The sequence below is a fragment of the Pseudomonas sp. IT-232MI5 genome, from assembly GCF_949767845.1.
GTDB lineage: Bacteria > Pseudomonadota > Gammaproteobacteria > Pseudomonadales > Pseudomonadaceae > Aquipseudomonas.
Genome location: NZ_CATKQE010000005.1, coordinates 1 through 114585, shown reverse-complemented (window position 1 = coordinate 114585; position 114585 = coordinate 1). Strand labels below are relative to the sequence as shown.

The window sequence follows — 114585 nt, the reverse complement described above, 5'->3', positions numbered from 1 at the left end:
TCCTCAACGTCTCGGAAGTCAGCTCCAACCATCCGGAAGTCTGGGCGTTGCGTGCAGTCGACAAGCGTTATCAGACCAGCTTCCGTTACGGCCAGATGAACTCGCCGTTCGAGTACGAGAAGGTGCGTTACGTGTACACCGAAGCGCGCAAGTTGCAGATCGCCGAATAGTTTTTGGCAGGTACAAAAAAGGGCCATTCGATGCGAGTCGAATGGCCCTTTTTCAATGGCACAACACTCCTACAAAGGTTATGTGTTGTTGATTAGTTTTTCAGGGCTTTCCAGATCTTGCCGACAACGGCAACCACCGCCAGCACCACCGCGCCAGCGATGATCCCCGCCACACCATTGAGCAACATCGGCACCGCAAACCCGGCACTACCGGCCGCGGCGCCAACGCCTTCAATCCAGTCATGCACGACCGGCACGCCATGGGTGAGGATGCCGCCGCCGACCAGGAACATCGCCGCCGTACCGACCACCGACAAGGTTTTCATCATGTACGGCGCCGCGCTCAGAATGCCGCTGCCGACTTTCTTAGCGACCTGCCCAGGCTTTTGCGTCAGCCACAGGCCGAGATCGTCGAGTTTGACGATGCCCGCCACCAGGCCATAAACGCCCACCGTCATCACAATCGCAATGCCGGACATCACGATCACTTGCTGAGTCAGCGAGGCCGTTGCCACGGTGCCCAGAGTGATGGCGATAATCTCTGCCGAAAGGATAAAGTCAGTGCGAATCGCGCCTTTGATCTTGTCCTTTTCGTACGCCACCAGATCGGTCGCCGGATCAGCTACCGCCTCAGTCAGTTGCGCATGTTCGGCCTCGTCTTCAGCCTTGCTGTGCAGAAACTTGTGCGCAAGCTTCTCGAAACCTTCGAAACACAGATACGCACCACCCACCATCAACAACGGTGTTACCAGCCACGGTACGAACGCACTGATCGCCAGCGCCGACGGCACGAGGATCAATTTGTTGACGAAAGAACCTTTGGCCACGGCCCAGACCACCGGGATTTCCCGCTCGGCACGCACGCCGGAGACCTGCTGGGCGTTGAGCGCCAGATCATCGCCGAGCACCCCGGCGGTCTTCTTGGCAGCCATTTTGGTCATCAACGCCACGTCGTCCAGCACGGTGGCAATATCGTCGATCAGCACCAGCAAACTGCTTCCTGCCATGAATCCTGTTTCCTTTTATGTATGAATGTTGCGAAGCATAACGCGACCGCAGGCCACATGGGGCATTGTTGAGCGCTGCGCGAGGCCGGTGCTACCATGCGCAACCGCCAGAACAGGCAAGGAACCACCGGGTTTATGAGCACAATCCGCGAGCGCAACAAAGAACTGATCCTGCGTGCCGCCAGTGAGGAGTTTGCCGACAAGGGCTTCGCTGCGACCAAAACCAGCGACATCGCCGCCAAGGCGGGATTGCCCAAGCCCAACGTCTACTACTACTTCAAGTCCAAGGAAAACCTTTACCGCGAGGTATTGGAAAGCATCATCGTGCCGATTTTGCAGGCCTCGACCCCGTTCAATCCGGACGGCGTACCGAGCGAAGTGCTGAGTGGCTACATCCGCTCGAAGATCCGCATCTCCCGCGACCTGCCCTTCGCCTCGAAAGTATTTGCCAGCGAAATCATGCACGGTGCGCCACATTTGAGCGCCGATCTGGTCGAGCAACTCAACGGCCAGGCCAAGCACAACATCGACTGCATCCAGAGCTGGATCGACCGCGGCCAGATCGCCCCGATCGACCCTAATCACCTGATGTTCAGCATCTGGGCCGCGACCCAGACCTACGCCGACTTCGACTGGCAGATTTCTGCGGTGACCGGCAAGGACAAGCTGGACGAGGCGGATTATGAAGCGGCGGCACAGACGATTATCCGGTTGGTGTTGAAGGGGTGTGAGCCGGACTGAAACACCGTGGAGACGCCATCGCGAGCAGGCTCGCTCCTACATTTGGAATGCGTTCCCCTGTAGGAGTGAGCCTGCTCGCGATCGAGGCAACGCGGTTTCAGCTCAAACCCAAATAGCATCCCACAGCGGATAGTCGCCAAGCTTCTCCACCAGCCCGGCCCGCAACGGGTTGGCCACGACATAACGCGCCATCTTCACCAGGTCTTCTTCCCGTCTCAGCGCGCGGTCATGAAACCCTCTCTGCCAGAGAACGCTGTTTCCACCGGAAGCTTGCCTGACAGCCTTGGTACTCAGCGATTTGGTTTTTTGCATCACCTCACTCAATGAACCTCGTCGCAATTCAATCAGCCAATGGAAATGATCTGGCATCACTACCCAGGCTAATGAGTTCACCAGCCCCGAATCTTGCGCGTGTCGAAATTGATCAGCGACCAGTTTTCCCAAGGCAAAATCCGTGAAAATCGGCTTTCGTTGATAAGTGGTGCTGGTTAACAGATAGATTCGACTGACTTCGGTATAGCGCCCGACTCGCAATTTATGTGCTGCAGGTAGATCCGGCATTCCTTTGCCCTCTGTGATCAGGTCATGAAAAGGCTAGTACCGGGAAAGACAAATGGAGCGGTCAACTGTTGGCTGGATGTGTCTGGTAGATAGCGATCGCGAGCAGGCTCACTCCTACAGGGGATCTGGGGTGTTCATACATTTTGTGTCTGAACAAAAATTCCTGTAGGAGTGAGCCTGCTCGCGATAGCGGTTATTCAATCAACGCAGATTCAAGCAGCCACCCCCGCATCCGCCCGCAACTCCAACGCCTCCACAGCTTTAATCGCCACCTGCTCATCAATGTCCGACAAATCCCCGCTAATCCCGATCGCACCCAGCACATTCCCCGCCTGATCCCGAATCAACACACCACCCGGTGCCGGCACGACGCTGCCCTGGCCCATGCTGTTCAGCGCGGCAATAAACGCCGGGCGTTGTTGTGCATCCAGTGCCAGCAGGCGCGAGCCTTTACCCAAGGCAATCGCGCCCCAGGCTTTGCCGATGGCGATGTTCGGGCGCAGCAGGCTGGCGCCGTCTTCGCGTTGCAAGGTGATCAGGTGGCCGCCGGTATCGAGTACCGCGATGGTCAGCGGCGCGGCGTTGATGCCGCGCCCTGCATTGATGGCCTGATTGACCAGGTTGACTGCGACTTTCAAGGTTAAAGCGCTCATGGTGCCGTCCTCATTTTGTTATAGGGAAAGTCGTGGGCCTGCGGTTTTGTGCCGCAGGCCGATGCAACAAATAGAACACAATGAGTTATTTTTTTGTATACAATAATTCTCGAAAAGCGCCACATGCGACGAAAAGCCACACTCAGACAGGCTTCCGACGAATGAAACAGGCGCTTGAGAAAATGGATTGACCTGCGCCGTCCGCCGTGAATACACTCTGCGCAAAGCCACTTGTATACAATTACAAAACGTAAAGAGGCACAAAACCATGAGCAAAATGAGAGCAATCGAAGCCGCCGTTCTGGTGATGCGCCGTGAAGGGGTTGATACCGCTTTTGGCATCCCGGGCGCTGCCATCAACCCGCTGTACTCCGCCTTGCAGAAAGTCGGTGGCATCGATCACGTCCTTGCTCGCCACGTTGAAGGCGCCTCGCACATGGCCGAGGGCTACACCCGCACCAAGGCCGGCAACATCGGCGTGTGCATCGGTACTTCCGGTCCTGCCGGTACCGACATGGTCACCGGGCTCTACAGCGCCTCGGCCGACTCGATTCCAATCCTCTGCATTACCGGCCAGGCACCCCGCGCCCGTATGCACAAGGAAGACTTCCAGGCTGTCGACATCACCAGCATCGTCAAGCCAGTGACCAAGTGGGCGACCACTGTTCTGGAACCGGGCCAAGTGCCTTACGCGTTCCAGAAAGCCTTCTTCGAAATGCGCTCCGGCCGTCCAGGCCCGGTGCTGATCGACCTGCCGTTCGACGTGCAGATGGCCGAAATCGAATTCGACATCGACGCCTACCAGCCACTGCCATTGGCCAAACCGACCGCGACCCGCGTTCAGGTTGAAAAAGCTCTGGCGCTGCTTGATCAGGCTGAGCGTCCATTGCTGGTTGCCGGCGGCGGCATCATCAACGCCGACGCCAGCGATCTGCTGGTTGAATTCGCTGAACTGACCGGCATTCCGGTGATCCCGACCCTGATGGGCTGGGGCACCATCCCGGACGATCACCCGTTGATGGTCGGCATGGTCGGTCTGCAGACGTCGCATCGTTACGGCAACGCCACCATGCTGAAATCCGACGTGGTGTTGGGGATCGGTAACCGTTGGGCTAACCGTCACACCGGTTCGGTTGACGTTTACACCGAAGGTCGCAAGTTCATTCACGTCGACATCGAAGGCACGCAGATCGGTCGTGTGTTCACCCCGGATCTGGGCATCGTTTCCGACGCCGCTGCTGCGCTGACCGTGTTCATCGAAGTGGCCCGTGAATGGCAAGCCGCCGGCAAGCTGAAAAACCGCAGTGCCTGGCTGCAAGACTGCCAGCAGCGCAAAGCCAGCCTGCATCGCAAGACCCACTTCGACAACGTGCCGGTAAAACCGCAACGCGTTTACGAAGAAATGAACCAGGTGTTCGGCAAGGACACCTGCTACGTCAGCACCATTGGTCTGTCGCAGATTGCCGGCGCGCAGTTCCTGCACGTCTACAAGCCGCGTCACTGGATCAACTGCGGTCAGGCCGGCCCGTTGGGCTGGACCATTCCGGCTGCGCTGGGCGTGGTCAAGGCCGATCCGAGCCGGAAAGTCGTGGCCCTGTCGGGGGACTATGACTTCCAGTTCATGATCGAAGAACTGGCGGTCGGCGCTCAGTTCAAACTGCCATACATCCACGTCGTGGTGAACAACTCGTACCTGGGTCTGATCCGTCAGGCCCAGCGCGGGTTCGAAATGGACTACTGCGTGCAGCTGTCCTTCGATAACCTGAACGCGCCGGAACTCAACGGTTACGGTGTTGACCACGTCGCAGTGGCTGAAGGCCTCGGCTGTAAGGCACTGCGTGTGTTCGAACCATCGGAAATCGCCCCTGCCCTGCGCAAGGCCGAACAGATGATCGAAGAGTTCAAGGTGCCGGTGATCGTCGAGATCATTCTGGAGCGTGTGACCAACATCTCCATGGGCACCGAGATCAACGCCGTCAACGAATTCGAAGACCTGGCGCTGGTCGGCAACGATGCGCCAACGGCGATTTCGCTGCTTGATTGAACGTAGCTAGCCCCCTCTCCCTCCGGGCGGTCCGACGTTTCGGGAGGGCTGGGGTGAGGGAAAGGTTTTGCGGTGCTCGCAAAATTCGGATCAGACTCAGGGTCCCCCTCACCCTAACCCTCTCCCCCAGGAGAGGGGACTGATCGCGAACAATCTGACCCACCGTGCCACATCCGTTTTTAGGAGACCACCATGCCGCGTTTCGCAGCCAACCTGTCCATGCTGTTCACCGAACAGGATTTCCTTGCCCGTTTCGACGCCGCCGCCAAGGCTGGTTTCAGCGGTGTCGAGTACCTGTTCCCGTACGACTTCAGCTCTGCCGAAATCAAGGCCAGGCTCGACGCCAACGGTCTGACTCAAGTGCTGTTCAACCTGCCGGCCGGTGACTGGGCCAAGGGCGAGCGCGGTATCGCGTGCCTGCCGGATCGGGTCGAAGAGTTCCGCGCCGGTGTCGATCTGGCGATTGCCTATGCGCAAGTGCTGGGCAACACCCAGATCAACTGCCTGGCCGGTATTCGTCCACAAGGCGTTGACGATGCCACGGTAGAAAAAACCTTCATCGCCAACCTGAAATACGCCGCCGACAAGCTGCAGGCAGCGGGCATCAAACTGGTGATGGAAGCGATCAACACCCGCGACATCCCGGGTTTCTACCTGAACAACACGGCGCAAGCCCTGTCGATTCGCGAGCAGGTCGGCAGCGCCAACCTGTTCCTGCAATACGACATCTATCACATGCAAATCATGGAAGGCGATCTGGCCCGCACCCTGCAATCGCATCTGGGCGAGATCAACCATGTGCAGCTCGCGGACAACCCGGGCCGCAACGAACCCGGCACTGGTGAAATCAACTACCGCTTCCTGTTCGAACACCTTGATCGCATCGGTTATCAGGGTTGGGTGGGTTGCGAATACAAGCCGCTGACCACCACCGAAGCAGGCCTCGGCTGGCTGAAAACCCACAACGCAATCTGAACGAACACATGACCCTGTAGGAGCTGCCGAAGGCTGCGATCTTTTGATCTTGTTTTTACAGATCAAGATCAAAAGATCGTCCGAACGCGGCCCGAGCCTTCGGCAGCTCCTACGGCTGTTTATAAAAACAAGAGGATTTTCTCATGGCTAAAATCGGATTTATCGGCACCGGCATCATGGGCCACCCAATGGCTTCGAACCTGCAGAAAGCCGGTCACAGCCTGTTCCTGTCGGCGCACCACGACGCCGCCCCGGCCGACCTGGTAGCCGCTGGCGCCGTCGCCCTGGCCAACCCACGCGAAGTCGCGCAAGAAGCTGAATTCATCATCGTCATGGTCCCGGATACCCCACAGGTCGACGACGTACTGTTCCGCGCCGACGGCGTTGCCGCCGGCCTGAGCAAAGGCAAAATCGTCATCGACATGAGCTCGATCTCGCCGACCGCCACCAAAGCTTTCGCGGCGAAGATCAACGAGAAAGGTGCGCAGTACCTCGACGCACCGGTGTCCGGCGGTGAAGTCGGCGCCAAAGCTGCGACCCTGAGCATCATGATCGGTGGCGATGCCGATGCTTTCGAACGCGCTCTGCCGCTGTTCCAGGCCATGGGCAAAAACATCACCCTGGTCGGTGGCAATGGCGACGGTCAAACCGCCAAAGTAGCCAACCAGATCATCGTAGCGCTGAACATTCAGGCTGTCGCTGAAGCCCTGCTGTTCGCTTCGAAAAACGGTGCTGATCCAGCCAAGGTGCGTGAAGCACTGATGGGCGGTTTCGCCTCTTCGAAGATCCTCGAAGTGCACGGCGAGCGCATGATCAAAGGCACTTTCGATCCAGGCTTCCGCATCAGCCTGCACCAGAAGGACCTGAACCTGGCCCTGCAAGGCGCCAAGGAACTGAACATCAACCTGCCGAACACCGCCAACGCCCAGCAAGTGTTCAGCACCTGCGCGGCCATCGGAGGCAGCAACTGGGACCACTCGGCGCTGATCAAGGGTCTGGAGCACATGGCCAACTTCTCGATTCGCGATAACAAATAAGCCCTGCCCCGTCGCTCGTTCCCACGCTCTGCGTGGGAATGCAGCCCGGGACGCTCCGCGTCCCTGCCGAAGCGGACGCAGAGCGTCCATTGAGGCATTCCCACGCAGAGCGTGGGAACGATCATCAGCACTAAACCAAGAACAATAAGATTGGGAGCCCGCCATGTCGGTCGATCCGCAACAACTGCTGCGCGAGCTGTTTGCCACAGCCATCGACGCGGCCCATCCGAACCAGGTCCTCGAAGCCCATCTGCCTGCAGATCGCAGCGGCCGGGTGATCGTCATCGGTGCCGGCAAAGCTGCCGCCGCGATGGCGCAAGTGGTCGAGCGCTGCTGGGAAGGTGAAGTCTCTGGCCTGGTTGTAACCCGCTACGGTCACGGCGCCCCCTGCGAAAAAATCGAAGTGGTCGAAGCCGCGCATCCGGTACCGGACGCTGCCGGCCTGGCCGTAGCCAAACGCGTGCTCGAACTGGTCAGCAACCTGACTGAAGACGACCGCGTGATCTTCCTGCTCTCCGGTGGTGGCTCTGCCCTGCTGGCGTTGCCGGCCGCAGGCATCACCCTCGCCGACAAGCAGTCGATCAACAAAGCCCTGCTCAAATCCGGCGCGACCATCGGCGAGATGAACTGCGTGCGCAAGCACCTCTCGGCGATCAAGGGTGGGCGTCTGGGCAAGGCTTGCTGGCCTGCCACTGTTTATACCTACGCGATTTCCGATGTACCGGGCGACCTCGCCACGGTCATCGCTTCCGGCCCGACCGTGGCCGACCCAAGCACTTCCGCTGAAGCGCTGGCGATCATCAAACGCTACGGCATCGAGATCCCCGCTTCCGTGCGCAACTGGCTGCAAAGCCCTGAATCGGAAACCGTCAAACCCGGAGATCCGTCGCTCGCGCGCAGCCACTTCCAGTTGATTGCCCGTCCTCAGCAATCGCTGGATGCCGCTGCGGTGAAATGCCGTCAGGCCGGTTTCAGCACGCTGATCCTCGGCGACCTCGAAGGTGAATCGCGCGAAGTGGCGAAAGTCCACGCCGGCATCGCCCGCCAGATCATCCATCACGGTCAACCATTGGCAGCACCGTGCGTGATTCTCTCCGGCGGCGAAACCACCGTGACCGTGCGCGGCAATGGCCGTGGCGGACGCAACGCCGAATTTCTCCTCAGCCTCACCGACAGCCTCAAGGGCCAGCCCGGCGTCTATGCGCTGGCCGGTGACACCGACGGCATCGACGGCTCGGAAGACAACGCCGGCGCGATCATGACCCCGGACAGCTACGCCCGCGCCGCCGCCCTCGGTTTGAGCGCCAGCGACGAGCTGGATAACAACAACGGCTACGGCTATTTCGCGGCGCTCGATGCGCTGATAGTCACCGAGCCGACCCGCACCAACGTCAACGACTTCCGCGCCATTCTGATCCTTGAGAGCTGCAAATCATGACGCCTGATAAAAAGGTCAAAATCCTCGCCACCCTCGGGCCAGCTGTCGATGGCATCGAAGACATCCGCGAACTGGTCGAGGCCGGGGTGAATATCTTCCGCCTGAACTTCAGCCACGGCGATCACGCCGACCACGCCAAGCGCTATCAGTGGATCCGCGAAGTCGAGCGTCAGCTCAACTATCCGCTGGGCATTCTGATGGACTTGCAGGGGCCGAAACTGCGCGTCGGCAAGTTCGCCGACGGCAAGGTGCAACTGCATCGCGGTCAGGCCTTCCGTCTGGATCTGGACGCGACACCGGGCGATGAGCGCCGAGTAAACCTGCCGCATCCGGAGATCATTGCCGCGCTGGAAGCCGGCATGGATCTGCTGCTCGACGACGGCAAGCTGCGTCTGCGCGTGGTCACCAAATACGCCGACGCGATCGATACCACCGTGCTCAACGGCGGCGAATTGTCGGACCGCAAAGGCGTCAACGTGCCGCAAGCGGTGCTCGACCTCAGCCCGCTGACCGCCAAGGATCGCCGCGATTTGAGCTTCGGCCTGGAACTGGGTGTGGACTGGGTTGCGCTGTCGTTTGTGCAGCGCCCACAGGACATCATCGAAGCCCGCGCATTGATCGGCGACAAAGCCTTTCTGATGGCGAAAATCGAGAAGCCGTCAGCCGTTGAACAACTGCGCGAAATCGCTGAATTGAGCGACGCGATCATGGTTGCCCGTGGCGACCTCGGCGTCGAAGTGCCGGCCGAAAGCGTGCCGCAGATTCAGAAAAACATCATCACCACTTGCCGCGAACTGGGCAAACCGGTGGTGGTGGCGACGCAGATGCTGGAATCGATGCGCTTCTCCCCTGCTCCGACCCGCGCCGAGGTAACGGACGTTGCCAACGCCGTGGCCGAAGGCGCTGACGCGGTAATGCTGTCGGCGGAAACCGCGTCCGGCGAATACCCGCTGGAAGCTGTGCAGATGATGAGCAAGATCATTCGTCAGGTTGAGAACGGTCCGGATTATCAGACCCAGCTCGACGTCAGTCGGCCGAAAGCCGAGGCAACCGTTTCCGATGCGATCAGCTGCGCGATCCGGCGCATCAGCAACGTGCTGCCGGTGGCGGTGCTGGTCAACTACAGCGAATCGGGCACCTCGAGTCTGCGTGCAGCGCGGGAACGGCCGAAAGCGCCGATCCTCAACCTGACGCCGAACCTGCAAACCGCACGGCGTTTGAGCGTGGCGTGGGGGATTCATTCGGTGGTCAACGATCGTCTGCGTCAGGTCGATGAGGTTTGCTCAACCGCGCTGGAAATCGCCCAGGCCCAAGGCATGGCGGAGCGTGGCGACACGCTGCTGATCACTGCTGGCGTGCCGTTCGGCCAGCCGGGCTCGACTAACTCGCTGCGGATCGAAACATTGATTTAAGCCCCCCACCATGATCGTTCCCACGCTCTGCGTGGGAGTGCGGCCCGGGACGCTCTGCGTCCCAAGAGCAGACGCAGAGCGTCCTTTGAGGCATTCCCACGCAGAGCGTGGGAACGATCAGCTGCCCAGATTTTCTCAACATGCCTGCCAATCATTTCAACACCCACTGCCCCGACTGGGCCGAGGCTTTGCTCAACGGTTTCAGTCAGATATTCCTCCAGCGCCATCCGCTGTGTGGCCTGCTGTGCCTGTTGGCGATCCTGCTGACCGCACCTGTGCTGTTCGCCGGTGCGCTGCTCGGTGCCGTCGCCGGTTTGCTCACCGCACAACGGCGCAACTACGCCAAGGCTGATCGCCAGGCCGGGTTGTTCAGCTACAACGGCATTTTGCTTGGCCTGTTGCTGAGCCTGTATTTCCCGTGGTCGCCGCTGCTGCCACCGCTGATTCTCGCCGCTGGCGGCCTGAGCGCGATGATCACGCAGCAGTGGCTTAAATACGTGTACAGCAGCCGATCGATTCCGGCCTACACCTCGCCGTTCGTGGCGATGAGCTGGGTTCTGCTGCTGTTTGCCGAACCATCGGCGCCGATGGCGCACATCGAAATGAACACACTGAACCTGCTCGCCGCTGAACTGCGTGGCCTGGGTCAGGTGATGTTCCTCGGTCATCCACTGGCCGGCGCGTTGATCGCCATAGGTCTGTTGATCGCTGATCGCCGGGCGTTTTGCTGGGCAATGCTCGCCTCGGCGATCGGCCTCGGTTCGAGCCTGCTGCACCACGAAACCAGCGCTGCGCTGTCAGGACTCGGCAGCTACAACGCCGTGCTCGCCGCCCTCGCCTTCTCCGCGCAACGCCAACAACCGTGGCTGCCGCTGCTCGGCATCGTCCTCGCGTTGCTGGTTACGCCGTTGTTTGCGGCGGTTGGCCTTGCGACCCTGACCGCGCCGTTCATCCTCGCCGGCTGGCTGATCCGCGCCGGCATCCAGATGCTTGGCAAAGCCATCGTCGAGCGTGCGCCTTGCGCTCATGGGGAGAATCAACCTAGGCTGCGCTGATCTTCGATTCAGGCGTTATCCATGGACAGCAGCAACAGTTGGCGCGAACGGCTTTACGTGATGATTTTCCAGAGCGATACCCGCGCCGGGCGTCGCTTCGACGGCATCCTGCTGTTGATCATCCTCGCCAGTCTGGTGATCGTGATGCTCGACAGCATCGACAGCATTCACCAGAACTACGCCGACGTGCTGGCCTACATCGAGTGGGGCTTCACGATCATCTTTCTCGGCGAGTACATCCTGCGCCTGTACTGTTCGCCCAAGCCGTTGCGCTACGCCTTCAGCTTTTACGGGCTGGTGGATTTACTGGCAATCGTGCCCGGCATCCTCGCACTGTATTACAGCGATGCGCAGTACCTGCTGATCATTCGGATCATCCGCATGCTGCGGATCTTCCGCGTGCTCAAGCTCAGCCCGTACCTCAAGCAAGCCAATTACCTGATGTCGGCGCTGCGCGGCAGCAAGCAGAAAATCGTCGTGTTTCTGGTCAGCGTCTGCACCTTGGTGACGGTGTTCGGCACCTTGATGTACGTGATCGAAGGCCCGGAGCATGGTTTCACCAGCATTCCCAAAGGCATCTATTGGGCGATCGTCACGCTGACCACCGTGGGTTTCGGCGACATCGTGCCGAAGACCCCGCTGGGCCAGGTGATTTCGTCGCTGGTGATGATCACCGGTTACTCGATCATCGCCGTGCCGACGGGGATTTTCACCGCCGAACTGGCCAACGCCATGCGCGGTGAACAGCTGCAACACGACTGCCCGGTGTGCAAGAAAAACAGCCATGAACATGGTGCGGCGTTTTGCTCGCGATGCGGCAATGCATTGTTCAAGAAACTGGAATAAGCAAAGAGCTTTTTAATCTTTAAACGACTATGCGCACCCCGTTATAGTCAGTGGCAATTGAACATCACCCCCTGCTCCTACACAGATAAAACAAGGAATGCGCAGTGAAAAAACTCTTTGGCGCCTCACTTCTCGCCGCCGGTCTGGCCTTGGCCAACATCGCTCAGGCAGCCCCGACGCTGCTCAACGTTTCCTACGACGTGATGCGCGATTTCTACAAGGACTACAACACTGCGTTCCAGAAACACTGGCAGGCCGAGCACAACGAAAACATCACCGTGCAGATGTCCTTCGGCGGCTCGAGCAAGCAAGCGCGCTCGGTGATCGATGGCCTGCCGGCTGACGTCATCACCATGAACATGGCCACCGACATCAACGCCCTCGCCGACAACGGCAAACTGGTGCCGGAGAACTGGGTCACGCGTCTGCCGAACAACAGCGCGCCGTTCACCTCGGCCACGGTGTTCATTGTGCGCAAAGGCAACCCGAAAGCCCTGAAAGACTGGCCGGATCTGCTCAAGGACGGCGTGCAAGTGATCGTGCCAAACCCGAAAACCTCGGGTAACGGCCGCTACACCTATCTGTCGGCTTGGGGTTACGTGCTGAAGAATGGTGGTGACGAGAACAAGGCCAAGGATTTCGTCGGCAAACTGTTCAAGCAAGCGCCGGTACTGGACACCGGTGGCCGCGCCGCCACCACGACCTTCATGACCAACCAGATCGGCGACGTGCTGGTGACCTTCGAAAACGAAGCGGAAATGATTGCTCGCGAGTTTGGTCGTGATCAGTTTGAAGTCGTCTACCCGAGTGTTTCGGCTGAGGCCGAGCCGCCGGTATCGGTGGTCGATAAAGTGGTCGACAAGAAAGGTTCGCGCGCGGCGGCGGATGAGTACCTGAAGTACCTGTGGTCGCCGGAAGGTCAGGAAATTGCGGCGGCAAACTACCTGCGTCCGCGTGATCCGGCGGTGTTGGCGAAGTACACCGATCGTTTCCCGAAAGTTGATTTCCTCTCGGTGGAGAAGACCTTTGGTGACTGGCGTACGGTGCAGAAGACGCACTTTAATGATGGTGGGGTTTTTGATCAGATTTATAGCGGGCAGTAAGGTTTAGGCTGGTATGAAAAAGGCGACCCACTAAGGTCGCCTTTTTTTGTGGCCGCTTTACCCTCACCCCAGCCCTCTCCCGGAGGGAGAGGGAGCCGACCGAGGTGTCTGGCGAGTTACATCGACCTGAAAGACCTTATCGATTATGGATTCACCACAGCAAGTTCAGGTCGGTGTACCTCTCAAGCATCCCCCAATCAGTCCCCTCTCCCTCCGGGAGAGGGTTAGGGTGAGGGGCTTTACATCGGCGGCGTCACCCCATCCTTCCCCGCAGAAATCGATTGCGCCGTCAGCGTGCCATCCGCACCCTGCGTGACGAACGTAACAATCTTCACCCCAACCTTCAGCAAGCTCCGATCCCCCGGCTCGAGATTCACGATCGGCACATCCTCCGGCACCAGAATCTTCTGCTGCCCGCCCTTGTAGTTCACCGTCAGCACCCGCCCGTTGCTCACCACCAGATCGCCGACGCTGCCATTGGTCATGCTGCTGCCCTTGGCCAGATCGAACGGTCGATGACCATCGCCACTTCCGGCTAATTCCGGCGGAAACACATGCACTTCCAGCGCCTTGAGCGTGCCGTCCTCCTGTGGCATCGCCGCCGAACCAATGTAACTGCCGGGTTTGATGTCTTCGATATTGGCCAGGGTCACCGCACGAACCTTGGTGTCGCCTGTCAACCGGATCACCACGTTCTCGCCGCTGTTGACGTGGACTTTCAGTGAATCAGCGCTGACCCCGGTGATCTCGCCGCGCACGCCGAGGCGCATTCCCGGTGCATCAGCGGCCTGCACGCTCGTCGCGCCCAGCAGGCTGATCAGAACAATCGTTGCAGTAAGGCGAAGCTTCATTGCAATCCTCCGGTCATCAATGTTGTACAAGCCAATGCAAACATAAGCACGCTATCGAACAGGATGTAAGTGAATGTATCATCGCCCCCTGACGGTCGGACGCAAGGTCCGCCGATGGATGACATGCGACAGCCACGGTCATTGCGCAACGGAATAACTGATATCGACCGAAGGCGCCTTCTGCCCATCGGGTTTGTCCCATAGCCTCACCGCATTCCCTTTCGCTGGATCGAGAAACCTTATGACCGCCACCACTCACGCAATGACCCGAGGCATGGTGCTGCTGTTCGCCTTTTGCTGCGGCGCCATCGTTGCCAACATCTACTACGCGCAGCCAATCATCGGCCTGATCGCGCCCGACATCGGCCTCTCCGACACCATGGCCAGTTTCATCGTCTCGCTGACGCAGATTGGCTATGCGCTGGGCCTGTTCTTTCTGGTGCCGCTGGGTGATCTGCTGGAGAACCGCCGGTTGATGATCATCACCACCGTGGTGGCGATCGCCAGCCTGTTGGCGGCGGCGTTTACCGATCAGCCGAATGTGTTCCTGCTGATCTCGCTCCTGGTGGGTTTCAGTTCGGTGTCGGTGCAGATTCTGATTCCACTGGCAGCGCATCTCGCGCCGGAAGAGTCTCGCGGTCGTGTGGTCGGCGGGATCATGGGTGGTTTGCTGCTGGGTATTCTGTTGGCACGGCCGGTGTCGAGCGTGGTGGCCGACCATTTGGGCTGGCGCGCGATGTTCATGATTGCCGCCGCATTGATGGCAGCGATCAGCGTTGTATTGGCGTTGACCGTGCCCAAACGCCAGCCTGATCACAGCGCCACCTATGGTCAGTTGATCGGTTCGCTGTGGACCCTGCTGCGCCAGCAACCGGTACTGCGCCAAAGGGCGTTTTATCAGGGCTGCATGTTCGCCACGTTCAGCCTGTTCTGGACCGCCGTGCCGCTGGAACTGGCGCGCAACCATGGTTTGTCGCAAAGCGAAATCGCCATCTTCGCCCTGGTCGGCGCCATCGGTGCCATCGCCGCGCCGATCAGCGGACGCCTGGCCGACGCCGGCCACACCCGGATCGCCTCGCTGCTGGCCATGCTCTTCGCCAGCCTGAGTTTCCTGCCCGCCTTCATCCACCCGGCCTACAGCGTCATCGGCCTGGCCGTGACCGGCGTGGTGCTCGACTTCTGCGTACAGATGAACATGGTCCTCGGCCAGCGTGCGGTGTACTCACTGGACGCGAAAAGCCGTGGCCGGCTGAACGCGCTGTACATGACCAGCATCTTCATCGGTGGCGCCTTCGGCTCGTCGGTGGCCAGTGCGGTGTACGAGCATGGCGGCTGGTTGTGGATCGTGATTGTCGGCAGTGTTTTTCCGCTGTTGGCGCTGTTGCGGTTTTTGAGTGTTTCGCAGCGTGGTTCATTGGCAGCAGCGTAAGGCGGCAAAAGCTTCGCGAGCAGGCTCGCTCCCACAGGTTATTCATTTAGCCTGGGGGAGCGATGAGGCTTAATATCGAACCAGCTTTTCCATCGCCGCATCGGCCAGAAAGGAGGAGCGGCTTTTGACGTTGTGTTCGCGCACGTAACGGTCGATGCGCTGAATCACGTAACCAGGCAGCGTTACGTTGACCTTTTCGGTTTTGCCGAGATAGGGCGAAATGTCCAGCTCAAGCATGCCCCAGCCCATCTCGGCAAATTCTGGATTACTGCGATGAGCGGATGCCGAAGTCGGCATAGGAATCGACTCCCCGTCCGCCGCAATCTCCTGCAGCATGATGTGGGCGACTTCGACCGCCGCCTTGTAGGCATCTTCAAAGCTGTCCCCTGCCGTAACGGCGCCGGGAATATCGGGGATCTGAATACCGATGGCAGTGTTCTCGTCTCCCCACTCGATACAGATTGGATATTGCATTACGGATCTCCTTCGAAACTGGCTGGCGGGTTGTACAACCCGGCACGCCGCCTGATGCTTTTGACCGTTCCCAACGGCAAATCCTTTTTCAGATGTGGGACGGGAATCGTGTACGGGTTGTATCGGTGCTTGAAGATGTGATGACTGCCGGTGACCCGATCCAGCGTCCAGCCTGCCTCCTCCAGCTCCTTGATCAATAGCCTGCTCTGCACCAACCGCCTCCTTGCCTTGGCCTCACAAAAATAACTCTAGGGTTATATTTACTCAAGCACAGAAATTGGCAGAACGACGTCTGGTTGTTTTACAGGGTGTGATTGAAACTGCTAAACCCTGAGCGCTGTGCAGCACTTCCATGAGCAATTTCTGTGAGAACCCAACAGGCACACAGCAAAACGGCGATCCGAAGATCGCCGTTTTCATTTACTGCCCGAATTGCTTGCCCAACCCCGGTGGCACGCCGTGGATGTTGGTGTCTTCCCACGGGCCGTTAGGGCTGACGGAGCGGCTCCAACCGTTGTTCCAGCGGTAGTAGGTGCGCTGGCGGTAGAAGGTGTTGGTCTGGTCGTCGAGGACGTAGACGCCGAGTTTCTGGTCCCAGTGGCTGTTGCCGCCCGGTGGCGGGGCGAAGCTGGCCGAGGTGCGAGGAACCGGTTTGGCCGGTTTCGCCGGGATACTTTTGCCTGGGGTCGGTGAGGTCGACGGGGTCGGGCTTGGTTGCGACGGCGGGATTGGCGGCAAATTCGTCGTCGGTTCCGGTCGTTGCACCGCACATGCACTCAAGCCCAGGGCCAGTGTGAGGACTGTGATTCGGGCGATGGTGTGCATGGCGATGCTTTCCTGTTGTGTCCGGCTATTTGTCCGGGCTGTCGATGGTCAGTTTTTGTAGCGCAGTGGTGCTGCTGGCCAGTGGGCCGCTGCGACCGACCCACTCGCCGGCAGTCGGTTGGCCGGCGCGGGAGATGCGCGCAACCAGTTGGACTTCAGGGAAGTTCGACAGTTTCAACTGCGGCATCATTGCGTCGGCATCACCCAGTTCAACGGTCACCGGCAGATCGGCCACGGTCAGGCGTTTGGCTGCCAGCGGTGCCGGTGGACCGGAGGTGGCGCGGGCGAAAATGAACACGCTGTCGCCCGGTTGCACTTTGCTTCTGAGTTCGCTGGCCAGATCGACGCTGACTTTCAACAAAGCGGCTTTCGCGGCTACGGGCGCCTGAGCGACCTTGCCGCCACTGGCTTCCAGACGTTCGGCGGCGCGTTTGATCCCGCCTTGCAGCGCGGTGCGGGAGCTATCCTCAGGCGGCAGTTGCGCCAGCAGACGGTTCCAGTAATCGATCGCTTCCTGATAACGCTCGCCTTCAAACGCAGCGATACCGAGCAAACCAAGGCTGGTCACTTCTTTCGGATCCGCCTTCAGCGCTTCGTCAGTCAGGGCCTGAATCTTCGCCGACCACTTTTTGCCATCAGCAAAATACTGCGCCTGCGCCCACTGACCGAGCAGCTCCGGTTGACGTCCGGCCAGATTGGCAGCGCGTTCGAACATCTTCGCCGCGTCCGCCGGACGCTCTTGCGCCATGTAGGTACGACCGAGGAAATACAGGCCTTCAGCGGAATCCGGTTGCGCCGCAACGGCACGTTCCAGACGCTGGGTCATTTCTTCCATCGACTGCGGTGCCTGGGCGAATTCGCGGGTCAGTTCGACTTTGTCGGCAGCGCCGAAGTGCATATACAGGCCCAGTCCCAGCACGGGCACCAAGACTGCCGCCAGCAGCGGCAACGGTTTACCCAGTTTCGACACTCGCGGTGCGGCGACACCCTCGGTATCCGCCAACAACTCACGCGCCGCCTCGGCACGACCGCTGTCCATTTGCGCGGCGTCGAGCACACCTTCAGCCTGTTGCGATTGCAACTCGGCGACGCGCTCCTGATAAAGCGCAACGTTCAGGGCAGTACGATCCTCTTCACGCTGGGCGCGACGTTCGCGCAAAACCGGGATCAGCAGAAAACTCAGGGCGACCAGAAGCAACAGCCCTGCGGCAAGCCAGAAATCAATCATTCTTGGTTTTTATCCAACAGTTGGTCGAGGCGCTGACGCTCTTCGCTGGACAGCGCTTGCGGAGTCTCGGCACGCTGGCCGCGACGACGGCGGACGATCACCGCGATCACCACCAGACCACCGAGCAGCAGGCCGGCCGGGCCGAACCACAGCAGCGCAGTCTTGGCGTTGAGCGCCGGTTTGTAGCGAACGAAATCACCGTAGCGATCGACCATGAAGTCGATGATCTGCTGGTTGTCCTTGCCCTCGCCGAGCATGCGGAAAATCTCTTTGCGCAGGTCCGCGGCAATCGGCGCGTTGGAGTCGGCGATGTCCTGGTTCTGGCACTTGGGGCAGCGCAGCTCCTTGGTCAACTCGCGAAAACGCTCACGATCGCCTTCTTTGGCGAACTCGTAGGTGTCGATGGCGGCATGGGCGACACCGACCAGACTCAAACCCAATATCAGCGCAGCCATAAAGCGCTTCATGGCTTGGCCTCATCGACCAGCGCCTGATACTTGGCTGCGAGTTTTTCGCGCCAGACTTGTTCATCAATCACGCCGACGTACTTGTCGCGGATGATGCCCTTGGCGTCGATGAAAAAGGTTTCCGGCGCGCCGTAGACGCCGAGGTTCAGGCCCAGCGAGCCCTCGTCGTCGCGGATGTCCAGCGCATACGGATTGTGGAATTCGGCCAGCCACTTCAAGGCATCAGCGTTGGTGTCCTTGTAGTTGATGCCGTAGATCACCACGCCGCGCTCGGCGAGTTTGTTCAGCACCGGATGCTCGACCCGGCAGGAAATGCACCAGGTGCCCCAAACGTTGACCAGCGCCGGTTTGCCAAGAATGTCAGCTTTGGTCAGGCTCTTGTCGCCCTGCACGTTGGGCAGGGAAAACTCCGGGAACGGCTTGTTGATCATCGCCGACGGCAACTCCGCCGGATCGAGATACAGACCGCGATAAAGAAACACCGCCACCAGCAGAAAAATCGCCAGTGGCACCAGCATCAACCAACGTCTCATGCAGCCGCTCCCGTCATGCCCAGTGCTTCACGCACCTTGGCTTTCACCTTGACCCGATAACGTCGATCCAGCGCCGCCAGCAATCCACCAAAACCAGTGAGCAAGCCGCCGAACCAGATCCAGCGCACGAACGGTTTGACGTGCACGCGCACCGCCCACGCGCCGTTGTCCAGCGGTTCACCGAGGGCGACGTAAAGGTCACGGGTGAAACCGGCGTCGATACCGGCTTCGGTCATCACCGAGTTCTGCACGGTGTACAGACGTTTTTCCGGGTGCAGCACGCTGACTTCCTTGCCGTCACGAATGACCCGAATCGTGCCTTTGTCCGAGGTAAAGTTCGGCCCTTCGAAGTGCTTGGCGCCTTCGAAGACAAAGTGATAACCGGCCAGATCCATCGACTCGCCCGGTGCCAGACGCAGATCGCGTTCGGCACTGTTCTGACTCGACAACACCACGCCGAGCGCACACACGGCGATGCCGAGGTGCGCGATCTGCATGCCCCAATAACTGCGGGTCAGGGTCGGTAAACCTTTGATCAAGCCTTTGTGCCGGGTCTTGTCGACGATGTCGCGCGCACCGGCGAGCAATACCCACGCAGCGAGCAGGAAGGTCGCGATCACCGCCCAGTTGAAATCGCCGTAAGCGACACCGGCCACCACCGCCAGCGCGACGCTGCCGAGCAGCACCGGGGTCAGCATGCCGGCCAGCCATTTCACCGGCGTGTCTTTCCAGCGCACGATCACGCCGACCGCCATGACCATCATCAGCAGCGCCATCAACGGAATGAACAGCGCGTTGAAGTACGGCGGGCCGACCGACATTTTCGCGCCGCTCAGGGCATCAAGAATCAGCGGATACAGCGTACCGAGCAGAATCATCGACGCAGCAACGACCAGCACCAGGTTGTTGCCCAGCAGCAGGGTTTCGCGCGACCACAGGTTGAAACCGACCTGACTCTTGACCACGGGTGCGCGCAGGGCGAACAGCGTCAGCGAGCCGCCGACCACGAACAACAGAAAGATCAGGATGAACACGCCGCGCTCCGGATCGGAGGCAAACGCATGCACCGAAGTCAGCACGCCGGAACGCACGAGGAACGTACCAAGCAGGCTCAGCGAAAACGCAGCAATCGCCAGCAACACCGTCCAGCTCTTGAACACGCCACGTTTTTCCGTGACCGCCAGCGAGTGAATCAGCGCGGTGCCGACCAGCCATGGCATGAACGAGGCGTTTTCCACCGGGTCCCAGAACCACCAGCCACCCCAGCCGAGTTCGTAGTACGCCCACCACGAACCGAGGGTGATACCGATGCCGAGAAAGGCCCAGGCGACGATGGTCCAGGGACGCGACCAGCGCGCCCACGCGGCATCCAGTCGACCGCCCATCAACGCGGCGATGGCGAAGGCAAACGCCACCGAAAAGCCGACGTAACCCATGTACAACATCGGCGGGTGCACGATCAGGCCGATGTCTTGCAACAGTGGATTGAGGTCAGCGCCATTGCTGGGCATTTGCGGCAGGATGCGTTTGAACGGGTTGGACGTGAGGATCAGGAACAGCAGGAAACCGGTGCTGATCATGCCCATCACCGCCAGCACTCGCGCCAGCATGACTTGCGGCAACTGCCGCGAGAACACCGACACGGCAAAGGTCCAGCCACCGAGAATCAGGGCCCAGAGCAGCAACGACCCTTCGTGGGCGCCCCACACTGCACTGAATTTGTAGTACCACGGCAACGCGGTATTGGAGTTGTTCGCCACATAGGCGACGGAGAAGTCATCGGTCATGAACGCGTAGGTCAGAATGCCGAACGCGAACAGCAAAAACGCAAACTGCCCCCACGCGGCAGGCTGGGCCAGACTCATCCAGAAACGGTCGCCGCGCCAGGCGCCAATCAATGGCACCACGGCCTGCACCAGCGCAAAACACAGCGCCAGGATCATCGCCAGATGACCGAGTTCAGGAATAAAAATTGCCGATGTCATCGATCAACCCTCCTTCGCAGGCGTTGGTGCCGATTGACCGCTGTCTTTCAAGGCTTTGGTCACTTCCGGCGGCATGTACTTCTCGTCGTGCTTGGCCAGCACTTCATCGGCCACTACCACGCCGTCGGCGTTGAGCTTGCCGAGGGCGACGATGCCCTGCCCTTCGCGGAACAGATCCGGGAGGATGCCGCGATAGGCGATGGTCACGGATTTATTGAAGTCGGTGACGACGAATTTGACGTCCAGCGAATCTTTCGAGCGCTGCAACGAACCGGCCTCAACCATGCCTCCGGCGCGAATGCGCGTGTCTTGCGGCGCTTCGCCGTTGGCGATCTGGGTCGGCGTGTAGAACAGATTGATGTTCTGCTGCAGGGCGCTGAGGGCCAGGCCGACGGCAGCGCCGACGCCGACCAGAATGGCCAGAATGATGATCAGACGTTTCTTGCGCAGCGGATTCACTTGCCGTTCTCCCGGCGCAGACGACGCGCCTCTTGTTGCAGATAGCGCTTGCGGGCCGCAATCGGCGCCACCACGTTGAGGACCAGCACCGCCAGACAGATGCCGTAGGCCGACCAGACATACAGGCCATGATGGCCCATGGCGAGGAAGTCGCCGAATGAAGCAAAACTCATCGAGCGGCCTCCAGACTGTGCTGCACTTCTTCTTTCACCCAACTGGCGCGGGCTTCGCGCTTGAGCACTTCAAGGCGCATGCGCAGCAACAGCACGGCGCCGAAGAAGCAGTAGAAACCCAGCACCGTCAGCAGCAGTGGCAGCCACATTTCCGCCGGCATCGCCGGTTTTTCCGTGAGGGTGAAGGTCGCGCCCTGGTGCAGGGTGTTCCACCACTCCACCGAGTATTTGATGATCGGAATGTTGATCACACCGACGATGGCCAGCACCGCGCAGGCTTTGGCGGCGCTGTCGCGGTTGCTGATGGCATTGCCCAGCGCGATCACGCCGAAATACAGAAACAGCAGAATCAGCATCGAGGTCAGACGCGCGTCCCAGACCCACCACGAGCCCCACGTCGGTTTGCCCCAGATCGCCCCGGTGACCAGCGCTACGGCGGTCATCCACGCGCCGATCGGCGCGGCGCATTGCAGGGCGACGTCGGCCAGTTTCATCTTCCACACCAGGCCCACGATGCCGCACACCGCCAGCATCACGTAGATCGACTGAGCGAGCATCGCGGCGGGTACGTGGATGTAGATGATGCGAAAGCTGTTGCCTTGCTGATAGTCCGGCGGCGCGAAGGCCAGGCCCCAAACAACGCCGACGCCGATCAGCAGCAACGCTGCAATGCTCAACCACGGCAGGAACTTGCTGCTGATGCCGTAGAACCACTTGGGCGAGCCGAGCTTGTGAAACCAGGTCCAGTTCATACTGTTTCCATCACGGGTGCCGCTCATCGGTGTGAGCAGTCTCAGGGTCTTTGCTGGTTAAATTTTAACCAGACCTCATTATTCGCCGACGCTGATCTTCAGGCCAGCAGCTATTGCAAACGGTGTCAGGGTGATCGCCAGGGCGGTCAGGCTACCCAGCCACAGCAGATACCCGGTCGCCGGCATGCCTTGGAGGGCTGCCTGCAAGGCGCCACTGCCAAGGATCAACACCGGGATGTACAACGGCAAAATCAGCAGCGCCAGCAACAGGCCGCCACGCTTCAAACCGACCGTCAGCGCCGCGCCCACCGCGCCGAGCAAGCTCAGCACCGGTGTTCCCAGCAGCAACGAAAGCAGCAAAACCGGCAGACAGGCGGCAGGCAAACCGAGCATCAACGCCAGCAGCGGTGAGAGCAGAACCAGTGCCAGACCGGAGAAAAGCCAGTGTGCCAGCACCTTGGCCAAGACCAGAAGTGGCAGCGGGTGCGACGAAAGGACCCACTGTTCCAGCGATCCGTCTTCGAAATCACTGCGGAACAGCCCGTCCAGCGAGAGCAGGACCGACAACAGCGCCGCCACCCAGACTAACCCGGGGGACAGGTTTTGCAACACTTGAGTTTCCGGGCCGACGGCCAGCGGGAACAATGCGATGACGATGGCGAAGAAAATCAGTGGATTGGCCAGTTCCGCCGGGCGGCGAAACAGCAATCGGGATTCACGGGCAACCAGCAGGCCAAACACACTCATACTGCCCAGTTCCCCAGATCGATGTCGCGATAACCGGCCGGCATCCGGCTCAGCGTGTGGTGCGTGGTCAACACCACCAGACCACCGCGTTCGCAGTGCCCGGCCAGATGTTCTTCGAGCTGCGCCACGCCTTGCTTGTCCAGCGCGGTGAACGGCTCATCGAGAATCCACAGCGGCGGGCTGTCGAGATACAAGCGTGCCAGCGCCACGCGGCGCTGCTGACCGGCGGACAGGCTATGGCAGGGAACATCTTCGAAACCGCGCAATCCTACAGCTGCCAGCGCTTGCCAGATGGCCTCGCGTTCGGCGGGATGATGCAGGGCGCAGAGCCACGACAGATTCTCTTCCGGGGTCAGCAAATCCTTGATCCCGGCGGCGTGGCCGATCCACAGCAGGTTGCGTGCGAGTTCGCTGCGTTGTTCGCTCAGCGGCTGGCCATTGAGCAGGACTTGCCCGGCGGTCGGCTGCATCAACCCGGATAGCAGGCGTAACAGGCTGGTCTTGCCGCTGCCGTTGGGTCCGCTGATCTGCACCATATCGCCACTGGCGAGTCTCAATTCGAGATTTTCGAAGAGCAGCCGCAGATCACGTTCACACGCGAGGGCAACGGTTTGCAGGACAGGACTGGTCAAGGGATCACGGGCCTTATACGGTTCAAGTCGGCTCTGGCGCGGCCGTTAAAGAGATGCAGCATAGATGCATTGACGGCTCGATCTAGAGAGCTGGGTCAAACAATTGCTATGTTTTTTATTCGAAGCGCAAGACGGGCGGCATTATACATGTCGTGCCTTACTCTCAAGAGTGCAATTTCCTCAGGTTGTGTCCGCGTATGACAGGCGAAATGAACATCCTCCCGCTCCCGCCCACCACCCCGGCGACCGTTCGCCCGCAGGTCGGTGAGCTGCTCAAGCTTTTGACCCCGGTCGAAGGCCTGATCGGCGCCGGGCAAAGCGCCAAAGCCGAGGTATTGTCGCTCAAACAGGCGGATCAGACTTTTCAGTTATTGCTCAAGGTGACCGTCGACGGCGGACGCCAGACCACCGTGCAGGCGACCAGCAATCTGCCGTTGCCGCAAGGCACCAGCCTGGCGATCACCCAGCCCTCGGCGGGCAACCTGGCGATTACCGTGCAGCAGGCGATTGCCAGCAGCGTCGCCACCCTCACCCGCATCGACACCGCGCAATTGCCGGTCGGCACGCTGCTGCAAGGCAAAGTGCTGACCTCGCAGGCGCTACCGCAGACGCCGGGGCAGGCAGCGGTGTTCCGCTCGCTGGTCAGCCTGCTCAACACCGCACAGAGCGGCAGCACGTTGACCATCGACAGCCCGCAGCCGCTGCGCATTGGCACCTTGCTGTCGGCGTTGGTGGAAGACTCACAAACCCTCAAGTTTCTGCCGATGAGCAGCCGCCAGGAACAACTGGCCGTGAGTCAGCAACTGCTCGGCCAGCAAAGTCGCCAGGCATCCCTGACAGGGTTGCTGAATGCTTTGCAAAATCTGCCGAGCGATACCGATCAGACATCGCAGGATTTGCGCGCGGTGGTCGACAAACTCCTTGCCAGCCTGCCGGACGTGCAACAACTGAGCACCGCCAAAGGCGTCGCGCTGGCGCTGGCCAACAGCGGCGCGTTCCTCGAAGCAAAACTGCTGACCGGCCAGAACCCGACGCTGGCTCCGGACATGAAAGCCGATCTGCTCAAGCTGATCGCACAACTGACCCCGGGCCTGCCGAGCAACACCAGTTTCAACGCGATCATCGCCGCCAACACCTTGGCGCAAGCGCTGCCGAGCTTCGTCCGTAACGCCCTCGGCATGCTCGGCCAGGTCAGCGCCAAACCGGTGCCCAGCAGCTTCCCGCTGCCCGAGCGTTTGCTGCAAAGTCAGGACGGCGAAGGCGATCTGGAGCAATTGCTGCGCCTCGCTGCTGCCGCGGTTTCGCGCCTGCAAAGCCATCAACTGTCGAGCCTGGAGCAGACCGGCGTCACCGACGACGGGCGTCTGCTCAGCACCTGGCAACTGGAAATCCCCATGCGCAACCTGCAGGACATCGTGCCGTTACAGGTCAAGTTCCAGCGTGAAGAAGCGCCGGAGCGCGAACCGCAACCGAACGAGCGCCGCGACGAGCGCGAACCCAAGCAGCAACTGTGGCGCGTCGATCTGGCGTTCGACATGGAACCGCTCGGGCCGATGCAGATTCAGGCGCAACTGATCGCCGGCAGCCTGTCCAGCCAACTGTGGGCCGAACGGCCGTACACCGCGGACCTGATCGGCAACAACCTGTTCGCCCTGCGCCAACGCCTGCTAGATCGCGGGCTCAACGTCGGCGACCTCGACTGCCACCTCGGCACCCCGCCGCAGGGCAACCAAACCCGCCTCGAACACCGCTGGGTCGACGAAACCGCATGAACGATTCCACTGCCCCACGCCAGGCCATCGCCCTCAAGTACGACGGCAACCACGCCCCGACCCTCACCGCCAAGGGTGATGATGAACTGGCCGAAGAAATCCTGCGCATTGCTCGTGATTGCGAAGTGCCGATCTATGAGAATGCTGAATTGGTGCGCTTGCTGGCGAGGATGGAACTGGGCGACAGCATTCCCGAAGAGCTGTATCGCACCATCGCCGAGATCATCGCGTTTGCGTGGAATCTGAAGGGGAAATTCCCCGAGGGGCAGGACCCGAATGCGCCGATGGTCGAGAAGGACATCACTGATCGCGGCGATGATTATTAAGCCTTAAAAGCAAAAGATCGCAGCCTTCGGCAGCTCCTACATTGGAATGCGTTTCCCTGTAGGAGCTGCCGAAGGCTGCGATCTTTTGATCTTGCTTCTAGTTCTTGTGAAGCTTGCGCATCAACTCCGCCTCAGCCTGGGTCAACCCACAGGACTGAGTCAGTTCATCGACGCTTGCGCCCATGCCTACCAGTTTCGCCGCCTGGGCGAATGACAGGCTCGACGGGTCGCGTTGTTCAAGCGCGACAATCTTGTCCGGCAACGGACTCACCACCGCGCGCAACTCGTGCAGGGCGTCGCCCATGCGCACATTGCCGTTCTGGTAATCGTCGACACGCTTGGCCAGTTCCTTGATGCGCTGATCACGCAGCGCATCGCCCTGGGCCTGTTGCGCAGCGATGACGCGCTGCGCCTTGATGTACGACACAAACATTGCCAGCGTGCCTGCCCAGAAGAGGAACAGGACAATGACCGCGACCTCGAGAATCAATCAGATATTCTCCAGGTCCGACCATTCTTCTTCGCTCATCATCTTGTCCAGCTCGACCAGGATCAGCAACTCGTTGTTCTTGTTGCACACGCCCTGGATGAACTTGGCCGATTCTTCGTTGCCGACGTTTGGCGCCGTCTCGATTTCCGACTGACGCAGGTAAACCACTTCGGCCACGCTGTCGACCATGATGCCGACGACTTGCTTATCGGCTTCGATGATGACGATACGGGTGTTATCGCTGATCTCGCCGCTGTTCAGGCCGAAGCGCTGACGGGTGTCGATCACGGTGACCACGTTACCGCGCAGGTTGATGATGCCCAGCACGTAGCTCGGTGCACCTGGCACTGGAGCGATCTCGGTGTAGCGCAGCACTTCCTGAACGCGCATCACGTTGATGCCGTAGGTTTCGTTGTCCAGTTTGAAGGTTACCCATTGCAGGATCGGATCTTCAGAACCTTTTGCATTCGTCGCCTGACTACTCATACCCTGACCCCTCGAAAAAACCGCTCTGAGCGGTGTGTGTTCTGTGTGGCGGCATTCAACAATGCCGTCGCCTGATTGTTATGTCGGCAGCTATGTCGGTTTATGTAGCGGCTTGTGGCCGCCGAGGTGCTTTGCCCCACCGCTGGCGATCAACTCGGCCAGTGCGGAAACGTCAAGCAATGCACACATGTGCTCAATCACGGTACCGGCGAGCCATGGCCGCTGACCCCGGTGACTTCTCCATTTGATTTCATTCGGGTCCAGACGCAACGAGCGGCTGACCTGATGCACTGCCAGCCCCCACTCGTAACCTTGTACCGAAATCACGTACTGCAAGCCCTGACGGAAGTCATCGCGATAGCGATCCGGCATGACCCAGCGCGCGGTGTCCAAGACTTTCAGGTTGCCGGCCTGGCTCGGCAGGATCCCGAGGAACCATTCCGGCTGACCGAACAGCGGCGTCAGCTCATGGCCGGCCAGCGAATAGATCGATCCGAGGCACACCAGCGGCACCGCGAGTGTCAGCCCGGCGACGTCGAACAACAGGCATTCGAAGGCTTCCGAGGCCCACGCCGGACGACCATCGGTTTCCACCGGTGGCGGCGTGTTGTTCGGCGGCAGATGCACTTCGACCAGCGGCGGAACCAGCGTCTGCTCGACAGGTGCGGGTGCGACTGGTGCCGGAGCTGGTTCGACCACGACCGGTTCCGGCGCGGTTTTCAGCAATTGGGTTTGCAGCAGCGGAGCGAGCGTCGAGACCGATGCACGAACCGGCGTTGCTTCCTCGATCAAAGCCACCGGCGCTTTGGCAACCGCTGCAACGGCAGGCGCGGCAACCGGCGCAGCAGGCCTGGCCGCTTTCTGCGCGTCACGCGCCTGCTCTTCCAGTACCGCTGCCTGGAACTCATCCAGCGCCTCGGTACTTTCTTCGACAACTTCGACTGGCGTCGGCAACGCGTCAGGAATTTCCTGGAGCAAACTGTCCAGATACGACTGCAAGGCCAACTGCGGCTTCGACGTCAACTTCAAAGGCCGGTTCATGCACAGTCCCCTGTAGGAGCTGCCGCAGGCTGCGATCTTTTGATCTTTTCAGGAGCGCCACAAAGCAAGATCAAAAGATCGCAGCCTGCGGCAGCTCCTACAAGGTTCAACGTCATTCAAGCCACCTGCGGAACAAGTTGTTGCGCCAACAGATGCTTGAGCAGCGCGCGATACGCCAGCACGCCACGGCTCTTGCCGTCGAATTGCGAAGGCGTTACGCCGGCCCGGCTGGCATCGCGCAGACGAGTATCGACCGGGATATAACCCTGCCAAATCTCTTCTGGGAATTTGTCGCGCAGCACACGCAAGGTATGCATCGATGCCTGCGTACGGCGATCGAACAGGGTCGGCACGATACTGAACGGCAACGCCTGTTTGCGCGAGCGATTGATCATCGCCAAGGTGTTGACCATGCGTTCCAAGCCTTTGACGGCCAAGTGTTCGGTCTGCACCGGGATCACCAGTTGCTGGCTCGCTGCAAGGGCGTTGACCATCAGTACGCCGAGCAACGGCGGGCTGTCGATCACCGCGTAATCGAAGTCCTGCCACAGCTGCGCCAGACTCTTGGCGATTACCAGACCCAGGCCACTCTGCCCCGGCGACTGACGCTCAAGGGTTGCCAGCGCGGTGCTCGATGGCAGCAGCGAAATACGTTCGTCACTGGTCGACAACAGCAGCTGCCCCGGCAGGCCTTGCGGCACGCTGCCCTTGTGCAGAAACAGGTCGTAGTTGCTGTGTTCCAGGCTGTCGGGGTCGTAGCCGAAATAGCTGGTCATCGAGCCGTGCGGGTCGAGATCGACCACAACCACGCGCTTGCCCGCCTCGGCCAGCAATCCGGCTAAAGCGATGGAAGATGTGGTTTTACCGACACCACCCTTTTGATTGGCGACTGCCCAGACTCTCATTCGGTTCGTTCCTCCCGGCCGATATGCTCGACCGAGACATAGCTCAGCGTGTTAATGCGGGTGACGGAGAATTGACGGCACTCTCGCGTCCCGGCGTCTTGACCGGGGTCGGTGCAGTTTGTGTGCCAGCCCGCTTCAATGCAGCGTCCGGTTGCGCATTGGCGGTTCCGGTGCCCGTGAGGCTGCGGCGCACATCGAGATTGCGCGACACCACCAGCACCACACGACGGTTTTTCGCACGGCCTTCAGCGGTGGCGTTATTGGCGACCGGCTGGAACTCACCGTAACCGACCGAGGCCAGGCGGCCAGGATTGACACCCTGCATCGCCAGCATGCGCACGATGCTCGCCGAACGCGCCGAAGACAGCTCCCAATTGGTCGGGTACTGCGCGGTGCGGATCGGCTGATCATCGGTGAAACCTTCGACGTGGATCGGGTTATCGAACGGCTTCAGAATCGCCGCGACCTTGTCGATGATGTTGAAGGCGATGTCGCTTGGCATGGCGTCACCGCTGCCGAACAACAGGCTGGAGTTGAGTTCGATCTCGACCCACAGTTCGTTGCCACGCACGGTCATCTGATTAGAGCTGATCAAGTCACCGAAGGCGGCGCTGATGTCATCGGCAATGCTTTTCAGTGGATCGCTGGCGCCAGCGATACCGGCGTCGACCTGTTCGGCGTCCTTGACCAGCGGCTTGGCCGGGGTCACGGTCTTCGGTCGTTCATCACCAATCGGGATCGGTTTGAGCGAACGGTCGGAGTCGGTGAAGACCCCGATCAGCGCTTCGGAAATGACTTTGTACTTGCCTTCGTTGATCGACGAAATCGAGTACATCACCACGAAGAACGCGAACAGTAGCGTGATGAAATCCGCGTAGGACACGAGCCAGCGCTCGTGATTGACGTGTTCTTCCTGGTGGCGACGACGAGCCATGAGGTTATTCCCTTAATCCATGAAGCCTTGCAGCTTCAACTCAATGGAGCGAGGGTTTTCACCTTCGGCGATCGACAGGATCCCTTCCAACAACATTTCGCGATAACGCGACTGCCGCAACGCGATTGACTTCAGCTTGGCCGCCACCGGCAGCAACACCAGGTTGGCACTGGCCACGCCGTAAATGGTCGCGACGAACGCCACGGCGATGCCGCTGCCCAGTTGCGTCGGATCGGCGAGGTTGCCCATCACGTGAATCAGGCCCATCACCGCACCGATGATGCCGATGGTTGGCGCGTAGCCGCCCATGCTTTCAAAGACTTTCGCCGCCTCGATGTCGCGGGCTTCCTGGGTGTAGAAATCCACTTCGAGGATGCTGCGGATCGCTTCCGGCTCAGCGCCGTCGACCAGCAGTTGCAGGCCCTTGCGCGAGTAGTTGTCCGGTTCGGCATCGGCTACGCCTTCCAGGCCCAGCAGGCCTTCCTTGCGCGCGGTGAGGCTCCAGTTGACCACGCGATCGATGCCACCGGCCAGATCGACCCGTGGCGGAAACAGAATCCAGGCGAGGATCTGCATGGCGCGTTTGAACGCGCTCATCGGCGATTGCAGCAGTGCGGCACCGATGGTGCCGCCCAGTACGATCAATGCCGCCGGGCCGTTGGCCAGCGCACCGAGGTGACCACCTTCAAGGTAGTTACCGCCGATGATGGCGACGAACGCCATGATGATCCCGATAAGGCTTAAAACATCCATCAGAGACACGCCTCGACAATGTGTTTGCCGATGTCGTCGAGGCTGTATACCGCGTCGGCGAGGTCGGCTTTAACGATGGCCATCGGCATGCCGTAGATCACGCAACTGGCTTCGTCCTGCGCCCACACCGCGCTGCCGCCCTGCTTGAGCAGACGTGCGCCTTCACGGCCGTCAGCGCCCATGCCGGTCAACACCACCGCCAGAACTTTGTCGCCGTAGGATTTCGCCGCCGAACCGAAAGTGATGTCCACGCACGGCTTGTAGTTCAGACGTTCGTCGCCCGGGAGGATTTTCACCGCGCCACGGCCGTCGATCATCATTTGCTTGCCGCCCGGCGCGAGCAACGCCAGGCCCGGACGCAGGATGTCGCCATCCTCGGCTTCCTTGACGCTGATGCGGCAGAGCTTGTCGAGACGTTCGGCAAATGCCTTGGTGAATGCCGCCGGCATGTGCTGGATCAGCACGATCGGCGCCGGGAAATTCGCTGGCAACTGAGTCAGCACGCGCTGCAGCGCCACCGGGCCGCCCGTCGAGGTACCGATGGCAACCAGTTTGTAGGCTTTGCGTTTCGGCGCTGGCGACGAAGCGCTGGCAGCCGGAGCACGGCTTGGAGCAGGTGCATGCACAGGCGCGGGTGTCGGACGTGCCGGTGCGCTGGTGCTGTGGCTGCTGAAGCTGGATGGCGCCGGAGCAGGCGTCGGTGCGGCGGCTGGAGCCGGCGCACTGTAAGCACTGAAACGACGGTTACTGCGCGAGATGCTATGCACCTTTTCGCACAGCAACTGTTTGACCTTCTCCGGGTTACGCGAGATGTCTTCGAAATTCTTCGGCAGGAAATCCACCGCACCGGCGTCCAGCGCATCCAGGGTGACCCGGGCGCCTTCGTGCGTCAGCGAGGAGAACATCAACACCGGGGTCGGGCAGCGCTGCATGATGTGCCGCACTGCCGTGATGCCGTCCATCATTGGCATCTCGTAGTCCATGGTGATCACGTCCGGCTTGAGTGCCAGCGCCTGATCGATCGCCTCTTTACCGTTGGTGGCGGTGCCGACCACCTGAATGCTCGGATCCGCTGAAAGAATTTCCGAGACGCGGCGGCGGAAAAAACCCGAATCGTCCACCACCAGGACTTTGACTGCCATAAACACTCCATTAGGTGCAGCGGGACGTTGTCGCCCCGCCGCCCCGGATTCAAATACGCCGTGCGGCGTAACGCTTGAGCATGCTTGGAACATCGAGAATCAGCGCGATGCGGCCGTCACCGGTAATGGTGGCGCCGGACATGCCCGGAGTGCCCTGCAGCATTTTGCCCAATGGCTTGATGACCACTTCTTCCTGACCGACCAGTTGATCGACGACAAAGCCGATCCGCTGCGTGCCCACCGAAAGGATCACCACGTGGCCTTCACGCTGCTCTTCGTGAGCGGCGGAGCTGACCAGCCAGCGCTTGAGGTAGAACAATGGCAGCGCCTTGTCCCGCACGATCACCACTTCCTGACCGTCGACGACGTTGGTGGTCGACAGGTCGAGGTGGAAGATTTCGTTGACGTTGACCAGCGGGAACGCAAACGCCTGATTGCCGAGCATGACCATCAGGGTTGGCATGATCGCGAGGGTCAGCGGCACCTTGATGACGATCTTCGAGCCCTGGCCCTTGGTCGAGTAGATGTTGATCGAGCCGTTGAGCTGGGAAATCTTGGTCTTCACCACGTCCATGCCGACACCGCGGCCGGACACGTCGGAGATCTCGGTCTTGGTCGAGAAGCCCGGGGCGAAAATCAGGTTGTAGCACTCGGTATCGCTCAGGCGATCGGCCGCGTCCTTGTCCATCACACCGCGTTTTACCGCGATGGCACGCAGGACATTCGGGTCCATGCCTTTGCCGTCATCGGAAATCGACAGCAGGATATGGTCGCCCTCTTGCTCGGCTGCCAGCACCACGCGACCACCACGGGCCTTGCCCGACGTTTCGCGTTCTTCTGGCGATTCGATGCCGTGGTCGACGGCGTTGCGCACCAAGTGGACCAGCGGGTCGGCCAGGGCCTCGACAAGGTTTTTGTCGAGGTCGGTTTCTTCACCCACCAGTTCCAGGTTGATCTCTTTCTTCAGCTGACGTGCGAGGTCACGAACCAGACGCGGGAAGCGCCCGAAGACCTTCTTGATCGGCTGCATCCGCGTCTTCATCACCGCGGTCTGCAAGTCAGCCGTGACCACGTCGAGGTTCGACACGGCCTTTTGCATGGCTTCATCGCCGCTGTTCAGGCCCAGGCGCACCAGACGGTTACGCACCAGCACCAACTCGCCGACCATGTTCATGATTTCGTCGAGACGTGCCGTGTCGACACGCACGGTGGTTTCGGCTTCGCTCGCCGGTTTTTCCGGTGGCGGTGTCGCCGGCGCACGGGCCGGAGCCGGTGCAGCAGCGGCAGCCGGTTTTGGCGCTTCGGCTTTTGGCTCAGGCTTGGGCGCGGCTTTCGGCGCAGCAGCGGGAGCGGCCGCAGCCTTGGCGGCAGGCGCAGCCACCGTCGAAGCGGCGCCGGCAGTCGCGGCACCAACATCAGTGAACTTGCCTTTGCCATGCAATTCGTCGAGCAGCGATTCGAACTCGTGATCGCTGATCAGATCGCTGCCGGCAGCAGCCGCCGCTGGAGCAGCAGGCGCCGGTGCCGAGGCAATCGCCGACTCCAGCGCATCGACGGCAAAGTTGCCCTTGCCATGCAACTGATCGAGCAGTGCTTCGAATTCGTCGTCGGTGATGTCGGAGCTGTCGCCCTTGGCCGGTGCCGCAGGGGCTGCCGCCGCTGGCGCAACCGCGTCCACCGCGAACTGGCCCTTGCCGTGCAACTGATCGAGCAACGACTCGAACTCGGCATCGGTGATTTCATCGCTCGCGGCTTCAGCGGCCGTTTGCGCAGGGGCAGCAGCGGCCGGGGCTTCGGCTTCGGCCTTGACGGCGTTCAGCGAGTCCAGCAGTTGCTCGAATTCGTTATCAGTGATGTCGCCCGAGGAATCGCCTTCAACGACCAGTTCTTCGATCATCTCGGCCACTGGCGAAGCCGGGGCTGCGTCCGCCGCTTGCGGTTCGGCCAGGCGCGCCAGGGCGGCCAGCAGCTCCGGCGTGGCGGCGGTGATCGGAGCACGCTCGCGGACTTCGCTGAACATGCTGTTCACCGCGTCCAGTGCTTCGAGGACAACGTCCATCAGTTCTGCATCAACGCGACGCTCACCCTTGCGCAGGATGTCGAACACGTTTTCGGCGATGTGACAGCACTCCACCAGCTCATTGAGCTGAAGGAAGCCGGCGCCCCCTTTTACAGTGTGGAAACCGCGAAAAATTGCGTTGAGCAGATCTGCGTCATCCGGACGGCTTTCCAGCTCGACCAGTTGTTCGGACAGTTGCTCAAGAATCTCGCCGGCCTCAACCAGGAAATCCTGAAGGATCTCTTCATCGGCGCCGAAGCTCATTAATGGGGTGCTCCTACAGGTCTAAAAACCCAAAAAACCTAAAATTCCAAAACTCTAGAACCCGAGGCTGGATAACAAATCGTCCACATCGTCCTGACCGGACACAACGTCTTCTCGTTTATCGGCATGAATCTGCGGACCTTCACCCTGCGAGAGATGTTTTTGTGGATCTTTTTCTGCAAGCATCGCGGCGCGGTCATGTTCGATGCCCGCAAAGCGGTCGACCTGACTGGCCATGAGCACGAGTTTGAGCAAATTGCTTTCGACTTCGGTGACCAGTTGGGTCACACGCTTGATCACCTGACCGGTCAGGTCCTGGTAATCCTGGGCCAGCAGGATGTCGTTGAGATTGCTCGACACCGCACGGTTGTCCGTGCTGCTGCGTGACAGAAAACCGTCGACCCGGCGCGCCAGTTCACGGAACTCTTCAGCCCCGACCTCGCGACGCATGAAGCGGCCCCAATCGGTGCTCAAGGTCTGGGCTTCATCAGCCAGACTGTTGACCACCGGCGTGGCGCTTTCCACCAGATCCATGGTGCGGTTGGCCGCGGCCTCTGTCAGCTTGACCACATAGCCCAGGCGTTCGGTGGCGTCGGTGATTTGCGACACTTCCTCGGCCTGCGGCATGTTCGGGTCGATCTGGAAGTTGACGATCGCACTGTGCAGTTCACGTGTGAGCTTGCCCACTTCCTGGTACAGGCCACGGTCACGGGTCTGATTGAGCTCATGGATCAGTTGCACAGCGTCGCCGAACCTGCCTTTTTCAAGGCTTTCGACCAGTTCGACCGCGTGTTTTTTCAGGGTCGACTCGAAATCGCCCTGTGAAGATTCGTTATGCTCCATAGCTCCCCCGCGCGTTCATCAGCCGATGCGTTCGAAAATCTTCTCGATTTTGTCTTTCAACGCCTGAGCCGTGAAAGGTTTGACTACGTAGCCGTTTACACCGGCCTGAGCGGCTTCAATGATCTGCTCGCGCTTGGCTTCTGCAGTCACCATCAGCACTGGCAGGTGCTTGAGCTTTTCATCGGCACGCACGTGGCGCAGCAGGTCGATACCGGTCATGCCCGGCATGTTCCAGTCCGTTACCAGAAAGTCGATGCTGCCGCTGTTGAGCACTGGAATGGCAGTCACGCCATCGTCAGCCTCGACGGTGTTGGTGAACCCAAGATCACGCAGCAGGTTCTTGATGATCCGCCGCATCGTTGAGAAGTCATCAACGATGAGGATTTTCATGTCTTTGTTCAATTCGACCTCCAAGCAGTCTTAAACGCGCCCAGCACCTGGACGCGCCACTTCAATCAATCGGCTTAGCACTCGAAGACTGTCTGGAGCACAACAGAGCAAGACCGGTGCCGTTCATCACCGCACCAGCCTCGTTCGCAGTGTCCCCACACCGCCTTCAGCGCGCTCGCCACTCCCCCAAACGCCCCCGCAAACGGGCCGCGCACTGGCTGTGTAACTGGCTGACCCGCGATTCACTGACGCCAAGGACTTCACCGATTTCCTTGAGGTTCAGCTCTTCGTCGTAGTACAGCGCCAACACCAGTCGCTCACGCTCCGGCAAATTGGCAATCGCGTCCGCCAACGCAGCCTGGAAACGTTCATCTTCCAGATCGCGCGACGGCTCAAGATGAGCACTCGCGCCATCCTCGTGCAGCCCTTCGTGTTCGCCGTCCTGCAGCAGGTCGTCGAAACTGAACAGGCGGCTGCCCAAGGTGTCATTCAAAATCCCGTAGTAATCGTCGAGACTCAATTGGAGTTCGGCTGCAACCTCGTGATCTTTAGCGTCACGGCCGGTTTTAGCTTCAATTGAGCGAATTGCGTCACTGACCATACGGGTATTGCGGTGAACCGAGCGTGGCGCCCAGTCCCCTTTGCGCACTTCGTCGAGCATCGCGCCGCGGATTCGAATGCCCGCGTACGTTTCAAAACTGGCGCCTTTGCTGGCGTCATATTTGGTCGAGACTTCGAGCAGACCGATCATTCCGGCCTGGATCAGGTCTTCGACCTGCACACTCGCCGGCAAACGCGCCAGCAAGTGGTAGGCAATGCGTTTGACCAGTGGCGCGTAACGCTCGATCAGTTCGTACTGCGCGTCACGTGCCGACTTCTTGTAGTAGTTCATACCGCTTGCGGTCATAGCACGGGCCCTGCCGTTTGCTGCACGAGGCGCTCGACGAAAAACTCAAGGTGGCCACGCGGGTTGGCGGGCAGCGGCCAGGTGTCGACCTTCTGCGCGATCGCCTTGAACGCCAGTGCGCACTTGGAACGCGGGAAGGCTTCATACACCGCACGCTGCTTCTGCACCGCTTTACGCACGCTTTCGTCGTAAGGCACGGCGCCGACATATTGTAGAGCCACGTCAAGGAAGCGATCCGTGACCTTGGTCAACTTGGCGAACAGGTTGCGCCCTTCCTGCGGGCTCTGCGCCATGTTGGCGAGGACGCGGAAGCGGTTCATGCCGTAATCGCGGTTGAGCAATTTGATCAGCGCGTAGGCGTCGGTAATGGACGTCGGCTCGTCGCAGACCACCAGCAACACTTCCTGGGCTGCGCGCACGAAACTGACTACCGAGTCACCAATACCCGCAGCGGTGTCGATCACCAATACGTCGAGATTGTCGCCGATGTCGCTGAACGCCTGAATCAGGCCGGCGTGTTGCGCCGGACTCAGGTGGACCATGCTCTGCGTGCCGGACGCCGCCGGCACGATGCGAATGCCACCGGGGCCTTGCAACAGCACGTCGCGCAATTCGCAACGGCCTTCGATGACGTCGGCCAGCGTGCGCTTAGGGGTCAGCCCCAACAATACGTCAACGTTCGCCAGACCGAGGTCGGCGTCCAGCAGCATGACCCGACGGCCAAGCTCTGCCAGCGCCAGCGACAAGTTCACTGACACGTTAGTCTTGCCGACGCCACCTTTGCCGCCGGTCACCGCGATCACCTGTACGGGATGCATGCTGCCCATGTTATTTCTTTACCTTGTCTTGCATAGACGGAGGCCACATTACTGGCTGCGCGTTCACAACCGGAACAATGCATGGCAGACCATCGATGTAGGTACAAAAACTGTTCATGAATACCTCAGCCTACCTGCTTGGTCGGGCTGTGATAGATATCAGCGAACATGTCAGCCATGGCTTCTTCGCTGGGTTCTTCCTGCATTTGCACGCTGACGGCGCGGCTGACCAGTTGATGACGACGCGGCAGATGCAAATCATCCGGAATCCGTGGGCCATCGGTCAGGTACGCGACCGGCAATTCATGACTGATCGCCAGGCTCAACACTTCGCCAAGGCTGGCCGTTTCATCCAGTTTAGTCAGGATGCAGCCGGCAAGCCCGCAACGCTTGTAACTGTGATAAGCGGCGGTTAGAACCTGTTTCTGGCTGGTGGTTGCCAAGACCAGATAATTTTTTGACCGAATGCCACGCCCGGCCAGACTTTCGAGCTGCATGCGCAGGGCTGGATCGCTGGCTTGCAGGCCGGCAGTATCGATCAACACCACGCGTTTGCGCAGCAGTGGATCCAGCGCCTGCACCAGCGATTGGCCCGGATCGACGTGGGTCACCGGCACATTGAGAATGCGACCCAGCGTCTTCAGCTGTTCCTGAGCGCCGATACGGAAACTGTCCATGCTCACCAGCGCGACATTCTGCGCGCCGTATTTCAGCACATAACGCGCGGCAAGCTTGGCCAGCGTAGTGGTCTTGCCCATGCCGGCCGGGCCGACCATGGCAATCACACCGCCCTCTTCCAGCGGCTCGACTTCCGGTACGGCAATCATCCGTGCCAGGTGCGCGAGCAACATGCGCCAGGCCTGACGCGGCTCTTCGATATCGGTGATCATCGCCAGCAGATCGCGCGACAACGGGCCGGACAGGCCGATACGTTGCAGACGGCGATACAGATTGGCTTGCGCCGGACGGCTGCCTTGCAGCTGATTCCAGGCCAGGGTACCGAGCTGGACTTCCATCAGCTCGCGCAGGCTGTTCAATTCAAAACGCATCGAATCCAGTGCGCGCGGATCAACACCGCCGGAAGACTGCGCAGGTGCCGGGGCTGGACGCGCCGGAGCGGCGTAGGTCGGCTCGGTCAGCGGTTCAGCTGCGGTCAGCGGCAGGCCGGCCGTCAACGGCAGGCCAGCGAAAATCTGGCGATTGCTGTTGCCATCGGCTTCGCCACGCAGGCTCAACTCGGCCTGAGCGGTGACGATGCGCGACTGGGTCTTGCGCAGCTCGTCTTCGAGCTCCATGTTCGGAACCCGTGGCGCCAGCGCCGACAATTTGTAATCCAGTGCCGCCGTCAGCTCGACACCGCCGGCAATGCGGCGGTTGCCAATGATGGCGGCATCAGCGCCCAGCTCATCACGAACCAGCTTCATGGCCTGACGCATATCGGCGGCAAAGAAACGCTTAACTTGCATAAACCACTACCTCAGCCGTTGGGCCCTACTGTCGCAACGATGGTCACTTGCTTGTTGTCCGGTATTTCCTGGTAGGCCAGCACATGCAGTCCAGGGACTGCGAGGCGGCCAAAGCGCGAGAGCATCGCGCGGATCGGGCCAGCGACCAAAAGGATCACCGGCTGACCTTGCATTTCCTGACGCTGCGCCGCTTCGATGAGCGAACGCTGCAGCTTCTCGGCCATGCTTGGCTCCAGCAGAACGCCCTCTTCCGAGCCTTGTCCTGCCTTCTGCAGACTATTGAGCAATATTTGTTCCAACCTTGGTTCCAAGGTGATCACAGGCAGCTCCGACTCAGTGCCTACAATGCTTTGGACGATGGCGCGCGATACGCCGACGCGCACCGCAGCCACCAACGCGGCGGTATCTTGACTCTTCGCAGCGTTGTTGGCGATGGCTTCGGCAATACTGCGGATATCGCGCACCGGCACGTGTTCGGCCAACAGCGCTTGCAGCACTTTGAGCAGTTGCGACAGCGAAACCACGCCCGGCACCAGCTCTTCCGCCAGTTTCGGCGAGCTTTTGGCCAGCAATTGCATGAGTTGCTGCACTTCCTCGTGGCCGATCAGCTCACTGGAGTGCTTGTACAGAATCTGATTCAAGTGCGTGGCGACCACGGTGCTGGCATCGACCACGGTGTAACCGAGCGATTGTGCCTGGGCACGCTGGCTGATTTCGATCCACACCGCTTCCAGGCCGAAAGCCGGATCTTTGGCATTGATACCGTTGAGCGTGCCGTAGACCTGGCCCGGGTTGATCGCTAGCTCGCGATCCGGGTAGATCTCGGCTTCGGCGAGGATCACGCCCATCAGAGTCAGGCGATAGGCGCTCGGCGCCAGATCGAGGTTGTCGCGGATGTGCACGGTCGGCATCAGGAAGCCCAGATCCTGCGAAAGCTTCTTGCGCACGCCCTTGATCCGCGCCAGCAATTGCCCACCCTGATTGCGATCCACCAGCGGGATCAGGCGATAACCGACTTCCAGACCGATCATGTCGATCGGCGTGACGTCATCCCAGCCCAGCTCCTTGGTTTCCATGGCGCGGGCCGGCGACGGCAGCAGTTCCTGCTGGCGCTTGACCTCTTCCAGCGCCACGACCTTGGCCACGTTCTGCTTCTTCCAGAACAGGTACGCGCCGCCAGCGGCTAGCGCGGCCATGCTCAGGAAGGAGAAGTGCGGCATGCCCGGCACCAAGCCCATCACGGCCATCAAACCGGCCGCCACCGCCAACGCTTTCGGCGAGGCGAACATCTGGCGATTGATCTGTTTGCCCATGTCTTCCGAACCGGAAGCACGGGTCACCATGATCGCCGCCGCTGTCGATAACAACAGTGATGGCAATTGCGCCACTAAACCGTCACCGATGGTCAGCAAGGCGTAAACCCGACCGGCATCGCCGAAGCTCATGTTGTGCTGGAAGATACCGACGGCCATGCCGCCAATAAGGTTGATGAACAGAATCAACAGACCAGCGATGGCGTCACCCCGGACGAACTTGCTGGCACCGTCCATCGAACCGTAGAACTCGGCCTCTTGGGCGACTTCCTGACGGCGCATCTTGGCCTGGTTCTGGTCGATCAGACCGGCGTTGAGGTCGGCGTCGATCGCCATTTGTTTGCCGGGCATTGCATCGAGGGTGAAGCGCGCGCTCACCTCGGAAATCCGCCCGGCACCCTTGGTCACCACGACGAAGTTGATGATCATCAGGATCGCGAAGACCACGATACCGACCACGTAGTTACCGCCGATCACCACCTCACCGAAGGCCTGAATCACCTTACCGGCAGCGGCGTGGCCGTCCTGACCGTGCAGCATGACCACCCGCGTCGAAGCTACGTTCAACGCCAGCCGCAGCAACGTCGCGACCAGCAGAATCGTCGGGAACACCGCAAAATCCAGCGGCCGCAGCGCGTACACGCAGACCAGCAGAACGACGATCGACAGCGCGATGTTGAAGGTAAAAAACACGTCGAGCAGGAACGGCGGCACCGGCAACATCATCATCGCCAGCATCACCAGCAGCAACAACGGCACGCCCAGATTGCCCCGACTGAGGTCGGCAACGTTTGTGCGAGCAGTGTTGAATAACTGAGAGCGATCCACCGGTTTTCCCCGTTCCTTTAAAGCAAACTTTTGACGCCCAGAGCGGGCTCACGGCGGGTACTGCAAGAAGCTTTCCAACTTTTGCCGGGGAATGAAATCGGGAGAGAAACATGCCCCCTGTAGGAGTGAGCCTGCTCGCGATAGCGGCGTGTCATTCAAAAAATTCGTCAACTGACACTCCGCTATCGCGAGCAGGCTCACTCCTACATTTGGTGTGCATTTCACTCTTACATTTGGAATGCAGTCTCTTCTGGGAGTGAGCCTGCTCGCGAAGAGGCCAGTGAAGTCCGCCAAATCGCCTTTTAAACTCAGGCGTTTAAAAGACACCTCCAGACACGCCTTCCAGGCTACAAATCCTTGCGCCATTGCCTACAGCCAAGCCAGAATCCGCCGGCTTGTGCGTCTTGGGGTCGGGTTCTATTGTGGGTCGGTCGCTGACGAATCAGCGATCGGGTCTCGCAGCCCGTCGATCTCTGGACGCACAACACCCGCTTTTTTATGGCGGCTGTACGTGGGAGACCTTCGGGTCTGCCGGTTCTAGAGTCCCGGTCTGCGACCCGCGTATAGCTGCCACCCTCATTCGTCTCGCAGCGAACGTTGGCAGCTCCAATGACTCTAGGAGCTTCACCATGATCAAACCAACACCCAACCCACCCGAAACCGACCCCACCTCCCCCTACGAATCCCTCGATTCCAAAAAGCTCCACGACGCCGCCGACCGCGCCCTCGATCACTACCTCTGCCCACCCGGCTCGACCCCGCCGCCACGTAAAACCCGTCGGATGTACGCCGTCACCGCAGATTTCAAGAACGAGGAACTGCTGGCCGATGCCAGCGAAACGCTCGCTTCGGCCAGAACCATCGCCCATGACTTCGCCCATCTCATCCCCGCGTCGCAACGCAGGACGCTGTTGGGGATCGCGCAATTGATCATGCTCGGCGAGCTGGCGGTGAATCGGGTGATGGATAATCTGCAGTTGCCGCAGTAACGCCCCGCGATGATCGTTCCCACCCTCCTGTGTGGGAATGCCTCAACGGACGCTCCGCGCTCGGCTTCGGAAGGGACGCGGAGCGTCCCGGGCTGCATTCCCACGCAGAGCGTCACTAGTGTCCGGTAAAAACTGCTTCATAGCAGAAGGCAGCCTTGAGCTGCCTTCTGCTCTGTTCGCTTCTGCCTTCGGTGTTCAAGATGTTCGATACTTGATGGCGTTCGAACAACGTATGGGCTAGCCGAATGACGAAGCTGGAAATAGACCCGGAGCCACCTGATCGGCGCTGATAGAGATGCAGCAAAAGGTATGTGATCAGAGCGCTGTAAATCTGCAGACGAACGGCATTTTCGGAGAGGCAAAAATAGCGTTTGAGCTTTAGGTTTTGCTTGATCCACTTGAAAAACAACTTAATCTGCCAGCGCTGTTTGTACAGCCCGGCAATTTCTTCAGCAGAGCGAGAAAAGTCGTTAGTGACCAGCACCAGCGGTGTTTCGTGATCATCTCGGCGAATCTGTACTCGGCGTACCGCCTGATCCCGATAGAGATTCGCCAACCCCGCTGCGCTTCAAATTAAAAGCGGAGGTTTGTCACTTCCATCGAACCTTTTTTCACCAGATCACATACGACCGACCTACCGACTTTGAAGTTGAATTGGTGCTTTTGGCTTTCAGGGATCAGAAAGAAAAAACATCTTCCGTCAGGGTCAAGCGGAGGTTCCGGGTAAGGTGAGCGAATTTTCCCGGCAAGTATGTCTTTTATTCTGACGTATTCATCGTGCGTTCCCGGAAAGATAGTGCCCCTACCAGTTTTTTCGTTGTAGCTTACGAATGAACCCACGTCATCTTTATCTTTCAATTCCATTTCCTTTTCTCCTTTGCCATCGCATAAGCAAGCGCACCCGATGTGCGGCGCCACCCGGCAATCAAACCGCAGCAGCACGCGTCCCACACCTGTAAAACCTGACAGGTAAGACGTCTTTTCAGACGAAAGGTAAACCTGAGAATCACGCATAAGTCCGGTGATATCGGACCGAAAAGCGGACAGATTTATTTAACCATTGATGTATGGCCAAAAGCATTTCAGACGAACGGTGAGAAAACCTGTAACTTCTGACAGTAGATGCGTTTTCATATGTCTGCTTGAGTAGCCACTCATCAACTCAGCAGAGCAATCGTCATGAGCACGGTCAATCGGATTATCGAAGATTTCAACAATATGGAAAATTGTGAATTCGTGCAGAACAGTGGATTCGAGCGACCCGATATGGACTTTTTCCTCGGCCCTCGACCCAGTGAAAATTCGGTAATGGTCATCAGAAACTTTAAAGAAGAAGAGCACTTCGGCGGCAAGGTACTAGGTGTCATGAGCGGAGAGCTTAAAATAACCCTTAAAGCGCCGGCCTCGGCTATCAGCCTTTGGTTCATTAATGCCGGGGAAGGGTTTGAAGCCTATTTCTATAATAAAGACAATCAAAAACTCGGCCAGAGCGATCAGCGAGCAAAGGAGGGCGGTAGAACGTTGTTGGAACTGAAATTCGAACATCCAGACATACACAGCATCACCATCATTGAACCCAACGGGACGATTGTGCTCTTTGACAATATCGTGGCCACTTCCTGACTACGCAGCCTGACGGGAGCAAGCTCCCTCGCCACAATGACCGCACCAGGAGGCGGACTCTCATTGGGTCAGGCATAAAGAACCGCCGGCCCGTTCAATCGGGATGGCGGTTTTTTGTTGTATCACCGCAATGTCAGGAATCGCGGCGCAGATCCGGCGGAATCGGCTAATCGTCCTTGAGCGGATCCGAGAAAAGGGGACAGATCTATTTAAGCAGTGATTTAAACAGCGAGACTTGGCCGAGATTTTTTTGCCTACCGGGATGGCCCTTTCGCGAGCAAGCTCGCTCCCACAGGGAAACGCATTGCAAATGTGGGAGCGAGTTTGCTCGCCAAGGGGCCAGTGAAGTCAGCGCAAATCATCTTTTAAACTCAGGCGTTTAAAAGACACCTTCAGACACGCCTTCCAGGCTACAAATTCTTGCGCCATTGCCTACAGCTACGCCAGAATCCGCCGGCTTGTGCGCTTTGGGGTCGGGTTCTATTGTGGTCCGGTCGCTGACAAATCAGCGATCGGGTTTAGCGACCCGGACCATCTCAGTGCATCAGCGTTCGTGGCTTCGTTGTAGGACTCTTCGCCTGCAATTACGTTATGGCGGCTGTATGCGGGAGACCTTTGGGTCTACCGGGGTGCCTGTGACCGGTTCGCTAACCTGCGTACAGCTGCCACCTTCACTTGTTTAGCGACAGGGAAAGAGTGGCTCCATAACCTCAGGAGCTTCACCATGATAAAACCAACACCCAACCCACCCGAAATCGACCTCGCCTCCCCCTACGAATCCCTCGATTCGAAAAAACTCAACGACGCCGCCGAACGCGCCCTCGATCACTACCTCTGCCCACCCGGCTCAACCCCACCGCCACGTAAAACCCGCCGGATGTACGCCGTCACCGCGGACTTCAAAAACGAGGAGCTGCTGGCCGATGCCAGCGAAACCCTGGCTTCGGCCAGAACCATCGCCCATGACTTCGCCCACCTCATACCCGCGTCACAGCGCAGGACGCTGCTGGGTATCGCGCAGCTGATCATGCTCGGCGAGCTGGCAGTGAATAGGGTGATGGATAATCTGGAGTTGCCGCAGTAGCGACACGCGATGATCGTTCCCACGCTCCTGCGTGGGAATGCCTCAACGGACGCTCCGCGTTCGGCTTTGGAAGGGACGCGGAGCGTCCCGGGCTGCATTCCCACGCAGAGCGTGGGAACGATCATAAAAAACCGCCGCCCCGTTCTCAGCCGCTTTGCGATCGATTGCTCAATACCGGAGGATTTTCAATTTTCCATTTTTGCTTTTGGGCAACTCGAACTCGACCTCGCCGCCCACCTTGACGCTCGCCTGCAGGACATCAGCCAATGGAATGCTGAATCGGTACTCTTTGGCGGTCAGAAAAAAACCCGTGGCCTCAGCAAAGGAAAGGCATCGTCCGGATGGCTTCGGCGTGATGGTGCCTTTACCGTTTTTTTCATCGTAGCTGCTGAAAATACCTTTCATTGCCTTGCTCCCTTTCACTCGCCCGCCCGGCCGCGCCAGCGCGCGACAGCACCTTGCATCAAACTGCAAAATCACGGCGACTGCACCTGTCAGAGTTGACAGTAATTGGGAATCTCAGACGAATGGCTGCACAACAACGTCAGGAATCGCGGCGCAGATCCGGCGGAATCGGCAAGTCATCCTTGAGCGGATCCGGGCGTTTGCCCTTGCCGGCGCGGTACTGGCGGATCTGGTAGACGTAGGCCAAGACCTGAGCGACTGCCAGGTACAGCCCGCCGGGAATTTCCTGATCCAGCTCAGTGGAGTAGTAGATCGAACGCGCCAGCCCCGGCGATTCGAGGAGCATGACGTTGTTGGCGACAGCGATTTCGCGGATTTTCAACGCGAGGAAGTCGCTGCCCTTGGCAATCAGCATCGGCGCCCCGCCCTTCTCCGAGTCATACTTGAGCGCGACGGCGTAGTGGGTCGGGTTGGTGATGACCACGTCGGCGTCGGGAATTGCCGCCATCATGCGGCGCTGGGACATTTCGCGCTGGGTCTGGCGGATGCGCTGTTTGACCTCCGGGCGACCCTCCTGATCCTTATGCTCGTCGCGCACTTCCTGCTTGGTCATCAGCAGTTTCTTGTGGGCTTCCCAGAGCTGCACCGGCACATCGACAGCGGCGATGATGATCAGGCCGCAGGCCAGCCACAAGGTACTCCAGCCGACCAGAGTGACGCTGTGAATAATCGCCATCTCCAGCGGCTCGTGGGCGATGCGCATCAAGTCATCGACATCCGACATCAGCACCACCAACGCCACCCCCAAGGTGACCAGAAACTTGGCCAGCGCCTTGAGCAGTTCGACTACAGCCTTGAACGAAAACATTCGCTTCAAGCCTGCCGCCGGGTTCATCCGGCTGAACTTGGGCGCCATGGAACCGGCCGCAAACAGCCAGCCACCGAGGGAAATCGGCCCGATCAGCGCCGCGAGCAACAGGGTGATCATGAACGGCTGGATGGCCAACAACGCCATCTGACCCGACTTCAACAGAAATGCGCCCATGGAACCCTGATCCATGATCACCTCACGCGACAGCGTGAAGTTCAGGCGCATCAGCTCCATCAGGTCTTCGGCGAGCATGCCGCCGAACACCAGCAGCGCACCGGCGCCGGCCATCATCACGGCAAGGGTGTTGAGCTCTTTGGAACGGGCAATCTCACCCTTCTCACGGGAGTCTTTTTTGCGTTTGTCCGTGGGGTCTTCTGTTTTGTCCTGACCGCTTTCGCTCTCTGCCATGACTCAGCGCGCCCGTGCCAGTTCGCGTAACAGCTGCAGGGCTTCAGTGGCCAGCGGCTGATACTGATTGAGAATGTCCGCCAGACCAACCCAGACGATGAACAGACCGAGCACCAGGGTCAGCGGAAAACCGATGGAAAAAATGTTCAGTTGCGGCGCGGCGCGGGTCATCACGCCAAACGCGATGTTGACCACCAGCAGCGCCGTAACTGCTGGCAATACCAGCAACAGCGCTGCACCGAGGACCCAGCCGAGTTTGCCGGCCAGCTCCCAGTAATGCGCAGTCATCAGACCGCTGCCGACCGGTAGCGTGGTGAAGCTTTCGGTAAGGACTTCGAAGACCACCAGGTGGCCGTTCATCGACAGGAACAGCAGCGTCACGAGCATGGTGAAGAATTGCCCGATCACCGCGACCGAGACGCCGTTGGCCGGGTCGACCATCGAGGCGAAGCCCATACCCATCTGGATCGCGACAATCTGCCCCGCCACGGCAAACGCCTGGAAAAACAGCTGCAGGGAAAACCCGAGTACCGCACCGACGAGAATCTGCTCGGCAATCATCAGCAAACCGCTGAGATCCAGCGGGCTGACCGCCGGCATCGGCGGCAGGCTCGGCGCAATGCACACGGTGATCGCCACCGCGAAATACAGGCGGATCCGGCGTGACACCAGGGTGGTGCCGAACACCGGCATGACCATCAGCATCGACGCCACGCGAAACAGCGGCAACATGAACGACGCCACCCAGGTACTGATCTGGGTGTCGGTCAGCTGAAGCAGCGATTGCATGGCTTAGCCGATGACCATCGGGATGTTTTTGTACAACTGAATGATGTATTCCATGAACGTCTGCACGATCCACGGACCGGCGACGATCAACGTCACCAGCATCACCAGCAGACGCGGCAGGAAGCTCAACGTCTGTTCGTTGATCTGGGTCGCAGCCTGGAACATCGCCACCAGCAAGCCGACCAACAGGCTCGGCACTACCAGAATCGCGACCATCAATGTGGTCAGCCAAAGGGCTTCACGAAAGATATCGACCGCAACTTCCGGCGTCATGGCGAGACACCTCCAAAACTGCTGGCCAAGGTGCCGATGATCAGCGCCCAGCCATCCACCAGCACGAACAGCATGATCTTGAACGGCAGCGAAATGATCAGCGGCGAGAGCATCATCATACCCATCGCCATCAGCACACTGGCCACGACGAGGTCGATGATCAGGAACGGAATGAAGATCATGAAGCCGATCTGGAACGCGGTTTTAAGCTCGGAGGTGACGAACGCCGGCACCAGAATGGTCAGCGGCGCCTGATCCGGGGTGGCGATGTCGGTGCGCTTGGACAGGCGCATGAACAGCTCCAGATCGCTGGTGCGGGTCTGGGCGAGCATGAAGTCCTTGATCGGCACCTGGGCTTTTTCTACCGCTTGCTGGGCGGTGAGTTTTTCCGCCAGATACGGTTGCAGCGCATCGTTGTTAACCCGATCGAACACCGGGGCCATGATGAACAGGGTGAGGAACAGCGCCATGCCGGTGAGGATCTGGTTCGACGGCGTCTGCTGCAGGCCGAGGGCCTGACGCAGGATCGAGAAGACGATGATGATCCGGGTGAAACTGGTCATCAGAATCACGGCCGCCGGAATGAAGCTCAGCGCGGTCATGATCAGCAGGATCTGCAGACTGACCGAATACTCCTGCGCGCCATCGGCGTTGGTGCCCAGCGTGATCGCCGGGATCGACAACGGATCGGCGGCGAACGCCAGCGGCGCGGCCAGCAACAAGGCCAGCGTCAAGACGATGCGTAACGCACCCATTACTTCGTATCCTTCTGATCCTTGCCGAGTATCTTCAGCAACTGCTGGGCAAAATCCGGAGTGGCTTTTTCACTGGTGCTCGGCACCGGCACCGGCTCCTTGAGCACGTGCAGCGCGGTGATGGTACCGGGGCTCAAGCCGAGCAGAATTTGCTCGTTGCCGACCTGCACCAGCAACAAACGGTCACGCGGCCCGAGCGCGCGCGAACCGATCAGCTCGATCACTTGCCCCTTGCCGGCCGGCCCTGCCTGCTGCACCCGGCGCAACAGCCAGGCGAGGAAGAAGATCAACCCCAGCACCAGCAACAGGCCGAACACCAGTTGCGTCAGTTGCCCGGCCACGCCGCTGTTGACCATCGGCGCGGTGGCGGCAGGCACTGTGGTGGTCGTCGACGGTTCGGCGGCCAGCACGCTCAATGGCAATGCCAGCAAAGCCCAGAGAAACCGTTTCACTCAGCGCAGCTTCTTGATGCGTTCGCTTGGGCTGATCACGTCAGTCAGGCGGATGCCGAACTTCTCGTTGACCACTACCACTTCGCCGTGCGCGATCAGCGTGCCGTTGACCAGCACGTCCAGCGGCTCACCGGCCAGACGATCGAGCTCGATCACCGAACCCTGGTTGAGTTGCAGCAGGTTGCGGATGTTGATGTCGGTGCTGCCGACTTCCATCGAGATCGATACCGGGATGTCGAGGATGACGTCCAGGTTCGGGCCGTCGAGGGTCACCGGATCGTTGTTCTTCGGCACGCTGCCGAACTCTTCCATCGGCAGACGCGAGCCGCTGGCTGCGTCGGCGGCCAGCAGGGCGTCGATGTCAGCTTGACCGTCACCGGTTTCTTCCAGGGCCGCAGCCCATTCGTCAGCCAGTGCCTGGTCGTCCTGGGCGTTCATATCGTCGTTCATCATGTGTCCTCGGCGGGCAACAATTCAGTTAATGCAAAAGGGGGTGTGGCGCCGTTTCAGCGGCGCTCGATCGGCTCGATCACTTGCAACGCGAGGTTGCCTTTGTGTGAGCCCATCTTGACCTTGAAGGCCGGCACGCCGTTGGCGCGCATGATCATTTCGTCCGGCATCTCGACCGGGATCACATCCCCCGGCTGCATGTGCAGGATGTCACGCAGCTTCAACTGGCGCCGCGCGACGGTGGCACCGATCGGCACGTCGACGTCGAGCACGTCCTGGCGCAGGGCGTTGACCCAGCGCTCGTCCTGATCGTCGAGGTCGGACTGGAAACCGGCATCGAGCATTTCGCGCACCGGTTCGATCATCGAGTACGGCATGGTCACGTGCAGATCGCCGCCACCGCCATCGAGTTCGATGTGGAAGGTGGAGACCACGATCGCTTCGCTCGGGCCGACGATGTTGGCCATGGCCGGGTTCACTTCCGAGTTGATGTACTCGAAATTGACTTCCATGATCGCCTGCCAGGCTTCTTTCAAATCGACGAAAGCCTGCTCCAGCACCATGCGCACCACGCGCAGTTCGGTCGGGGTGAATTCACGCCCTTCGATCTTGGCGTGACGGCCGTCGCCGCCGAAGAAGTTGTCCACCAGTTTGAACACCAGTTTGGCGTCAAGGATGAACAGCGCGGTGCCGCGCAACGGTTTGATCTTGACCAGGTTGAGGCTGGTCGGTACGTACAGCGAGTGCACGTATTCGCCGAACTTCATCACCTGCACGCCACCGACGGCAACGTCCGCCGAGCGGCGCAGCATGTTGAACATGCTGATGCGGGTGTAGCGGGCAAAACGCTCGTTGATCATTTCCAGAGTCGGCATGCGTCCACGGACGATGCGATCCTGGCTGGTCAGGTCGTAGCTTTTGACACTGCCGGGTTCGGCAGCGTTATCGGTCTGTACCAGACCATCGTCGACGCCATGCAACAGCGCGTCGATTTCATCCTGGGACAGCAGATCCTGCACGGCCATGTCGTGTTCCTACTGCAGTACGAAATTAGTGAAAAGCAACTGTTCGATCACCACTTTGCCCAGCTCTTTCTGCGCCACTTCCTGGACGCTGGCGGTGGCCTTCTGGCGCAACATCTCCTGGCCGACCGGGGTCGCCAAGGTGGCGAAATCCTGACCGGAGAAGAGCATCACCAGGTTGTTGCGGATAACCGGCATGTGCACTTTGAGCGCTTCCAGATCAGCCTGATTACGCGCCAGCATGGTGATGCTCACCTGCATGTAGCGCTGACGGCCGTTCTGGTTGTAATTGGCAACGAAGGCCGGTGCCATCGGCTCGAAAATCGCCGGTTGCTTGCCGACAGGCGCTGCATCGGCGGCCTCGGCAGGCTTGCTCTGGGCACTGTGCATGAAGAACCAGGTCGCCCCCACGGATGCACCAATGGCCAGCAGCAATGCCAGCACGATCACAATGATCAGCTTGAGTTTGCCTTTGGTTGCGGGGTCTTTCACTGCTGCTGTTTCGCTCTTCGCCATGCCAATAATCCGTCACTATTCGGGTTTTCACAGTCGCACGGCAAGGCAAGAGCAAGTGTTATGCCAGAAGTGTCGGAGGTCGTGGAGACAACGCTAAAGTCAAAGGCACCCTCACCCCAGCCCTCTCCCGGAGGGAGAGGGGGCCGACCGAGTTATTTTGCCGTGATACGTCGACCTGAAGTACCGAGTCGACTATGGATTCACAGCAAAAGTATCAGGTCGGCGTACTTCGCCAGCATCCCCCAATCAGTCCCCTCTCCCACTGGGAGACGGCTAGGGAGGGTTTTCAGAGGCCGACCGAGGTGTCTTGCTTCATGCATCGACCTGAGAGACCGGATCGATTATGGATTCACAGCAGAAGTATCAGGTCGGCGTACTTCGCCAGCATCCCCCAATCAGTCCCCTCTCCCACTGGGAGAGGGCTAGTGTGAGGGTTTTCAGAGGCCGATCGAGGTGTCTTGCTTCATACACCGAGCTGAAAGACCGGATCGACTATGGATTCACAGCAAAAGTATCAGGTCGGCGTACTTCGCCAGCATCCCCCAATCAGTCCCCTCTCCCACTGGGAGAGGACTAGGGTGAGGGTTTTCAGAGGCCGACCGAGGTGTCTTGCTTCATACACCGAGCTGAAAGACCGGATCGATTATGGATTCACAGCAGAAGTATCAGGTCGGCGTACTTCGCCAGCATCCCCCAATCAGTCCCCTCTCCCTCTGGGAGAGGGCTAGTGTGAGGGTTTTCAGGGGCCGACCGAGGTGTCTTGCTTCATACACCGAGCTGAAAGACCGGATCGATTATGGATTCACGGCAGAAGAATCAGGTCGGCGTACTTCGCCAGCATCCCCCAATCAGTCCCCTCTCCCACTGGGAGAGGGCTAGGGTGAGGGGCTTTTGATTTGATCAGGCGTAATTTGATCAGGCGTAATAGTCGACCGCGCTGCTGCCGATCACGCTGGTGGTTTGCGCAGCGGCATCAGCAATGGCGGCAGGCGCCAGTTCTTCATCCGCCGAATCGAGGCGACCACCGGCAGCGCGGGTGTGGCCACTCTGGCCCTGTTGCGCCTGCTCCTGACCTTGCTGGCCCTGCCAGCCACGGCTCTGATCGGAGACATTGACGTCAACCTGGCCCATGCCCTGCTGGTTGAACATTTCACGCAGGCGATGCATCTGCCCGTCCAGCGCTTCACGCACACTTGGATGCGCGCTCATGAACGTGACCTGGGTCTGTTGATCCGGGACCATGTTCACGCGGATGTCCAGACGTCCCAGCTCCGCTGGCTGCAACTGAATGTCCGCCGCCTTCAGATTGGCGCTCGACAGATACATGACGCGATTGACCACTTCCTCGGTCCAGCCGCTCTGGTGCATGGCAATCGGCTGATTCACCGGCACCGCATTCGCGGTCTTCGGCGTAGCCGCCTGCGTCAGTGCCGCCAGACGGTTGGCGAAGTCATCCACACGGGTATCGCTGGTCGCAGTCTTGAGATCTTTGAGGCCATCGTCGATCAACCCGCTGAAGGCTTTTTCGCCGCCCTGGCTGGTGCTGTCCTTGTCGGCTTGTACGTCGAGCATGCTGGCCATGCCAGCGGCAAAGTTCTGCGCCGCAGTCAATTCGCCGTCGGCCTGAGCCTGAGCTGGCGACGCTTTCGGCTGCGCCTGGCTGGCAGCGGAAATGTGCCCGCCCTGCTCCATCGCCATGCGCACGGCCGGCATCGAATCGAGGGGATCGGCCGAAGGGTCGAAATCGCTGTCGGTGGCCGGTGCCGGATCTTTGACCGTACCTGATAGCGCGGCAACGGCTGGGGTTTCGGTTTCAGGCTGGGCAGTCGCGACGACCGCCGGAGTCTGCACAACCGGCGCCGCAACCACCGGCTGCACAGCGGTTGCCAATGCAGGATCGAGTGTCGGATCAACCGGCGTCGCGTCTACGACTGGAGTCTGGGAGGTGTCAGTGTTGTCGTCGCTGCTGGCGGTACTGTCATCGGTCGCCGCGGTTTTATCGGCAGGCAAGTCGTTGCCGCTATCGGCAACCGCCGGCTGCGCAGCGGCAGACTGATCTTCGCCAATGTCCTTTTTGCCGCTGTTGTCAGCGACCTTGTCACGCGACGACTTGGGCGAATTGTCAGCGGTGGCGACAGGCTTGCTCGATCCCTGGTCGGCGAACACTTTAGCGAAGCTTGAGGCCTTATCCCCGGTATCTACGGCCATGGCCGACGTTTTCGCAGAGGCGGCTTGCGCCTTGGCCTGAGCGGCGTTCTGAAGAAGGATGTTGGGGGTCGCAGGCATGAAACGGTCTCCGCTGCACTGGGATCGTAGGTACAGTTGCAGAGATAACTGCAAGTGCCGGGCCAGATTTGCCCGGCGCTTGAGAAAAGCGCCGGACGGCGGGATCAGTGCGTGTGAGCGGGATGTTTTTCGCTTTCGTAAACCGGGCGAACTTCAGCAAATTCGCCACTGATCTCAGCGACCAGTTTGACTATTTCCGCCGGGCTCTTGTCTCTGGCGTCCGATTCGAGTTCCTGGCAGAGCGCCGCCAAGCGGACAGCTCCCATGTTGCTGGCGCTGCCCTTGAAACTATGGGCAACTTCCGACAACACCTTGGCATCAGAGGTCTTTTGCAACTCGCCCAAGCGACTTTCGGAATCCGCCAGAAAGGTATCCAGAAGCTCCGGATAACCCTCCTCCATGACTTCCCGCAGTACGCTCAGCGCCTCGCGATCAATATGTGTGTCTGTCACTTGTTCACTCCTTGATCAAGAATTGCGCGGATTATGCCTCAACCTCCCAGGAAAACTCTACGCGAGCACTACGACCTTCGTCCGACCAACTGGCATTACGCCCCAATTGCCGGACCAGACTGACGCCGCGCCCCGACAAACGGACACCGTCCAGCGGCCGCTCCATGACCCGCGCCACATCAAAGCCCTTGCCGCTGTCTTCAACACGAATGATCAGTCGGCCGCCCTCGCCGTGTGGCTGCACCTGCAAATGCACGCGCACGAAACCGTCCTGCAGTGACTCCAGCCGATCATTGCGCTGCTGGTAGTAACGAGCGAACCCCGCCGCATCGCGCTTGAGACTGGAATCCAGACCGAGCACGCCATGCTCCAGCGCATTGGAATACAACTCGGCCAGCACGCTGTACAAAGCACCACTTTGCGCCCGCAGCCCATGCACCTCAAGCAGCAACTGCAACAGATACGGCAAGGGATTGAAGCGCTTGAGCGTGGCGCCACGGAATTCGAAACTCACCGACCAGTCCAGCGGACAGGATTGGCCGCTGTCGGAATACACCGGCGCCGACGGCTTGACCTGCGCCGGCTCCAGCAGGCTGACCTCGACCATGCTGACATCGTCGCGCGCCTCGCCGCGAAAATCCCGCAGTGCCTGCTCGATATCCTCGAACAAGCGATCCGGCTCGCGGTTGGCGGCGAACACCTGCTGCAAACGCTCGACACCGAACAGTTGATCACTGGCGTCACTGGTGTCGATCACCCCGTCGGACAACAGAAACACCCGATCGCCGACGGCCATCGGATGCACTTCCGTACGGTCATCGAACGCCTGCGCACTCAGCACCCCCAGCGGCAAGTGCCGTGCGGCCAGTGGTACACGCTCGCCAGTAGCAATCCGATGCAGATAACCGTCAGGCATGCCGCCATTCCACACTTCGACCGAACGCCGCTGAAAGCTCAGACACAACAGCGTGGCGCAACAGAACATGTCGACCGGCAGAATGCGTTTGAGCTTGGCATTCATCTCGCGCAGGGTTTCGGCCAGGCCATAGCCCTTGGCGGTCATTCCGTAGAACACCTCGGCCAAAGGCATCGCCCCGACCGCTGCCGGCAGGCCATGACCGGTAAAATCGCCCAACAGCACATGCATGTCGCCCGCCGGCGTGTACGCCGCCAACAGCAAGTCGCCGTTGAACAAGGCATAGGGCGATTGCAGGTAGCGAATGTTCGGCGCGCTGAGGCAACCGGAGTGCGCAACCTTGTCGAACACCGCTTTGGCCACGCGCTGTTCATTGAGCAGGTAATCGTGGTGTTTGGCGATCAGGTCGCGCTGTTGCAGCACGGTTGCCTGCAAACGCCGCAAGCGATCCATCGCCTTGATTTTGGCGGCGAGGATCACTTGGTTATAGGGCTTCGCCAGAAAGTCGTCACCCCCGGCCTCCAGACAACGGGCCAGCGCTTCGCTTTCCGTCAGCGACGTGAGGAAGATGATCGGCACCAGCGTCTCGCCCGCCAGCGCCTTGATCTGCCGCGCTGCTTCGAAGCCGTCCATGACCGGCATCATCGCGTCCATCAGTACCAGATCGGGTTGCTGGCGACGAAACAAGTCGACCGCTTCGGCACCGTTGGCCGCCGTCAGGACTTCATGGCCTTGGCGGCGGACGATGGTCGACAGCAACAGGCGATCGGCGGCGCTGTCTTCAGCGATCAGGAGGGTCAGCGGCTCTTGCGCCTGCATGGCCGTCAAGTGATGTCGAAGAGTTTGTCGAAATTGGAGATGGCGAGGATCTTGCGCACGTCGGAGCTGCTGTTGACCACACGCACGTCCGACTCGTCACCGCCGGCGTGATCCCGCAACAGGAGGAGCATGCCCAGTGCGGAGCTGTCGAGGTAGGTGGCCTTCTTCAGATCCACCACTATGGACTCAGGCTTCGCATTGAGTCGCTCATAGGACTCGCGAAACTCCTGATGCCGACCAAAATCGAATCGCCCCTCGATCGAAATCGTCAGTTTTTTCCCATCCGGAGAGACTTCTGTAACGACTGACATTAACTGGCTTCCTTGTCATTGACGAACCTGTACAAGGTTTAGCACCTGCACAGGGTTGCAGCAAGGTTAGAAGCCAGATCAAGAGATCGCAGCCTTCGGCAGCTCCTACACCGATCCCTTGTAGGAGCTGCCGAAGGCTGCGATCTCTTGATCTTGTTTTAGAACGGGTTTTGTCGTGGCAAACGCTGGGACAGTTCATCAAGCAGCTTCTGCTCACGTTTGTCTTCAAGGCGTTGCGCCTCTTCGCGATAACGCTGCACCAGTTTACGCAGCCCCTCGACCTTGGCGAACGCCTGTTGCCATTCTTCACGCGCCTTGTCGAGTTTGTTCTGATGCCAGACCAGACTCTGGCGCTGCTGGTCGACGGCGGTGTCGAGTTGCGCCAGAAAGCCCTGAAAACCCAGCAGCCATTGCCCACTCACGCCGGTACTGCCGCGCACGATCCATTGCTCGGAATAATCCAGACGGAAGGCATTGAGGTCGGCCAGTTTGCTTTCCGCAACTTTCACCTGCCCCTGAAAATAGCCCAGGCGTTGCACGGCGGCTTTCTCGGCCTGTTCGGCCATGTCCACCACCGGCGCCAGACGCGCGGCTCGACTGACAGTGGCCATGAGCGGTTAGCCGCCCGCCGCTGGGGCAAACAGGGTTGCGAGGTAAGCCTGGCTTTCACCCATGTTGATTTTGTCGTTCAGCCCCTGACGCTGGTAGCGAACCAACTGCGGTTGCAGGGAGATCGCCAGATCGGTCTCGCGATCGCCGCCGGCAACGTAGGCGCCAACACTGATCAGATCGCGGCTCTGCTGATAGCGCGACCACAACTGCTTGAAATATTGCGCGCGTTGCATGTGCTCCGGCGAGACCACCGCCGGCATGACCCGGCTGATCGACGCTTCGATGTCGATGGCCGGATAGTGACCTTCCTCGGCCAGACGCCGGGATAGCACGATGTGGCCGTCGAGTACGCCTCGGGCCGAGTCGGCAATCGGATCCTGCTGGTCATCGCCTTCGGACAACACGGTGTAGAACGCGGTAATCGAACCACCGCCCTTCTCCGCATTACCGGCACGCTCGACGAGTTTCGGCAACTTGGCGAACACCGACGGCGGATACCCCTTGGTCGCCGGCGGCTCGCCGATGGCCAGGGCGATTTCCCGCTGGGCCTGGGCGAAACGGGTCAGCGAATCCATCAGCAACAGGACGTTCTTGCCCTTGTCGCGGAAATATTCGGCGATGCGCGTGCAGTACATCGCTGCGCGCAGGCGCATCAACGGCGCATCGTCTGCTGGCGAGGCAACCACCACAGAGCGCTGGAGGCCTTCTTCACCGAGGCTGTGCTCGATGAACTCCTTAACTTCTCGCCCCCGCTCACCGATCAGGCCAACGACGATAATGTCGGCCTCGGTGAAGCGGGTCATCATGCCCAGCAATACGGATTTACCGACACCGGTACCGGCAAACAGACCCAGACGCTGGCCACGACCGACCGTCAACAAACCGTTGATGCAACGGATGCCAACGTCCAGCGGCACGCTGATCGGGTCACGGTTGAGCGGATTGATTGTCGGGCCGTCCATCGGCACCCAGTCTTCGGCTTTCATGCCGCCTTTGCCGTCCAGTGCGCGCCCGGCACCGTCGAGGACGCGACCGAGCATGCTCATGCCCATCGGCAAGCGCCCGGTATCAGCCAGCGGCACTACGCGGGCGCCCGGGGCGATGCCGGCGACACTGCCGACCGGCATCAGAAAGACCTTGCTGCCGGAGAAACCCATGACTTCCGCTTCCACCTGGGAGGGGTGATAGCTGTCGTCATTGATCACCAGACAGCGCGTACCCATGGCGGCGCGCAGGCCTTCGGCTTCGAGGGTGAGGCCAACCATGCGCAGCAGGCGACCTTCAAGAATCGGCGCACCGGCAATCTCGGTGGCCTCAGCGTAAGTACTCAGGCGCTTGGCGAAACTGGTGCGTTCAAGGCGCATCGGGGTCGTCCGCGAGCGGCTCTTCAGGTGTGGCCGCCGGTTTTACGTCTTCTGGAATGTCCAGACTCAGATCCGCTTCAGCCGGATGCAAAGCCTGCTCGTGCAATTGATCGAACAACTTCGCCATGACCTGGATCACGCGGGTTTCGATGCTGGCATCGATGCGGCTGTGCTCGGTTTCAACCCGGCAACCGCCCGGCAATAGCGATTCATCTTCGACGATGCGCCAGGTTTCCTCATGACGTTCGCGCAAAGCCTTGGCCTGTTCGAAGTCCTGCGGATTGACGTACAGGCGCACATTCTCGACGCCCAGCGGCAACAGCTTGAGGGCGTCGCGCATGACGTGTTCGATCTGGCTGGAATCGATGGCCAGTTCGCGCTTGATCACCTGTTTGGTGATGTGTTGCACGAGGTCGACCAGCGATTTCTCGATTTGCGTGTCTTGCTCGGCGATCGGTTCGAACAGGTTCGCCATCAACTGCTCAAGGCTGGCAAGTTTTGCCGCCAGCGCAACCTCCGCTTCCTGACGCACCTTGAGGGTCGCACTGTGAAAACCTTCTTTCTCGCCGATGCCAAAGCCTTCGTTGTAAGCCTCCTGACGGATGCTTTCGAGTTCTTCCAGGGTCAGTGGCTGGACTTCTTCCAGCGGCACTTCTTCCATTTCCGGCGGTTCGGGCTCCGGCTCAGGCTCGGGTTCCGGCTTCGGCGGGTCGAAGCTGGGCATGGCCCAGGATTCGAAACCACGGACATCGCGGGCACGGATCAGATCCGTCACATCGTCGTCGTGCTTGTCCATGGGCTTAGATCATTTCCTCGCCACCCTTGCCACCGAGTACGATTTCGCCGGCTTCGGCCATACGACGGGCAATGGTGAGGATTTCTTTCTGTGCGGTTTCGACGTCGCTGACGCGCACCGGGCCTTTGGCCTCGAGGTCGTCACGCAACAGTTCGGCGGCACGTTTGGACATGTTCTTGAAGATCTTCTCTTTGACGCCTTCGTCCGAACCCTTGAGGGCCAGCACCAGCACGTCGGAAGACACTTCGCGCAGCAACGCCTGGATGCCACGATCGTCGACATCGGCGAGGTTGTTGAACACGAACATGAGGTCTTCGATCTGACCGGACAGGTCTTCGTCGACTTCGCGGATCGAGTCCATGAGCTGGCCTTCGATCGAGCTGTCGAGGAAGTTCATGATGTCCGCCGCACGCTTGATGCCACCCAGGGTGGTGCGCGAGGCATTCGAGTTGCCGGAGAACTGCTTCTCGAGAATCTGGTTCAGCTCTTTCAGGGCCGCCGGCTGTACGGTGTTCAACGACGAGACGCGCAGGATGATGTCCAGACGCACTTTGTGGTCGAAGTTGCCGAGTACTTCACCGGCCTGATCCGGATCGAGGTACGCGACCACGATCGCCTGGATCTGCGGGTGTTCGTAGCGGATCACGTCGGCAACGGCGCGCGGCTCCATCCATTTCAGGCTGTCGAGGCCACTGGTGTTGCCACCGAGCAGGATGCGGTCGATCAGGCCGTTGGCCTTGTCTTCACCCAGGGCCTGGGTGAGCATTTTGCGCACGTAGTCGTCGGATCCGACGCCGAGGCTGGTCTGGTCGCCGACGATGTCGACGAACTCGCTCATGACCTGCTCGACCTGCTCGCGATGGACGTTGCCCATCTGCGCCATGGCCACGCCGACGCGCTGAACCTCTTTCGGGCCCATGTGGCGCAGCACTTGTGCGGCATCGGTCGAACCCAGGGACAGCAGCAGAATCGCGGCTTTGTCGACCTTGTTCAGTTTGACGGTTGCGGCTCGGTTATCACTCATCTGCGTTAATCCACTCTTTCACGACCTGAGCCACGCGACCCGGATCCTCGGCCACCAGACTCTTGATTGCATTCAGTTGCGCGTCATAACCCTCACTTGGGCTCGGCAACAGAATGCTCTGCGGACCACCGAGGCTCACGCGGTCGTTGGAAAGTTCGCCGTCCAGGCCGCCCATGCCACCGAGTTCCACGTCGCTGCCAAGACCGGCCAGCTCCTTGCCTTTGCCGCCGCCGGTGATGTTGTTAAGCACCGGACGCAGCACACCAAACACCAGCACCAGGATGAACAACACACCCAGCACTTGTTTGACGATGTCCCAGAACCATGGCTGGGAGTAGAACGGAATATCGGCAATCACTTCGCCGCGCTCGGCGGAGAACGGCATGTTGATCACGCTGACACTGTCGCCACGGCTGGCGTCGAAACCGACGGCGTCCTGGACCAGACGGGTGAAGCGCGCCAATTCGTCGGCGCTCCACGGCGCACGGCTGGTTTCGCCGTTGGCCGCGTTGACCTTGACCTGATCGTCGACCACCACCGACACCGACAGACGATTCAGGCGACCCTGCTGCTGTTTGGTGTGGCTGATGGAACGGTCAAGTTCGAAGTTCTTGGTCGATTGTTGACGCTTGTCTGCCGGGTACGGCGCGAGCATTGGCTGACCGGTGGCCGGGTCCATGATCTGCTGACCATTGGCGTCAACCAATGGCTGACCAGGCTGGACCATGGCGGCCGGCGCGGCGGTGCCGCCGGTAGTTTGCGGGGCCGAGGCTGGCGACGGTGGCTGGTTGCTCAGGGCACCCGGCACGCCTTGCGGGCCATTGCTGGCGGTGCGTTGCTCGTTGACCGACTGCTCGCTGCGCAACGCCGGTTGATCCGGGTTGAACTGCTCGGCAGTCGACTCGACGGCATTGAAATCGATGTCGGCCGAGACTTCAGCCTTGTAACGATCATTGCCCAAAACCGGCTGCAAAATGTTGTGTACACGCTGGGTGAGCATGCTTTCCATGCGGCGGCTGTAATCGAACTGCTTGCCGGCCATGGTCATTTCGGAGTTTTCCGCCTGATCAGAGAGCAAGGTGCCCTTCTGGTCGACGACGGTGATCTGCGATTTGCTCAGCTCGGGAACGGAAGTCGCCACCAGGTTGATGATCGCAATTACCTGACCCGGCTCCAGCGAACGACCGCTGTACAGTTCAACCAGAACCGAAGCACTTGGCTTGCGCTCATCACGGACGAACACCGAACTCTTCGGAATCGCCAGATGCACACGGGCACCCTTGACGTTGTTCAGGCTGGAAATGGTCCGCGCCAGCTCACCTTCGAGGCCGCGACGATAACGCGTCGCTTCCATGAACTGGCTGGTGCCCAGACCCTGTTCCTTGTCGAGGATTTCGAAACCGATATTGCCGTCGCTGGGAGTGACACCAGCAGCAGCGAGTTTCATCCGCGCACGGGACAAGTCATCGGCCTTGACCAGCAAGGCGCCGGAATTGGGCTCGACGTTGTAAGGAATGTCAGCGGCGGCCAGAGTATCCATGACCTGCTTGGCGTCCATGCCGGCAAGGCTGCCGTACAACGGACGGTAATCCGGCTGCTGCGACCACAGCACCACGGCAAAGCCAATCGCCACGCTCGCAGCCAGGCCGACCAACAGGCCCACCTGACGCAGCATGGTCATCTCGGAGAGGTTTTCCAGGAAGGACAGACCGAACAGCGGCGGTTTGCCGTCTATCGGGGTGGCCTTGGCCGGAACGTTATCGGCGACTGCTTCTGCCATGACTCAATCTCGTCCTTAAACCGGCATCTGCATGATGTCTTGATAAGCCTGAACCAGTTTGTTGCGAACCTGGGTCAGAGCCTGGAACGACACGCTGGCTTTTTGCGAAGCGATCATCACGTCCGTCAGATCGACGCCGCTCTTGCCCACTTCAAAGGCATTGGCCAACTGAGTCGACGCGGTCTGGGTATCGCTGACCTTGTTGATCGCCTGACCGAGCATGTCGGAAAAGCTGCTGCCTCCCAGCTCAGGGACAGCGGTCGTCGATTTCGGCGCAGACATGGCATCCAGCTTCATGGCCTTCATGTCTGTCATCAACCGATTAAATTCAATACCTTGGCTCATGGTCTACTCTCTTGGGCGGCCCGCAATTTTTTGACACTCACTCGGCGGGTACACAGGTATTAGCAACAAGGGTGCCAGCTCATGGGCAGCCCTTTCAGAAAAGCGTTTTCAACGTTTTGCAGCACGGCTCAGGTGGCGAACAGATAACCTTCGACGTCCATCCCGGCATCGCGCATTTGTGCCAGTTTGTAGCGCAGGGTGCGCGGGCTGATGCCGAGCTTTTCCGCCGCTTCCTTGCGGCGTCCACGCTCGGAGCGCAGGGTGTCGATGATCATCTGAAACTCCCGGCGGCGCAGGTCATCGCCCAGGGCACCGGCCGAATCCGCTTCGATTTCCACTTCGCGAATCACCGCAGTCAGCGGCGCGGCGACAGGCACTGCGGTGTACGTCACGGGGCCTGCCAGACAGAAATCCTGCGGCTGAATCAAACCGCCCTGCTGCAAGATCAGCGCACGTTGAATGGCGTTATCCAGTTCACGCACATTACCCGGCCACGGATACGCAATCAGGCAAGCTTGCGCGTCAGGCGAGAGTTTCGCTGCGGCGTGCTTCATTTTATTGACGTGTTTGGCCAGCAACCTTTCGGCCAGCGGCAGGATATCGGCAGTGCGCTCGCGAAGTGGACGCCAGGCCAGTGGGAAAACCGACAAACGGTAATAGAGGTCTTCACGGAAACGCCCCGCCGCCACTTCGCCCGCCAAGTCGCGGTTAGTGGTGGCAACCACGCGAATATCCAGGGCGATCGGCTTACGCGCACCGACGCGCTCGACTTCGCGCTCCTGCAACACGCGCAGCAGTTTGGCTTGCAGGCCAAGGGGCATTTCGGAAATTTCGTCGAGCAGCAACGTGCCGCCGTCAGCCTGCTCGAACTTGCCGGCCTGCGCGGCGATGGCGCCGGTGAACGAGCCTTTCTCGTGACCGAACAGCGTCGCCTCGAGCATGTTGTCCGGGATCGCTGCGCAGTTGATCGCAATGAACGGCTGACTGGCACGGTGGGATTGCTGGTGAATGTAGCGCGCCAGCACTTCTTTACCCGTACCGGATTCGCCGGAGATCAGCACCGTGGAATCGCTGCGTGCCACTCGTGCGGCCAATTCGAGAAGTTGCGCACTGGCCGGTTCGACAGCGATAGGGCCTTCACTTTCGCTCACGCCAATATTGCCCAGTGCATGCCGCGCCACCAGATCGAGCAAAGCCTTGGGCTCGAACGGTTTGACCAGATAATCCGCCGCACCCTGACGCATCGCATCGACTGCACGTTCGACCGCGCCGTGAGCCGTCATCAGCAACACGGGTAATTGCGGCTGACGAGCACGCAACAGGGCAAGCAATTGATGACCATCCATGCCGGGCATGTTGACGTCACTGACCACCAGACTGAACGCCTCGCGCGACACTGCCGTCAGCGCGTCTTCAGCGCAACCGACCGCGTGGTAATCGTGGCCGGCCAGCAACAACGTATCGGCCAGCGCCTCGCGCAACGAGCGGTCATCCTCGACCAGCAAAACCTTGATGCCCATGTCTTTCACTCAGCTCCCTGTACAGCGGAAAACAGCGGCAGGATCACCTGCGCGCACGTGCCACGCCCAACTCGCGAACGCAGGTGCAATTCTCCCTGATGTGCCCGGGCCACAGCCTTGACCACGGTCAGGCCCAGGCCGGTGCCGGTGACTTTGGTGGTAAAAAAGGGTTCGCCGAGCCGCGCCAGAACCGCGGGCTCGATGCCGCTGCCACTGTCGCTTATGCTCAGGCGCAGCGTGTTGTCGCGGGTGTAGCAATGGACTTTAAGGCGGATGTCGCTGGCACTGGCCTGAATCGCATTTTCGATCAAATTCAACAGCGCCCCGACCAGTGTGTCGCGATTACACAGCAGTTCGCCGGTATGGCTGTCGCACTGCCAGCGGATTGGCAGATCCTGCACATGGGTCAGCGCCGCCGCTTGCAGCGCCTGCATCAAGGCATTGGGGGTGAGGCGATCGGTCAGCGGTAACTCACCGCGAGCGAACACCAGCATGTCGCGCACCTGGTGCTCCAGCTCGTGCAGACGCTCTTTCAGGCGCCCGGCGAAGCGCTGCTGAGTGGCGACCGGCAACTCCTGCTCAGTCAAATGACTGGCATAGAGCAAAGCGGCGGACAGCGGCGTGCGGATCTGATGCGCGAGCGAGGCGACCATGCGCCCCAGCGAGGACAAACGCTCGTGGCGCGCCAGTTGATCTTGCAGATGGCGGGTTTCTGTCAGGTCGTTGAGCAGCACCAATTGCCCCGGCTCGGCGTCCAGCGAGCGGGTGGCAATCGACAGGCGTCGACCGTTTTTCAGGGAAATTTCATGACCGTCGTCTTCACGCGGGGCGAAGCAGCGCGAAATCACATGGCGCCACAACTCACCCTCAAGCGGCAGGCCGAGCAGTTCGATGGCGGCCGGGTTGGCTTCGCGCACCCTGCCGTGACCGTCGATGACGATTACGCCACCGGGCAACAGATCAAGGAGGTTTTGCAGACGGTTGGCCAAGCGTTCTTTTTCCGCCAGCTCCTGCATGCGCTGGGCGCTGACCACCGCCAACTCACCCTTGAGCTCGGTTACCCGCGCTTCAAGCATGCTGTAGGAGTCCGTCAACTGGCTGGACATCTGGCTGAACAGCTCGAATGCCTGCTCAAGGCCCTGTCGGCTTGCCTGCTCTACGGAGGACGGCTGCCCCTCGGGACTGGAGGCAGAAGACATCTGGGCTTGGGGCATTGTGCTTTCTCGCTTGGCTGACCGTCAGTTAAACGGAACGTTGCGAGGGCTGTAGCAATACCCGTGCCTAAAAAAAACTGCTTATAAATGAAGCAGTTGAAAAACAGGCGTCAATCCTCCGCCTGTTCATCTCCATCGCGGCGGCTCATGCCGTACTTGCGCATCTTCTCGACCAGGGTGGTACGACGGATACGCAGGCGCTCAGCGGCACGCGCCACAATGCCATTGGCATCGTCCAGCGCCTGTTGAATCAGGCCCTGTTCCAGACCACCGAGGTAGTCCTTCAGGTCCAGACCTTCCGGCGGCAGCATGGCGTTGGCGGTGAAGTCAGGCGTATGGCCGTTGATCGCCACGCGCTCTTCGAGATCGCTGCGCAGGCTGTCGACCATTTGCTCGTCTTCGTCGTCGACGTAGCGGAATTTTTTCGGCAGTTCGACCACGCCGATCACCCCGTACGGATGCATGATCGCCATGCGCTCCACCAGGTTGGCCAATTCGCGGACGTTGCCCGGCCAGCCGTGACGGCACAGCGACATGATCGCCGCCGAGTTGAAGCGGATCGAACCACGCTTCTCGTGCTCCATGCGCGAGATCAGTTCGTTCATCAGCAGCGGAATATCTTCGACGCGCTCACGCAGCGGCGCCATCTCGATCGGGAACACGTTCAGGCGATAGTAGAGGTCTTCGCGGAAGGTGCCGATCTCGATCATGCTTTCGAGGTTCTTGTGCGTCGCCGCGATAATGCGCACGTCAACGCTCTGGGTCTTGTTGCTGCCCACGCGCTCGAAGGTGCGTTCCTGCAGGACGCGCAGCAGTTTGACCTGCATCGGCAGCGGCATGTCGCCGATTTCGTCAAGGAACAGCGTACCGCCGTTGGCCAGTTCGAAGCGGCCGGCACGGCTGGTGATCGCGCCGGTGAAGGCGCCCTTCTCGTGACCGAACAATTCGCTTTCGAGCAGCTCCGCCGGGATCGCCCCGCAGTTGACCGGCACGAATGGCGCATCGCGACGCTTGGAATGGTAATGCAGGTTGCGCGCGACCACTTCCTTGCCGGTCCCGGACTCGCCGAGGATCAGCACACTGGCGTCGGTGTCGGCGACTTGCTGCATCATCTGGCGCACGTGCTGGATCGCCCGGCTGGTGCCGACCAGGCTGCGGAACAGATTGGGTTCGCGATGACGGCCGCGCTCGCGAGCCTGGTCATACATCTCGCGATAGACCTGGGCACGGTGCAGGGAGTCGAGCAATTTGCTGTAGCTGGGCGGCATTTCGAGGGTCGAAAGCACGCGGCGACGCTGGTCTTCGGGCAGGTCGACGGAAGAATTATCGCCCATCAACAAAACCGGAAGGAACTCATCCCAGGTTGAGAGTGTCTTTAACAAGCCCAAAAGCGCGCCAGGAGCATTAACGGTCCCGATCAGTACGCAAATGACCTCACGACTAGACGACAAAGAGCCGACTGCCTGCTGCCAGTCATGGCTGCCGCAGGGTAAATTTTCTTCGCCAAGAAAATTTAAAATCACCGCCAGGTCGCGGCGGCGGACGCTATCGTCATCGATCAGCAGAATTTTGGTTTCACGCCACATGCAATAGCAACTTCCCTAGTCAACTCAATGCCCGAAATTAGGGGCAAGCGAGACGCTTGCAGGACACCATGTGCCTGTAGACGCCTGAAATCTGAAAACAGCCACTAGTTAAGTCAAAAAACCGTGCACAGTCAAATTTATGGCGCACATGCCTGGATTAACTGGGGGGCAATTAACCAAACAGATGGTAAACCTTTGCCGCCTTTTGCGCTTGGGTGATCTGCGACATCTCGTTGGCTATCGCTTGCCGCTCACCCATGGCCACCTCAAGAAGGTCCTTGTAGACGTGGAGCAACTCCTCAAGGTTGTCGCGCAACGCGACTTCATCAAGCGCAGCCTCCGCCATGACGTCTTCCATGCAGGAACGGCAAGCCAGATCCAGCTCGCCAATAGCTTCCCAATTGCGTTCGGCGAGGGCAGTAACCAACGCTTCACGGGTATCGGCGATTCGCTGCAATACAAGACTCATGACGATCTCCTTCAGAACTGCGGAGCAGGCACGGGGGCAATAGCATCCCAGCCTTCCTTGACCGTGCTCAGCAAGCCGGCAACCTCATCAAGAATGCGCGGGTCGCTGCTGATGTTCGCCTCGGCGAGGCGCTTCATCATGTAGATATACAGCCCATCCAGATCAGCCAGGGTATCTGCACTGTTTTCCAGATCGAGGCCTTCACGCAGACCGCTGACAATGCCAATCGCCTTGCTGATCGAAGTGCATTTGCTTGGAATGTCCTTGCGCTCGATGGCGCCTTTGGCCTGAGCGATACGGGCCAGTCCACCTTCCATCAACATTTGCACCAGACGGTGCGGGCTCGCTTCGGATGTCTGAGCGTGTGCGCCGACTTTCTGATACTGCCGAAGGGCTAACATCGGATTCATGTTCTACCTCATTGCCACAATGACTCGTATAACCAGTGTATCGCCAACGAATCACAGAACTTTAGATCAAAAGACAAAAACCCGGCGCACGCCGATGAAGCGTAGCCGGGTTTTTGTCGTACCTGCCTGTTACTTCGCGGACTGCTGAGCGTTCAGCGAGCTGAAGAACGACGTGATGTTGCTCGCCGTAGCCTTCATCTGCCCTACCAGCAAGTCCATGGCGTTGTACTTGGCCGTCAGCGTCTTGGTCAGGTTGGCGACACGCAGATCCAGCGCCAACTGCTGCGACGTGAGGCTGCGGGTGTTGTTGTTCAGAATGGTCATACGCTGATCAAGCAGACCGCTGGTGGTTTTACCATCAGCAGAAGCTTTGAGGTACGGATCGACCGCTTTGCTCATTCGCGCCAACAGACCGTTTTTGTCGTCGGTGCCGGAGAACAGCTGCTGCACCTGACCAGTCATGCCTGGCTGAGACATGGCCTTGTTGAAAGCCGTCGCGTCCAGCGTCAGCTTACCGGTGTCGCGATCAGTCATGACGCCGATCTGCGACAGCACACCCAGCTCGCCAGGCGACGAAGTGGTCAATTGGGCACGAATGTCCGCAATCAACGTCCGCGGCAGAGAATCACCGGTAAACGCGGCCTGCACCGTCAACTTGCCATCTTCGTCCGGCGTTGCCTTGGACAGGCTATCGATGGTGGTCTTGAGCGTGTTGAAAGCGTCGACGAATTGCTGAACCGAAGCCTGCAAGCCCTTGGTGTTGGTATCGACAGAGACCTTGACCGCAGTGGGGCTGGCTTCCACCAGGTTCATGGTCAAGCCACTGATGGCGCCGCTCACTGTGTTGCTCTTGCTGGTAACGGCAAGACCATCAATGGTCAGCTTCGCATCCTTGGCAATATCGCCCACAGCCCCTGAGTCACCAGCGGCCGGGGTCGCAGACATGACCTTGGTGCCATCGATTTCCAGACCGGCAATACCACTGACCGTCAGGTCGGAGCCCGCGCCCGTCTTGTTGGAGCTGATCACCAGACGCGAAGCGCCCGAGCTGTCGGTCACGATGTTGGCGGAAACACCGTTGACACCCTGCGCCTTGTTGATGGCATCACGGGTAGTCTGCAAGGTGGCATTGGCCGGAATATCGACATTGTAATCAGTGCCATTCTGACTGATTTTCAGGGTACCACTCGGAATGGCACTGGCCGCGCCGCCGGCAAAGGATGCACTGGCTACTTTCGAGCCGGTGGCCAAGTTATTTACCACGACACTGTATGTGCCCGAAACAGCCGTGTTATCGGAAGTAGCGGTCAGCGTTGTCGGGGTAGCCGAGGTCGCCGCGTAACCGGCAAACGCAGGGTTGGTCTTACTGCCCAGATCGGTCATTGCCTTCTGGTAGGCCGCCAATGCGTTTTTCAGCGCACCGACACCGGAAATCTTCAGGGTGTTGGTTTTGGTCGCAGAATCGATCTGCGTCTGCTTCGGCGACTTGTCGGCGTTTACCAGCGCGGTCACGATCGCGCCGATGTCCAGGCCGGAACCCAGTCCGGAACCCGGTAGAATTGGACTTGCCATGTGCATCTCCCTTCAGATTGTTGCCATTCTTTTGACCGTTACACGCATCTTGAGAACGGACAAACATAATTCATGCCAGCTATCAGACTTTGGCGTCAAACAATACGTGACTCGCATTGGCGAGGCTGTCTGCCAGCTTGAGGGCTTCTGCGGAGGGAATCTGTCGAACGACCTCACCCGTCTCGCTTGCGATCACCTTGACGATGACCTTCCCGGAGTGTTCATCAATCGAAAACTCCAGATTGCGCTTGATCGACTGTACAAACTTTTCGATCTCCTGCACCGCCAGTTTCAATTTGGCGTCGTCCGAATCCTGACTCTTCGCAGCGACCGGCGCTTCAGTCTTGGCAACTTTAGGCGTCTCTGACGGTTTGTCAGCAACCGGCGTTACTGGCTTGGGAGCCGGATAAGACACGTTAAGCTTTACGCTCATGTCCATGCCCATCACCTCTTAACGTAAAAAGGCGAGAGAGCGCGACCAGCGCACCCCCCCGCCCAAACTCGATCCGAAATTACTGAAGCAGCTTCAGTACAGCGGAAGGCAGTTGGTTGGCTTGAGCCAGAACAGAGGTCGAAGCCTGTTGCAGGGTTTGCTGCTTGGTCAGGTTAGCAGTCTCTGCGGCGAAGTCGGTATCTTGTACGCGACCTTGTGCAGCAGTGGTGTTCTCGGTGATGTTCTGCAAGTTCTGGATGGTGCTGGTCAGACGGTTTTGCGAAGCACCCAGGCTGGCACGAGTTGCACCGATGGCAGCGATGGCAGCGTCGATCGCGGTGATCGCGTTGTCGATGTTCTGCGAAGCGCCAGTTACGGTAGCACCGGTCAGGGACAGAGTACCGCTACCTACCGACAGGCTTACTGCGTCGAACTTGGAGCTCAGTACCAGGTCGATGTGGTTAGCCGAACCGGTGTTTGCGCCTACTTGCAGGGTCACAGTACCAGCCGAACCGTCCAGCAGGTTTTTGCCATTCAGGTTGGTCGAAGCCGAGATACGGGTGATCTCGTCGGACATCTGAGCGAATTCAGCGTTGGTAGCGGTCTGGTCAGCAGTGCCGTTGGTACCGTTACGTGCTTTAACAGCCAGTTCACGCATACGCTGCAGGATGTCGGTAGTAGCTTGCAGAGCGCCTTCAGCAGTCTGGGCAACGGAGATACCGTCGTTGGCGTTCTGGATGGCTTGGGTGTTACCACGGATCTGCGAGGACATACGGTTCGAGATCTGCAGGCCAGCGGCGTCGTCTTTAGCGCTGTTGATTTTCAGGCCGGAAGACAGGCGCTGCATCGAAGTCGACAGAGCGTCGGAAGCGCGGTTCAGGTTTTTCTGAACGTTCAACGACGTGGTGTTGGTGTTTACTGTTAAAGCCATGACGAATTCCTCGTTGGTTGGGTACTGCGGCTTCCGGCCCTGGCAACCGCCGGGTATGGCCTAGAGAACCTTCGTAATAGTTATCGTCGGGATTGCAGGTTGCTTGAGGGCTTTTTGAAAAAAATTTGCCATCACCCTGCCACCCCCGAGAAAACAAAGACTTAGCAGCCCATCCACCGCGAAAAAATGACGTCATAAAACCGACTGCCGCGCAAACCTGCGGGCCAGTGCTGTCGGCGTGTTCAGGCCGGGACACTTCCCAGCAAATCCACCAGCTCGTACTCCATAGAGTCAGCCAGCCCCAACCAGTCCTGGCGCTCCTGGCATTCGAGCATTTGCATTAACAGCTGCGCCCACACCTGCTGAACCTCTGCCGGGGCAGACGCTAAACATTGCTGGGCCTTTTCAAACACATCGACCATCGTCAGCGCCGCCTCGACATCGCGCCCGAGGCGAAACAAACCCGCACACTGGCGACATTCATCCTTGCAGAGGCTCAGCGTACTCATTGCACAAACTCCGGGTTGAAACCGGTACCGGCGATCAGCGCCCCGGAGCGGCTGCTGTTGAGAAATTCGACCTGTGGATGTGCAGCGATATAGCGCTCCAGCACACACAAATAACCGCGAAAGTTGAGCTGTGTGGTCACCCGCTGACCATGGCCATCGCGCACCCAATGCCGCGCCTGATTCACCGGTGGCCCCAGTTCGCCGTCGTTCCAGCCTGCATGGGTCTTGTTCATCGGGAAGGCGAAGTCAGCACCAAACAGCGTGATGCCGGTGGCGCCCATCTTTACCGCCAGATCCACCGCCGGGTGAATCACACTGCCGCCCACGTGCAACTGCGCTCGCGGGTACTGCTCACGCAGATTCGCGTAGATCGGACTCGCGGAATAACCACCGTAACGCTTGCCCTTCCACGCCTTTAACACCGACGGATCGCTCATCGGCAGATACACCAGCGGGATGCCGTCGGACTCCTCGAATGGCAAATGGCGAAAGCTGATGCGCTGATCAATGCTCACCACCAGGTCAGGCACAATCCCGTGTTCGCGCAGCGGTCGATACGCGGTGTCGACACAGATGAACAACGGGCGTTCGGCGCGCTGACGGATTGCCGCCAGGCGCTGGTAGTGTTGCTCCAGCGTCGGCCCGGTGGCGATCACATAGACTTCCCGGCCGGCACAGGTGCCGAACAACTGCGCCACATCCGCATCGGCGAGCAGCACCGGCAGGCATTCCTGCAAACGCTGTTGAATCTGCGGTGACTGCGGATCGAAATCCCGATTGTTGAAGCTCAGGTGCACTTCGCTGACCAAGCGATCACGCACTTTCGCGTTGAAATCGTCGGCCAGCAGCATCTCGGCAGGCAGGGCAAAAAACGGCGTAAAAAAGTCTGGATGGTCGCCGGCGTAAAACAACTCGACGCGCGGATCTTCCAGCCAATGGCGCTGATCGAGCAGTTGCACCACCAGCGCGAACAATGCGCCATTGAGGATGTGCACGTACAGACGCTCAAGCCCTTCACGCTCCAGTAGCACGCTGGGCAAATCGCCGAGGCCGGTACCGTAGACATGCAATTGCGGCTTGTCCGCCAGGCTTGCCGCCTGAATCCGGGCTTCATGGATGCGGTCATGGCGACTGGTGAGCTGAACATCATTGACGCTGAGCGTCGAACCCAACCCCTGCACCAGTTCGGCCTGGACTGCTGCACTGCCCTCCGCCATCAGTCGCTCGAACAGCGCCGGCCAGCGCCGTTGCAACACCTCGGCATTGGCTTGAAAAAACTCGCTCATGGCGCCTCGCGCTCCCTCTTCAGGCAAAAAAATAGCGTTCAAGGTTAACCTTGAACGCTATTTTTGTATCCGCCGTTTTTACTCTGGCTTAAGGGCGATAGATGATCGCCGAGCCCCACGACAGACCGACACCAAAACCGCTCAGCGCAATACGCTGCCAATCGGAATCGATAACGTGTTTTTCCAGCAGCAACGGAATGCTCGACGACACGGTATTGCCGGTCTCGACCATGTCCTTGATGAATTTTTCCGGCTCGCCTTCGAAACGTCGCGCCACCGCATCGACAATCGCCGCACTGCCCTGGTGAATGCAGAAGGCATCGATGTCGTCGGCCTTCAGACCGGAATCGTCCAGCAGCTCGTGCAAGTGCGCCGGGACTTTGAGCAGCGCAAAATTGAAGACCTGACGACCGTTCATGAAGAACACGCCATCGGTGACTTTCAAGTGCGGCGCACCGGAACCGTCGGTGCCGAACTTGGCCTTGCCCAGCGCCCAGGTCGGATCTTCGCCCATCCACGTAGCGGTGGCGGCATCGCCAAACAGCATGGTGGTGTTGCGGTCTTCCGGATCGACAATCTTCGAATACGGATCAGCGGTGATCAGCAGGCCGTTCTTCAGGCCGGCGGCTTCCATGAAACCCTTGATCGCGTAGATGCCGTAGACATAACCCGAGCAGCCCAGGGAAATGTCGAACGCTGCCACGTTGGTCGGCAGACCGAGTTTGTCCTGCACGATTGCAGCGGTGTGCGGCAGGCCTTCTTCGTCACCGTTCTGGGTGACGACGATCAAGGCGTCGATCGATTCACGTTTCAGATCCGGGTTGCTGGCAAACAGCGCATTGGCCGCTTCCACGCACAGGTCGGAGGTTTCTTGTTCAGCGTCTTTGCGCGGCAGGAATGCCGAACCGATCTTGCCAAGGATGAATTCTTCATCCTTCTCGAATTTTGCACCTTGTGCGTAATTGTCCACGCCGGCTACAGGAACGTAGCTCGCAATGCTTTTTATGCCAATCATTACGGCTTCCCAATAAAAAACAGCCCAAGACCACCGCTCGCAAGGATTTCGAGGGGCGCCGACAAACAGAAAACGGCCGCCACAACGGGCAGCCACGGGGAGCGCAAAGGGCTATCACTGGAATCGAAAACGAGCCAGGCGCCATCCCCCCGATCAATACAATACAGTGAAGATGCGCGTTATGACTCGCAGGTCACGCTATTTTGCCGAATCGGTGCAGATCGGGTTATTCGACCAACGACCAGTCCAGCGGCGTGCCGCGCTTGATCGGCGCGCGGGCGCGGCGGCCGAGGACGGCGTCGGTGTGCTTGGGCGGCAAACCGAGACCGGGGCGAATGGCGCGCAGATTGTCCCCGCTAAAGGTGTCACCGGCGGCCATGTCAGCCGTGACATACAGCGAGCGGCGATACACCAGCGACTTGCGCTCGGCCTCGGTAACGCCGTAATGCACCTGGCCCATGGCTTGCCAGGCGCGCTCGGTTTCCACCACCAGGCTAGCCATTTCCGCCGGTTCCAGCGAGAAACTGGCATCGACGCCACCCGCTGAACGGTCGAGGGTGAAGTGCTTTTCCACCACCGTCGCGCCAAGCGCCACGGCTGCCACCGACACGCCAACGCCCATCGAGTGATCGGACAGCCCCACTTCGCAACCGAACAACTCACGCAGATGCGGAATCGTGCGCACGTTGCTGTTGAGCGGTGTCGCTGGATAAGTGCTGGTGCATTTGAGCAACACCAGATCTTTGCACCCGGCCTCGCGCGCGGCGCGAACGGCCTCATCGAGTTCAGCGATGCTGGCCATGCCAGTGGAAATGATCAGCGGCTTGCCGGTGGCGGCCACACGACGGATCAACGGCAAATCGGTGTTTTCGAAACTGGCGATCTTGTAGGCCGGAACATCGAGGCTTTCGAGAAAGTCGACTGCGCTGTCATCGAACGGCGTCGAGAACGCGAGCATCCCCAGTTCCTTGGCACGAGCAAAAATCGGCGCATGCCATTCCCACGGTGTATGAGCTTTTTCATACAAATCGTAGAGCGAAGTACCCGCCCACAGACTGCCCGGATCCTTGATGAAGAATTCCCCCTCAGACAAATCCAGCGTCATGGTTTCGGCGGTGTAGGTTTGCAGCTTCAGCGCATGCGCCCCCGCCTTGGCCGCTGCCTCGACAATTTGCAGGGCGACGTCCAGTGACTGGTTATGGTTGCCGCTCATCTCGGCGATGATGAAGGGTGGCGCGTCGGCACCGATCAAGCGGTTGCCGATCTTGAAACTAGTCATGCGGGTGATCCTTCAAAACACGGGTGAACGCACAGGCACTCTGAGTGAACCCGGCGTCACGAAACACATTCAACGAGGGACGATTGTCCGGCAACACCCGAGCGGTGATGACCGTCAGTTGCGGCCAGTGCGCGACAACAAATGCCTCGCCACTGGCCAATAGCGCCCTGCCCCACCCCAGCCCCATCCGCCGTTCGAGCAGGTAAATAGAAACTTCGGCTTCAAACCCGCGCAGGTCATACCGCACAACGCCGACCGCGCCGTCATCCGCCTCGGCGATCAGCAGCAGGCGCTGTGGATTACGCAAACTCGCCGTCAGCCAGTTCAGGTGCTGCGGCCAGTCGATCACGCCGCTGTCCAGCGACCAGCGACGTACCGTTTCGGCATTACGACCATCGAACAGCAACTGCGCATCGTCCAGGGTCGCCGCACGCACCTTCAGCACCGCACCGGCCAGTGCCACCGCGACACGCTCGGCACCGCGCCCGTCGACCAGTTGTCGCGAGCGTTCGGCCAGGCTTTGGCGCAAATAATGATTGCCGGTGACAAAGCCGATGGCGTCGCGCAACTGCTCGACACTGACCTGCTCACGAGCGCCCATGAACACATGTGCTCCCGCCGCTGCCATGACTTCGCCGTTGGCCTGCTGATTGTTCGACACGGCAATACAGATCGTCGGCAGCCCCATCGCCGCCCGTTCCCAACTGGTACCGCCCCCGGCGCCGATAAACAGATCCGCTTCAGTCATGCGCTGATGGAAATCGCTGACGAAACTGTGCAGGCGCCAGTTCGGCCGCGTCTCGGCCAACGCCTGCATCTGCGCCCACGCCGGGTTGTCGGCACCGGCGACAAAATCTACCTGCAACTGGTTGAAATCAGCGAGCGCGAGCATCGCGTGATGAGTCTGCATCGCCGCATCGAAGCCACCGAAATTCACCAGTACCCGGCGAGCCGTGGGTTTGATCTCGATGGCCGGGCAATTGAACTCTTCACGCAGCATGGCGTAGCGCGGGCCCAGCAAGGTGCGGCAACCCTCGGGCAACAGCGGTGAGTAATTTTCACTGAGGCCGGACAAGTTCTGATTGAGCAAAAGATCAACGCTGTAGCGCCGGGTAGCCAGATCGTCGACTGCCGCTATGCGCTGCGCCCAGCGCCGGGCGGCGGTTTGCCAGTGATGATCGAGGCCGTAATGATCGACGATGATCCAGTCGAACCCGGCATGGCCGGCCAACAAAAGATCCAGCGCGTCGATGTCGGCCTGCCACGGCAGCATTGATTCGATGGCTTGCTGTGGGTCTTCATCACAATAGAGATCCGGCAACGCAAATGTCTCGAACCCTTCGGCGCTCAGCATATCGAGCCGATGCCCCGGCAATTTCCGGCAGGCAAACGCGACGTGGCTGCCCTGCCCGCGCAACACTCGCGCCAGCGTCAGGCAGCGGGCAATGTGGCCGCTGCCGATGGTTGGCGAGGCGTCGGCACGAATCAGCACTCTCATTGCAGCTCTCCACCCGCCTTGAGCGCGGCGTATAGGTATTCGGCGCGCTTCCAGTCTTCAAGGGTGTCGATGTCCTGCACCAGATGCCGGGGCAGAATCACCGGCAGGCTGGCTGGCGAATAGAGCACCTCGCCGCGCAACCACGCCTCACTGCGGCCCCAGTAGAACTGACCGGCATCCTGAAACGCTTCGGGCAAATCCTGCGAACGTGTATTGCGAAATTCCGGATACAAAGGGCTCAACGCGCCCTGCCCGTCCAGCGTCAGCGCACGCTGCACCGGAAAACCGAAACTGCACACGGAAAACGCAAAGGACCGGTCGGGATGCTGTTCCAGTAACTCCAGTCCCTGATGCAGATAGCGCGCCTGCAGTAGCGGCGCCGTGGCGTACACACAGCAGGCGTAATCGAAGGCTGGCAGTTGCTGCAAGGCATGCACGATCACTGCCGCCGTGCCGGTGAAATCATCGGCCAGGTCTGCCGGGCGCAAAAATGGCGCCTGCGCGCCATGGGCTCGCGCGACATCGGCAATTTCGGCATCGTCGGTGCTGACCACCACCTGCTCAAACAACCCTGAATCCAGCGCGGTGCGGATCGAGCGGACAATCATCGGCACGCCGTCGAATGGCAAGAGATTCTTGCGCGGGATGCGTTTGCTGCCGCCACGGGCCGGGATGATTGCAACGTTGCTCAAGGACGTTTTTCCAACAGGAACCAAGTGATGTCGTCCGCCGGGAATTGCGGATCGCGGTGATAGGCAAAACCATAATCGAGAAGGTGCAGATCGGCATAGCGATCGAGCATCTCACCGGCAAAATCGCGCTTGAACAGCTTGCCGCTGTTGCCACGATAGGACACTTCCACCGGTGCCGGATTGTAATACTCGGCGATCAGGATGTAGCGCTGGCTCAACGCGTACAACTGCGCATAAGCGGTCGGCAACAGCTCCGGGGCCAAGTGAATCAGCACGCCTTTACTCAGGGTCAGGTCGTAGCGGCGCTCGCGCGGGAAATCGAACAGCGAGCCATGCCAGATCTGTGCAATATCCAACGCCCGTGCCTGAGCACAGGCGCTGTCATTGATCTCGACGCCGAACAGCTCGCAACGGGGCAGCAGTTGATGCAACGCCTGCAAATTGTTGCCGGCGTTAGTGCCCAGTTCGACCAGGCTCTCGATGCCTGCGGCACGGCTCAGGGCTTTGGCAAACAACGCCAGATTCGTCGCCACCAGCGGTTGGCCGACATTGCGCTCGACGTACTGGTTGCCGAACTCACCCTGCCAGAACTTTTCCTGCTCACTCAAATGACGCATTGCAGATACTCATCCTTTGCCTCAGCGGCAATTATTCGGTCAGCCGACGCAATTGCTCGACTACATGATCCTGCTGCTGATCACTCAGCAACGGGTACAGCGGCAAGCTGATGGCCTCGGCGTAATAGCGTTCGGCCTCGGGAAAATCGCCCTCGGCAAAACCCAGATCACGGTAGTAGGGCTGCAAATGCACAGGAATATAGTGCAGGTTTACGCCGATCCCGGCGGCACGCAAGCCTTCGAACACCTGACGGTGGCTGAGGCCGATGCGATCGCTCTGCAAACGAATCACATACAGATGCCACGCCGATTGCGCCTCGGGCTGAGGGCTGGGCAGCGTCACCGGCAAGTACGCCAGCAGACGATCGTAACGCGCCGCCAGCGCCCGACGCCGGGCGATGAAATCGTCCAGCTTGCCCAGTTGCGACAGGCCCAACGCCGCCTGTAAATCGGTGATGCGGTAATTGAAACCCAGCTCGACCTGTTGGTAGTACCACGGCCCATGACTGGATTCGGTCATTTGCTGCGGATCACGGGTCATGCCGTGGCTGCGCAGGCGTTGCAGGCGCTCGGCCAGCTCCGGGCGGTTGGTCAACACCATGCCACCCTCGGCGCTGGTGATGATTTTTACCGGGTGAAAACTGAACACGGTCATCGCCGCGAACTCACCGCAACCGACCGGGCGTGCGGCGTAACTGGCGCCGACGGCGTGCGAGGCATCTTCAATCACGGTGAAGTTGTAGCGCTCGGCCAGTTCGGCAATCTTGCGCATGTCGCAGCTCTGCCCCGAGAACGCTACGGCTACCAGCACTTTCGGCAATGTGCCGTCCTGTTCGGCCTGATCGAGCTTCGCTGCGAGGGCGAAGGCATCAAGGTTCCAGGTCAGCGGATCGATGTCGACGAAATCGACTTCGGCGCCGCAATAGCGTCCGCAATTGGCCGAGGCGAGAAAGGTGTTCGGCGTCGTCCACAACCGATCACCCGGCCCCAGGCCTGCGGCCAGACAGGCAATGTGCAGCGCCGCCGTGGCGTTGCACACCGCGACGGCGAAGTCAGCCTGGCAACGCTCGGCCATTGCCTGCTCGAAACGCTCGATGCTCGGCCCTTGGGTCAGCCAGTCCGATTGCAGCACCTCGACGACCGCATCGATGTCTGCCTGATCGAGGCTCTGCCGACCGTAGGGAATCATACCGAGAGCTTCGCGTGCAGATCGGCGATCTGGCCGACCGAAAGAAAATGCGGGTTGGTGTCGGAGCGATACTCGAAATCTTCGCTGACGACACGCCCCTGCTCACCGAGTCTGTCGACGGCGAAATCGACATCGACACTGGTGAAGCGAATCGACGGCTGGATGGTGTAGTGATCTTCGAACTCAAGGGTCATCCGCGCATCGTCCAGCGGCACCATCAACTCATGGAGCTTTTCACCGGGTCGAATGCCGACGTTCTTGTGCGGCAAATGTTCAGCCATACCGCGCGCCAGATCGACGATGCGGATCGACGGGATCTTCGGCACGAACACTTCGCCGCCGTGCATCCGCGCAAAGCTGTCGAGGACGAACTGCACGCCGTGGTCGAGGGTGATCCAGAACCGCGTCATGCGTTCGTCGGTGATCGGCAACTCTTGAGCACCGTCGGCGATCAGCTTGCTGAAGAACGGCACCACCGAACCGCGCGAGCCGGCCACGTTGCCGTAGCGCACCACGGCAAAACGGGTTTCCTGCTCACCGGCAATATTGTTGGCGGCGACGAACAATTTGTCCGAGAGCAACTTGGTCGCGCCGTACAGATTGATCGGGCTGGCCGCCTTGTCGGTGGACAGCGCGACAACTTTTTTCACGCCGTTATCGATGGCGGCGGCGATGATGTTCTCCGCGCCGTTGACGTTGGTGCGGATGCATTCGGTCGGGTTGTATTCCGCCGCCGGCACTTGCTTCAACGCCGCGGCATGCACCACGTAGTCGATGCCGCGCATGGCCTGACGCAGACGATCGGCGTCACGCACATCACCAATGAAATAACGCATGCACGGCGCGTTGAACGTCTGCTGCATTTCGTACTGCTTCAGCTCGTCGCGGGAGAACACCACCACGCGCTTGGGCTGGTATTGCTCGAGCAGTCGGGCGATGAATTTGCGCCCGAACGAACCGGTGCCGCCAGAGATGAAAATCGATTTACCGTTGAACATAGGTTGATTCCTGTCCGGCACGCTTAGGCGAGCAACTGTGCCCAATTGATCGAGGCATTTTCACCCAGAGTGAAACCTTTGCCGGTCAAGGCCAGGTTGGCGTTGTAAGCCGGATCCTGCGCGAAGACGCCGCTCCATTTTTCACGCAGTGTCGCCAGTGCTTGCGGCGCCTGCGGCAGCTCACCGGTATGCAGCACCTGCACCAACGGCGTCCACACGGTGAGGTAACCGGCCTGACCGGCCTTGAGGCACAGGTCGACATCGGCATAACCCTCGGCGAACGTCACTTCATCCAGTCCGCCAAGGGCGTTGAACAGCTCTTTGCGCGCCATCAGACAGACCTTCGACACGGCCGAGTAATTCTGCTCGACAGTCAAACGATGCATATAGCCGTCTGCCGCGTGTTTTTCGCCGATGAAGGGCGAACCCACGCCATCGTTCAGGCCGAGAATCAGACCGGCCTGAGCAATCTTGCCGTCGCGATCGACCAGTTTGGCACCGACGATACCCACTTCCGGACGCTGGGCGTGGTTGAGCAGCGAATCGATCCAGTTCGGGTTGACGACTTCACTGTCTGCGGCCAACAGCACCAGATACTCACCCTGAGCCTGCTCGCTGGCGGCGTTGTACAGTGCGACTTCGCTCAGCGGCTGATCGGCACGCAGCACATTGACCTTGGCGTGGCGCAGCGTGCCAAGCCAGTCGTTGACCGCTGCCGATTGATTGGCGTTTGCCGCCAGCAACACTTCATAACGACTGTAACGGGTTCTGAGCAACACGCCTTCCAGGCAGCGACGCAGCACCGCAAGATCGTCGATGACCGGCACAATGATCGAAACCATTGGCTGTTCGGTGTGACGGTAATCGATCTGCCAGGTACCCGGCACCGTCGATGTGACCTTGGCCTTGTAGCCGCGATTACCTAGATGACGCAGCAACGCCTGGCGTTCATGGGCATTTTCTTCAAGCTCCGCCGCCCGAGTGATCAGCAGCGGCTCGTCGAGGTGCGCCAGGCCGTCAAGGCCACCCTGCTCAATGATGCGCAGCAACAGGTCAAATTCCAGCGCCTTACTGAAGTCAGCCTGATAACCGCCGGCTTCGAGCAAGACTTCACGACGGATCAACCAATGACGCGCCATCAGTGACGGCACGCTTTGCAGCAGATCCAGATTGAAACCGGGGCGGAACACGTCAACCAACGCGCCATTGTCCTTGCGCTGGACCTCGTCGGTGGCGACGGCACGCACCCCCTCGGCGGACATCAATTCCAGACTGGCGCGCAACAGGCCGCTGGCGGTGAACTGATCACCCGCCTCACCCAGCAGCAACCAATCGCTTGGCGACTGCTGAGCGGCCTGGTTGAGCTTGTCGACAAAGTTGCTTTGGGAGACTCGAACAAAGTGCAGCGTGTTTTGTGCAGTAGTCGCGGCCGGTGCTTCGCCGGTGGTGAACACGACAATCCTGAACGCTTTGCAGTGACCTTCGAGCAGGCTGTCGAGCGACACCTGCAACTTGTCGATGTCGTTATCCAGGTCGAGCAGGAAAATACCGAACTGCGGGCCGCCGCCTTCAGTCGCCAGATGCCGGCCAATCGACTCAAGCTGTTCGTTCGCCGGCGCGCGAGCCACCAGCCACTGCAACAGGCGGCCGGACTTCATTTTGCCGAAGACCGGCTGATGATCCTCGACCGTCAGCGTTTCGAGACGGGCAATCCACTCGTGCATGGCTTGCGCGGCGCTCTCGTCACCGACAACGTCCAGTTGCGCCGCCAGACGTTTGACCACAGTCTGGTTGAAGGCGTTGAGATCATGGGCCTGCCACAACCGGTCAACCACACTTTCCGGCGTGTCGTTATTGCGCGCCTGCAACAGGTGCGCCTGACGGGCCCACACGCCTTCCAGCCCTTCCAGTTGCATGCGACCGGCCGGCAGCGCGTGCAACATGAATTCGAACTGCTCCAGACGATCAAAGAATGCCTGGTTGTAAAACGGCATTTCGACATACTGCAGCGGGCCAAAACGACGATCTGGCGCCTTCAACGCCTGGTTCCAGGTCGATTCGAAAATCAGCTCGGCAGTCAGCGCACGCCCGGACTTCAGGCTGTCGGCCATCGCCTCGAAACTTTCCAGGGCAAAGGCCTTGGCCTGCGCGATATCCAGCCCTTCGATAGCGGTAGGCAGCGAGACGAGGAACTCGGCAAAAGCCTCTCGTTCGGCGACCGACTTGGCATCGACGTAGGTCAGCGAGTGATACACGTCGGTATTGTGCTCGGAGACGCCGTAGTTGATCTCGCGCACCACATAAGGAATCGGCAGGATGCGGGCCTTGGCACTGGCCAGCAGGTAGTAGACATGTCCGATTTCCTGCCACTGGAAATTGGTCCCCGGCGGCAACGCCGAATGCCAGTTTTTCATCAGGTCAGTACGGGTTACCGCGTAGAACGGCGGGATGTACTGGCTCATGTAATCGAGGACACGATCCTGCGCGCGCTCGGACGCATAGTCTTCCTGGACTTTCTTGTCGCGGCGGTAGTAGTTCACGCCATGAGCCAGTGACAGGTACATCAGGCAATAGCCGTGGCACATGCCGTAGTCAGGGTTGGCATGCAGGAAGCCGACGGACTCTGCCAGTGAATCGTGCAGGATGAAGTCGTCGTCGGCCGCCAGCACCATGTATGGCGTGGTCAGATGCTCGACACCATAGGCCAGTTTGGCCTGCATGCCCCAGTAGGCGAACTGCGGGACATGGTGGTAATCGACGGCGCAGAAGTCGCCTTCAGGTCGTTCGAGGGTCGAATCGAGCACCATGATTCTGCAGGACAAGCTGCTGTAATACTTCACCGCCCGGCGCAGGAACGCCGGACGATTGTGAGTAATCAGCACCACCGTCAATAGCTCGTTGAGCGGTAGCGCCAGTTCAGAACTGTACTTGCCTTGCATAACTTCTCTCCACAACCGGCGACTCGCCGAAACAACGCTTGGTGATGTTGCGAATTAACGGACGCGACGCAGATAGCCGTCCGGCGCCACGGTGATCAACAGCTTGTTCTGCAACTGCTGGTCGATCTCGAAATCCTGGTTCTCTTCGAGGTATTTCCACACAGCGGTTTTCGGGTTGTCGCCCGGGCCCCACGGACGATCCGGGAAGAAATCGGCCGGCATGTCTTCAACCACGGTGTCCATGACCACGCAGTAGCTGTCGACCGACACCAGCGGTGCGTACAGACGCAGCTCTTCCAGTACGTGATCGTGGGTGTGGTTGGAGTCGAGCACCAGAATGACTTTCTTGCCTTTGGCCGCAGCCTGCACCTGGGCGGCAATGCCGGCGTCGATGCTCGAACCTTCGATCATCTTGATGCGCTTGGCCATCGGGTGGCTTTCGATCGCTTCGCGGTTGTGCGGGCGAATGTCGAGGTCGATGCCCAGCACTTCGCCGTGGCCTTGCAGCTCCAGCAACGAGGCGTAGTAGATGATCGAACCGCCGTGGGCGATGCCGCACTCGATGACCAGATCCGGTTTGACCTGCCAGATGATCTCCTGCATGGCCATCATGTCTTGTGGCAGCTGGATGATCGGACGGCCCATCCACGAGAAGTGGTAGCTGTACTTGTGCTTGGCCGATTCGTTGAAGAAATCGCGGGCCAGGCCGGTGAGTTTCTGGTCGTCACCCTGCAGGGCAATCTGTTCCCGGCACTCGGCTTCGAAGGCTTGATTGATGCTGTTGTCGGTCATTTTAATAATCTCAAGGGTCACTGAAACGAAGCGCTGTCGACGGCGTGATAGACGTAGCGTCCACCGGTCATCCGCTTGATCTCTTCGAGGTAATTGGAATTCATCACAAACAGGTTGGCGCCTTCGGGCAACGCGTCCATCGCCTCTTGCGGCGAGGACACCCGCGCGCCGCTCAACGGCAGATAACGCCCCTGCTTGGCCGGGTTGATATCCACCACACGGTCCACCGCGACACCGGCACGTTGCAGGAACAGCGAATAGATCACGCCTTTGGACGAAGCGCCCCAGATCGCCGAACCCTGCTCGGGGGCGGACTGAATGATCTGCACGGCGCGATCGAGGCTGGCGGTGAAACCGTCAGGCAGGCTCAGGCGCGGCACCGGTTGATCCGGAGTCAGGCGCAAGGTCGACAGGTCGGCGACGATGTACAGGTATTGGCCACCGAACAGGTGACCGGCCTCGTGCACCGTGCCAAACAGCCGGCGCAGGTCATCGAGGCGGAAATAATTGACGTGTTCGTAGAACAGGTCGAACCAGGCTTTGTGCTCAAGAATCCAGTCGAAGCACGGCACTTCGATGTAGATCTGCCCGCCCTGATTGGCGTTGGCGATTTCGGCGAGAAAGCTCAGCGGATCCTGAATATGCTCCAGCACATGGCGCAGGACGATGGCGTCTGCCGCCAGCCCGAGACCACGGGTGAACGGCGCCTTGATCACGTCGGCGTTTTCGCCTTCGTACGCCGGGTCGATGCCGGTGATCGAATAACCGAGGCCTTTGAGCAGCTCAAGGAAATAGCCTTTGCCGCAGCCGACTTCGATCAGTTCCTGACCCTTGAAGTGCTTGGCGATGATGCCTTCGACGTCACTCAAATGCTTCTGGAACTGGCCGGAATGCGCCTGCTCGTTCTGATAATCGGCGTCGTAGCTGAGTTTGTCAGCGTCGAACGCGGCGTTGAAGATCAGACCGCTGCGCTCGTCCTGCACCAACAGCATGTCGGCACTGGCCGAGGCCTGCGCCGACGCGGGATCGGCAAAGGTGCGGTTCTGCAGCACCGGTAGGTCAGTAACCCAATACAACTCGTGCCTCATTGCGGCTCTCCCAGTAACTGTTGCAAACGCTCGGTCACCGCCCAGAACGCCAGCGGTTCGTGGGTTGGGTATGGGTAGTGGCCGAGGTTCAGATGCAGCGACACGTCGCGTTCGCGCAGGCGTTGTTCGACCAACGCGCGCACGGACACCGGTTGGCCGCTGGCGCAATTGATCACGCCGTTGAAGTCGGTTTTTTGCAGGATCGCGGCGAGGTAGCCGGCAGCGCGTTCAATCGGCAGAAAATCGCGCAACTGCTCACCGGCGGACATGTTGAACGACGCCTCACCGGCATCGATCGCCCGGTCCAGCGCGGCCAACAGACTGTTGGGGTTTTGCCCTTCGCCATGCAGATAGAACAGGCGCGCCCACTGCAAAGTGAACGGCAACTCCTGCTGCAGGTTTTGCAGAAACAGGTGCAGCGTGTGCTTGGCCAGACCGTAAGGATTGCTCGGCTTCGGCTCGGTGCTTTCGCTGAGTGGCCCACTTTGCATGCCGTACTCGAAACAGGTGCCGGTCACCAGCACCTGCTGCACGCCCGCCTCGACCGCGCTTTTGATAAAGCGGTAATCGGCCATCAGGTTGTGCTCCAAATGGAACAGCGCCCGGTAGTTCGGCAAGCCCGGCCAGGCCAGATGCGCCAGTGCATCGATACCCGCGGTCAACGCAACGACATCGAGATCGGCGGCGTGAATATCCGCGCTGACGAACTCAACGTCGTTGATCCAAGGCATGCCTTGCGCGGTTTCTGCGTTGCGCGCCACGGCGCGAACACCGCAGCCGCGTGCAAGCAATGCCGCGACCAGATGCCGACCGACAAACCCTGTGGCGCCAGTGACCAGAACCTTCACAGCACGCTCAACTCAGGCACGGCGATCACGAAGCGGCCATCCCACCGACGCACTTGCGCCAGTTGCTGGCTGACTTCATGCAGCAGGTTCCATGGCAGCACCAGCACGTAATCCGGTTTTTCGATATCGATTTGCGCGGGCGCAACGATCGGAATGCGACTGCCCGGCAGGAATTTACCCTGCTTGTGCGGGTTGGCATCAGCCACCCAGGCGAGCAGGTCCGGTTTGACCCCGGCGTAGTTGAGCAAGGTGTTGCCCTTGGCCGCCGCGCCGTAACCGACCACACGTTTGCCGTCGGCCTTGGCCTGCAGCAGAAAGCGCAGCAGTTCATGCTTGATGCGTTCAGCGGCGGGCGCGAGGGTCGCGTAGTACTCGGCGGTTTTCACCCCAGCATCCAGTTCGGCTTGCAACTGTTGTTGCACCGCCGCTTGTACCGCGCGGCGCTCGCCGTCCTTGCGCTGGACGAATACACGCAACGAACCGCCATGGGTGGTTAGTTGGCTGACGTCGAACACTTCCATGCCATTGCGCTCGCACAGGGTCTGCACGGCGGTCAGCGACAAGTAGGAATAGTGTTCGTGATACAGCGTGTCGAACTGCGCGCCGGCCATCAGTGTCAGCAGTTGCGGGAATTCGAAAGTGGCCACACCGGTCGGCTTGAGTAGCGTCGCGAAACCGCCGAGGAAATCATTGATGTCCGGCACATGCGCGAGCACGTTGTTGGCCGCCATCAGATCGGCGCCCCAGCCTTCGGCTTGCAACTGCTCAGCAGTCTCACGACCGAAGAACAGTTCACGAATTTCCAGGCCTTTTTCCCGAGCCGCTTGCGCGGTGCTGCGCGTTGGTTCAACACCGAGGCACGGAATGCCCCGGCCCGCCACGTATTGCAACAGGTAACCATCGTTGGCGGCGACTTCCACCACACGGCTATCGGCGGTCAGGCCAAAGCGCTCGACCATCTCGGCGACATAGCGCTCGGCATGAGCCAGCCAGGTGCTGGAGAACGAACTGAAGTAAGCGTACTCAGCATCGAACAGGCTATCGGCACTGGTGTAATCCTCGGTCTGTACCAGCCAGCATTGCTGGCACACGGCGACCTTCAACGGCACCCATTGCTCGGCCTGTTCCAGGCGATCGGCGTGCACGTAGGCGTTGGACGGTGGCGAGGTGCCGAGGTCGATCAGCGGCAGGCTCAGCGGTGCGGCGCACCCACGGCAGTTCATAGACGCACTCCAGCAAAGTGTTGATCGAGCGCGGGATGGCTGGAATCACGCGCTGACAAATTATTGACAGGCAACGGCCAAGCAATCGCCAGCCGTGGATCGTTCACCGACAGACCGCCCTCGTGCTCCGGCGCGTAATCGACGCTGTGCAGGTAAAGCAGTTCGGCGTCCTCGGTGAGGGTCTGGAAACCATGGGCGAAACCGGCCGGGATCAACAGGCTGCGGCCATCGCCAGCCTTGAGGTGCTCGGCGTGCCAGTGCAGAAACGTTTCGGAGTCAGGACGCAGATCCACCGCAACGTCCCACACTTCACCGCGCAGACAGGTGATCAATTTGGCTTCCGGCGCATTGGCATTCTGATAATGCAGACCGCGCACACTGCCCTTTTCACGGGTGCAGGAATGGTTGATCTGACGGATATGGAACTCAGCGCCGAACGCACTCAGGCTGCCTTCGCAAAACAGCCGAGCGAAGTGCCCCCGCTGGTCTTCGAAACGTTTGTGCTGAACGCTGAACAACCCGGCCAGCGGCAACGCCTTCAGGGAAAACTCGCTCACAGCGCGCCTCGGTACAGGTTCAATTGGCCGAGGGTGACGCTGCGCATGTCATCGCCGTTCTGCCACGCCAGGTGCCAGTCGAGGGTCTGCGTCAGACACTGCTGCAAGGTCCAGCGCGGCTGCCAGCCGAGTACCTGGCGGGCGCGGCTGCTGTCCAGACGCAGCAGGCCGGCCTCGTGCAGTTCGCTTTTCTCGATGCGCAAACCGCGCGCCTGCGGCCAGCGGCTGGCAAGCAATTCAACCACTTCGCCGACGCTGCACATGTCCGCTTCGCCCGGGCCAAAGTTCCACGCCCCGGCGTATTCCGGGCCCTGTTCGTAGAGGCCGGCGGCCAGTTGCAGGTAACCGGCCAGCGGCTCCAGCGCGTGCTGCCACGGGCGTACGGCTTGCGGATAGCGCAGGGTCACCGGTTCGTCGGCGGTCCACGCTTTGAGCACGTCGGGAATCAGTCGCTCAGGAGCGAAGTCACCGCCGCCCAAGACGTTGCCGGCACGCGCCGTGGCCAGGGCCAGACCGTGTTCGGCGTATTTGTCCGCCGGGAAAAACGACGCGGCATAAGACTGTGCGAGCAATTCACAGCAAGCCTTGCTGCTGCTGTAAGGATCGTGGCCACCGAGGGCTTCGTCTTCGCGGTACGGCCACAGCCATTCCTTGTTGGCGTAGACCTTGTCGGTGGTCACCAGCACGCAGGCACGCACGCAACCGACCTGACGAATCGCTTCGAGCAGATTCAGCGTGCCCATGACGTTGCTGGAATAGGTCCCGAGTGGATCGCGATAACCTTCGCGCACCAACGGCTGCGCGGCCAGGTGCAGCACGATCTCCGGCTCGGTGTCGGCGATGATTTCCAGCAAGGCGCCCAGATCACGCAAATCACCACGCTGATCGTTGATGCCTTCGTGCACGCGCGCCAGTTCAAACAGGCTCGGCTCGGTCGAAGGATCAAGGGAGAAACCGCTGACTTGCGCGCCGAGACTTTGCAGCCACAGGGTCAGCCAACTGCCTTTGAAACCGGTATGTCCGGTGACGAGAACGCGTTTGCCGCGCCAGAAATCCGCACTCAGGCCCATTGCTTCCATGGGGCCTCCCCGCTCAGCCACAGCGCTTCGAGATGGTTCTTGTCGCGCAGGGTGTCCATCGGGTGCCAGAAGCCTTCGTGCTCAAAGGCTTTCAACTGTTCGTCGGCCGCCAGACGCGCCAGCGGCTCGGCTTCCCAAGTGGTAGCGTCATCGGCGATGTACGGCAGCACTTTTGGCGAGAGCACGAAGAAGCCACCGTTGATCCAGCCACCGTCACCACGAGGTTTTTCGGTAAAGCCCAGCACTTGATCGCCTTGACGCTCAAGCGCGCCGTAACGACCCGGCGGTTGCACAGCGGTGACGGTCGCCAGACGACCGTGAGCTTGGTGGTAATCCACAAGCTGAGCGATGTTGATATCGGAAACGCCGTCGCCATAGGTGAAGCAGAACGCCTCTTCATCCTGCAGATAACGGCCGGCCCGCAGCAGCCGGCCACCGGTCATGGTTTCCTCACCGGTGTCGATCAGGGTGACGCTCCACGGTTCGCTGTAATTCTGGTGCACGTCCATGCGATTTTCGCGCATGTTGAAGGTGACGTCGGAGGTGTGCAGGAAGTAGTTGGCGAAGAAGTCCTTGATCGCATAGCCCTTGTAGCCGAGGCAGATCACGAAGTCATGAATCCCGTGGGCGGAATACTGCTTCATGATGTGCCAGAGAATTGGCTTGCCGCCGATCTCGATCATCGGCTTGGGCTTGAGGTGCGACTCTTCACTGATGCGCGTGCCGAGGCCACCCGCCAAAATAACTGCCTTCATCGTCTCCCCTCTTGTTCTTCACCGGGCTGCGCGCCGCTTTCTTGAGCTTTGCGGGCCTTCTGGCTAAACCTTTTGCCGATCCGTGCGCCGCTGGAGTGACCGCGAGCGCTCGTTTTATGGCGATTTACAGGGGACTTGCAGGAAACGCGCCAGCTCCACAAGCCCCTCACCCTAACCCTCTCCCAAAGGGAGAGGGGACTGACCGTGGTGTTTGGGCGAGGTACGCCGACGTGCGATACCGAGTCGAACTCAGGCTTCGAAAAGCCCAAAAATCGGCTCCCTCTCCCTCGGGAGAGGGCTGGGGTGAGGGGCAGCAACAACGCAAATCAAAAGCCGAACACCCGCGCTCCTCACCACTCAATAGGCCGAGTGTCAGCTCGCCTGCTCTTGATCTTGATCCACGGGCGACGTCGGAAGGCTGAGTGCAGGGATTGATCCGGGCGTGGGAGCGCAGCGACCGTTTGGCGCAGCCAAACACAGCGAGAGGAGGTGCAGCGAAGCAAACCGTAGGCGCTGCGCCCGGATCGATCCCGCAGCGAAGGAACCCCGAGCCCCAGCGAGCGGGCCGCACGTAGGAGCAAGCCTTTTGGGTTACCTTTTCGGCGTTTGGAAAAGGTGACCCGCCGTAAGGGCGGAACCCTGATCAGCAACACCCGCAGCAACGGATACACACCCAAACCCCCAAGAGCATGGTCGGCCCAAAGGCCGCCAAGCCCCAGACAAAAAAAGGGATGAACCCAAAGATTCATCCCTTTCCACAAGCCAGATCAACAATGCAAACGACTACCCAAACATGGCAAACCCATCACCACTCACCGGCAGCTCAAACGCCTGACCATCGGCGGTCTGGATGTGCTCGATGTTGTTGAACCCGGCGTACCAGCCCGCCAGTTTCACGCCGTTGTCCGGCACACCAGTGCTGCCGTCATTGGCACTGTGCAGATAAGCGTCATCACCGATGCGGGTAACGTTCAACTGGCTGGCGTTGGCGATCGTGTTGAGGATCAGGGTGTCGTTCAGATCCCAGCCCTCATCCTGGATCGTCACCAGGCCGGTGGTGTTGACCACGTAGGTGTCATCGCCCTGACCGCCATAGGCACTGCCGCCGGAGGTCGACTGACCGGCCAGATTGAGGATCAGCAGGTCGTCGCCTTCGTCTCCTGTCAACGTGTAGTGGCTACCAGTGCCGGTGATCACGTCATTGCCTTGACCGCCATGGGCGAGGCCACGGCCGAGCGTAATGATGTCATTGCCCTCATCGCCGCTGACCCACGTGAACAGATCGTCGCGCGCAGCAACGATGACATCATCACCCGCACCACCGGACAAGCTGTCGGACTGCCCCGCAACGTCGAGACCTGAAGCCAGACCGCCGTAGATGTGATCGTTGCCATCGCCACCCTGAATCTGGTCGTCGCCCGCGCCGCCTTCAAGAATGTTATCGCCCCAGTCGCCCTCAAGAACGTCATTGAACTGGCTACCACGCAAGCCTTCGATATCGATGTAAACATCGTGGAACGCAATACCACTCTGCACGCCCCATTTCAGCGAAGCGCTCAAGCCTTCGCTACTGTCGTCATAGCTGACGATGTCGATACCAGCGCCACCCTCAAAGTTATCGGCACCCGCACCGCCCAACAGCACATCATTGCCGGCGCCGGAGACGATGGTGTTGTTCTCGTCATTGCCGTAGCCAACGAAGTCAGCGCTGCCGGTATAGGTCAGGTTTTCAACGAACGCACTCAGTCTCAACTCGGACAGGCTGGTGTACACGCGATCGGTCCCCCCCATGTAGCCTTCGATTTCCTCGACGGTCACACCGGTGCTGTTGATTGTGTAGACATCGTCACCGCCACCGCCAGCGACGACCACACCACTGGTGTTCACGGTGAAGTGGTCGGCATCGGTGGAACCAATAACCTCTTCCACATTAATCAGCGTGTCGCCCGCCGCGTTGACACCGCCGCCGATCAAAATGTTGACCGGATCGAAAGCGTAGCGATAACTCACGGTGTCATGGCCGTCACTACCGTCGATGCTCATAAAGTCTTTGTGACGATAAATCACATCATCGAAGCCCGAACCCTGCAGCGCTTCAATGCCGGTGAAGGTGTCACCGTAGGCAATGGTCAGCCCGTCAAAGTTGGCAAAGTCTTCGACTCTCACGCCTTCAAGACTGTCGCTATAGCTGACCGTATCGTAGCCATCACCACCAACGAAGTGATCGGCACCATCCCCACCCCACAGCCAGTCGTTACCGGCACCGCCAATGATTTCGTTGTCACTGGCATTGCCGTAAGCCTTGAAATCGCCGGTGCCGGTGAAGGTCAGCTTTTCAATGAACGGGTCCATCTTGAGGGTGTTGAGGCTGGTGCGCAGTTCGTCATAACCCGCATTGTCTTCCTCGACAATTGCCACACCCTCACTGTCGACGATGTACAGATCATCCCCGACGCTACCCTCGAACGTCACACCGCCGACCGAACTGGTAAACGTATCGTTGTGGAACGTACCGAAGACTTTCTCGACACCGATGAGGGTGTCGACCTTGCCTTCAGCCCCTGCGACAGTCGTGGCATCTTTGCCGAACTCGACACTGACACCCGACGAAATCGCGTAATAGGTCGCCGTGTCGAACCCTTCTCCGCCATCCAGCACATCAGAACCTGCACTGCCGATCAGTACATCATCCGACTCCAGTCCATAGAGTTCGTCATTATCGTCGGTGCCCAAGAGGACATCCGCTTCACTCGTTCCATTCACTACTGACATTTACGTCTTCCTTGCGTTGTTGTTGAAAGCGGTTCTGTCGGCAGAGAGAGACCGTTCAAGCGTGCAATCCCTGCCGGATGAGTAAACGAATAAAGAGGTATCGACTGCAAAAACCCAAACCTTGAGCCTGCACACGAGAAAGTGTCGACGGGTGTGTAAGAAGGTTTCTCCAGAGACAAGAAAGGGCGAACCCGGAGATCGGGTTCGCCCTCAGCAGTATTGCCTACACCCTCAATCCCGTTGCGGGAGCGATGGTGTTCGATTCAGCGATCAGCCAAACATGGCAAACGCGTCACTGTTGGCCGGCAGGTTGATGACTTCTCCGTTGGCCGTCTGGATTTGCTCGATGGTATCGGAACCGGCGAACCAGTCTTTGAGCCGCACACCCTCCTGTGGAGTGTCACCCACGTTGAAACTCAATCGGTGCAGATAAAGATCATCGCCGACACGATCGATCTGCAATTCAGAGCTTTTGATGTACGACAACACTAGCTTATCGCCATGACTTACACCGTCATCCTGGATCGTCACCAGTCCCGGCGTGCCGATCGTGTAAATGTCGTCACCTTCACCACCATTGGCAAAACCGCTGGATTTGAGCACCAGTTGATCATCCCCGGCACCGCCAAACAGAGCAAAGCCCAGACCTGTTCCTGTGAGCAAATCGTTGCCCTCACCGCCATCGGCCATGCCGGAATTCACTGTAATAACATCACTGCCCGCCTCGCCGTAAGCCCGGCTGCCGGTGTCATTGGCGGCAGTCAGGAGGGTGTCGTTACCATTTCCGCCATACAACGTGTCAGCCTGCGCACCGGTATCGGCTCCTGGATTGGTAAGAGGGCCGATCAAAGACGCCAGACCGCCGTAGATGTAGTCTGCCCCGTCACCGCCATAAATAACGTCGCTCCCGGCATAGCCTTCGAGAAAATCAACGGCTGAAGTCCCCGTCAATGTGTCGTTGTATTGGCTGCCGATGACTCGTTCGATGTTGAGCAGGACGTCTCCTTGCGCATCCCCGCCCTGATTGATGTTGGTTTGCAGATTAACCGTCACGCCAGCCGTGCTGTTGGCGTACCAGGCAACGTCATGCCCTTCGCGCCCGTCAATCCGGTCGGCGCCCGCACCGCCGATCAAGTTGTCGCCAGAAGCCGTTCCGGACAAGGTGTCGTCAAAGCTGCTGCCTTGGAAAAACTGGATCGAGGCGTAGGTATCGCCAGCCGCATCGCCGGCATTGATACCGGTTTTCAGATCAATGGTGATAGCACCGTCAGAGTGTTCGTAGCTGACCATATTGAAGCCACCCAAACCATCGAAAGTGGTGGCCGTATCGGCGCCGATGAAAACGTCATTGATTGCTGTGCCTCTGAAAGCCTCGATACCGACGTAAGTATCTCCAGCAGCAATACCGGAATTGATCCCTGTTTTCAGGTCGATGCTGACGCCCACCGCACTGTCGTTGTAACTGACGGTATCGATACCCGCGCCGCCGATAAACAGGTCGGCACCTGCACCACCGTAAAACAGATCATTGCCAGATCCGCCAGTGATGATGTTATCGCTGGCGTTCCCCCAGCCAATGAATGCTCCGGAGCCGGTGTAGGTGAGGCGCTCGACATTGGCGCTCAGGTAGATCTGGCCGAAGTTGCTGCGCACTTCGTCATAGCCGCCACCTGCCTGTTCGATGACCGTACCGCCGGCACCATTGATGACATAAACGTCATCGCCGCCCCCCCCTTCAAACGTTGCAGTGGCACCGTCGACATTGAATGTGTCGTTGAGCGCCGTGCCGATGACCTTCTCGATATTGAACAGGGTATCGCCCTGAGCATCACCGCCGATGCCGGCACGACCCGCTCCCCCGCTGCGGATATCGACGTTGATGGACTCGGCAGATGTCGAGTAGTCAACCACATCACCGGTTCCACCACCGCCATCAAACGCAAACACTCGGCTGTCGGCAATGAACGTGTCATTGGCGCCCGAACCCTTGATTGCCTCAATGCTCGTGTAGGTATCACCCGCGCCGATTCCGGAGTTCACTCCAGTCTTGAGGTTGAGCGTCACGCCCACCGGACTGTCGGTGTAATCAACGGTGTCCATGCCCGCACCGCCGATGAACTGGTCTGCACCGCCACCGCCGAGCAATATATCGTTGCCGATGCCACCCGTGATGATGTTGTCACTGGCGTTACCGTAACCGGTGAATGCCGTTGTACCGGTGTAGGTCAGTCGTTCGACGTCGGCGGCCAGCGATTGAATATCGTAGTTGGTACGCACTTCATCGTTGCCGCCACCCGCCTGCTCGATCACTGTGGTGACGCGAGTGCCATTGATGATGTACACATCATCGCCGGCACCGCCTTCCAGGGTGAACGTACCGCCATTGACACTGAGCGTGTCGTTGAATGCCGTACCGATGACTTTTTCGATACCGGTCAGCGTATCGCCCTGAGCATCGCCACCGATGCCGGCACGACCTGTTCCTGCAGAAACCAGATCAACAGTGATCGCTGCGGACGATGTCGAGTAATCGACCACATCGCCAGTTCCGCCACTGCCATCAAAAGCGAACACCCGACTGTCGGCAATGAACGTGTCATTCGCGCCCGACCCTTTGATCACCTCGATGCCAGCGTAAGTATCTCCCGCCGCGATCCCGGAATTGACCCCGGTTTTCAGGTTGATGCTGACACCCACGGTGCTATCACCATAACTGGCGGTGTCGATACCGGCGCCGCCTATAAACTGATCGGCACCCGCACCGCCATACAACAAGTCGTTACCAACGCCACCTGTGAGGATGTTATCGCTGGCATTGCCCCAGCCAATGAAATCCCCCGTACTGGTATACGTCAGGCGTTCGACGTTAGCGCTCAGATAGATCTGACCAAAACTGGAGCGCACTTCATCATCGCCGCCCCCCGCTTGCTCGATCACCGTACCGCCATTGTTGAGGATGTAAACGTCATTCCCTGCGCCGCCCTCAAAGGTGGCGCCACCCTTTTGCGCGGTTAATGTGTCGTTGAACGCCGTGCCGATAACCTTCTCGATGTTGGTCAGGGTATCGCCTTGAGCGTCGCCCCCCGTACCGGCCAGACCCGAGAGGTCAACGTTGATCGCTTGCGCAGACGCCGAGTAATCCACCACGTCAGCGGTCCCGTCACCGCCATCAATCTTGTCCGCACCGGCACTGCCCTTAATCAGATCATTACCGGCCAGACCGTTGATCTCGTCATCCCCACTGGTACCCGTCAGCGTATCCGCGCCGTTAGTTCCGTTAATAACCGCCATTACTTCTTCCTTGCCTTGTTGTGAACCGGTACCGGCATGCGCGGCGATCAACATCCTCGCGGCAAGCGCTCTAAACCCACGAATGTGTTGATATCGACTGCAAAGACGCGAAGCTTGAGCGTCGGCAAAAATTTGTATCGAAACTGGTGCAAAGACGATTTTCAGAAGCAAAAAAAAACAGGTGACTATAAAAGTCGCCTGTTTTTTTTCAGATCACGCTTGGCTCGATCAATCGGCCAGCCAGCCGTATTCCCAGTAGCGCAGGTTATCGCCGCGCAACACGTAATCGCGCAGCACCACCTCACGCAATTCATCGCCCATGCGATAACTGGCATCCGGATCCGCCAGGTGCATGCGGATCGCTTGCAGCCATTCATCCGTGGAGTTGGTCTTGATCCGCGTGCACGGCAAGTAACCGCGATAGGCCTCGGTGTCGGTGCAGATCACCGGGTAACCGCAGGCGCCGTATTCCAGCAGCCGCAAGTTGCTCTTGCAGTCGTTGAAGATATGGAATTCCAGCGGCGCCAACGCGAGATCGAGGTTGAGGCTGGCCAGTTTCGCCGGGTACACGTCCAGGCCGATGACGCCATGGAACTCATGCATGTACGGCCGCAGATCATCCGGGCACATGCCGAAAAATACCCAGTCGACTTCATTGGCCAGTTCACGAACAACCTCGGCGATCACCGCCAGATCACCGTGGTGACTGGTGCCGCCGCCCCAGCCGACCCGCGGTTTCTTCGAGGTCCGACGCTGGCTGCGCAGGTGGCCCCACAAGTCCTTGGCCAACATGTTAGGGACGACACGAATGTCGTGGTGCATGTCCGACAGCACGTTGGCCAGCGGCGCGGTGGATACGACCGCGCGATCACACAGCCCGATGGCACGCCGCACCATACGCTCCATGTCCTGCTTGCTCGGCATATTACGGATGTGCGCATTGCGGTGGGGAACATCAATGACGTAGTCGTCGAGTTCGAAGATCCGTCGAGCGTTGAAGTACTTTTTCAACGGTGGGATTTCATCGATGGCGTGCTCCGAGTAGCGCCCTTGCAGAACGATCACATCAGGTGACTGACGTTCGATATCGATGATCGACGGCAAACCGTAGCAAATGCGCCCTTCTGCCCGATTGGCCGCTTCCAGCTCGATCATCGGCTGGCTCATGCGGTAATGGCCGATGGCTGAAGCGTTGATCGGCACCACCAGCAGATTGGGCAGCTGTGCCTTGGAGAACGCACTCCAACCGGTGCGCAGGCCAGGCTCCAGACTGAAGTTGGTGGCGCCCACGCCCTGCAACGTCAGGTTGACGTTGTAGGCCGGATCGCGCGCCACGAGCGGCAGCCAGCGCTGGTAAAACGTCTCCCTCTCCTCGGTGTGCTGCGCTTCTTCCTCAGGCGTCGCCATTGCACTTGGCCGTGCCCCCACGGCCAGCACCGCATGAGGGTTGAGCACCACCAGATAACCGTCACGGCCAACACGCAGACACAGATCGACGACATTGAGCGTTTGCTTGAGGTCCTGCTCGTCCAGCCCGCCGACCGCTTCGTACACCGACCGGCGAATCATCAGGCAATCACCGCCGACGGCACTCAGGTCATGCACTGCTTGCAGGCGGTGCATGTACCCTTCCGACTGCATCGGCTGGCCATAGAACGGCAACCCGACCGGCCCGTTCAAGCCAAGAATCAGACCCGCGTGCAGCACGCCACCGTCCGGGTTGAACAGCTTGGCGCCGACCACCCCGACCTCCGGTCGTTGCGCATGATTGAGCAGTTCGTCGAGCCAATCGCTCTGGGTGATTACCGCGAAGGCATTGAGCATCAGCACATACTCACCGCGCGCCTGGCCGACGGCAAAGTTGTGCACCGCTGCCGCATTGCCCTTTTGCAGGTAGCTCAGCACACGTATCCGCTCGCTGCCCATTTGCGCCATACCGTCCAGCCACGCCAGCGCTTCGGCGCTTTCGCTGCCGTTGTCGACCAAGAGCAATTCGTACTCGGTGTAGGCAGTCTTTTCCAGCAGGGTCTCGACGCAGCGCTGCAACGCGGCGGTCTGGTCCTGCGTGACAATGACCACCGACACCAGCGGGCGCCGGGCATGGTGATAGTCGACACGATTGAGCAGCCCGCTATTACCGACACGGACTTCATGAGCGATGCCAAGGCGTTGCAGATGCGCTTCGAGGATTCGCGGACTTTGCTCGACGACGCCGGGATTGATAAGCCATTGCGACAGGTCGTATTTCGACTCCAGCAGCACTTCAGCAATGTGCCCGACGACTTGCAGGCCATCACTTTCAACCATGCGCCACAGCACATCGTGGGGCGCCAGTTCGGCGAACGTCGAGGTAAAACCGCCAAGGGCCAGAAACCGTTCGCGCTGGAATGCCAAGGCGCGCCCGACGTAGGGATAGCTACGCATGAGATCAAGGTTGAAATCAGGTTTGAACGCAGGCTCTGCCGACTCGCCATCGCGCAGGCTGCCTTCGTCGCTGTACAGGCATGTCAACGAGCTTGCGTGCGCAATGCGATCGGCCATCACCAACAACGCTGGCACCACCGGGCAGTCACCTGGCTGCAGCAGATAAAACCAGTCGGCGCCTTCCAGTTGCGGCAGCAGAGCGTTGATCTGCTCCAGGCCGTCACCCTGCAACGGCATGTGGAACACCCGACCGTCCAGCTTCGCTTCGCTGCAAACCGTGGACAGCACCAGCACCAGCTCCGGCGGATAATCCTGAGCGGCGAGCGCATCAAGCGTACGTTCCAGACCATCGCGGCTGCCTTGCCCATCAATGATGATCGGCACGATGCGCGGCTGATGCGACCAGCCGGCGAGGGTTTCCGGCAGCCATTTGCGCTGTGCCGCGGTCAGCACCCGACACGCCAGCCACTGCGCATAGAGTTCGCCGAAACTGAAGCTGTCGACACCGACCCCCAATTCCTGACGGCTCTGCTTGGAACCCAGGGTACGGCTCAGCGGCAGTTCTTCCCAGACCCGAGGTGTCTCGTCGGCCTTGGTCAATTGCACATAGCGCACCCATCCCGGCGCCGGCGCCGACTCTCCGCTGCGGACCTTGAGCATTTGCGAGATCCACTCGCGCTCGATCTCCGCCGCGTCTTTCATCGGTTGCTGCGCGCTCAGACGCTCGGGGTAAAGTCGTTCGGCACTCAGCACATTGTTGGAGACCACCAGGTTGCCGCGCCGCAGCAGGCAGACATACAAAGCAAAATCCAGGGTCGCGACGAAGCAGGCTCCATCCTCGGTAAGGGCCGGCAGCAGTTCGGCGACATCGGCGCGCCGGAACATTGCGCTGCTGAAACCGCCGAGCACGTTGACTGGAAATTTTTCGAAGATGCTTAGTACGTCGTCGCCTTTGAGCAAGCCACTGGCCGGCGATAACGAGCTGTTTTCCAGACGTGCGGGCAGGATGATGTCGTTGGCATCCCACAGCAACCGTTGCGCGACCACCAGACTGACTTCTTCGCGCTGCATCTCATGGGCTTGCTGTTCGATACAGGCCGAATACAGCAGATCATCGTCACACAGGAATTTGATGAACTCGCCCCGGGCTTGCTCAAGGCAGGCCTTCAGGTTACCAACCAGGCCCAGCGTTCGTGAGTTGCGCACGTAACGCACTGCAAACCCGGTCTGCTCTGTCACCTGCGTAACGATGTCTTCGATCTCGTGGCCACGATTGTCATCGCATACGATGATTTCAAGATTGGCGTAATTCTGGCTGACGGCGCTGTTCAGCGTCCGCTCGAAAAAGCGCGGATTGAAGGCGGGAATAACGAGGCTGACAAGAGGAAGTGAATTCACGGCGGGCTCACAGGCGGTACGAGCCCGCTCGGAAAAGCGAGCCCTTGATACCGCTAAAAAACATGACTGAGGGACAAGGCAAACGGGCGCTTACACGCCCGTTGAGGATCAGATCTTGTTGAACAGACCCAACTGGCTGATCTTGCTGAACGCAAGCTGCGAAGCTTGCAGCATGGTCTGCTGCAGGGTCAAACGAGTCATCACTTCAGCCGGATCCGAATCGCGAATGGAGCCTTGAGTGGTGGTGTTCGCGGTGCTCAGGCTGTCATTGGTGACGGCCTGCATATCCAGCGCCTGACCACGTGCTCCAATCTCGGTCACCGCGGCGCCGATTTGATTGTTGGCCGCGTCGATGTTGCCGAGGCCCGCTTCCATTGCGCCCTGGAATTTCTGCTTGGCCACCGGATCCCCATCGATCGGAGTGTTCAACGCCGTGATCATCTGGCCCAGGGTGTCGAGCACGTTCTGGGTCTGGTGGTCGTTCGGCTGGATCGAAAACTGATCACCGGCAGCCGGGGCAGCGCCCAGTGCGAACGTGACGCCCGCCGCAGTAGCGTTGTTACCGACGATAGTGCCCGAGGACACGGGTTTGCTGTCGGCAGTGACCGGCGCTGCGTACAGATCGAACGCGGTGGCGCTGGTGAACTTGAGGACGGCGCCGCCCTGCGGGAATGCCGCGGTGTAGGCGGCCTGGTCGGTGATGCTGGAGCCGGTGATCACGGCGGTCGACGGGTTACCCGGGCTGCGCGTGGTGGTGAACGAGTCCGGCGCGGTCGACAACTGGAAGCTGTGGCCAGCTATCACCGCGTCCGGGTTGGTGTCGCCGGTCTTCAAGTTGATATTCAACTTCATGTCGACGCCACGGAAGCTCACCGTCTGGTTGGCGCCGCTGCTGTTGCTGACCAGACCGTTCTGGCTCGCTTCAGCGGTCACGTCATTGCCCAGGGCATCAGTGATTTTCAGCTGGGTGCTGCTGAGGAAGCTGACGGTGTACGGCTGGCCGGCAGTGAACTTGGAATCATAGGTGGCGGCAGTGCCGACCGTACCGTTGGACAGCACAACGCGGCCGTCGTCCACGGCCGGCGCAGTCATGGTGACGTTGGTGCGCGCGGTATTGATGGTCTGCTGGAAAGCGGCCCAACCGGTGGTGTTGGTGCCAACAGTCATGCCGTCGCCGATGCCCAGATTGATCGTGGTCTGGTCACCGTTGTAGGAGTAGGTGCCATCGGCGTTCTGCGAGTACGGCGCGGTATCGGTTTTCGAACCGGAGAACAGGTAATTGCCGCTGGCATCCTTGGAGTTCATCAGGCCCAGCACTTGTTGCTGGATCTGGCCCAGTTCCGAAGCGTAAGCCTGGCGGTCCTTGTCGGTGGCCGTGCCGTTGTTGGCCGCCAGGGCAAGTTCCTTGGCGCGTGCCAATGCGGTGGTGATGGAGTCCAGTGTCGACTCCTGCACAGTCAACGAACTTTTGGTGGTGTCGACGTTGGTCTTGTACTGATCCAGCATCGCCGCCTGCTGGCCCAACTGCAGCAAACGCCCGGCACCGATCGGATCATCGGCCGCTGTGTTGATGCGCTGCAGGCTGCTCGCCTCGCTGGCGGTGGCGACTGCCTTGTTGAAGTTACGCTGATAGTCCGACGCTTGCGTGCCGTAATACTGGGCGGTGGAAATGCGCATGAATTACGACTCCTTAAAGGCTGTTGATCAGCGTGGCGAAAGTTTCCTGCGCAGCTTTGATGATCTGCGAAGACGCTGTGTAGTACTGCTGATATTTGACCAGGTTGCCGGTTTCTTCATCCAGGTTGACCCCGGACAGCGAATCGCGCGCGCCTTTGGCGTTGTCCAGAATCGCCGTGGTGGCGGCGCTGTCAGACTTGCCTTGAGCGGTCTTGGTGCCGACGTTGGTCACCAGCTTGTTGTAAGCGTCAGTCAGGCTGATGCCTTTGCTGGCGGAACCGGTATCGACGGTCTGCGCAGTTTGCAGGGCGACCAGCGATTGCGCGTTGCGGTTGTCCGAGGACGCCGCACCGGTGAGGTTCATGGTGAAGGTTTCGCCAGGCTTCGGCGTGCCGCCAACGGTGGTCTGTACGGAGAAGGTTTTCTGTACGTTCGGCGTAACGCTGGTGTCCAGCACCGGGTTGCCGCTGGCATCGACGATGCCGACTTTAAGTTCCAGCGCGTTCGATTGACCGGGAACGATAGTGCCGCTGCTGATGAGGCCGCCCTTGGCATCCACAAAAGTGTAAGACTGGCTGCCCCCGGAGACCGCACCGAACACCAGTTTCACCGGCGTCGAATTCTTCAGCGCCGCCTGCATGTCAGCCTGGGAAGTCGGGTTGTAAATATCGATCTTGCTGTTGAGCGTCGGCTGGGTGAAGGTGCCCAGACCGCTGGCGCTGGCCACACCGGTCAACGGACCGGCCGCAGCGATTTTCTTCGGATCGGTGAGCACCGTCTGGATGCTCGCCGCCGCATTGCGGGTCGGGGTGATTTTGAAGCTGTCACCGGCGCTCAATGCCCCACCCTTGAGGGCGAGGGTGAATCCGTCGATCACTGGCGGCGGATTGGTTGTGGTGCTGAAGGCGCCCATGTCGGTGCCGTCGGAACGCTTGACGGTGTAGTCCGTGGCGCTGGTGAACGTCACTTGGTAATCGCTGGTGGTCAGCTTGCCGGTGTCCTTGATGGTGACATCGAGGTTTCCGGAACCGGTGCTGTTGCCCGACTGCGCGATGCTGCGCGAACTGATCAGCGCGGCACTGTTGATGTTGTTGAAAATCGCCGCACCGAAGTCACCGTTCTTGTCGATGCCTTGCGCTTGCTGGCTGTTGACCTGATCAGCGATCACCAGCGCCACTCGGCCCAGCTCGTTGAGCGACGGGTCGAGGACTTCTTTGCGGTAAGTCAGCAGGCCACCGATTTCGCCACCGCTCATCGCCGAGGTGATGTCGATGGTGCTCGAACCGCGATCCATCTGGATGGCCATGCGCGACGGGTCGTCTTTGCTTGCGACCATGCTCAGCGTGTTGGTGGTGTTGCCGATCACCAACGGCTGACCGCTGCCGATGTAGACATCGAAACTGGTGCCACGCTCGACGATCTGTGCACCGGTCAGTTCGGAGAGCTGGCGTACGGCTTCGTTGCGGCTGTCGAGCAGATCGTTCGGCGCACCACCGCTGGTGGAGATCTCGCCGATCTTCTGGTTCAGGTTGGCAATCGAGGTGGCCAGCTTGTTCACCTGGGCCGTCATGTCGCCCAGGCTGCCGTTGAGGGTGGTGTTCTGGTCGTTGAGCTGTTTGGCAATGGTGTTGAAACGACTGGTCAGCGCCTGCGCACCGGTCAGCACCGATTGACGGGAAGTGTCATCGGTCGCCGAGGTCGAAACGCCCTGCATCGTGGTAAAGAATTTTTGCAGCACACCGGTCAGGCCGGTGTTGGTGTCCGACAACATGGAGTCCAGCGGCGTGGCCTGGGCCAGAAACGCGGCCGATTCGCTGTCGAGCGAGGTGGCCGTGTGCAGTTGGCTTTCCAGGTACGAGTTGTACACCCGGCGCACGTCAGCCAGGGTGGTGCCCGTACCGATGAACACGGTGCCGTACTGCTGCGAGGATTTGGTGCCCTGCACGGTTTGCTGACGTGAATAACCGGCGGTGTCGACGTTGGCAATGTTGTTGCCTGTCGTAGCCAAAGAGGACTGGCTGGCCGACAGTCCCGACATCCCGATATTGAGCAAACTCATGGTTCAGACCTTATACCTTGTGCCTTATAAAGGCGTGGTGGATACACCCGCCGCAGCGTAGTTTTGGAAACTGTTCATCTGCTTGGCTATCTGCGAAATCTTGCTTGCGTAGTTCGGGTCGGTGGCGTAACCGGCCTTTTGCAACTCGCGTACAAACTGTTCTGGGTTATCGGCAGACTTCACGACATCTTGATAGCGATTATTGCTCTGCAGCAAAGTCACCAGATCGTGGAAGCTGTCCTTGTACGAGGCGTAGGAACGGAACTCGGCCGTCTCCTTGACCATCTCGCCATTACGGAACTCGCTGGTGATCGCGCGGGCCGAATCGCCCTTCCAGTTGCTGCTCGCCTTGATGCCGAACAGGTTGTGGCTGCTACTGCCATCCTGGGCGCGCATGACCGACTTGCCCCAACCGGTTTCCAGCGCCGCTTGCGCCACCAGATAACGCGGATCGACGCCGATGCGGTCGGCCGCTTCCTTGGCCATCGGCAGCATGGTGTTGACGAATTCGTCGGCGGAACTGAAGGCTTTCTTCGCCGGCGCCAACGGGATCTGCGCCATGGCGCGACCGTAAATCTGCATCTGCCCGCCGGAGGCTTTTTCGCCCTCGGCGCGTGCCAGCCAGTCGCCGTTGTACAGCGGGCCGGCGCCAGTGGTGGCCGCGGTAGTCGCGCGTTGCGGCAATTGCGTGGCCACTGCCGGCATAGCCGATGGCACCAGGCCTGCGAGCAAACGATCGGCCAGTTTCGGTGGCAGAGCCAGACGACGCTGATTGATCAGTTCCATGTCATTGCGATGAGCCAGTTGCGTGTTCGGCGCGCTCACCGAACGCGAAGCCCACAACGGACGCTCGCCATTGAGGCGCGACAACGGGCCGTTGGTAGCAACAGTGCCAGCGGCAACCGGTGTAACCACGGCCGCAGCTTTCGCCTTGGCCTCTTCCTGCTTGGCGGCGGACGCGGCCGCAGCCTCACCCGGCGCCAGCGGTTTGTTCTTCGACATCTGCCGCATCAGCACGTCGGCCAGACCGATACCACCGCCCTCGCGGGACATGGAAACCGCCAGTTGCTGGTCGTACATTTCCTGATACTGCTTGGCCGCCGGCGTGTTCAGCGGGTTGTCTTCACCCAAGGCGTTAGTCGCCGAGCGCATCGACTTGAGCATCTCGCCGAGGAACAGCGATTCGAATTCCTGCGCCACTTTGCGCAGGTTCGCATCGCTGTTCTTGTCGCCGACCTTGAGCTGGTTCAGGCGATTGAGGTCCGAGTAGGAACCCGAATCGCTACTGCTGACCAGACCGCTTTTGCGCATATCCATAAGGGTTGGCCTCAGATCACGATCAGGTCGGCTTGCAACGCGCCGGCCTGCTTCAAGGCTTCGAGAATGGCCATCAAGTCACCCGGTGCCGCGCCGACCTGGTTCACCGCCCGCACGATCTCGTCGAGGGTGGTGCCCGGGCCGAACTTGAACATCGGTTTGGCTTCCTGCTCGGCATTCACCCGCGAGCGTGGCACGACAGCGGTCTGGCCATTGGATAGCGGGCCGGGCTGGCTGACAATCGGGTCTTCGGTGATGGTCACGGTCAGGCTGCCGTGGGTCACGGCGGCTGGCGACACTTTCACGTTCTGGCCGATGACGATGGTACCGGTACGCGAGTTGATGATGACTTTCGCCACCGCCTGACCCGGATCGACTTCGAGGTTTTCCAGGATCGACAAGTAGTCGACGCGCTGGCTTGGATCGAGCGGTGCGGTGACGCGGATCGAACCACCGTCGATGGCTTGCGCAACGCCAGGGCCGAGCATGTCGTTGATCTTGTCGACGATACGTTTGGCGGTGGTGAAGTCGGAACGGTTGAGGTTCAGCGTCAGGCTGTTGCCCTGGTTGAAACCGCTCGGCACCGAGCGCTCTACCGAGGCACCGCCCGGAATGCGACCAGCCGACGGAACGTTGACGGTGATCTTCGATCCGTCACGGCCCTCTGCGTCGAAACCGCCGACCACGAGGTTACCCTGAGCAACTGCGTAGACGTTGCCGTCGATACCCTTGAGCGGGGTCAGCAACAGCGTACCGCCGCGCAAGCTCTTGGAGTTACCGATCGAGGACACGGTAATGTCGACCTGCTGACCGGGCTTGGCGAACGCCGGCAAGTCGGCACTGATCGACACCGCCGCGACGTTTTTCAACTGCACGTTGCCCGATCCCGGCGGCACTTTGATGCCGAACTGCGAGAGCATGTTGTTGAAGGTCTGCAGGGTGAACGGGGTTTGCGTCGTCTGGTCGCCGGTGCCGTTAAGCCCGACCACCAGGCCGTAACCGATCAACTGGTTGGAACGCACGCCGGAAATGCTGGCGATATCTTTCAGCCGCTCGGCGTGGGCACCAAAAGCGGCGGACATCAGGGTCGCCGCCAGCATGAAGCTTTTCAGATTCAACGTAGCCACCTAGAAAGGGAACAGCGGGCTGAGGAAGAAACGGTCGAACCAGCCTGGCTGACTCGTATCGGCAAATGCGCCGGTACCCGAGTAGGTGATGCGTGCATCGGCGACCCGGGTCGACGACACGGTGTTGTCCGTGGCGATGTCATCGGCGCGCACCAGGCCGGCGATGCGCACCAGTTCGTCACCGGTGTTCAGCGTCAGCCACTTCTCGCCGCGCACGGCGATGATGCCGTTGGGCAGCACGTCAGCGACGGTTACGGTGATCGAACCGGTCAGGCTGTTGCTCTGCCCGGACTTGGCGTCGCCCTTGGTCGAACGGTCAGCGCTATAGCCGGCGTTCAGACTCAGGTCACCGCCACCAATCGGGTTGTTGGTGGTCAGGCTGGAGCCGAACAACGAAGTCAGACCGACACTGTTATCGCTGTTCTTGTCCATCTGCGAGTTGGCGTTCTTGCTCGCCTGTGTGCGCTCGTTCAGGGTGATGGTGATGATGTCACCGACCCGGAAAGCCTTGCGATCGCTGTACAGGTTCTGCTCGAAGCCAGCCTGATAAATCGAGCCGTTGTTGGCCGCAGCCGGCAACGGTGTACGCGGCAACACCGGGGCGTAGTAAGGGTCATTGGGCTTGGGCGTCGGGGCGACGCAGCCCGCGAGCGAGACGACCCCACTCAATGCCAGAACAGATACAAAGCGATTCATGACCCTACCTCACGGTGTTGCAGGCGACCTCATGGCCGCCTCATAGACTTGATTACAGATTCTGCGTTACGAACGAGAGCATCTGGTCAGCGGTGGAGATCACCTTGGAGTTCATCTCGTAAGCGCGCTGAGTGGTGATCATGTTGACCATCTCCTCAACGGTGCTGACGTTGGAGGTTTCCAGGGTGTTCTGCAGGGTGGTACCGAAACCGGCCAGACCCGGGGTGCCGACTTGCGGCGCGCCGGAAGCGGCGGTTTCCAGGAACAGGTTGTTACCCACGGCTTGCAGACCGGCCGGGTTGATGAAGTCAGCGGTTTGCAGGTTGCCGATCACCTGCGACGCGGCGTTGCCAGCGACAGTGATGGACACCGTGCCGTCACGGCCGACGGTGAAGGTCTGGGCATCGTTCGGAATGACGATGGCCGGTTCCAGAGCGAAACCACTGGCGTTAACAATCTGGCCATTGGAATCGAGGTGGAAGGTACCGTCACGGGTGTACGACGTGGTGCCGTCCGGCTGCAGAATCTGGAAGAAACCGCGACCGTCGATGGCCATGTCCAGCGGCTGCTCGGTGGTTTGCAGGCTACCGGCGGTGAAGTTTTTCTGGGTGCCGACGATGCGCACACCGGTACCCAGTTGCAGACCCGACGGCAGTTCGCTGTCCTGGGTCGACTGGGCGCCTGGTTGACGCTTGATCTGATAGAGCAAGTCCTGGAACTCGGCGCGATCACGTTTGAAACCCGTGGTCGACACGTTTGCCAGGTTGTTGGAAATGGTGGTCAGGTTGGTGTCCTGGGCGGACAGACCGGTTTTGGCAACCCATAGAGCCGGAAGCATTCGATTCTCCTCGTGCGCCTGTTTTACGGCGCGACGTTCTGATAATTAGCTGATCTGCAAGACCCGAGCCATGGCCTGGTCGTCGTCTTTGGCGGTGTTCATCATTTTGACGTGCAACTCGAACTGCTTGGCCAGGGCCAGCACCGAGGTCATCTCTTCAACGGCGTTGACGTTGCTCGACTCAAGGAAACCCGACACCAGTTTGACGTTGGCATCGGCCGGCGCAGGCTGGCCGTCCTTGGTGTAGATCGAGCCGTCGAGGCCCTTGTTCATGTTCTTGATGTCCGGGTTGACCAGTTTGATCCGGTCGACTTCCGCCATGACGCGCGGGCCTTCGCCCATCGCACGAATACTGATGGTGCCGTCTTCACCGACTTCGATCTGCTGCTCGGGCGGCACGGCGATCGGACCGCCGTTGCCGATCACCGGCATGCCGTTGCCGGCGCGCAGCACGCCGAGGGCGTCGACATTGAGGCTGCCGGTGCGCACGTAGCTTTCGCCGCCGTTAGGGTTCTGCACGGCAATGAAACCATTGCCGGTCACCGCGACGTCGAGGTCGCGGCCGGTCTGCACCAGCGAGCCCGGGGTGAAGTCGGTGGCAGGCCGTTCGCTCATGGCAAACGCACGCGCCGGAAAGCTGTCACCGAACACCGGCATCGAACGCGCCTGCTCCAGGTCGCGCTGAAAACCGTTGGTGGAGATGTTCGCCAGGTTGTTGGCATGCGCCTTTTGCGCCAGCGCATTCTGGCTGGCGCCGGTCATTGCCACATAAAGGTACTTGTCCACACTCTTTCCTCTGCATGCCGGACGTTTGCCGCCCACCGCTGTACTGCTGAGCCATAAGCAATTTGCAGACCAACTTTTTTCTGGCGCACAAAGGCCCGGTAAACAAAGGACTTGGGGGATGGCGAGAGGAAATTTGAAATGTATCGAAGTCGAAAAACCGGCGGTGTTATGCCGCTTGGCGGCAAAAGATCAAAAGATCGCAGCGTGCCGCAGCTCCTACATTTGAAATGCGTATTCCTGTAGGAGCTGCCGAAGGCTGCGATCTTTTGATCTTAAGCTTCGGGATCTTTGCCGACCTCATATTCACGCAGCTTGTTGGCAATCGTGGTGTGCGAAACCCCCAGCCGCTTACCCAACTGCCGACTGCTCGGATGCTCGGAATACAGCCGCTCCAGCACTGCTTTCTCGAAGCGCCCGACAATCTCGTCCAGCCCACCCTCCAGCGAGAAATCGCCAAGCGGCTGACGCACGCCGTAATCCGGCAGACGAATATGCTCAGCTTTCACCGTGCCGCCATCGCACAGTGAAACTGCCTGGAACAAAACGTTTTCCAACTGCCGCACGTTGCCCGGCCAGTGGTAATGACTGAGGCGATCCATCGCCGCCGGCGCCAGTTTCGGCAGCGAGCAGCCGATCTGCCGACTGGCCTGATCAAGAAAATGCTCTACCAGTGGGGTTAACCCGTCGAGGCATTCGCGCAGCGGCGGGATGTGCAAGGAGAGCACGTTCAAGCGGTGATACAAATCCTGGCGAAACTCGCCCCGTGCGCAAAGCTCGGACAAGTCCACCTGGGTGGCGCAGATCACCCGCACATCCAGATAAACCTCCTCATCACTGCCGACCCGGCGGAAGCAACCGTCCTGCAGAAAACGCAGCAACTTCACCTGCAAGCGCGGACTCATTTCACCGACACCGTCGAGAAACAGCGTGCCGCCCGCGGTCAACTCCAGCAGCCCGAGCTTGCCTTCGGCCCGTGCCCCTTCAAAAGCGCCAGGGCCATAACCGAACAACTCGGTCTCGGCCATCGACTCGGGCAGGCCGGCGCAGTTAAGCGCCATCAACGGCGACTGCCCGCGCGGACTGGCGAGGTGGCAGGCACGCGCCAGCAACTCCTTACCGGTGCCGGTTTCGCCTTCAATCAATAGCGGCGCATCCAGTGGTGCCATACGCCGCGCTTCCCGCACCACGGCGGCCATGACTTTCGAACTCTGGAAGATGCTGTCGAAGCCACGCAACTCTTGCTTGCGCACGTTGTAGATGCGCTCGCCAACGCGATCGGCGCGATGCAAGGTCAGCACGGCACCGGCCATCGCTTCACTGTCGTCGTGCTCCGATTGCAGCGGTGCGATGTCGGCCAGAAAGATGTCGCCCTTGACCTTGACCCGCATGCCATTGATTCGCGATTTATTCGCGCGCACCAGTTCCGGCAAGTCGAAATCTTCGGCGTAGCGCGACAACGGAATCCCCGGCACCTCATCAACGCGCACACCGAGCAACTGCGCCGCCGCGCGGTTGGCCGCGACGATCGAGCCACCCATGTCGATCGACAACACCGGAAACTCCAGTGCGCCGAGCAGCGCATTCAACTCCATGTGCCGTCGTTCGCTGGGCATCAGCCCTACCCGCTTGACGCCAAACACCCCGGCGATCGCTTCGAACTTGGGGCGCAGCGCTTGAAACTGAATATTGATCAGGTTCGGACAGTGCAGGTAGATCGCATTGCCATGCTCGCCACCGACCTCGCCGCGCGCGACGTTGATCCCATAGGCAACCAGCAGGTTGAGAATGTCGCGCAGGATGCCGATGCGGTTCTGGCAGTGGACTTTGATGCGCATATAAATCGCCCGAATAAACGATGAGAAACCTGTAGGAGTGAGCCTGCTCGCGATGGCTTTGGGTCAGTTGGTATTGATGCTGACTGATACACCGCTATCGCGAGCAGGCTCATTCCTACAGGGGACCGCGCCAGACTTTTCTATGGTGGCACGCAGATAGTTGTCAAGATTATGTGACAGCCATCGGCCTTTTCAAACCCGTGAATCACCGTAAAAGCGAGATATCCGCCAAACCGTAACGATAACTTTACGAATTAAAGAGAAATTTCCTACGCGCAGGCCATTCAACCTGCTGCACATCAACCCGCTCTCAGGTAATTCTGAATCCATCGCTGGACATAACAAGAACGAATTCCCCTAGCAGGAGAGCAGTATGAAGCAGACGCAATACGTGGCCCGCGAGCCCGATGCGCAAGGTTTTATCGACTACCCCGCCGAAGAACATGCGGTGTGGAACACGCTGATCACTCGCCAGCTAAAAGTGATCGAAGGGCGTGCCTGCCAGGAATACCTGGACGGTATCGAAAAACTCGGTCTGCCCCACGACCGCATTCCGCAACTCGGCGAGATCAACAAGGTGCTCGGCGAGACCACCGGTTGGCAGGTCGCCCGCGTTCCGGCGCTGATCCCCTTCCAGACGTTTTTTGAACTGCTGGCCAGCAAGCAATTTCCGGTCGCTACATTCATTCGTACCCGCGAAGAGCTGGACTACCTGCAAGAGCCGGATATTTTCCACGAGATCTTTGGTCACTGCCCGCTGCTGACCAACCCGTATTTCGCCGAATTCACCCACACCTACGGCAAACTCGGTTTGCAGGCCACCAAGGAAGAACGCGTTTATCTAGCGCGTCTGTACTGGATGACCATCGAGTTCGGCCTGGTCGACACCCCACAAGGCAAACGCATCTACGGCGGCGGCATCCTGTCCTCACCGAAAGAAACCGTTTACTCGCTGTCGGACGAACCCGAGCATCAAGCCTTCGATCCGCTCGAAGCCATGCGCACGCCATATCGCATCGACATCCTGCAACCGCTGTACTTTGTCCTGCCGAACCTCAAGCGTCTGTTCGATGTGGCCCATGAAGACATCATGGCCATGGTTCGCCAAGGCATGCAGCTGGGTCTGCACGCACCGAAATTTCCGCCGAAACCGAAAGCCGCGTGAACCGCGACTTTTGCTGACAATTGAGCCTGTCAGTCGCCGCCACTTTGGTTTAGCGTGACGGCATTGACAGCTCAAACGCTTTAATAAAAAAAACACACTCGATTTCAGGAATACACCATGTCGACTTTGAACCAAGCCCACTGCGAAGCCTGCCGCGCCGATGCGCCACAAGTCAGCGACGAAGAACTGCCGATCCTGATCAAGCAGATCCCTGACTGGAACATCGAAGTGCGCGACAGCATCATGCAACTGGAGAAGGTCTTCCTGTTCAAGAACTTCAAACACGCACTGGCCTTCACCAACGCTGTCGGCGAGATCTCCGAGGCCGAAGGTCATCACCCGGGCCTGCTGACCGAGTGGGGCAAAGTCACCGTGACCTGGTGGAGCCACTCGATCAAAGGCCTGCACCGCAACGACTTCATCATGGCCGCGCGTACTGACGAAGTGGCCAAGACCGCAGAAGGACGCAAGTAATGCATTTTGACGCCATCGGCCGGGTACCCGGCGACCCGATCCTCGGCTTGATGGAGGCGTATGCGCAGGACAGCAACCCGCGCAAATTCGACTTGGGCGTTGGCGTCTACAAGGACGCTCAGGGCCTGACGCCGATCCCGGAAGCGGTGAAAATCGCCGAAGCGCGGCTGGTCGAAAGCCAGGACACCAAGACCTACATCGGTGGCCACGGCAACCCGCTGTTCGGCAAAGTCATCAATGAGCTGGTGCTCGGCGCCGACTCGAAGCTGATCGCCGAACAGCGTGCCGGCGCTACTCAGACCCCGGGCGGCACCGGTGCCCTGCGTCTGGCCGCCGACTTCATCGCCCAATGCCTGCCGGGCAAAGGCGTGTGGCTGAGCAACCCGACCTGGCCGATCCACGAAACGATTTTCGCCACGGCCGGGGTCAAGGTCAGTCACTACCCGTACGTGGGCAGTGACAACCGCCTCGACGTCGACGCCATGCTCGCTGTGCTCAATGAAGTGCCGAACGGTGATGTGGTGTTGCTGCACGCGTGCTGCCACAACCCGACCGGTTTTGACTTGAGCCATGATGACTGGCAGCGTGTACTGGACGTGGTGCGCAGCCGCAATCTGCTGCCACTGATCGACTTTGCCTACCAGGGCTTTGGCGATGGCTTGGAGCAGGATGCCTGGTCAACCCGCTTGTTCGCGGCAGAAGTGCCAGAGTTGCTGATCACCAGTTCCTGCTCTAAGAACTTCGGTTTGTACCGCGACCGTACCGGTGCGCTGATCGTCTGCGCGAAAACCGCCGACAAGCTCATCGACATCCGCAGCCAACTGGCCAACATCGCTCGCAACCTGTGGTCGACGCCGCCAGATCACGGCGCGGCAGTGGTCGCGACCATCCTCGCCGATCCAGAACTGAAAGCCCGTTGGGCCGATGAAGTGGAAGCCATGCGCCTGCGCATTGCGCAACTGCGCAGCGGCCTGGTTGAAGCGCTGGAACCGCACGGCTTGCGTGAACGTTTTGCGCACATTGGTGTGCAACGCGGGATGTTCTCTTACACCGGGCTGTCGCCGGAGCAAGTGAAACAACTGCGTGAGCATCACAGCGTGTACATGGTCAGCTCGGGCCGGGCGAACGTTGCCGGTATCGACGCTACGCGCCTCGCCTTGCTGGCCGAAGCCATCGCCAACGTCTGCAAATAATCCCTCCCATTGCTCGCTCCCACGCTCCGCGTGGGAATGCAGCCCGGGACGCTCTGCGTCCCAACAGCGGACGCAGAGCGTCCATTGAGGCATTCCCACGCAGAGCGTTGGAACAATCAATCTCTCGTCTGGGCCTCCCCTGCGGCCATCTGTCGCATTAATTTGAATTAAAAGTCTGATTGTCATTTTTCCTGCTGTATCCTGCGCAGGCTTTCAAGAAGCGCGGATCTACCAGATCTATCAACAGACTTAGCGAGGAGCGCAACCATGCACGAGATTCCTAATCTCCCCTTCCCAAGCCTGCACGTACCTGAGCAGACGACCACGCAACAAGCCGGCGCGGGGCAACCCGAGCCGAAAGAAGCCGTTGAGAGCCGCCCGGCCGACAACGAAGAGTAAGACCCGTCGTACAGACCGTGTGGAAAGCGCTAACATGCGCTTTCCACACTGCCTGAACCCCGAGCCCGCCATGACCGACGAATTCTCCGAAAGCCAAGCTGCCGTACTGATCGGCGCGACCGAGAAAATGATCGAGATCTGGAACCGTCTCTCGCCCGAGAAACAAGCCGCCCTGCTCGCCCGTTTCGGCACAGAGGAAAACGCTCTGGCCGCGCTGGTCACCACGCAACTGGTTGCCCCCGCCAAACCTTGATGTCGCCATCCAGCAAATAGTTTTACTTTTCCCGCCCCAGATCCGTCGGCGTCGGTATCATAAGCAGCCTATCTAATCTGCCGTTCCCGTGGATCGTTACCCATGTCGTCCTCTATGCCAGAACCCCAGCGCCCCCTGGCGGTCACGCTGCAAGTCGTTTCCATCGTCCTCTTCACCTTTATCGGTTACCTGAACATCGGCATTCCGCTCGCGGTGTTGCCGGGTTATGTCCACAGTGACCTGGGCTTTGGCGCGGTGATTGCCGGTCTGGTGATCAGCGTGCAATACCTCGCCACCCTGCTCAGCCGCCCGTACGCCGGCAAGATCATCGACAACCAGGGCAGCAAACGCGCGGTGATGATTGGCCTCGCCGGGTGTGGCTTGAGCGGTGTGTTCATGCTGATTTCGGCTTGGACACCGTGCATGCCGATGCTCAGTTTGATCAGTCTGTTGATCGGTCGACTGGTGCTGGGCAGCGCGGAAAGCCTCGTCGGTTCCGGCTCGATCGGCTGGGGCATCGGTCGCGTCGGCGCAGCAAACACCGCCAAGGTGATTTCCTGGAACGGTATCGCCAGTTATGGCGCACTCGCGGTCGGCGCACCGTTCGGTGTGTGGCTGGTCAGCCAGTTGGGTCTGTGGAGCATGGGCGTCAGCATCATCCTGCTCGCCGCGCTGGGCCTGTTGCTGGCCTGGCCAAAAACGCCGGCACCGATTGTCGCCGGCGAACGCCTGCCGTTCATGCATGTGCTCGGTAAAGTGTTTCCCCATGGCTGCGGTCTGGCGCTGGGCTCGATCGGCTTCGGCACCATCGCCACCTTCATCACCCTGTATTACGCGACTCAACATTGGGACAACGCCGTGCTGTGCCTGAGCCTGTTCGGCGCCAGCTTCATCGGCGCGCGGCTGTTGTTCGGCAACCTGATCAACCGCCTCGGCGGCTTTCGCGTGGCGATTGCCTGTTTGTCGGTGGAAACCCTTGGTCTGCTGCTGTTGTGGCTGGCGCCGGACGCGCACTGGGCGCTGGCCGGTGCGGCGTTGAGCGGGTTTGGTTTCTCGCTGGTGTTCCCGGCGCTGGGCGTGGAAGCGGTGAATCTGGTGCCCGCATCCAGCCGTGGCGCAGCGGTCGGCGCCTATTCGCTGTTCATCGACTTGTCGCTGGGGATCACCGGGCCGCTGGCCGGGGCGATTGCGGCAGGCTTCGGTTTTGCCTCGATCTTCCTCTTCGCCGCCCTCGCCGCGCTAAGCGGATTGGCACTGAGCGTGTATCTGTACAAGCACACCGCCAAGTATCGCGAAGACTAGAAGTCCACTTTGCCGCGCCCGGCCTTGATGCTGCCGCGCTTGGTTTTCGATTCGAGTCGACGCTTCTTTGAGCCGAGGGTCGGCTTGGTCGGGCGGCGTTTCTTTTCGACTTTGGTGGCGCTGAGAATCAGCTCGACCAGACGCTCCAGCGCATCGGCGCGGTTGGCTTCCTGCGTGCGGTATTGCTGGGCCTTGATGATCAACACGCCGTCGCTGGTGATGCGACTGTCACGCAGCGCCAGCAACCGCTCCTTATAGAACTCGGGCAACGACGAGGCCGGTATGTCGAAGCGCAAGTGCATGGCGCTGGAGACCTTGTTGACGTTCTGCCCACCGGCGCCTTGCGCGCGGATGGCGGTCAGTTCGATCTCGGCATCCGGCAGATGCACGTTGTTGGAAATCACCAGCATGGAAAAGCGTCCGTAATCAGAACGCGCAGGATACCGCGAAACAGACCTCGAACCTGCTGAAGATCCACTGCCGGCCTTCCCCTGTTCGCGATGAAGCCAAAGCAATCGCCATCGATTTGTCAGAAATCGATCAGCCGCCCAAGTGCGCAACTTCTTGCGCACCTGTCGTCAAAAAAACGCCCGTCAATAGTCTCCAGCCCATGTCACACGGGCCCTGTAGCCGAGTGCGCAAGAAGTTGCACAGCACTGCGCAACTTCTTGCGCACTTTGAGACGGTTTCCCACAGCAAAAATCGATTTATCCCGCAGTCATCCGGCGCAAACCCTTGCTGCGTAATGGCCATATAGTGGCTGGCACGGATTTTGATATCAAATCGGCACTAACGCCTGCTGAACGCAGGCAGGAAAGACAGGATTGCTCGCCGAGCCAGCCATCCTCGGTCAAAGGAATGACGCAATGAAAGACGCAATTCGCTTGGGCGACTCCACCACTCACGGTGGCAAAGTCCTCGAAGCCTTCTCCCGCACCGACCTCAACGGCAAGCCGATTGCCGGGGTCGGGCACAAGGTCAGCTGCCCGTTGTGCAAAGGGGTTTTCCCGATTGCCGAGGGCAGCAGCACCTATACCGTCGATGGCACCCCTATCGCACTGGACGGCATGAAAACCGCCTGCGGCGCCGCACTGATCGCCAGTGGCCCGAAAGGCGCTGTCGTCAGCTAATTCCGTTTTTTCACTTTGATGCGTACCTCTGAGAGGCGGCTTTTTCTCGCCCGCTCGTTGAGGTCTTCAATTTTTGCCCGCGAAGCCCGGACCTTGTCGCCGGGTGAGATGACGTAATGACCACTGAAACTGCTGTCGCAAAACGTGAGCCCCAAGCTGCCATCGTTCCACTCAATGCCATCGACGTTCAGGACGTCGCCAGCAGTGCAGCGGCTTTCGATGCCTGGCTGCAATCCGCCACCGATGGTGTGGTTACGCTTGACCGGATCAAGAACTACGCCGGTTTCTTGCCGGTGGTCGGCAACATCATGGCACTGGTCGATGCGCTGAGTGACATTGTCACCCTGTCGGACGCCAAGCAACGCGACTTGCTCACCTGGGCCAGCCTTGGCATCAACCTGATCGGCGTCTTGCCGTTGCCGCCGTCGATGGCAGCGGCGCGCATGACCCTGCGGCCGACGCTGTTTCTGGTACGTCAGGAGATGAGGGCCAGCGGCAAGTTGTTGCTCAGCACTTCCGTGATCGAGGTGCTGGTCGGTCACCTGAATGCCTCGATCATCGGCACCCTCGATGACTTTGTTGAGCAAGCCAAAGGCAAGTTACCGGGGATTCTGGCGGACGCTGGCAAGCTCAGCGAACAAATCATCAACGAGATTGCCACCGGTATCGAAACAACAGCCCTTGGCCGGCTGGATGCCAAGGGTGATCTGGAGGAAGCCAGCGCAAGAGCAAGCGTCGGGCGCGGCCAACTGCTCAACGACCCCCTCGCGACGGCCGACAACTTTTTAGCGGCCGCCAACAGCGCCTTGAAAGCGGCAGGCAAAGGGATGGTCAACAGCGTCGCGCAGAATCTGCTGCCAAACGATCTCCAGAAACAGATCACCACCGAGACCGGCAAACTGCGCGCGATGGGCCCGGAACTGTGCACGCAGTTGAGCAAGCTCGACGATAAAAATGTGCAGAACTCCATCGGCTGGCTGCTGCAGATCCTCTCCAGCGCCGTGACCCTGTGGCGCAAGCGCAATGCCCATGGCCAGAACGCCGCGGTCCATACGGAGAAGACCGGTAAGGCCACCCACACGGCAGCGGAAGGCGAATTGGGTGTTAACAACAAGCAAGCCCCAGCGAAAAGCGCGCCCAATCCGGAGAAAGGTCCCTGTAAATGCGCCACTGAATACAGCATCAACTTTGCCCTGGGTTCGGAAAGCCTCAGTCATACCGATTTCAGCCTGCCCGGCCCCTTCCCGATCGAATGGACGCGCACCTACAACTCG

Annotated in this window: 112 protein-coding genes (1 of these 112 only partly in view); 24 read left to right on the top strand and 88 right to left on the bottom strand. The window is 59.7% G+C overall.

Annotation, left to right across the window (positions count from 1 at the left end; genetic code table 11):
* Positions 1-170, top strand: the 3' end of a protein-coding gene (locus ACM6JQ_RS05360) for a VacJ family lipoprotein (RefSeq protein ID WP_007919929.1). 619 nt of this gene lie to the left of the window's left edge; the window shows 170 of its 789 coding nt (coding positions 620-789); its start codon lies beyond the left edge, outside the window; the stop codon is at positions 168-170.
* 92 nt (positions 171-262) lie between these two features.
* Here ACM6JQ_RS05360 and ACM6JQ_RS05355 read toward each other — a convergent pair whose 3' ends face one another.
* Positions 263-1177 carry a DUF808 domain-containing protein gene (locus ACM6JQ_RS05355; protein WP_095114127.1) on the bottom strand — a complete coding sequence of 305 codons (915 nt, stop codon included), beginning with the start codon at positions 1175-1177 and terminating at the stop codon, positions 263-265.
* 135 nt (positions 1178-1312) lie between these two features.
* On the opposite strand from ACM6JQ_RS05355, the gene ACM6JQ_RS05350 reads away from it, so the two are divergent.
* Positions 1313-1918 carry a TetR/AcrR family transcriptional regulator gene (locus tag ACM6JQ_RS05350; protein WP_007919931.1) on the top strand — a complete coding sequence of 202 codons (606 nt, stop codon included), beginning with the start codon at positions 1313-1315 and terminating at the stop codon, positions 1916-1918.
* A 102-nt stretch (positions 1919-2020) separates the two neighbouring features.
* Here ACM6JQ_RS05350 and ACM6JQ_RS05345 read toward each other — a convergent pair whose 3' ends face one another.
* Both ACM6JQ_RS05345 and ACM6JQ_RS05340 read right to left on the bottom strand, forming a co-directional pair.
* A complete protein-coding gene (locus ACM6JQ_RS05345) occupies positions 2021-2479 on the bottom strand; it encodes an REP-associated tyrosine transposase (RefSeq protein WP_095114128.1) in 459 nt (152 codons plus the stop codon).
* A gap of 212 nt (positions 2480-2691) precedes the next feature.
* On the bottom strand, positions 2692-3132 hold the full coding sequence (locus ACM6JQ_RS05340; protein WP_007919933.1) for a GlcG/HbpS family heme-binding protein: 441 nt from the start codon (positions 3130-3132) through the stop codon (positions 2692-2694).
* A gap of 268 nt (positions 3133-3400) precedes the next feature.
* Between ACM6JQ_RS05340 and gcl the strand changes: the two genes are divergently transcribed.
* The 8 genes from gcl (at position 3401) to ACM6JQ_RS05300 (ending at position 13042) form a co-directional block, all read left to right on the top strand.
* Positions 3401-5176 (top strand): glyoxylate carboligase, encoded by a 1776-nt coding sequence (gene gcl / locus ACM6JQ_RS05335; RefSeq protein WP_007919935.1) that lies wholly within the window; start codon positions 3401-3403, stop codon positions 5174-5176.
* A 192-nt stretch (positions 5177-5368) separates the two neighbouring features.
* Positions 5369-6151 carry a hydroxypyruvate isomerase gene (gene hyi / locus ACM6JQ_RS05330; protein ID WP_414893355.1) on the top strand — a complete coding sequence of 261 codons (783 nt, stop codon included), beginning with the start codon at positions 5369-5371 and terminating at the stop codon, positions 6149-6151.
* A 143-nt stretch (positions 6152-6294) separates the two neighbouring features.
* A complete protein-coding gene (locus ACM6JQ_RS05325; RefSeq protein ID WP_007919937.1) occupies positions 6295-7188 on the top strand; it encodes a 2-hydroxy-3-oxopropionate reductase in 894 nt (297 codons plus the stop codon).
* A gap of 163 nt (positions 7189-7351) precedes the next feature.
* Positions 7352-8626, top strand: a complete 1275-nt coding sequence (locus tag ACM6JQ_RS05320) for a glycerate kinase (RefSeq protein ID WP_095114129.1) — start codon at positions 7352-7354, stop codon at positions 8624-8626.
* Positions 8623-10038 carry a pyruvate kinase gene (gene pyk, locus ACM6JQ_RS05315; protein WP_095114130.1) on the top strand — a complete coding sequence of 472 codons (1416 nt, stop codon included), beginning with the start codon at positions 8623-8625 and terminating at the stop codon, positions 10036-10038. The genes ACM6JQ_RS05320 and pyk overlap by 4 nt, the downstream gene beginning before the upstream one ends.
* Before the next feature lie 140 nt (positions 10039-10178).
* Positions 10179-11093, top strand: a complete 915-nt coding sequence (locus ACM6JQ_RS05310) for an urea transporter (protein WP_414893354.1) — start codon at positions 10179-10181, stop codon at positions 11091-11093.
* 21 nt (positions 11094-11114) lie between these two features.
* A complete protein-coding gene (locus ACM6JQ_RS05305) occupies positions 11115-11939 on the top strand; it encodes an ion transporter (RefSeq protein ID WP_007919942.1) in 825 nt (274 codons plus the stop codon).
* A gap of 104 nt (positions 11940-12043) precedes the next feature.
* Positions 12044-13042 carry a sulfate ABC transporter substrate-binding protein gene (locus tag ACM6JQ_RS05300; protein WP_007950301.1) on the top strand — a complete coding sequence of 333 codons (999 nt, stop codon included), beginning with the start codon at positions 12044-12046 and terminating at the stop codon, positions 13040-13042.
* 239 nt (positions 13043-13281) lie between these two features.
* On the opposite strand, the gene ACM6JQ_RS05295 is transcribed toward ACM6JQ_RS05300, so the two are convergent.
* Positions 13282-13893 (bottom strand): DUF5666 domain-containing protein, encoded by a 612-nt coding sequence (locus ACM6JQ_RS05295; protein WP_095114132.1) that lies wholly within the window; start codon positions 13891-13893, stop codon positions 13282-13284.
* Between the two features lie 241 nt (positions 13894-14134).
* Between ACM6JQ_RS05295 and ACM6JQ_RS05290 the strand changes: the two genes are divergently transcribed.
* Positions 14135-15322 (top strand): MFS transporter, encoded by a 1188-nt coding sequence (locus ACM6JQ_RS05290; RefSeq protein ID WP_007919947.1) that lies wholly within the window; start codon positions 14135-14137, stop codon positions 15320-15322.
* A gap of 69 nt (positions 15323-15391) precedes the next feature.
* Here ACM6JQ_RS05290 and ACM6JQ_RS05285 read toward each other — a convergent pair whose 3' ends face one another.
* From ACM6JQ_RS05285 to ccmA, 12 genes are all read right to left on the bottom strand, one after another.
* Complete coding sequence (locus ACM6JQ_RS05285) at positions 15392-15796, bottom strand: type II toxin-antitoxin system HicB family antitoxin (RefSeq protein WP_038363904.1); 405 nt, start codon at positions 15794-15796, stop codon at positions 15392-15394.
* Positions 15796-16008: a type II toxin-antitoxin system HicA family toxin gene (locus ACM6JQ_RS05280; RefSeq protein ID WP_007919951.1), complete on the bottom strand. Its 213-nt coding sequence runs from the start codon at positions 16006-16008 to the stop codon at positions 15796-15798. The genes ACM6JQ_RS05285 and ACM6JQ_RS05280 overlap by 1 nt, the downstream gene beginning before the upstream one ends.
* Before the next feature lie 208 nt (positions 16009-16216).
* Positions 16217-16621 carry a hypothetical protein gene (locus tag ACM6JQ_RS05275; protein ID WP_016987493.1) on the bottom strand — a complete coding sequence of 135 codons (405 nt, stop codon included), beginning with the start codon at positions 16619-16621 and terminating at the stop codon, positions 16217-16219.
* A 25-nt stretch (positions 16622-16646) separates the two neighbouring features.
* Entirely contained in the window at positions 16647-17849 is a 1203-nt protein-coding gene (ccmI, locus tag ACM6JQ_RS05270; protein ID WP_414893353.1) for a c-type cytochrome biogenesis protein CcmI, read from the bottom strand.
* The gene (locus ACM6JQ_RS05265; protein WP_007919960.1) at positions 17846-18316 is read right to left on the bottom strand and encodes a cytochrome c-type biogenesis protein; all 471 of its coding nucleotides are present in this window, start codon (positions 18314-18316) and stop codon (positions 17846-17848) included. The genes ccmI and ACM6JQ_RS05265 overlap by 4 nt, the downstream gene beginning before the upstream one ends.
* A complete protein-coding gene (locus ACM6JQ_RS05260; RefSeq protein WP_007919961.1) occupies positions 18313-18849 on the bottom strand; it encodes a DsbE family thiol:disulfide interchange protein in 537 nt (178 codons plus the stop codon). The genes ACM6JQ_RS05265 and ACM6JQ_RS05260 overlap by 4 nt, the downstream gene beginning before the upstream one ends.
* Positions 18846-20834, bottom strand: a complete 1989-nt coding sequence (locus ACM6JQ_RS05255) for a heme lyase CcmF/NrfE family subunit (protein WP_007919962.1) — start codon at positions 20832-20834, stop codon at positions 18846-18848. Before ACM6JQ_RS05255 ends, ACM6JQ_RS05260 begins: the two co-directional genes overlap by 4 nt.
* Positions 20835-20837: 3 nt before the next feature.
* A complete protein-coding gene (gene ccmE, locus ACM6JQ_RS05250) occupies positions 20838-21293 on the bottom strand; it encodes a cytochrome c maturation protein CcmE (protein WP_007919964.1) in 456 nt (151 codons plus the stop codon).
* Positions 21290-21466: a heme exporter protein CcmD gene (gene ccmD, locus ACM6JQ_RS05245; protein WP_007919966.1), complete on the bottom strand. Its 177-nt coding sequence runs from the start codon at positions 21464-21466 to the stop codon at positions 21290-21292. The genes ccmE and ccmD overlap by 4 nt, the downstream gene beginning before the upstream one ends.
* Positions 21463-22218, bottom strand: coding sequence for a heme ABC transporter permease (locus tag ACM6JQ_RS05240; RefSeq protein ID WP_122608285.1), 756 nt, complete (start codon positions 22216-22218; stop codon positions 21463-21465). Before ACM6JQ_RS05240 ends, ccmD begins: the two co-directional genes overlap by 4 nt.
* Positions 22219-22296: 78 nt before the next feature.
* A complete protein-coding gene (gene ccmB, locus ACM6JQ_RS05235; protein ID WP_007919970.1) occupies positions 22297-22965 on the bottom strand; it encodes a heme exporter protein CcmB in 669 nt (222 codons plus the stop codon).
* Positions 22962-23597, bottom strand: coding sequence for a cytochrome c biogenesis heme-transporting ATPase CcmA (gene ccmA / locus ACM6JQ_RS05230; protein ID WP_095114135.1), 636 nt, complete (start codon positions 23595-23597; stop codon positions 22962-22964). Before ccmA ends, ccmB begins: the two co-directional genes overlap by 4 nt.
* A 197-nt stretch (positions 23598-23794) precedes the next feature.
* Here ccmA and ACM6JQ_RS05225 point away from each other — a divergent pair, with 197 nt between their 5' ends.
* Together ACM6JQ_RS05225 and ACM6JQ_RS05220 are read left to right on the top strand one after the other, a co-directional pair.
* Positions 23795-25369 (top strand): flagellar hook-length control protein FliK, encoded by a 1575-nt coding sequence (locus ACM6JQ_RS05225; protein WP_414893352.1) that lies wholly within the window; start codon positions 23795-23797, stop codon positions 25367-25369.
* On the top strand, positions 25366-25695 hold the full coding sequence (locus tag ACM6JQ_RS05220) for an EscU/YscU/HrcU family type III secretion system export apparatus switch protein (RefSeq protein WP_007919976.1): 330 nt from the start codon (positions 25366-25368) through the stop codon (positions 25693-25695). Before ACM6JQ_RS05225 ends, ACM6JQ_RS05220 begins: the two co-directional genes overlap by 4 nt.
* Before the next feature lie 97 nt (positions 25696-25792).
* Here the strand turns inward: ACM6JQ_RS05220 and ACM6JQ_RS05215 are convergent, their stop codons facing one another.
* The 14 genes from ACM6JQ_RS05215 to flhA form a co-directional block, all read right to left on the bottom strand.
* Positions 25793-26185, bottom strand: a complete 393-nt coding sequence (locus tag ACM6JQ_RS05215) for a DUF2802 domain-containing protein (protein ID WP_007919978.1) — start codon at positions 26183-26185, stop codon at positions 25793-25795.
* Positions 26186-26671 carry a chemotaxis protein CheW gene (locus ACM6JQ_RS05210; RefSeq protein ID WP_007919980.1) on the bottom strand — a complete coding sequence of 162 codons (486 nt, stop codon included), beginning with the start codon at positions 26669-26671 and terminating at the stop codon, positions 26186-26188. It lies immediately after the preceding gene.
* Between the two features lie 90 nt (positions 26672-26761).
* The gene (locus tag ACM6JQ_RS05205) at positions 26762-27712 is read right to left on the bottom strand and encodes a CheW domain-containing protein (RefSeq protein WP_414893351.1); all 951 of its coding nucleotides are present in this window, start codon (positions 27710-27712) and stop codon (positions 26762-26764) included.
* A gap of 116 nt (positions 27713-27828) precedes the next feature.
* Entirely contained in the window at positions 27829-28617 is a 789-nt protein-coding gene (locus ACM6JQ_RS05200; RefSeq protein ID WP_007919990.1) for a ParA family protein, read from the bottom strand.
* Between the two features lie 43 nt (positions 28618-28660).
* The gene (gene motD, locus ACM6JQ_RS05195) at positions 28661-29551 is read right to left on the bottom strand and encodes a flagellar motor protein MotD (RefSeq protein WP_007919992.1); all 891 of its coding nucleotides are present in this window, start codon (positions 29549-29551) and stop codon (positions 28661-28663) included.
* 12 nt (positions 29552-29563) lie between these two features.
* Complete coding sequence (locus ACM6JQ_RS05190) at positions 29564-30304, bottom strand: flagellar motor protein (protein WP_003222929.1); 741 nt, start codon at positions 30302-30304, stop codon at positions 29564-29566.
* Positions 30304-31446 carry a protein-glutamate methylesterase/protein-glutamine glutaminase gene (locus tag ACM6JQ_RS05185; RefSeq protein WP_095114138.1) on the bottom strand — a complete coding sequence of 381 codons (1143 nt, stop codon included), beginning with the start codon at positions 31444-31446 and terminating at the stop codon, positions 30304-30306. The genes ACM6JQ_RS05190 and ACM6JQ_RS05185 overlap by 1 nt, the downstream gene beginning before the upstream one ends.
* Before the next feature lie 49 nt (positions 31447-31495).
* A complete protein-coding gene (locus tag ACM6JQ_RS05180; protein ID WP_414893350.1) occupies positions 31496-33769 on the bottom strand; it encodes a chemotaxis protein CheA in 2274 nt (757 codons plus the stop codon).
* Positions 33770-33823: 54 nt separating this feature from the next.
* Positions 33824-34612, bottom strand: a complete 789-nt coding sequence (locus tag ACM6JQ_RS05175; protein WP_414893348.1) for a protein phosphatase CheZ — start codon at positions 34610-34612, stop codon at positions 33824-33826.
* 18 nt (positions 34613-34630) lie between these two features.
* Complete coding sequence (locus ACM6JQ_RS05170) at positions 34631-35002, bottom strand: chemotaxis response regulator CheY (RefSeq protein ID WP_161986607.1); 372 nt, start codon at positions 35000-35002, stop codon at positions 34631-34633.
* A 166-nt stretch (positions 35003-35168) separates the two neighbouring features.
* Positions 35169-35909 (bottom strand): RNA polymerase sigma factor FliA, encoded by a 741-nt coding sequence (gene fliA / locus ACM6JQ_RS05165; RefSeq protein ID WP_007920004.1) that lies wholly within the window; start codon positions 35907-35909, stop codon positions 35169-35171.
* On the bottom strand, positions 35906-36736 hold the full coding sequence (gene fleN, locus ACM6JQ_RS05160) for a flagellar synthesis regulator FleN (RefSeq protein WP_003222917.1): 831 nt from the start codon (positions 36734-36736) through the stop codon (positions 35906-35908). Before fleN ends, fliA begins: the two co-directional genes overlap by 4 nt.
* Before the next feature lie 116 nt (positions 36737-36852).
* The gene (gene flhF / locus ACM6JQ_RS05155) at positions 36853-38193 is read right to left on the bottom strand and encodes a flagellar biosynthesis protein FlhF (protein WP_007920012.1); all 1341 of its coding nucleotides are present in this window, start codon (positions 38191-38193) and stop codon (positions 36853-36855) included.
* 11 nt (positions 38194-38204) lie between these two features.
* Complete coding sequence (gene flhA / locus ACM6JQ_RS05150) at positions 38205-40334, bottom strand: flagellar biosynthesis protein FlhA (protein ID WP_007920014.1); 2130 nt, start codon at positions 40332-40334, stop codon at positions 38205-38207.
* A 629-nt stretch (positions 40335-40963) separates the two neighbouring features.
* Here flhA and ACM6JQ_RS05145 point away from each other — a divergent pair.
* On the top strand, positions 40964-41323 hold the full coding sequence (locus ACM6JQ_RS05145; RefSeq protein ID WP_095114140.1) for a DUF6124 family protein: 360 nt from the start codon (positions 40964-40966) through the stop codon (positions 41321-41323).
* A 115-nt stretch (positions 41324-41438) separates the two neighbouring features.
* Here ACM6JQ_RS05145 and ACM6JQ_RS05140 read toward each other — a convergent pair whose 3' ends face one another.
* Positions 41439-41879 carry a transposase gene (locus tag ACM6JQ_RS05140; protein ID WP_414893347.1) on the bottom strand — a complete coding sequence of 147 codons (441 nt, stop codon included), beginning with the start codon at positions 41877-41879 and terminating at the stop codon, positions 41439-41441.
* Positions 41880-41896: 17 nt separating this feature from the next.
* On the bottom strand, positions 41897-42187 hold the full coding sequence (locus ACM6JQ_RS05135) for a hypothetical protein (RefSeq protein WP_095114141.1): 291 nt from the start codon (positions 42185-42187) through the stop codon (positions 41897-41899).
* A 315-nt stretch (positions 42188-42502) separates the two neighbouring features.
* On the opposite strand from ACM6JQ_RS05135, the gene ACM6JQ_RS05130 reads away from it, so the two are divergent.
* Together ACM6JQ_RS05130 and ACM6JQ_RS05125 are read left to right on the top strand one after the other, a co-directional pair.
* Complete coding sequence (locus tag ACM6JQ_RS05130; protein ID WP_095114142.1) at positions 42503-42946, top strand: hypothetical protein; 444 nt, start codon at positions 42503-42505, stop codon at positions 42944-42946.
* A 724-nt stretch (positions 42947-43670) separates the two neighbouring features.
* Positions 43671-44030 carry a DUF6124 family protein gene (locus ACM6JQ_RS05125; protein WP_038361600.1) on the top strand — a complete coding sequence of 120 codons (360 nt, stop codon included), beginning with the start codon at positions 43671-43673 and terminating at the stop codon, positions 44028-44030.
* A gap of 168 nt (positions 44031-44198) precedes the next feature.
* Here the strand turns inward: ACM6JQ_RS05125 and ACM6JQ_RS05120 are convergent, their stop codons facing one another.
* From ACM6JQ_RS05120 to ACM6JQ_RS04850, 55 genes are all read right to left on the bottom strand, one after another.
* Complete coding sequence (locus ACM6JQ_RS05120; protein WP_414893345.1) at positions 44199-44435, bottom strand: hypothetical protein; 237 nt, start codon at positions 44433-44435, stop codon at positions 44199-44201.
* Between the two features lie 139 nt (positions 44436-44574).
* Positions 44575-45714, bottom strand: a complete 1140-nt coding sequence (flhB, locus tag ACM6JQ_RS05115) for a flagellar biosynthesis protein FlhB (RefSeq protein WP_414893344.1) — start codon at positions 45712-45714, stop codon at positions 44575-44577.
* Positions 45715-45717: 3 nt separating this feature from the next.
* A complete protein-coding gene (gene fliR / locus ACM6JQ_RS05110) occupies positions 45718-46503 on the bottom strand; it encodes a flagellar biosynthetic protein FliR (RefSeq protein ID WP_095114145.1) in 786 nt (261 codons plus the stop codon).
* A 3-nt stretch (positions 46504-46506) separates the two neighbouring features.
* Positions 46507-46776 carry a flagellar biosynthesis protein FliQ gene (gene fliQ, locus ACM6JQ_RS05105; protein ID WP_007920026.1) on the bottom strand — a complete coding sequence of 90 codons (270 nt, stop codon included), beginning with the start codon at positions 46774-46776 and terminating at the stop codon, positions 46507-46509.
* Positions 46773-47531: a flagellar type III secretion system pore protein FliP gene (fliP, locus tag ACM6JQ_RS05100; RefSeq protein WP_007920027.1), complete on the bottom strand. Its 759-nt coding sequence runs from the start codon at positions 47529-47531 to the stop codon at positions 46773-46775. The genes fliQ and fliP overlap by 4 nt, the downstream gene beginning before the upstream one ends.
* Positions 47531-47983 carry a flagellar biosynthetic protein FliO gene (gene fliO / locus ACM6JQ_RS05095; RefSeq protein WP_007920029.1) on the bottom strand — a complete coding sequence of 151 codons (453 nt, stop codon included), beginning with the start codon at positions 47981-47983 and terminating at the stop codon, positions 47531-47533. The genes fliP and fliO overlap by 1 nt, the downstream gene beginning before the upstream one ends.
* Positions 47984-48433, bottom strand: a complete 450-nt coding sequence (gene fliN, locus ACM6JQ_RS05090) for a flagellar motor switch protein FliN (protein ID WP_007920031.1) — start codon at positions 48431-48433, stop codon at positions 47984-47986.
* A 56-nt stretch (positions 48434-48489) separates the two neighbouring features.
* Positions 48490-49458, bottom strand: a complete 969-nt coding sequence (fliM, locus tag ACM6JQ_RS05085) for a flagellar motor switch protein FliM (RefSeq protein ID WP_007920032.1) — start codon at positions 49456-49458, stop codon at positions 48490-48492.
* A gap of 9 nt (positions 49459-49467) precedes the next feature.
* Positions 49468-49971, bottom strand: coding sequence for a flagellar basal body-associated protein FliL (gene fliL, locus ACM6JQ_RS05080; RefSeq protein WP_007920033.1), 504 nt, complete (start codon positions 49969-49971; stop codon positions 49468-49470).
* Between the two features lie 915 nt (positions 49972-50886).
* Positions 50887-52257 (bottom strand): flagellar hook-length control protein FliK, encoded by a 1371-nt coding sequence (locus ACM6JQ_RS05075; protein ID WP_414893343.1) that lies wholly within the window; start codon positions 52255-52257, stop codon positions 50887-50889.
* A 104-nt stretch (positions 52258-52361) separates the two neighbouring features.
* The gene (locus ACM6JQ_RS05070) at positions 52362-52709 is read right to left on the bottom strand and encodes an Hpt domain-containing protein (RefSeq protein WP_095114147.1); all 348 of its coding nucleotides are present in this window, start codon (positions 52707-52709) and stop codon (positions 52362-52364) included.
* 31 nt (positions 52710-52740) lie between these two features.
* Positions 52741-54444, bottom strand: a complete 1704-nt coding sequence (locus tag ACM6JQ_RS05065) for a fused response regulator/phosphatase (RefSeq protein ID WP_007920036.1) — start codon at positions 54442-54444, stop codon at positions 52741-52743.
* A gap of 5 nt (positions 54445-54449) precedes the next feature.
* Positions 54450-54755 carry an STAS domain-containing protein gene (locus ACM6JQ_RS05060; protein WP_095114148.1) on the bottom strand — a complete coding sequence of 102 codons (306 nt, stop codon included), beginning with the start codon at positions 54753-54755 and terminating at the stop codon, positions 54450-54452.
* 158 nt (positions 54756-54913) lie between these two features.
* Positions 54914-55366 (bottom strand): flagellar export protein FliJ, encoded by a 453-nt coding sequence (gene fliJ, locus ACM6JQ_RS05055; protein WP_007920039.1) that lies wholly within the window; start codon positions 55364-55366, stop codon positions 54914-54916.
* 6 nt (positions 55367-55372) lie between these two features.
* The gene (gene fliI, locus ACM6JQ_RS05050; protein ID WP_007920040.1) at positions 55373-56731 is read right to left on the bottom strand and encodes a flagellar protein export ATPase FliI; all 1359 of its coding nucleotides are present in this window, start codon (positions 56729-56731) and stop codon (positions 55373-55375) included.
* On the bottom strand, positions 56721-57527 hold the full coding sequence (fliH, locus tag ACM6JQ_RS05045; RefSeq protein WP_007920041.1) for a flagellar assembly protein FliH: 807 nt from the start codon (positions 57525-57527) through the stop codon (positions 56721-56723). The genes fliI and fliH overlap by 11 nt, the downstream gene beginning before the upstream one ends.
* A gap of 4 nt (positions 57528-57531) precedes the next feature.
* Positions 57532-58551, bottom strand: coding sequence for a flagellar motor switch protein FliG (gene fliG / locus ACM6JQ_RS05040; protein ID WP_007920042.1), 1020 nt, complete (start codon positions 58549-58551; stop codon positions 57532-57534).
* Positions 58544-60331, bottom strand: a complete 1788-nt coding sequence (fliF, locus tag ACM6JQ_RS05035) for a flagellar basal-body MS-ring/collar protein FliF (RefSeq protein WP_016984304.1) — start codon at positions 60329-60331, stop codon at positions 58544-58546. Before fliF ends, fliG begins: the two co-directional genes overlap by 8 nt.
* A gap of 15 nt (positions 60332-60346) precedes the next feature.
* A complete protein-coding gene (gene fliE / locus ACM6JQ_RS05030; protein ID WP_007920044.1) occupies positions 60347-60676 on the bottom strand; it encodes a flagellar hook-basal body complex protein FliE in 330 nt (109 codons plus the stop codon).
* 128 nt (positions 60677-60804) lie between these two features.
* Positions 60805-62196, bottom strand: a complete 1392-nt coding sequence (locus ACM6JQ_RS05025; RefSeq protein ID WP_007920046.1) for a sigma-54-dependent transcriptional regulator — start codon at positions 62194-62196, stop codon at positions 60805-60807.
* A 5-nt stretch (positions 62197-62201) separates the two neighbouring features.
* Positions 62202-63410 carry a sensor histidine kinase gene (locus ACM6JQ_RS05020; protein WP_007920048.1) on the bottom strand — a complete coding sequence of 403 codons (1209 nt, stop codon included), beginning with the start codon at positions 63408-63410 and terminating at the stop codon, positions 62202-62204.
* Between the two features lie 110 nt (positions 63411-63520).
* Positions 63521-64996, bottom strand: a complete 1476-nt coding sequence (locus ACM6JQ_RS05015) for a sigma-54 dependent transcriptional regulator (RefSeq protein ID WP_007920053.1) — start codon at positions 64994-64996, stop codon at positions 63521-63523.
* A 172-nt stretch (positions 64997-65168) separates the two neighbouring features.
* Entirely contained in the window at positions 65169-65465 is a 297-nt protein-coding gene (locus ACM6JQ_RS05010; RefSeq protein WP_095114152.1) for a flagellar protein FliT, read from the bottom strand.
* Between the two features lie 11 nt (positions 65466-65476).
* Positions 65477-65875 (bottom strand): flagellar export chaperone FliS, encoded by a 399-nt coding sequence (gene fliS, locus ACM6JQ_RS05005; protein ID WP_007920055.1) that lies wholly within the window; start codon positions 65873-65875, stop codon positions 65477-65479.
* 129 nt (positions 65876-66004) lie between these two features.
* Positions 66005-67447 carry a flagellar filament capping protein FliD gene (gene fliD / locus ACM6JQ_RS05000; RefSeq protein WP_007920056.1) on the bottom strand — a complete coding sequence of 481 codons (1443 nt, stop codon included), beginning with the start codon at positions 67445-67447 and terminating at the stop codon, positions 66005-66007.
* Between the two features lie 82 nt (positions 67448-67529).
* The gene (locus ACM6JQ_RS04995; RefSeq protein ID WP_007920057.1) at positions 67530-67886 is read right to left on the bottom strand and encodes a flagellar protein FlaG; all 357 of its coding nucleotides are present in this window, start codon (positions 67884-67886) and stop codon (positions 67530-67532) included.
* Between the two features lie 73 nt (positions 67887-67959).
* A complete protein-coding gene (locus ACM6JQ_RS04990; RefSeq protein WP_007920059.1) occupies positions 67960-68811 on the bottom strand; it encodes a flagellin domain-containing protein in 852 nt (283 codons plus the stop codon).
* A 242-nt stretch (positions 68812-69053) separates the two neighbouring features.
* The gene (locus tag ACM6JQ_RS04985; RefSeq protein ID WP_414893342.1) at positions 69054-69320 is read right to left on the bottom strand and encodes a hypothetical protein; all 267 of its coding nucleotides are present in this window, start codon (positions 69318-69320) and stop codon (positions 69054-69056) included.
* Complete coding sequence (locus ACM6JQ_RS04980) at positions 69317-70606, bottom strand: motility associated factor glycosyltransferase family protein (protein WP_414893341.1); 1290 nt, start codon at positions 70604-70606, stop codon at positions 69317-69319. Before ACM6JQ_RS04980 ends, ACM6JQ_RS04985 begins: the two co-directional genes overlap by 4 nt.
* A gap of 88 nt (positions 70607-70694) precedes the next feature.
* On the bottom strand, positions 70695-71621 hold the full coding sequence (locus ACM6JQ_RS04975) for a ketoacyl-ACP synthase III (protein ID WP_007920064.1): 927 nt from the start codon (positions 71619-71621) through the stop codon (positions 70695-70697).
* Positions 71622-71847: 226 nt separating this feature from the next.
* Positions 71848-72900, bottom strand: a complete 1053-nt coding sequence (gene pseI / locus ACM6JQ_RS04970; protein ID WP_095114155.1) for a pseudaminic acid synthase — start codon at positions 72898-72900, stop codon at positions 71848-71850.
* The gene (gene pseG, locus ACM6JQ_RS04965; protein ID WP_414893340.1) at positions 72893-74398 is read right to left on the bottom strand and encodes a UDP-2,4-diacetamido-2,4,6-trideoxy-beta-L-altropyranose hydrolase; all 1506 of its coding nucleotides are present in this window, start codon (positions 74396-74398) and stop codon (positions 72893-72895) included. Before pseG ends, pseI begins: the two co-directional genes overlap by 8 nt.
* Positions 74395-75090: a pseudaminic acid cytidylyltransferase gene (gene pseF, locus ACM6JQ_RS04960; protein ID WP_414893339.1), complete on the bottom strand. Its 696-nt coding sequence runs from the start codon at positions 75088-75090 to the stop codon at positions 74395-74397. The genes pseG and pseF overlap by 4 nt, the downstream gene beginning before the upstream one ends.
* A complete protein-coding gene (locus ACM6JQ_RS04955) occupies positions 75087-75707 on the bottom strand; it encodes a pseudaminic acid biosynthesis-associated methylase (protein ID WP_414893338.1) in 621 nt (206 codons plus the stop codon). The genes pseF and ACM6JQ_RS04955 overlap by 4 nt, the downstream gene beginning before the upstream one ends.
* 31 nt (positions 75708-75738) lie before the next feature.
* Positions 75739-76896: a UDP-4-amino-4,6-dideoxy-N-acetyl-beta-L-altrosamine transaminase gene (pseC, locus tag ACM6JQ_RS04950; RefSeq protein WP_414893337.1), complete on the bottom strand. Its 1158-nt coding sequence runs from the start codon at positions 76894-76896 to the stop codon at positions 75739-75741.
* The gene (pseB, locus tag ACM6JQ_RS04945) at positions 76893-77894 is read right to left on the bottom strand and encodes a UDP-N-acetylglucosamine 4,6-dehydratase (inverting) (protein WP_007920072.1); all 1002 of its coding nucleotides are present in this window, start codon (positions 77892-77894) and stop codon (positions 76893-76895) included. The genes pseC and pseB overlap by 4 nt, the downstream gene beginning before the upstream one ends.
* A gap of 23 nt (positions 77895-77917) precedes the next feature.
* Positions 77918-80833, bottom strand: coding sequence for a glycosyltransferase family 2 protein (locus ACM6JQ_RS04940; protein ID WP_414893336.1), 2916 nt, complete (start codon positions 80831-80833; stop codon positions 77918-77920).
* 54 nt (positions 80834-80887) lie between these two features.
* On the bottom strand, positions 80888-81625 hold the full coding sequence (locus tag ACM6JQ_RS04935; protein ID WP_007920080.1) for a cephalosporin hydroxylase family protein: 738 nt from the start codon (positions 81623-81625) through the stop codon (positions 80888-80890).
* A 17-nt stretch (positions 81626-81642) separates the two neighbouring features.
* Positions 81643-82713: a class I SAM-dependent methyltransferase gene (locus ACM6JQ_RS04930; RefSeq protein WP_414893335.1), complete on the bottom strand. Its 1071-nt coding sequence runs from the start codon at positions 82711-82713 to the stop codon at positions 81643-81645.
* Entirely contained in the window at positions 82710-83561 is an 852-nt protein-coding gene (locus ACM6JQ_RS04925) for an NAD-dependent epimerase/dehydratase family protein (protein ID WP_414893334.1), read from the bottom strand. The genes ACM6JQ_RS04930 and ACM6JQ_RS04925 overlap by 4 nt, the downstream gene beginning before the upstream one ends.
* Positions 83558-84784 carry a methyltransferase domain-containing protein gene (locus ACM6JQ_RS04920; protein WP_414893333.1) on the bottom strand — a complete coding sequence of 409 codons (1227 nt, stop codon included), beginning with the start codon at positions 84782-84784 and terminating at the stop codon, positions 83558-83560. The genes ACM6JQ_RS04925 and ACM6JQ_RS04920 overlap by 4 nt, the downstream gene beginning before the upstream one ends.
* The gene (locus ACM6JQ_RS04915; RefSeq protein ID WP_007920088.1) at positions 84781-85341 is read right to left on the bottom strand and encodes a dTDP-4-dehydrorhamnose 3,5-epimerase family protein; all 561 of its coding nucleotides are present in this window, start codon (positions 85339-85341) and stop codon (positions 84781-84783) included. The genes ACM6JQ_RS04920 and ACM6JQ_RS04915 overlap by 4 nt, the downstream gene beginning before the upstream one ends.
* Positions 85338-86420: a CDP-glucose 4,6-dehydratase gene (gene rfbG / locus ACM6JQ_RS04910; protein ID WP_007920090.1), complete on the bottom strand. Its 1083-nt coding sequence runs from the start codon at positions 86418-86420 to the stop codon at positions 85338-85340. Before rfbG ends, ACM6JQ_RS04915 begins: the two co-directional genes overlap by 4 nt.
* Entirely contained in the window at positions 86402-87175 is a 774-nt protein-coding gene (gene rfbF / locus ACM6JQ_RS04905; RefSeq protein WP_414893332.1) for a glucose-1-phosphate cytidylyltransferase, read from the bottom strand. Before rfbF ends, rfbG begins: the two co-directional genes overlap by 19 nt.
* A gap of 783 nt (positions 87176-87958) precedes the next feature.
* Positions 87959-89947 carry a calcium-binding protein gene (locus ACM6JQ_RS04900; protein ID WP_414893331.1) on the bottom strand — a complete coding sequence of 663 codons (1989 nt, stop codon included), beginning with the start codon at positions 89945-89947 and terminating at the stop codon, positions 87959-87961.
* Positions 89948-90217: 270 nt separating this feature from the next.
* Positions 90218-93238 (bottom strand): beta strand repeat-containing protein, encoded by a 3021-nt coding sequence (locus tag ACM6JQ_RS04895; RefSeq protein WP_414893330.1) that lies wholly within the window; start codon positions 93236-93238, stop codon positions 90218-90220.
* A gap of 228 nt (positions 93239-93466) precedes the next feature.
* Positions 93467-97060 carry a glycosyltransferase gene (locus ACM6JQ_RS04890; RefSeq protein WP_007920102.1) on the bottom strand — a complete coding sequence of 1198 codons (3594 nt, stop codon included), beginning with the start codon at positions 97058-97060 and terminating at the stop codon, positions 93467-93469.
* 108 nt (positions 97061-97168) lie between these two features.
* Positions 97169-98737 carry a flagellar hook-associated protein 3 gene (locus tag ACM6JQ_RS04885; protein ID WP_095114164.1) on the bottom strand — a complete coding sequence of 523 codons (1569 nt, stop codon included), beginning with the start codon at positions 98735-98737 and terminating at the stop codon, positions 97169-97171.
* Between the two features lie 13 nt (positions 98738-98750).
* Positions 98751-100796: a flagellar hook-associated protein FlgK gene (flgK, locus tag ACM6JQ_RS04880; protein ID WP_007920110.1), complete on the bottom strand. Its 2046-nt coding sequence runs from the start codon at positions 100794-100796 to the stop codon at positions 98751-98753.
* A gap of 24 nt (positions 100797-100820) precedes the next feature.
* Positions 100821-102113, bottom strand: a complete 1293-nt coding sequence (gene flgJ, locus ACM6JQ_RS04875; protein WP_414893329.1) for a flagellar assembly peptidoglycan hydrolase FlgJ — start codon at positions 102111-102113, stop codon at positions 100821-100823.
* 11 nt (positions 102114-102124) lie between these two features.
* The gene (locus tag ACM6JQ_RS04870) at positions 102125-103213 is read right to left on the bottom strand and encodes a flagellar basal body P-ring protein FlgI (RefSeq protein ID WP_042704956.1); all 1089 of its coding nucleotides are present in this window, start codon (positions 103211-103213) and stop codon (positions 102125-102127) included.
* A 27-nt stretch (positions 103214-103240) separates the two neighbouring features.
* Positions 103241-103936 (bottom strand): flagellar basal body L-ring protein FlgH, encoded by a 696-nt coding sequence (gene flgH, locus ACM6JQ_RS04865; protein WP_007920116.1) that lies wholly within the window; start codon positions 103934-103936, stop codon positions 103241-103243.
* A 52-nt stretch (positions 103937-103988) separates the two neighbouring features.
* Positions 103989-104774: a flagellar basal-body rod protein FlgG gene (gene flgG, locus ACM6JQ_RS04860; protein WP_007920118.1), complete on the bottom strand. Its 786-nt coding sequence runs from the start codon at positions 104772-104774 to the stop codon at positions 103989-103991.
* 45 nt (positions 104775-104819) lie between these two features.
* Positions 104820-105560 (bottom strand): flagellar basal body rod protein FlgF, encoded by a 741-nt coding sequence (locus tag ACM6JQ_RS04855; protein ID WP_007920119.1) that lies wholly within the window; start codon positions 105558-105560, stop codon positions 104820-104822.
* Between the two features lie 272 nt (positions 105561-105832).
* The gene (locus tag ACM6JQ_RS04850; RefSeq protein WP_007920121.1) at positions 105833-107395 is read right to left on the bottom strand and encodes a sigma-54-dependent phenylalanine hydroxylase transcriptional regulator PhhR; all 1563 of its coding nucleotides are present in this window, start codon (positions 107393-107395) and stop codon (positions 105833-105835) included.
* A 373-nt stretch (positions 107396-107768) separates the two neighbouring features.
* On the opposite strand from ACM6JQ_RS04850, the gene phhA reads away from it, so the two are divergent.
* From phhA to ACM6JQ_RS04820, 6 genes are all read left to right on the top strand, one after another.
* Entirely contained in the window at positions 107769-108560 is a 792-nt protein-coding gene (phhA, locus tag ACM6JQ_RS04845; protein WP_007920123.1) for a phenylalanine 4-monooxygenase, read from the top strand.
* A 117-nt stretch (positions 108561-108677) separates the two neighbouring features.
* Positions 108678-109034, top strand: coding sequence for a 4a-hydroxytetrahydrobiopterin dehydratase (locus ACM6JQ_RS04840; RefSeq protein ID WP_003222798.1), 357 nt, complete (start codon positions 108678-108680; stop codon positions 109032-109034).
* Positions 109034-110227 (top strand): amino acid aminotransferase, encoded by a 1194-nt coding sequence (locus ACM6JQ_RS04835; protein ID WP_414893328.1) that lies wholly within the window; start codon positions 109034-109036, stop codon positions 110225-110227. The genes ACM6JQ_RS04840 and ACM6JQ_RS04835 overlap by 1 nt, the downstream gene beginning before the upstream one ends.
* 267 nt (positions 110228-110494) lie before the next feature.
* Positions 110495-110626 carry a hypothetical protein gene (locus ACM6JQ_RS04830; protein WP_016987951.1) on the top strand — a complete coding sequence of 44 codons (132 nt, stop codon included), beginning with the start codon at positions 110495-110497 and terminating at the stop codon, positions 110624-110626.
* Positions 110627-110696: 70 nt separating this feature from the next.
* Positions 110697-110879 carry a hypothetical protein gene (locus ACM6JQ_RS04825; protein WP_042704957.1) on the top strand — a complete coding sequence of 61 codons (183 nt, stop codon included), beginning with the start codon at positions 110697-110699 and terminating at the stop codon, positions 110877-110879.
* Positions 110880-110993: 114 nt separating this feature from the next.
* On the top strand, positions 110994-112181 hold the full coding sequence (locus ACM6JQ_RS04820) for an MFS transporter (RefSeq protein ID WP_414893377.1): 1188 nt from the start codon (positions 110994-110996) through the stop codon (positions 112179-112181).
* On the opposite strand, the gene arfB is transcribed toward ACM6JQ_RS04820, so the two are convergent.
* Positions 112178-112591 carry an alternative ribosome rescue aminoacyl-tRNA hydrolase ArfB gene (gene arfB / locus ACM6JQ_RS04815; protein WP_007920134.1) on the bottom strand — a complete coding sequence of 138 codons (414 nt, stop codon included), beginning with the start codon at positions 112589-112591 and terminating at the stop codon, positions 112178-112180. The two genes, ACM6JQ_RS04820 and arfB, sit on opposite strands and share 4 nt — an antisense overlap.
* 456 nt (positions 112592-113047) lie before the next feature.
* On the opposite strand from arfB, the gene ACM6JQ_RS04810 reads away from it, so the two are divergent.
* Both ACM6JQ_RS04810 and ACM6JQ_RS04805 read left to right on the top strand, forming a co-directional pair.
* A complete protein-coding gene (locus tag ACM6JQ_RS04810; RefSeq protein ID WP_007920142.1) occupies positions 113048-113311 on the top strand; it encodes a PAAR domain-containing protein in 264 nt (87 codons plus the stop codon).
* A gap of 116 nt (positions 113312-113427) precedes the next feature.
* Positions 113428-114585: DUF6531 domain-containing protein (locus ACM6JQ_RS04805; RefSeq protein WP_414893327.1), on the top strand; the 1158-nt coding region annotated here is incomplete at its 3' end.

Excerpts from the sequence above, each read along its gene's own strand:
- ACM6JQ_RS05225 (WP_414893352.1), top strand. The coding sequence starts at position 23,795 with ATGACAGGCGAAATGAACATCCTCCCGCTCCCGCCCACCACCCCGGCG.
- fliI (WP_007920040.1), bottom strand. The coding sequence starts at position 56,731 with ATGCGCCTTGAACGCACCAGTTTCGCCAAGCGCCTGAGTACTTACGCT.
- ACM6JQ_RS05015 (WP_007920053.1), bottom strand. The coding sequence starts at position 64,996 with ATGTGGCGTGAAACCAAAATTCTGCTGATCGATGACGATAGCGTCCGC.
- ACM6JQ_RS05135 (WP_095114141.1), bottom strand. The coding sequence starts at position 42,187 with ATGGAATTGAAAGATAAAGATGACGTGGGTTCATTCGTAAGCTACAAC.
- ACM6JQ_RS04935 (WP_007920080.1), bottom strand. The coding sequence starts at position 81,625 with ATGACCGACAACAGCATCAATCAAGCCTTCGAAGCCGAGTGCCGGGAA.
- fliJ (WP_007920039.1), bottom strand. The coding sequence starts at position 55,366 with ATGGCCACTGTCAGTCGAGCCGCGCGTCTGGCGCCGGTGGTGGACATG.
- pseI (WP_095114155.1), bottom strand. The coding sequence starts at position 72,900 with ATGACTAGTTTCAAGATCGGCAACCGCTTGATCGGTGCCGACGCGCCA.
- flgG (WP_007920118.1), bottom strand. The coding sequence starts at position 104,774 with ATGCTTCCGGCTCTATGGGTTGCCAAAACCGGTCTGTCCGCCCAGGAC.
- ACM6JQ_RS04840 (WP_003222798.1), top strand. The coding sequence starts at position 108,678 with ATGTCGACTTTGAACCAAGCCCACTGCGAAGCCTGCCGCGCCGATGCG.
- fliN (WP_007920031.1), bottom strand. The coding sequence starts at position 48,433 with ATGAACGACGATATGAACGCCCAGGACGACCAGGCACTGGCTGACGAA.
- ACM6JQ_RS05355 (WP_095114127.1), bottom strand. The coding sequence starts at position 1,177 with ATGGCAGGAAGCAGTTTGCTGGTGCTGATCGACGATATTGCCACCGTG.
- rfbF (WP_414893332.1), bottom strand. The coding sequence starts at position 87,175 with ATGAAGGCAGTTATTTTGGCGGGTGGCCTCGGCACGCGCATCAGTGAA.
- ACM6JQ_RS05185 (WP_095114138.1), bottom strand. The coding sequence starts at position 31,446 with ATGGCAGTCAAAGTCCTGGTGGTGGACGATTCGGGTTTTTTCCGCCGC.
- fliM (WP_007920032.1), bottom strand. The coding sequence starts at position 49,458 with ATGGCCGTGCAGGATCTGCTGTCCCAGGATGAAATCGACGCGCTGTTG.
- fliD (WP_007920056.1), bottom strand. The coding sequence starts at position 67,447 with ATGGCAAGTCCAATTCTACCGGGTTCCGGACTGGGTTCCGGCCTGGAC.
- ACM6JQ_RS04955 (WP_414893338.1), bottom strand. The coding sequence starts at position 75,707 with ATGCGTCATTTGAGTGAGCAGGAAAAGTTCTGGCAGGGTGAGTTCGGC.
- ACM6JQ_RS04975 (WP_007920064.1), bottom strand. The coding sequence starts at position 71,621 with ATGATTGGCATAAAAAGCATTGCGAGCTACGTTCCTGTAGCCGGCGTG.
- ACM6JQ_RS05145 (WP_095114140.1), top strand. The coding sequence starts at position 40,964 with ATGATCAAACCAACACCCAACCCACCCGAAACCGACCCCACCTCCCCC.
- ACM6JQ_RS05240 (WP_122608285.1), bottom strand. The coding sequence starts at position 22,218 with ATGAACTGGACCTGGTTTCACAAGCTCGGCTCGCCCAAGTGGTTCTAC.
- ACM6JQ_RS04900 (WP_414893331.1), bottom strand. The coding sequence starts at position 89,947 with ATGTCAGTAGTGAATGGAACGAGTGAAGCGGATGTCCTCTTGGGCACC.
- pyk (WP_095114130.1), top strand. The coding sequence starts at position 8,623 with ATGACGCCTGATAAAAAGGTCAAAATCCTCGCCACCCTCGGGCCAGCT.
- ACM6JQ_RS05275 (WP_016987493.1), bottom strand. The coding sequence starts at position 16,621 with ATGCACACCATCGCCCGAATCACAGTCCTCACACTGGCCCTGGGCTTG.
- fliH (WP_007920041.1), bottom strand. The coding sequence starts at position 57,527 with ATGGACAAGCACGACGACGATGTGACGGATCTGATCCGTGCCCGCGAT.
- ACM6JQ_RS04990 (WP_007920059.1), bottom strand. The coding sequence starts at position 68,811 with ATGGCTTTAACAGTAAACACCAACACCACGTCGTTGAACGTTCAGAAA.
- ACM6JQ_RS05265 (WP_007919960.1), bottom strand. The coding sequence starts at position 18,316 with ATGAAGCGCTTTATGGCTGCGCTGATATTGGGTTTGAGTCTGGTCGGT.
- ACM6JQ_RS05025 (WP_007920046.1), bottom strand. The coding sequence starts at position 62,196 with ATGGGCATCAAGGTTTTGCTGGTCGAGGATGACCGCTCGTTGCGCGAG.
- flgJ (WP_414893329.1), bottom strand. The coding sequence starts at position 102,113 with ATGGATATGCGCAAAAGCGGTCTGGTCAGCAGTAGCGATTCGGGTTCC.
- ACM6JQ_RS05345 (WP_095114128.1), bottom strand. The coding sequence starts at position 2,479 with ATGCCGGATCTACCTGCAGCACATAAATTGCGAGTCGGGCGCTATACC.
- flgH (WP_007920116.1), bottom strand. The coding sequence starts at position 103,936 with ATGAATCGCTTTGTATCTGTTCTGGCATTGAGTGGGGTCGTCTCGCTC.
- ACM6JQ_RS05075 (WP_414893343.1), bottom strand. The coding sequence starts at position 52,257 with ATGCCTGCGACCCCCAACATCCTTCTTCAGAACGCCGCTCAGGCCAAG.
- ACM6JQ_RS05285 (WP_038363904.1), bottom strand. The coding sequence starts at position 15,796 with ATGCAATATCCAATCTGTATCGAGTGGGGAGACGAGAACACTGCCATC.
- flhB (WP_414893344.1), bottom strand. The coding sequence starts at position 45,714 with ATGGCAGAGAGCGAAAGCGGTCAGGACAAAACAGAAGACCCCACGGAC.
- fliG (WP_007920042.1), bottom strand. The coding sequence starts at position 58,551 with ATGAGTGATAACCGAGCCGCAACCGTCAAACTGAACAAGGTCGACAAA.
- ACM6JQ_RS04835 (WP_414893328.1), top strand. The coding sequence starts at position 109,034 with ATGCATTTTGACGCCATCGGCCGGGTACCCGGCGACCCGATCCTCGGC.
- fliF (WP_016984304.1), bottom strand. The coding sequence starts at position 60,331 with ATGGCAGAAGCAGTCGCCGATAACGTTCCGGCCAAGGCCACCCCGATA.
- ccmB (WP_007919970.1), bottom strand. The coding sequence starts at position 22,965 with ATGAGTGTGTTTGGCCTGCTGGTTGCCCGTGAATCCCGATTGCTGTTT.
- ACM6JQ_RS05065 (WP_007920036.1), bottom strand. The coding sequence starts at position 54,444 with ATGCAGGCGCAAGAGCCGCTGACCCTCCTGATCGCTGAAGACAGCGCC.
- ACM6JQ_RS05325 (WP_007919937.1), top strand. The coding sequence starts at position 6,295 with ATGGCTAAAATCGGATTTATCGGCACCGGCATCATGGGCCACCCAATG.
- ACM6JQ_RS05010 (WP_095114152.1), bottom strand. The coding sequence starts at position 65,465 with ATGAGTCTTGTATTGCAGCGAATCGCCGATACCCGTGAAGCGTTGGTT.
- pseB (WP_007920072.1), bottom strand. The coding sequence starts at position 77,894 with ATGTTCAACGGTAAATCGATTTTCATCTCTGGCGGCACCGGTTCGTTC.
- fliR (WP_095114145.1), bottom strand. The coding sequence starts at position 46,503 with ATGCAATCGCTGCTTCAGCTGACCGACACCCAGATCAGTACCTGGGTG.
- ACM6JQ_RS05210 (WP_007919980.1), bottom strand. The coding sequence starts at position 26,671 with ATGAGTAGTCAGGCGACGAATGCAAAAGGTTCTGAAGATCCGATCCTG.
- fliL (WP_007920033.1), bottom strand. The coding sequence starts at position 49,971 with ATGGCGAAGAGCGAAACAGCAGCAGTGAAAGACCCCGCAACCAAAGGC.
- arfB (WP_007920134.1), bottom strand. The coding sequence starts at position 112,591 with ATGCTGGTGATTTCCAACAACGTGCATCTGCCGGATGCCGAGATCGAA.
- ACM6JQ_RS05320 (WP_095114129.1), top strand. The coding sequence starts at position 7,352 with ATGTCGGTCGATCCGCAACAACTGCTGCGCGAGCTGTTTGCCACAGCC.
- ACM6JQ_RS05290 (WP_007919947.1), top strand. The coding sequence starts at position 14,135 with ATGACCGCCACCACTCACGCAATGACCCGAGGCATGGTGCTGCTGTTC.
- ACM6JQ_RS04930 (WP_414893335.1), bottom strand. The coding sequence starts at position 82,713 with ATGAGGCACGAGTTGTATTGGGTTACTGACCTACCGGTGCTGCAGAAC.
- ACM6JQ_RS05310 (WP_414893354.1), top strand. The coding sequence starts at position 10,179 with ATGCCTGCCAATCATTTCAACACCCACTGCCCCGACTGGGCCGAGGCT.
- ACM6JQ_RS04870 (WP_042704956.1), bottom strand. The coding sequence starts at position 103,213 with ATGCTGGCGGCGACCCTGATGTCCGCCGCTTTTGGTGCCCACGCCGAG.
- ccmD (WP_007919966.1), bottom strand. The coding sequence starts at position 21,466 with ATGAGTTTTGCTTCATTCGGCGACTTCCTCGCCATGGGCCATCATGGC.
- ACM6JQ_RS05220 (WP_007919976.1), top strand. The coding sequence starts at position 25,366 with ATGAACGATTCCACTGCCCCACGCCAGGCCATCGCCCTCAAGTACGAC.
- ACM6JQ_RS04850 (WP_007920121.1), bottom strand. The coding sequence starts at position 107,395 with ATGCGCATCAAAGTCCACTGCCAGAACCGCATCGGCATCCTGCGCGAC.
- fliA (WP_007920004.1), bottom strand. The coding sequence starts at position 35,909 with ATGACCGCAAGCGGTATGAACTACTACAAGAAGTCGGCACGTGACGCG.
- motD (WP_007919992.1), bottom strand. The coding sequence starts at position 29,551 with ATGGCTCGTCGTCGCCACCAGGAAGAACACGTCAATCACGAGCGCTGG.
- ACM6JQ_RS05175 (WP_414893348.1), bottom strand. The coding sequence starts at position 34,612 with ATGGAGCATAACGAATCTTCACAGGGCGATTTCGAGTCGACCCTGAAA.
- ACM6JQ_RS04985 (WP_414893342.1), bottom strand. The coding sequence starts at position 69,320 with ATGAGTACGCTGAGCCTCTGCAAGGATGAATGTCGCCAGTGTGCGGGT.
- fliE (WP_007920044.1), bottom strand. The coding sequence starts at position 60,676 with ATGAGCCAAGGTATTGAATTTAATCGGTTGATGACAGACATGAAGGCC.
- ACM6JQ_RS05305 (WP_007919942.1), top strand. The coding sequence starts at position 11,115 with ATGGACAGCAGCAACAGTTGGCGCGAACGGCTTTACGTGATGATTTTC.
- fliQ (WP_007920026.1), bottom strand. The coding sequence starts at position 46,776 with ATGACGCCGGAAGTTGCGGTCGATATCTTTCGTGAAGCCCTTTGGCTG.
- hyi (WP_414893355.1), top strand. The coding sequence starts at position 5,369 with ATGCCGCGTTTCGCAGCCAACCTGTCCATGCTGTTCACCGAACAGGAT.
- pseG (WP_414893340.1), bottom strand. The coding sequence starts at position 74,398 with ATGAGAGTGCTGATTCGTGCCGACGCCTCGCCAACCATCGGCAGCGGC.
- ACM6JQ_RS05255 (WP_007919962.1), bottom strand. The coding sequence starts at position 20,834 with ATGACATCGGCAATTTTTATTCCTGAACTCGGTCATCTGGCGATGATC.
- fleN (WP_003222917.1), bottom strand. The coding sequence starts at position 36,736 with ATGGGCAGCATGCATCCCGTACAGGTGATCGCGGTGACCGGCGGCAAA.
- ACM6JQ_RS05190 (WP_003222929.1), bottom strand. The coding sequence starts at position 30,304 with ATGGATGTTTTAAGCCTTATCGGGATCATCATGGCGTTCGTCGCCATC.
- ACM6JQ_RS04820 (WP_414893377.1), top strand. The coding sequence starts at position 110,994 with ATGCCAGAACCCCAGCGCCCCCTGGCGGTCACGCTGCAAGTCGTTTCC.
- ACM6JQ_RS05260 (WP_007919961.1), bottom strand. The coding sequence starts at position 18,849 with ATGAGACGTTGGTTGATGCTGGTGCCACTGGCGATTTTTCTGCTGGTG.
- flgK (WP_007920110.1), bottom strand. The coding sequence starts at position 100,796 with ATGAGTTTGCTCAATATCGGGATGTCGGGACTGTCGGCCAGCCAGTCC.
- ACM6JQ_RS04920 (WP_414893333.1), bottom strand. The coding sequence starts at position 84,784 with ATGAACTGCCGTGGGTGCGCCGCACCGCTGAGCCTGCCGCTGATCGAC.
- ACM6JQ_RS04885 (WP_095114164.1), bottom strand. The coding sequence starts at position 98,737 with ATGCGCATTTCCACCGCCCAGTATTACGGCACGCAAGCGTCGGACTAT.
- ACM6JQ_RS05020 (WP_007920048.1), bottom strand. The coding sequence starts at position 63,410 with ATGCCCCAAGCCCAGATGTCTTCTGCCTCCAGTCCCGAGGGGCAGCCG.
- ACM6JQ_RS04895 (WP_414893330.1), bottom strand. The coding sequence starts at position 93,238 with ATGGCGGTTATTAACGGAACTAACGGCGCGGATACGCTGACGGGTACC.
- ACM6JQ_RS05170 (WP_161986607.1), bottom strand. The coding sequence starts at position 35,002 with ATGAAAATCCTCATCGTTGATGACTTCTCAACGATGCGGCGGATCATC.
- ACM6JQ_RS05295 (WP_095114132.1), bottom strand. The coding sequence starts at position 13,893 with ATGAAGCTTCGCCTTACTGCAACGATTGTTCTGATCAGCCTGCTGGGC.
- fliP (WP_007920027.1), bottom strand. The coding sequence starts at position 47,531 with ATGGGTGCGTTACGCATCGTCTTGACGCTGGCCTTGTTGCTGGCCGCG.
- ACM6JQ_RS05130 (WP_095114142.1), top strand. The coding sequence starts at position 42,503 with ATGAGCACGGTCAATCGGATTATCGAAGATTTCAACAATATGGAAAAT.
- ACM6JQ_RS04995 (WP_007920057.1), bottom strand. The coding sequence starts at position 67,886 with ATGGACATGAGCGTAAAGCTTAACGTGTCTTATCCGGCTCCCAAGCCA.
- ACM6JQ_RS04980 (WP_414893341.1), bottom strand. The coding sequence starts at position 70,606 with ATGAGCGAGTTTTTTCAAGCCAATGCCGAGGTGTTGCAACGGCGCTGG.
- phhA (WP_007920123.1), top strand. The coding sequence starts at position 107,769 with ATGAAGCAGACGCAATACGTGGCCCGCGAGCCCGATGCGCAAGGTTTT.
- flhF (WP_007920012.1), bottom strand. The coding sequence starts at position 38,193 with ATGCAAGTTAAGCGTTTCTTTGCCGCCGATATGCGTCAGGCCATGAAG.
- pseC (WP_414893337.1), bottom strand. The coding sequence starts at position 76,896 with ATGATTCCCTACGGTCGGCAGAGCCTCGATCAGGCAGACATCGATGCG.
- ACM6JQ_RS05125 (WP_038361600.1), top strand. The coding sequence starts at position 43,671 with ATGATAAAACCAACACCCAACCCACCCGAAATCGACCTCGCCTCCCCC.
- ccmI (WP_414893353.1), bottom strand. The coding sequence starts at position 17,849 with ATGATTGATTTCTGGCTTGCCGCAGGGCTGTTGCTTCTGGTCGCCCTG.
- ACM6JQ_RS04830 (WP_016987951.1), top strand. The coding sequence starts at position 110,495 with ATGCACGAGATTCCTAATCTCCCCTTCCCAAGCCTGCACGTACCTGAG.
- fliS (WP_007920055.1), bottom strand. The coding sequence starts at position 65,875 with ATGAATCCGATGTTAGCCCTTCGGCAGTATCAGAAAGTCGGCGCACAC.
- ACM6JQ_RS04810 (WP_007920142.1), top strand. The coding sequence starts at position 113,048 with ATGAAAGACGCAATTCGCTTGGGCGACTCCACCACTCACGGTGGCAAA.
- ACM6JQ_RS04825 (WP_042704957.1), top strand. The coding sequence starts at position 110,697 with ATGACCGACGAATTCTCCGAAAGCCAAGCTGCCGTACTGATCGGCGCG.
- gcl (WP_007919935.1), top strand. The coding sequence starts at position 3,401 with ATGAGCAAAATGAGAGCAATCGAAGCCGCCGTTCTGGTGATGCGCCGT.
- ACM6JQ_RS05060 (WP_095114148.1), bottom strand. The coding sequence starts at position 54,755 with ATGTCAGTCGTTACAGAAGTCTCTCCGGATGGGAAAAAACTGACGATT.
- ACM6JQ_RS05120 (WP_414893345.1), bottom strand. The coding sequence starts at position 44,435 with ATGAAAGGTATTTTCAGCAGCTACGATGAAAAAAACGGTAAAGGCACC.
- ACM6JQ_RS04940 (WP_414893336.1), bottom strand. The coding sequence starts at position 80,833 with ATGCAAGGCAAGTACAGTTCTGAACTGGCGCTACCGCTCAACGAGCTA.
- ACM6JQ_RS05200 (WP_007919990.1), bottom strand. The coding sequence starts at position 28,617 with ATGAGAGTCTGGGCAGTCGCCAATCAAAAGGGTGGTGTCGGTAAAACC.
- ACM6JQ_RS05180 (WP_414893350.1), bottom strand. The coding sequence starts at position 33,769 with ATGAGCTTCGGCGCCGATGAAGAGATCCTTCAGGATTTCCTGGTTGAG.
- rfbG (WP_007920090.1), bottom strand. The coding sequence starts at position 86,420 with ATGGAAGCAATGGGCCTGAGTGCGGATTTCTGGCGCGGCAAACGCGTT.
- ACM6JQ_RS05350 (WP_007919931.1), top strand. The coding sequence starts at position 1,313 with ATGAGCACAATCCGCGAGCGCAACAAAGAACTGATCCTGCGTGCCGCC.
- ACM6JQ_RS05205 (WP_414893351.1), bottom strand. The coding sequence starts at position 27,712 with ATGAACCGGCCTTTGAAGTTGACGTCGAAGCCGCAGTTGGCCTTGCAG.
- ACM6JQ_RS05340 (WP_007919933.1), bottom strand. The coding sequence starts at position 3,132 with ATGAGCGCTTTAACCTTGAAAGTCGCAGTCAACCTGGTCAATCAGGCC.